Consider the following 115,343-nt stretch of genomic DNA (forward strand, 5'->3'; position numbering starts at 1 on the left):
TCGCCGCGCTCTTCGTGCTGCCCTTCACCGGGCGGATCATCGACCGGCGCGGGCCCGTACCGGTGGCCGTGGTCGGCACGGTGCTCGCGGCCTCCGGGTCACTGGGGCTCGGGCTGTCCGGAAGCGAGCCGGTGGTCATCGCCGCGGCCGGGGCACTGGGCGCCGGGATCTCCGTCGTCCAGCCGGCGCTGGCGACGATGATCGTCTGGTGCTCGACCACGGCGACGCGGTCCAGGGCCTTCGCGACCCAGTTCTTCCTGGCCAACCTCGGCCTCGGGGTCGGCGGGCTCATGGGCGGGCTGATCGTGGACACCGCGCACCCGTCGTCCTTCATCCGGCTCTTCGCCATCGAGGCGGCGATGTTCCTCGTGCTGGGCGCGGTGATCGCCACGGTGCGGCTGCCGCACGCGGTCCGGTTCGACGCCGTCACGGCCCCCGACGCCGCCGGCGGCTGGCGGCTCCTGCTGCGCAACCGGGCCATGGTGATGCTCTGCGTGCTCGGCTTCGTGCTGTTCTTCGCGTGCTACGGCCAGTTCGAGTCGGGTCTTTCCGCCTTCGCGGTGACCGTCACACACATCTCGCCGGCGATGCTGGGCGTCGCCCTGGCCGCCAACACGGCAGCGATAGTGCTGGCGCAGTTCGTGGTGCTGCGGCTGGTCGAGCACCGGCGGCGCAGCCGGGTGATCGCGGCGGTCGGCCTGGTCTGGACGGTGGCATGGCTCGCCGCCGGGGCCTCCGGGCTGGTGCGCTCGCACCACGCGGTCGCGGTGGTCGCGATCATCTCGACCTACGCGCTGTTCGGGCTGGGGGAGGCCATGCTCGCGCCGACGGTGTCGCCGCTCGTCGCCGATCTTGCGCCCGAGCGCATGGTTGGGCGTTACAACGCCGCGTTTGCGCTGGTCAAGCAGCTTGCTCTGGCGATCGGGCCGGCGGTCGGCGGCCTCATCGCCGCGGCGGGGGCGTACTCCGCGTACGTCGGCCTCCTGGTGGCCTGCTCCCTGGCCGTCTCAGTCATCGCCCTCCGCCTGGGCCGCCACCTGTCTCCGACCCAGGACTCCCCCCACCGCCACACCCGAGTGGTGGCCCAATCCCCCTCCCTCCACTCCACCCCGGTCTCCTGACCCCGGCCACCCCCCTCCCGGGGGGGGGACACTCTCGGGGGCGCGGGGAACTGTGCGGCCAGCCCCCACGCACCGTCGTATGCCAACGGAGCGCGCCACTCCATGGGCGCGAGGCTGCATCTGATCTGCGGCTGACGCCGCGCGGACGCGACCAGCCCACCACCCACCGTCGCGTGACGACGGACCACCACAACCCCAGGGACGCGTCGGGGTACCCCCAGGCGAAGCTCTGGGGGAGAACGGAGCGGCCAACCCCCACCGGGCGCGCGGGTCGTCACCGACCCAAAGGGGCTGTTGCTGTCGAAGACGGACCACCGGCCGCTGGGTGGCTGAGCGCGCAGTTCCCCGCGCCCCCGAGGGGCACCCCCCCTGCCGGAGGGGAACCCCCACGCCCCGGGCCCGGGGAAAGGCACCCCCTGGCCGAAGGGCACCGCCCACCCACCGCGCCCAGCGGAAGGGCGCCCCCCTGCCCAAGAGGAGCCGCCCTCCCCCGGGCCCGGGGAAAGGCACCCCCTGGCGGAGGGGAAGCGCACTCACCGCGCCCGGAGGGCGGTGGCACCGTCGGGACTCCTCAGCCCGGAAGGGTGAATTCGCACCAGACGGCCTTGCCGCCGCCCGGCGTGCGACGTGAGCCCCAGGACGATGCGATCGTCGCGATGATCGAGATCCCGCGCCCGGCCTCGTCCGCGGGCTCGGCCCGTCGCCGCCGCGGCAGATGATCGTCACCGTCGGTGACTTCGATCACGAGCCGCCGATCCGTGCGCCGGAGGCGCAACCGCATGGGCGGTGTGCCGTGCTTGAGCGAGTTGGCGACCAGTTCGCTCACCGCGAGCAGGCCGAGGTCGTGCAGTTCGACGGGGAAGCGCCAGGAGGCGAGCACCCCGGTGGCGAAGGCGCGGGCGCGCGGGGCGGCCTCGATGCCGCCGAGGAGTTCGAGCGAGGCGTTGCGGAAGACCTCGCCGTCGGGGTGGCCGGTGTGGTCGGGGTATTGCAGGACCAGGACGGCCACGTCGTCGTCGTGCTGGGCGGTGACGCCGAGCGCGCGCATGAGGCGGTCGCAGACGACCTGGGGGGCGCCGGTGGCGCCGGCCAGCGCCCGCATGAGGGTGGAGACGCCTTCCTCGATGTCCTCGCCGCGGCGCTCGATGAGGCCGTCGGTGTAGAGCACGGCGGTGCAGCCGGGGCCGAAGGGGACGGTGGCGGAGTTGTGGGTCCAGCCGCCGGTGCCGAGCGGTGGCCCGGTGGGCTCCTCGGTGCGCTGCACGGTGCCGTCGGGGTCGCGGATGAGGATCGGCAGGTGGCCGGCGCTGGCGTAGGACAGCCGGCCCTCGCTGGGGTCGTGGACGGCGTAGACGCAGGTGGCGATCTGGGTGGCGTCGATTTCCGACGCGAGGCCGTCGAGCAGCTGGATGACCTCGTGCGGGGGGAGGTCGAGGCGGGCGTAGGCGCGTACGGCCGTGCGGAGCTGGCCCATGACGGCGGCGGCGCGCACCCCGCGGCCCATGACGTCGCCGATGACCAGGGCGGTGCGGCCGGCGCCGAGGGTGATGACGTCGTACCAGTCGCCGCCGACCGCCGCGTCGGTGCCGCCGGGCTGGTAGGTGGCGGCGAGCCGGAGGTCGTCGGGCTGTTCCAGCTGTTGGGGCAGCAGGCTGCGCTGGAGGGTGACGGCGGTCTCGTGGAGGCGGCGCTCGCTCTCCCTGAGCCTTTCCGCGGACTGGACCTGGTCGGTGACGTCGGCGGCGAAGACGAGGACGCCGCGGCGTTCGGGGTCGGGGTCGCCGGCGTGGACGGGGGTGCAGGTGAAGGTGAAGTAGCTCTGACGGGTGAGTGCGGTGGTGTCGGCCCTGCTCACTTTGCGGGCTTTGACGGTACGCGGTCGGCCGCTGCGGTGGACCTGGTCCATGAGCGGCAGCAGGCCGAGCTCGTCGAGTTCCGGCAGGGCCTCGCGGGCCGGGGCGCCGGGGGCGCGGGGGCCGAAGACGTCGGCGTAGGCGTCGTTGACGAAGCCGACGCGGTGGGCCGGGCCGTGGGTGACGGCGATGAGTGCGGGCAGTTGGCTCAGCACTCCCGCGAGGTCGCCCGGCGTGCCGCCTATGGCGGAAAGTGCCAGGTCGTGGGCTTGCGAGGGGGTGTCGGTGCGGGCCGTCACCGAGGGTGCGAGCGGGTCCGCGGGGGCGGTGGCGCCGCCCTTGGTGCCGGCGGCCGGTGCGGCGGCGTCGACGGTCTTGGCGCGGGCCGCCGGGACGGCACCGCGTCGCTGTGTTCCGGGGAGCCGGGCGCTCCAACGCGTGAGGTTCAAACGTCCGATTCCTCGTATTTGTCACTCTTTGCAGGTGCTGCCGCACGGGTGGTCACCCGCCCAGTGTGGCCGACCGGGGGCCTGCGAGGGAATCGCACCGGTGCGCGGACGGCGTGCCGAGGGGCGCTCACGGACGCGGCCGGCTGCCGTCACCGCCGCTTCCCGCGGCCTGTTCGAATTCGGCCCGCGGGTGCTCCAGGGAGCCCAGCGAGACGATCTCGCGCTTGAAGAGCCCGGACAGGATCCACTCCGCGAGCACCCTGGACTTGCGGTTCGCGGTCGGCATCCGGCTGAGGTGGTAGACGCGGTGCACGAACCAGGCCGGGTAGCCCTTGAACTTGCGCCCGTAGAGCAGGGCGACGCCTTCGTGCAGGCCGAGGGAGGCGACGGAGCCGGCGTATTTGTGGCGGTATTCGGTGAGCGGTTCGCCGCGCAGCTGTGCCACGACATTGCGGGCGAGCACCTTCGCCTGGCGTACGGCGTGCTGGGCGTTGGGGGCGCACAGGACGCCCTCGCGGTCGGCGGTCAGGTCGGGTACGGCCGCCGCGTCGCCGGCCGCCCACACGTCGTCGCGGCCGGCGACGCGCAGGGTGGCGTCGGCGACGAGCCGCCCGCGGCCGTTGAGCGGCAGCCCGGTCGCGGCCAGGACGGGCGCGGGCTTGACGCCCGCGGTCCACACCACGGTCCTGGTGGGCAGCCTGGACCCGTCGGACAGGACGGCGATCCGGTGCTCGCACGATTCGAGGCGGGTCTCCAGGCGGATGTCGATGTTGCGCCCGCGCAGCTCGCGGACGGCGTAGCGGCCCAGCTGCTCGCCCACCTCGGGCAGGATGTGGTCGGTGGCCTCGACGAGCACCCACTTCATGTCCTCGGGGCGGACGTTGTGGTAATAGCGCAGGGCGTAGCGGGCCATGTTCTCCAGCTCGCCGAGCGCCTCGACGCCCGCATAGCCGCCGCCGACGAAGACGAAGGTCAGCGCCGCCTCGCGGACGGCGGCGTCGCGGGTGGAGGAGGCGATGTCGAGCTGTTCCAGGACGTGGTTGCGCAGCCCGATCGCCTCCTCGACGGTCTTGAAGCCGATCCCGTACTCGGCCAGGCCCGGCACCGGCAGGATCCGGGAGATCGAGCCCGGCGCGATGATCAGCTGGTCGTACGGGATCTCGGTGGCGCCGCCGCCCTCCTCCTCGGTGGCCGGGGTGACGACGCTCGCGACCCGCTTGTCGTGGTCGACAGAGCGCACCTCGCCGACGACGATCCGGCACCGGTCGAGGACCCGGCGCAGCGGCACGACGACATGCCGCGGCGAGATCGATCCGGCGGCCGCTTCAGGGAGAAAGGGCTGGTAGGTCATGTACGGCTGCGGTTCGACGACCACGATCTCGGCCTCACCGCGTTTCAGCCGCAGCTTTCGCTGCAGCTGCAATGCCGTGTACATGCCGACATAACCACCGCCGACCACAAGAATGCGCGGTGTGCTTGCCCTGCCCGTGGCCGCCGACTCCGTCGTCATTGCTCCATGACGCAATGGCCGGGCGCCGTTTGTCCACAGGGCGGGCGCCATCATTCGTGGGAATCGGCGTCCCCGCAGGTCCGCCGCACGTATCCGCATCGGGCCATCCGCGGGCAAACGCCGCAGGGCGCAACCGTGTCCCGCTCGGCTCTCGAAGAGCCCGCGTCCCAGGGATCACTTCCTCTTCATTCTTGACGCGCCCTCAACTATGTTCGTATCTCGTAGTAGTGCGCGGCTCAGCGCACGCGATCGACGAGGGCGGGGAGTCTCCGGGGGGAGACATTCAATTTTCCGGGGGGATACATACATGCGCATTCAGGACACGACGTGGACGACTTCCGCAGGTCCGGGCGGGGGCACCGACAGGGCGGCGCCCCTGAGGGTGGACGCCCAGCGGAATCTGGAACATGTGCTCAGGGCCGCCCGTGAGGTGTTCGGCGAGCTGGGCTACGGCGCTCCCATGGAGGACGTGGCACGCCGCGCCCGGGTCGGCGTCGGCACCGTCTACCGCCGCTTCCCCAGCAAGGACGTGCTGGTCAGGCGGATCGCGGAGGAGGAGACGGCGCGGCTGACCGAGCAGGCGCGCACCGCGCTGGGCCAGGAGAACGAAGCCTGGTCGGCGCTGGCCCGCTTCCTGCGCACCTCTGTCGCCTCCGGCGCCGGGCGGCTGCTGCCGCCGCAGGTGCTGCGGGTGCAGGGCGCGCCCGGCGGCGAGCCGCACCCCGCTCACGCGGCCGGGGAGGCCGAGGGCGGCGGCGACGGCGTCCGGGTGCCGCAGCAGCGGATCAGGTTCGGCGCCGACCCCGCGGAGGGGGCGCGCTCGGCGCCCGGCGACCACACCGGCCGCGACGACTCGGCCCCCACCGGTCCGGTCGGCAGCCGCACCACGCGGGTCGAGGACCAGGAGGGCATACGCACCCTGCTGGACGTCGTCGGCCAGCTCGTGGAAAGGGCCCGGGAGGCGGGCGAGTTGCGTGCCGACGTCTCGGTCGCCGACATCCTGCTGGTCATCGCCACCGCGGCGCCCTCGCTGCCGGACGCCGCCCAACAGGCGGCGGCCTCAGCGAGGTTGCTCGACATCCTGCTGGAAGGACTGCGCTCACGCCCGTCGGAACGACCCGCCTGACGCCCCGCCACCCGCGGGCGCGGACACCGGCCGCCGCTTGGCCCATGAGGGTGAGCGCGGAAGACCGGTGGACGATCTTTCCACGGAAGGGTGGTTCCGCCGAAGGGCACGACCCCGGGGGCCTCCGCTGTGCCAGGCTGTGCCCGTGGATGAGCCAAACGGGGAATCCGGCGCCGCCCCCGCCGCGGGGGCCGGCCCGGAAGGCGGCGCCGAGCTGCCGTCTCGCAGGGTGCCGGGACAGCGTGACCCTGTGGCGCGCCCCGAGACGGCGATTCCGGGTCAGACGCGCCCCGACCCGGCAAGGGTCGGGGCGCCGCGCACCGATCCCCTGCCCCGCAAGGCGACTGACGACCCGCCGGCGGCCGACGCGCCGGTCGCGCCCGCCGACGAGGACCTGCTGCCCGCGGGGCACCCCGAGCCCGGCTCAGGGCTGTCGGACGAGGAGCTGGTCGACCAGGTCAGGGCGGGCCGGGACGGCGCGTACGAGGAGGTCTACCGCCGCCATGCCGAGGCGGTGCGCCGCTACGCCCGTACGTGCTGCCGGGACGCGCACACCGCTGAGGACCTGACCGGTGAGGTTTTCGCCCGCACATTGCAGGCGATCCGCGGCGGCAGCGGCCCGCGTTCCGCGGTCCGCGCCTATCTGCTGACCACGGTCCGCCGGGTCGCCGCGACCTGGGGCGGCACCGCCCGCCGGGAGCAGCTGGTCGAGGACTTCGCCGTCTTCGCCGTGAGCGCGGCGGGCGCCGGCGCCGAGGCGGCCACGAGCGCGCCGGCCGCCGATGTGCGGGCCATGGAGGAGGCCGAGCGGTCGCTGGCCATCCAGGCCTTCCGCACCCTGCCCGAGCGCTGGCAGACGGTGCTGTGGCACACGGCGGTCGAGGAGGAGCCGCCCAGCGCCATCGCCCCGCTGCTCGGCCTGACCGCCAATGCCACGGCCGTGCTCGCCCACCGTGCAAGGGAGGGCCTGCGGCAGGCGTATCTGCAGGCCCACGTCAGCTCCACCCTCACCGCCGAGGGCGGGTGCGCGCGCTATGCCGACCGGCTCGGCGCGCACGCGCGCGGCGGCCTGCGGATGCGCGCGGACCGCGAGCTGAACCGGCACCTGAAGGAATGCGAGCGCTGCACGGCGGCCTCGCTCGAACTGGCCGACCTCAATTCGGCGCTCAAGGGGCTGCTGCCGGTCGCGTACATCGGCTGGTTCGCCGCCGTCTACGCCGCGAAGGCCGCCGGAGTGGCCGTCGTGGCGGGCGGCGCCGCGGCCGCGGGAGCCGCAGGGGGTGCCGCGGCCGCCGCGGCGGGTTCCGGCTCGGGCGGTGCGGGAGGCGCCGCCGCGAGCGAGGGGCTCGGCGCGCCCCTCAAGGCGGGCATCGCGGCGGCCATCGTCGTCGCCGCTGCCGCCACCGCCTTCGCGCTGACCACGGGCCATGGCGCGAAGCCGCACAAGGCGCTGGCCAAGCCGCCGGTGGCCGCTCCGGTCGCGACCAAGCCCGCGCCCCCGCCCCCGCCGCCGTCCCCCCAACCGCAACCCGCGCCCAAGCCCAAGCCGGCTCCGAAGCCGCCGCCGCTCGCGCCGACCCATCAGCCGGCGCCGGAAGCGACCGTGCAGCCGACTCCGAAGGCGACCACCCCGCCTCCGCCGCCGGAGCCGACACCCGCGCCGCCCGCAACGACGACACCCAGCCCCACGCCGCCGGCCACCCCACCGGTGCTGCCGCCTCCGCCCCCGCCACCGCCGCCCCCGCCCCCGCCCCCACCGACGGTCTACAAGGTCAATTCGCTCGGCATCAGCGGCGTCGGCGACCCGACGGAGCCCACCATCCGTGCGGCCGCCTCCGCGCGCGGCTGGTGGTGGGACCGCTGGGGTCTGAGGATCGGCGGCACGGCGTACAGCCACGGCATCAGCGTGCGCGCGCCCTCGTCGGTGACCGTCGACCTCAACCGCGCCTGCGTCTCCTACGACGCGCGCGCCGGGGTGGACGACCTGACGCGGCTGCTGCGCGGCGCCGTGAGCTTCTCGGTCTACGGCGACAGCACCCGCCTGTGGAGCTCGGGCGCGGTCCGCGGCGGCGACCCGGCCGTGCCGGTGCACATCGGCCTGACCGGCTACAAGACCATGCGCCTTGTCGTCACCCCGGTGTCCCGGCCGGGGCAGCACGGCGACGGATGGGGCGTCACGGGCCTGGCGGACTGGGCCGACGCGGAGATCAGCTGCTCGTAGGGCAGCCGCGGATCAGGCGCGGCGGGTCAGCGGGCCGCGGTCGTGCCGTCGGCCGCGGGCACCTCGCACACACCGTCGGCGCAGGCACCGGCGTCGGTGTCGGCGACGTCCGCGGCGGCGGCGGTGTCCTTGGCGACCTGCTCCAGCACCCGCAGGAAGGTCGAGGTCTCCTGGCCGCCCTGCACGGCCCACTGGCCCTCGAAGACGAAGGTCGGGACCGCGGTGATGCCGAGCTGCCTGGCCTCGTCGATCTCGGCGAGCACCTCGTCGAGCAGCTCGTCACCGCTGAGGAAGTCCGCGACCGCGTCCCGGTCCAGGCCCACCGCGACGGCCGCGTCGGTGAGGTGCTCGTGGTCGCCGATGTCGATGCCCTCGCCGAAGTGCCCCGCCATCAGGCGGCCCTTGAGCCGGACCTGCGCCTCGGGGCCGTGTTGGTCCAGGGTGAAGCGCAGCAGGCGGTGGGCGAGCAGCGAGTTGTTCTCCAGGACCGTGTCGAAGTCGAATGCGATGCCCTCGTCGGCACCGAGCGCGGCGATCCGCTGGTCCATCGCCGCGGCCTGCGGCCCGAACTTCGCCGCGAGCACCTCGCGGTGCGGGCGCGCCTCGTGCGGGGCGGACGGGTCGAGCTGGAAGGGGCGGTAGACGACCTCGACGGGCTTGGGGAAGGCCGCGAGCGCCCGCTCGAACCGGGCCTTGCCGACGTAGCACCACGGGCAGGCGATGTCGCTGTAGATCTCGACCTTCACGGCTCTTCTCACTTCCGGCGGGCTGAGGGGGTGTCGGCGGGGCGCGGCGGGTTCGGCTCCCGGGCTCCAGTATTCCTTGAAGCCTCAATGACGTAAGTCGCGGTCCCCGACCGCTATTCCCGCGGCTGCTCCCCACCGCCGCCCGCGGCGCCCAGGTCCGCGCTGCCGCCCGCCAGCACCGCGACCAGAGCCGCGGCCTGCTCCCGGTCCAGGCCCGCGCCGCGCTCGCGGGCCGCCGCCACCTCCGCCGCGGACAGTGCGGCGGCCGCCCGGGCCGCCACCGCGTCGGCGACCTCCTGCTCGGGCACGCTGCGCGGCACAAGGCCCCGTACGGCGTCCGCGGCGGCCAGTGCCACCACCGCGGTCCTTGTCTCGCCGAGCGCCGTCAGCACCTCGGCCGCCACGTCCAGCTGCGCGCCGAGGATCTGCTCCGTGCACCCCGAGGCCAGCGCTGTCCGCAGCGCGTCGTCCACCAGGGCCAGCGCGGCACGCGGATCGCCCTCGGCCACCGTGATCCGCGCCGCCAGACCGCCCAGCACGACGTGGAACATCGGCGGCGGGGTGCCGTCCGAGGCGTGGCCCGCCGCGAGGTCGCACCATTGCCGCGCCTTCGCCACCTCGCCGTGCCGCAGCAGCAGCATGGCCTGGAGATAGCGCACATAGGTGCGCGCGTCCCACACCGAATAGCGCTCGGCCTCCTCGTCGGCGCGCGCCACCAGCCGGCCCGCGGCGTCGTCGTCACCGGCCCGGTAGGCGACCTCCCCCAGCCGCGCGATCAGGAAGGCGGCCTCGGCATAGGCCCCCAGCTCCTGGCCGAGCCGGTGTGCCGCCTCCAGGTCGGCACGGGCCGCCGCGTAGTCGCCGTGGGCCATCGCGATCTCGCCGCTCGCGCTGTGCACCTGGGCGCGGATCCAGCGGTCGCCGAGGCGGTCGGCCAGCGTCTCCAGCTCGGCCCGGCTGTCGTCGGCGTGGGCGAGACCGCCCGGCGAGTCCACCGCCACATGGGTACGGAACATCAGCGCCGTCGCCAGCTCCCAGTCGCCGCCGTGGACGCGGCAATTCGCCACGACCGTGTCCGTATGGCGGCGGATCTCCGGGAAGCCCCCGAGAAGATACGCGGTGAAGGGCCACAGCAGCCCGGGAAAGCGCGCGGCCGAAGGACCGCCCGCCCCGTACGCCTTCGCAAGCACCTCGGCCAACGCCAGCGATTCGGGCGACGACAGCTGGTCCTCCGCCGCGTGGTCGCTCTTGACGAAGAACAGCAGCATCCGCGCGTCGATCCGCGGCCAGTACAGCGGGTCGTCCGGGGCGTCGGACGGATCGCCGCCCATCGCGACCACCCGCTCCAGCCAGCCGTCCGCCTCGTCCCGGTAATTGCGCAGCCACCAGAACCAGCCCATCGCCAGCACGATAGCCAGCGCGTCCTGCTCCTCGCCCGCCTCGATCGCGCGGTGCAGCGCCGCGCGCACATTGTCCAGCTCGGCTTCCAGCACCTCCAGCCAGCGCATCTGGTCCGCCCGGCGCAGCTCGGGATCCGCGATACGGGCCAGGTCGCGGTAGTGGACGGTGTGTCGGCGGGCCGCCGACGCAAGCTCACCCGGCAGCTCGGCGGCGCGCTCAGCGGCGTATTCGTGGATCGTCTCCAGCAGGCGGTAGCGCGCCTGCTGCCCGCCCTGACCCTCGGGCGCCGGCACCAGGTCCGCGACGACCAGGGACTTGTCGACCAGCTGCGCGACCGTCTCCAGCGCGTCGGGCCCGCACACCGCCTCCGCCGCGGCCAGGGTGCAGCCGCCCGCGAAGACGCTCAGCGCGCGCAACGCCGTGCGCTCAGGCTCGGTCAGCAGCTCCCAGCTCCAGTCCACGACCGCGCGCAATGTCTGCTGCCGCGGCAGCACGGTGCGGCTGCCGCTGGTCAGCAGGCGGAAGCGGTCGTCGAGGCGGTCGGCGATCTGCCGCGGTGACAGGGCGCGCAGCCGGGCCGCGGCCAGTTCGATCGCCAGCGGCAGGCCGTCAAGACGCCGGCAGATCTCCCGCACCGCCACCGCGTCGGGGCCGTCGTCGTCCCCATAGGGAGCCGCGCCCGGCCGTACGGTCGCCGCGCGCTCGGCGAAGAGCCGGTAGGCGGTCGGCGGCGGCAGCGGCTCCACCGGCCGGACCACCTCGCCCGGCACCCCGAGCGGCTCCCTGCTGGTGGCCAGCACCGTCACCCCCGGGCAGGCGGCGAGCAGCTCGGCGGTCAGCACGGCCGCGCCGCCGATCACGTGCTCGCAGTTGTCGAGCACCAGCAGCAGGCGGCGGCGCCCGCAGTATTCGAGCAGCCGCTCCACCGGGTCGTCCTGATATCCCTCGCCCCGCAAGGGCCCCGTCGTGAGGACCTGGGCGTCACGCCGGCCCAGCGCGCTGAGCACCGCGTGCGGAATCGCGGCCGGGTCGTCCAGCGGGGCCAGCTCCGCGAGCCACACGCCGTCGAGGAAGCCGCCGGCGGCCCCCTCAGCGGCCTCCTGGGCCAGCCGGGTCTTCCCGGACCCGCCAGGGCCCGTCAGCGTCACCAGGCGGGCCACCGCGACGTCCTGGCGGATGTCCCGCAGATCGGCCTCCCGGCCGACGAAGCTGGTCAGCCTGGCCCGCAGATTCCCGGCCGCCGGCGGCCCCGGCGGCTCCGACGCGGGCTGCCGCAGCAGATCCGCGTGCAGCGCCCGCAGCTCCGGGCCCGGGTCCGCGCCCAGCGCCTCCGCCAGGACCGTCCTGGTCTCCTCGTACGCCACCAGCGCGTCCGCCGTCCGCCCTGCCGCGCGCAGCGCCCTGATCAGCTGCGCCCTGAACGCCTCGTCCAGCGGATGCGCCGCCACCGCCTCCCCCAGCGCGGGCAGCACGTCGGCCGCCCTGCCCAGCGCCAGGTCCGCCTCGATGCGCAGCCGCCGCGCCGTGCGGTGCAGCGCGTCAGGCCGGGCGGCCGCCGCCGCCCGCTCCGGCAGATCCGCCAGCGCCGGCCCGCGCCACAGCGCCAGGGCCCGCGCCAGCACGTCCGCCGCTTTCTGCGGGTCCCCGCCGGTCAGGGCCGCGTCGCCCTCGTGGACCAGCCGCTCGAACTCGTACAGGTCCACGGCGTCGCGCTCCGCCGCCAGCCGGTATCCCCCCGGCTCCGACGTCACGGCCTCCCGGCCGAGTGCCCTGCGCACGCGGGCGACCAGCGCCTGGAGCGCGCCCGCGGCGTCCGCCGGGGGCTCCGCCGCCCACACCTGCGCGATCAGCGTCTCGGCCGGCACGGGCCGTCCGGCGTCGACGGCCAACGCGGCCACGAGTGCTCGCGCCCGTCCCCCGCCCAGGGCCACGGGCCCGCCGCCCGTGTCCCGCACCTCGGTAACCCCCAACACCAAATACCGCACCCCCGCATTCTCCCCGCGGGTTGCTGTTACGGACTCCACGGTGCCGCTGCGTGGGGGCCGTGCGCGCAGTTCCCCGCGCCCCTGGGTGGGTGCCACTTGCTGTGGCGGGGCTTTCTTTCGCGCCTCTTCGGCGGGGCGCGCAGTTCCCCGCGCCCCTGAAAACGCTCACCCTCCGTCCAGAGGGCAAGCCCCTCCCAGGGACCAGCGCCTGACGGCGAAGGACGCAGGCCAAAAGGGGCGCGGGGAACTGCGCGACCAGCCACGACGGCAGCCGCAGGCAGGGATCGGACCGCAAGGTGCAGGTCGGGGGGCTCCCCGCCAGGGGCTAGTGGCGGGGGTGGTCGCCCTCGTCGTGGCGGCCGAGAAGCTCGTCCGCGAGAGTCGGAAGGTCGTCGAGGGGCGTCTCCTCGGCCCAGTCGGGCCGAGGCCGGCGCGCGGCGGGCGACTGGACCGCGGGAAGCTCCCGCGTCCGGTCGGTCTCGCCGGGGCCCGGCTCGGGCCGGAAGAGCCACGGCGGCACGCGGTCCGCCGGATCCGCGTCGCTGGCGGTGCCGGGCACGGGCGGCAGGACGGCCGTCTCGTCGTCAGCGGCAGGCTCCGGAGAGGGAACCGCGGGCAGGACCGCCGTCTCGTCGGAGGAACCGGATTCCGGCTCGTCGGAGGAGTCGGGCTCCGGAGCCGGCACGACGGGCGGCAGCACCGTGGTGGTCTCGGAGGAGTCCGTGGACGGCGCGTCCTCGGGAACGACCGGCGTGACGACCGTCGTCGCGTCGTCCACCTCCGCGGGGGCGGGGGTCGCGGCCCGAGCCGCCTCGGCGCGGAGGAGCGCCTCCTCCGCCTTGCGCTGCTTCTCCAGCCGCCGAGCCTCCGCCTCGGAGCGCAGCCTGGCCTGCTCCTCGGCGAGCCGCCGCAGCCTGGCCTGCTCGGCCTCCCTGGCTGCGGTCTCCGCCGCGACACGCCCGGCTTCCTCGGCGGCGAGGCGGTCGGCCTCCTCCTGGCGGCGGCGCACGACCTCCGCCTCCTGCGCGGCCTTGCGTTCCGCGATCTCCTGCCGGGCGGCCTCCTCGGCGGCGAGGCGCCGTTCCTCCTCCTCGCGGCGGAGCTTCTCCAGCTGTGCCTGCCGCTCGCGCTCGGCCCGCTCGGCCTCCGCCTTGCGGGCGGCTTCCTCGGCGACGAGCCGTGCGGCCTCTTCCGCGGCCTTGCGCTCGGCTTCGGCGCGGGCCTCGATCTCCTGGTCGGACAGCGGGAGGACTTCGTCGAGCCGGTGGCGTATCACCGTGGTGACGGCGGCCGGTTCCTGGCCTGCGTCGATGACGAGGTAGCGGGCGGGGTCGGCGGCGGCGAGGGTGAGGAAGCCGGCGCGGACCCGCTGGTGGAATTCCGCGGGCTCCGATTCGAGCCGGTCGGGGGCCTCGGTGAAGCGCTCCCTGGCGGTTTCCGGCGACACGTCGAGCAGCACGGTCAGGTGGGCGACGAGCCCGTCCGTGGCCCAGCGGTTGATGCGGGCGATCTCGGTGGGCGCCAGGTCGCGCCCCGCGCCCTGGTAGGCGACGGCCGAGTCGATGTAGCGGTCGGAGATGACGACGGCGCCGCGGGCCAGCGCGGGGCGTACGACGGTGTCGATGTGCTCGGCACGGTCGGCGGCGTAGAGCAGCGCTTCCGTACGGTGCGAGATGCCGCCGGACGACACGTCGAGCAGGATCGACCGGAGCCGCTTGCCGACGGCGGTGGCGCCGGGCTCGCGGGTGACGACGACTTCGTGGCCCTTGGCGCGGATCCAGCTCGCGAGCGCTTCGACCTGGGTGGACTTGCCGGCGCCGTCGCCGCCTTCGACGGCGATGAAGAAGCCGGTGGAGGCGGGCGCGGCGGACGGTTCCGCGCCGCGCAGCGCCTCGCGCAGGTCGCGGCGCAGCGGTACGCCGCTGCGGTCGTCGGTCTTGCCGAGCACGAGCGCGGCGACGGGCAGCAGCAGGGCGCCGACGAGCATCAGGGTGTAGGCGGCGCCGGCGTGGTCGAAGGTGAAGCGGCCGTTGTCGACGCGGTGCGGGCCGATCGCGGCGGCCAGCAGCGGCGCGCAGATCGCGGCGACGCCGAGCGCGGCCCTCGCCATGGCCTGGAGATGCTCGGTGGTCCTGGCCCTGCGGGTCTCCTCGGCCTCCTGCTCGATCAGCAGGTGCCCGGTGTTGGCGCTGATCCCGGCGGCGGTGCCGGCGAGCAGCGCGAGCAGCAGCACGGTGGTCGGGTCGGGGACCAGGCCGGTCAGCAGCAGGGCCACGCCGGTCACGCCGATGGCCAGGGCGAGGAGCCGCCGCCTGGACAGGCCGGGCAGGGTGCGGGGTGCGACGCGGATGCCGAGCACGGTGCCCGCGGACAGGACGAGGACGAGCAGGCCGAAGCCGGTCGGGCCGAAGCCCAGTGCGGCGGCGTGGAGGACTGCCACGGACACGGCCGCAGCGATGGCGCCGGCGACCGCGGTGGTGGCCAGTACCAGTAGCGGCAGCGTGCCGGTCCTGCCGTTCTCGGCGCCGGCGGGGCCCTTGGGCAGCCGGAGTCCTTCGAGCGGCGAACGCGGCCTGGCGGCCGTGCCCGACGGGAGCTCCAGTGCGGAGAGCACCGCCATCGAGGCGGAGAACAGTCCGGCGGCGACGTAGGAGGACAGCGCGACCTGGTGCAGGTCGAACCAGCTGACGCCGGTCGCCAGCAGCGTGTTGACCAGGGTGATGACGACCATCGCGGCGGCGGCGAGCGGCAGCGCGACGAAGCTGGTCCGCAGGTCGAGCCGGTGCAGCGTGGCCAGGTGGTCGGGCGCGGGCCGAACCGAGGTGTCGCCCGGCGGCGGCAGCAGTACGGGGGCGGCGCCGTCCTTGGCGACGGCCCACAGCCGCTCGGCGATCCCGGCGACGAAGGCGGTGCCCAGCAGCCAGATGTGCGCCGAATCCGGCGACCAGGTGATCCACAGGGGTGCGACGATGAAGAGCGCGAGGCGTACGCCGTCGGCGCCGATCATGGTCCAGCGGCGGTCCAGCGGGCCGCCTTCCGCGGTGGCCGCGGACAGCGGGCCGAGCAGGACGGCGCCGAAGAGCAGCGTGGCCACGAGGCGGGCCGCGAAGACCGCGGCCGTCGCGAGTGCGACTCCGCGGTATCCGCCGCCGAACGCGTTCGCCGCGCTCGTCGCCTGCACTGTCAGCCAGAGCAGCACCAGCAGCCCGAGGCGGTCCGCGACCGCGCCGGTCAGCTGGGCATTCCACAGCTTCCGCAATGCCGGGATCTTCAGCAGCGCGCCCACCGCGCGGTCCCGTGAATCCGCCGCCAGATCGCCCGCGAAGGCGGGTGTGACGTCAGCGGGCTGCGGGGGCTGCTCGGATCGCGTCATCCCAACAGCCTATCGCCCATCCCCGCGCTCCCGGGCGCCAGTCCGCGAGCCCGGACCTGGGCACCTCCGCGGCAGGCGGCACCTGGAGGGGCGCGGGGAACCGCGCGCGCGACACACCACCGGCCGTGGTCCGGCAACAACCGAACAGGCCCCTCTCGGACGGTGACGACGCGCCGCCCGAGCGCAGAGGGGCCGCGGCTACTCCGCGGAGGGCGCGGCCTTCTTCGCCGTCGTCTTCTTGGCGGCGGCCTTCTTCGCGGGCGCGGCCTTCTTCGCCGCGGCCTTCTTGGCGGGCGCCTTCTTCGCCGGAGCCGCCTTCTTCGCCGTCGTCTTCTTCGCGGGCCCCTTGGCCCGCTTCTCGGCCAGCAGCTCGTAGCCCCGCTCCGGGGTGATCGACTCGACGTCGTCGTCCCGGCGGAGCGTGGCGTTGGTCTCGCCGTCGGTCACGTAGGGGCCGAAGCGGCCGTCCTTGACGACGACGGGCCGCTCGCTGACCGGGTCGGTGCCGAGTTCCTTCAGCGGCGGCTTGGCCGCGGCGCGGCCGCGCTGCTTGGGCTGGGCGTAGATGGCCAGCGCCGCGTCGAGGGTGATCGTGAAGAGCTGGTCCTCGGCCTCCAGCGAGCGCGAGTCGGTGCCCTTCTTCAGATACGGCCCGTAGCGGCCGTTCTGCGCGGTGATCTCGACGCCCTCCGCGTCCGCGCCGACGACGCGGGGCAGCGACATCAGCCGGAGCGCGTCCTCCAGGGTGACGGTGTCGAGGGACATCGACTTGAAGAGCGACGCGGTGCGCGGCTTGATCGCGTTCTTGCCGGTCTTCGGGGTGTCCTCGGGGAGGATCTCGGTCACGTAGGGGCCGTAGCGGCCGTCCTTGGCGACGATCGGGCGGCCGGTCTCCGGGTCGTTCCCCAGCTCGAAGTCGCCGCTGGGACGGGCGAACAGCTCTTCGGCGTATTCGATGTCCAGCTCGTCGGGCGGCAGCTCGTCGGGGACGTCGGCGCGGCGGTGGTCCTCCTCGCCGCGCTCGCCCTTCTCGACGTAGGGGCCGTAGCGGCCGACGCGCAGCACGATGCCGTCGCCGACCGGGAAGGAGGAGATTTCCCGGGCGTCGATGGCGCCGAGGTCCTCGACCAGTTCCTTGAGGCCGCCGAGGTGGTCGCCGTCGCCGCTGCTGCCGGGCGAGGCGGCGGCCGCGCCCGGGTCGTCGGCGCCGAAGTAGAAGCGGCGCAGCCACGGCACGGACTGGGCCTCGCCGCGGGCGATGCGGTCGAGGTCGTCCTCCATGGAGGCGGTGAAGTCGTAGTCGACGAGCCAGCCGAAGTGCTTCTCCAGCAGGTTGACGACGGCGAAGGACAGGAAGGTCGGGACGAGCGCGGTGCCCTTCTTGAAGACGTAGCCGCGGTCGAGGATCGTGCCGAGGATGGTGGCGTAGGTCGACGGGCGGCCGATCTCGCGCTCTTCCAGCTCCTTGACCAGCGACGCCTCGGTGTAGCGGGCGGGCGGCTTGGTGGCGTGGCCGTCGGCGGTGACCTGCTCGGCGGTGAGCGGGTCGCCCTCGGTGACCTGCGGCAGCCGGCGCTCGCGGTCGTCCAGCTCGGCGTTGGGGTCGTCGGCGCCTTCGACGTAGGCCTTGAGGAAGCCGTGGAAGGTGATGATCTTGCCGGAGGCGCTGAATTCCGCGTCCCGGCCGTCCGCGGAGGTGCCGCCGACCTTGACGGTGACGGACTGGCCGACCGCGTCCTTCATCTGGGAGGCGACGGTCCGCATCCAGATCAGCTCGTACAGCCGGAACTGGTCGCCGGTCAGACCGGTCTCCGCGGGGGTGCGGAAGCGGTCGCCCGAGGGGCGGATCGCCTCGTGCGCCTCCTGCGCGTTCTTGACCTTGCCGGTGTAGGTGCGCGGCTTGTCCGGCAGGTAGTCGGCGCCGTAGAGCTGGGTGACCTGGGCGCGGGCGGCCTTGATCGCCGTCTCGGAGAGCGTCGTGGAGTCCGTACGCATGTAGGTGATGAAGCCGTTCTCGTACAGCTTCTGTGCGACCTGCATGGTGGCCTTCGCGCCGAAGCCGAGCTTGCGCGAGGCCTCCTGCTGGAGCGTGGTGGTGCGGAAGGGCGCGTAGGGCGAGCGGCGGTACGGCTTGGACTCGACGCTGCGGACCGAGAACCGGGTGTCGGCGAGTGCCGCGGCAAGGGCGCGGGCGGCGGTCTCGTCCAGCTGCAGGACGGTGGCGCCGCCCTTGAGCGCGCCGGTGGCGGCGTCGAAGTCGCGGCCCTGGGCGACCCGGCGGCCGTCGACGGAGACCAGCCGGGCGTTGAGCGTGGACGGGTCGGTGGCGTCGCCGGTGCGGCCGGTGTCGAAGACGCCGGTCAGGTCCCAGTATTCGGCGGAGCGGAAGGCGATGCGCTCGCGCTCCCGCTCGACGACGAGCCGGGTGGCCACCGACTGGACGCGGCCCGCCGACAGGCGCGGCATGACCTTCTTCCACAGCACGGGCGAGACCTCGTAGCCGTAGAGCCGGTCGAGGATGCGGCGGGTCTCCTGGGCGTCGACGAGCCGCTGGTTCAGTTCCCGCGGATTGCGGACGGCTTCCTGGATGGCGTCCTTGGTGATCTCGTGGAAGACCATCCGGTGCACCGGGACCTTGGGCTTGAGGATTTCCTGCAAATGCCAGGCGATGGCCTCGCCCTCGCGGTCCTCATCGGTGGCCAGGAAGAGTTCGTCGGAGTCCTTCAGAAGCTCCTTGAGCTTCTTGACCTGTGCCTTCTTATCGGCGTTCACGACGTAGATCGGCTGGAAGTCGCTGTCCACATTGACGCCGAGCCGCGCCCAGGGCTGGCCCTTGTACTCCGCCGGCACTTCGGCGGCCCCGTTGGGGAGGTCGCGGATGTGCCCGACGCTGGCCTCGACGACGTATCCAGGACCGAGATAGCCCTTGATCGTCTTCGCCTTGGCGGGCGACTCGACAATGACGAGTCGGCGGCCGGCCGGTGCGGTCTCGCGGGTCGGGGACAACTTCGCTCTTCTCTCCGGTTCGAAGGGGTGACGCTGCGGAGTGTGACCGTACCTCCCGGTCCTGTGTCAAACGGGAAAAGTCAACAACGCCATCCGAACGGTAACCCGACAAGCGGTCTGTCTGCCGCATGGACGGGTCATGTCAGAGTCCGGTGAGACGCCCGACACCCCGGCGGGACGGACCGCGGCGGGAGGCGCCGGGGGCGCGACGCGGCGGGCGCGGACTGCGATGATGGTCCGCGACAACGGCCGCGCCGCCCGCTCGCGGACGGCGGGCCGCAGCAGTACAGGGGGATCGGATGTCCGACCAGAATCCGTACGGGGACGGCGGTCCTCGGAGCGGCGATCCGCAGTCGGACGGTCCGGTTGCCGCGCTGATTCCGGTACGCGGTCCCCGGGATGTCGACCCCCTCGCCGGGCAGGTCGGCCGTGCCCGCGCCCTGAGCGCGTGACGCGGCGATGACCACCGCGGGTACCCGGACGGCCGGCGGCATGGCGCGGCGTGCCGCGGGACATCCGGCCGCGGCGCCGCTGGGCGCGCTGGCCGCGGCCCTTGCCGGGTCGCTGTATCTCCACGGCACCGACCCGCACCAGCCGGGCCACTGGCTGCCGCGCTGCCCCTTCAACTGGGCCACGGGGTTGCTCTGCCCGATCTGCGGGGCCACCCGCATGGCGTACGACCTGCTGCACGCGGACCCGGTGCGTGCCTTCCACGACAACGCGCTGCTGCTGGTCTGCACGCCTTTCCTGCTGGCCGTCGCCGGGCGCTGGACGGTGGCGGGCCTGCGCGGACGGCGTTGGCGCCCGGTGCTGGGGGCGCGGGCGTCGTATGCGGTGGGGGCGGTTCTGGTCGCGTGGGCGGTGCTGCGCAATCTGCGCTGACCCCCGGGTGACGCGGCCGTGTGAACCTCAGGGCGCCGGGTTGACGCCGTCGGGGACCGGGTCGAGGAAGCCCTGCTCGACCAGCATCCGGATGGAGCCGGGCGTTCGGTCGCGCAGCACCACCGGGTCGTCGCCGAGCAGTTGCGCGATGGCGTCGACGATCCGGCCGGCCGGCAGCGTACCGTCGCAGACCCCGGCGAAGCCCGCGCCGACGGTGTCGACCTTGGTGGCCCTGCGCATGCCGCGGGCGGAGCGCAGCACCACGTGCTCGGGGTCCTCGGCGCCCGGCAGCCCGACCTGCTCCTGGACCACCTCGTCGGAAAGCGTGAAGCGGGCTTCGAGCAGGTCGGCGTCGTCATGGCGGCGCAGGAAGTCCTGCCGGGCGAACCACGCGGCAATGTGCGGGCCGAGCGGCTGCTCCACCGGGTGCGGCCATTCCTCCGCGGTGATCACCGGCGCTTCGGCGCCCGACTTGCGCAGGGTGATCCATCCGAAGCCGATGCCGCTGACCTTCGCGTGCTCGAAGTCGTCGAGCCACGCGTCGTAGCGGGCGGCGTAGGTCGCGGGGTCGCTGCGGTGGTCACCGCCGTCGCGCAGCCACAGCTCGGCATATTGTGCGACGTCCTGCACCTCGCGCTGCACGATCCACGCGTCGCAGCCGCGCGGCACCCAGCCGCTGAGGCGCTCCCGCCAGTCCTGTCCTTCGGTGTGCTGCCAGTTGGCGAGCAGCTGGCACCAGCCGCCGTCGTTGAGGTGGTCGGCGGCCTGCTGGACCAGGGTGCGGCACAGGTCGTCGCCACCCATACCGCCGTCGCGGTAGGTGAAACGGCTGTCCGGCGAGATCACGAAGGGCGGGTTGGACACGATCAGGTCGTAGCGGTCGTCGCCGACCGGCTCGAAGAGGCTGCCGCGGCGCAGGTCGGGCTCGTGCGCGCCGGACAGCGCGAGGGTCAGCCGGGCGAAGTGCAGGGCGCGCGGGTTGACGTCGGTGGCCGTCACGCGGGTGGCGTGCTGGGCGGCGTGCAGTGCCTGGACGCCGGACCCGGTGCCCAGGTCGAGGGCGCTGCCGACCGGTTCGCGTACGGTCAGCCCGGCCAGCGTGGTGGACGCGCCGCCGACGCCGAGCACCAAATCGGCCCGGTCCACGCCGGGCGCGCTGCCGATGCCGCCCGCGCCGCCCACCGCGCAGCCCAGGTCGGACACGATCCACCAGTCGGCGCCGCCGTCACCGGCGTAGGGGCGAACGTCGACGGTGGCGCGTACGTCATCGCCGTCGCGCAGCAGCCAGCCGTCGGCGGCGTAGCGATCGAGGCCGGGGAGCGCGGCCCGGGCCCGTTCGTGGGGGACGGGGCGTTGCAGAAGGAAGAGCCTGACCAGGGTGTCCAGCGGGCTGTCGCCGCGGGTGGCGCGCAGCGCGGGCACGGTCTCGGCCCGCGACAGCGCCGCATAGGCGACGGCGCCGAGCAGGTCGAGGCAGCCGTCGGCCGTGAAGGCCGCGGCACGCAGGTCGTCCCGCAGGGCGGGCGCGCTGTCGGGGGCGGGGAGGTGAGGCGTCTGCACACCGGCCATTGTCGCGGACGCGGCGACGCCCGGCGCTCGGTGCGCGCGTCCGGTCCACTCGGCGCGCGCCTTCGAGGGAGGCCGCGGCTACGAACTGGTGGGCGACGCCGAGCCCGACACGCTCTGGCAGCCGGGCTGCTTGGCCAGTGCCTTGCCCTGGTCGCCCTGGCGCAGGGAGCTGAGCGCCTGCTCGCCGTCGGCGCTGGTCTGCTTGAACGAGTCGGACACGCCCTGCAGCCCTTCGGCGAATTTGTTCTGGTCGGTGGTGTTGAGCGCGTCGACCTGCTTCTTCAGCCCGGCGTACTGCGTGGACAGGATGGTGAACGACGTGACGGCCTTCTGCTGGAATTGGGCGCCGTCGCTGCCGGGCGCGGCGCCCGCCTGGCTGTAGATGCCGGCCAGCGCCTTGTAGGCGTCGGAGATCTGCTGGAAGGCGGCCGAGTCGGCGGCCTGCACGGCCTCCGGTTTGCCGCCGCTGTCGACCTTGGTCAGCGCCGTGTTCGCGTCGTTGATCTTCTTGGTCTGAGCCGCGGTCTGGTCGCAGACGCCCTTCGCCCAGGCGTCCAGCTTCTTGCCCGTGTCGTCGCTCGAACACGCCGACAGCGACGACAGCGCGAGCAGCGCGACCGCACAGGACAGCGCGAGCCTGTGGTTCAGCTTCACCGGTTGGGTCCCTTCCGTGGCCTCACGGCCCCGGAATTTACACGGGAAGGGGGTGCCGACCGCGAATCATCGGAAGAATTTGTCATCATTCGTCCGATATTCAAGCCATTCGTAGCAAGGGGCGGTACGGTGCGGCCCGCGCACTTCGCCTGGGCGGCGGACGGCCGGTCACGTCCGGCCGCCCGCCGCGGATCTGACGGAGTGACAGGTGTCACACCGCCGGTACATTGCGCCGGACGCGGTGTCAGGCGACCACCGTGGAGCCGCTCGCCTCGCGGTCCTGGCCGCCGCCGTCCCCGTCGCCCATGTCGTCGGCTCCGCCCATTGCCACGCCGCGGCGCTTGGAGATGTAGACCGCGGCCACGATGACCGCGATCGAGACGCCCGCCACGATGATCCGCACGGCGGCGTTGGCGTCGACGCCGTAGCTGAACTTGACCACGGCGGGGGCGATCAGCAGCGCCACCAGGTTCATCACCTTCAGCAGCGGGTTGATGGCCGGGCCCGCGGTGTCCTTGAAGGGGTCGCCCACGGTGTCGCCGATGACGGTCGCCTCGTGCGCCTCGCTGCCCTTGCCGCCGTGATGGCCGTCCTCGACGAGCTTCTTGGCGTTGTCCCACGCGCCGCCGGAGTTGGCCAGGAAGACCGCCATCAAGGTCCCGGCGCCGATCGCGCCGGCGAGATACGACGCCAGCGAGCCGATGCCGAGGCTGAAGCCCACCGCGACGGGCGCCAGGACGGCGAGCAGGCCGGGCGTGGCCAGCTCGCGCAGCGCGTCCTTGGTACAGATGTCCACCACCCGGCCGTATTCGGGCAGTTCGGTGCCGTCCATGATGCCCGGGTGGTCGTGGAACTGCCGGCGCACCTCGTAGACCACCGCGCCCGCCGACCGGGACACCGCGCTGATCGCCAGGCCCGAGAAGAGGAAGACCACCGCCGCGCCGAAGAGCAGCCCCACCAAATTGTTGGGCTGCGAGATGTCCAGGGACAGCCAGCGCGCGTCGGAGGCACCCGGATGCGCCTTGGCGACCGCCGTGTCGACGGCCTCCTTGAAAGAGCCGAACAGCGCGGTCGCCGCCAGCACCGCCGTGGCGATGGCGATGCCCTTGGTGATGGCCTTGGTGGTGTTGCCGACCGCGTCGAGGTCGGTGAGGACCTGCGCGCCCTCGCCGTGGACGTCGCCCGACATCTCGGCGATGCCCTGCGCATTGTCGGAGACCGGCCCGAAGGTGTCCATGGCGACGATGACGCCGACCGTGGTCAGCAGCCCTGTGCCGGCCAGGGCGACCGCGAAGAGCGCCAGCCAGACCGAGGTGCCGCCGAGCAGGAAGGCGCCGTAGACGGACAGGCCGATCAGCAGCGCCGAGTAGACCGCGGACTCCAGGCCGAGCGAGATGCCGGACAGCACGACCGTGGCCGGGCCGGTCAGCGAGCTCTTGCCGATGTCGCGGACCGGGCGCCGGGAGGTCTCGGTGAAGTAGCCGGTGAGCTGCTGGATCAGCGCGGCCAGCACGATGCCGATGGCGACCGCCACCAGGGCCAGCACCCGCGGATCTCCCGAGTGCCCGCTGATGTCGGCGCCGACCCCGTCGAGGTCGGCGTAGGAGGACGGCAGATAGGCGTAGACGGCCACCGCGACGCCCGCCATCGAGATCACCGCGGAGATGAAGAAGCCGCGGTTGATGGCCGACATGCCGCTGCGGTCGGACCGCCGGGGCGCGACCGCGAAGATGCCGATCATCGCGGTGAGCACCCCGATCGCCGGGATGAGCAGCGGGAAGGCCAGGCCCGAGTCGCCGAACGCGACCTTGCCGAGGATCAGCGCCGCCACCAGGGTGACGGCGTAGGACTCGAAGAGGTCGGCCGCCATGCCGGCGCAGTCGCCCACGTTGTCGCCGACGTTGTCCGCGATGGTCGCGGCATTGCGCGGGTCGTCCTCGGGGATGCCCTGCTCGACCTTGCCGACCAGGTCGGCGCCCACGTCGGCGGCCTTGGTGAAGATGCCGCCGCCGACCCGCATGAACATCGCGAGCAGCGCCGCGCCGAAACCGAAGCCTTCGAGCACCTTGGGCGCGTCGGCCTTGTAGATCAGCACGACGGCGGAGGCGCCGAGCAGGCCGAGTCCCACGGTGAACATTCCGACGACGCCGCCGGTCCTGAATGCGATCTTCATCGCCCGGTGCGAGACGTCCGTCAAATCCGCGGCCGGCTCTCCGGCTTCCGGTGTCGCCGCTCTCGCCGCCGCCGCGACCCGCACATTGCTGCGGACCGCGAGCCACATTCCGACGTATCCGGTGATCGCCGAGAAAACGGCGCCGACCAGAAAGAAGATCGATCGGCCGATACGCTGCGAGGTGTCGTCCGCGGGAAGCAGCATGAGCAGGAAGAATGCCGCGACGGCGAAGACCGCCAGCGTACGGAACTGCCGTGCGAGGTAGGCGTTGGCGCCTTCCTGCACGGCAGCAGCGATCTTCTTCATACTGTCGGTGCCCTCGTCAGCCGCGAGCACTTGACGTACCAACACCGCGGCGAGCGCGAGGGCGGCCACCGCGACCACCGCGATGATCCATACCAGCAGGCGGTTTCCGTCAGTCAGTACCGGGTCCGCAGCGAGCGTGTGAGGGGTAAGTGGCCCCGCCATTCGTCCTCCTTGACGTTTGGCGCATGGGCGTGCGGCTCCTACGGCTCGACAAAGCCGCGACGCTCAGGCGAGCTGAGCAAGATGGACGGATTGTAGGGAGCCGCAGAAGATCAAAAAAGGGTGCCCGTCGGGAATTCCCACGGTAATTGCACAACCGGACATTCGCCCGACGAAGGTCACCGAGCGGCCGAAGGCCGGTCGGCGACGACTCACACGGCCGTTTCCAGCCGGACCCGGTCGGCCTCTAGGCGGACACGGTCGGCCAGCTCATGCGGATCACTCCGCCGGCGGCACCCTCGATGACCTCGACGTCGTCCACCAGACCGCTGATCACGGCCAGGCCCATCTCGCCCTCGTCGTCGGCCGCCTCGTCCGCGCCGACGTCCGGCGAGGAGCCGGAGGAATTGCCGGGGACCTCGTCGGCGACCTCGATGGAGAACTTCTTCTCGTCCTCGTTGAGCATCACGCGCACCGGCGCCTCGATGCCGTTGCTGCGGTGCAGCCCGACGGCCCGGCTGCACGCCTCGCCGACCGCGAGCCGCACCTCGTCCAGAGCCGCCTCGTCCACCCCTGCCCGGCGCGCCACAGCAGCCGCCACGAGCCGTGCTGTGCGCACATGCTCCGGCTGGGCGCTGAAGAGCAGTTCTACGGTGGGCATGGCCTCCCCCTCGGTTCTTGGGCGGGCATCACAGGGGTCCGGACGGTGGTCCCGTCCGGTACCCCTTCGCTCGGGCGAAGATCAGTCGGTCGCCGCGACAGCCTCGTCGACCGAGGTGTGAATCGGGAACACCTTGGTCAGACCGGTGATACGGAAAATCTTCAGGATGCGCTCCTGGTTGCACACCAGTCGCAACGACCCCTCATGCGCGCGCACCCGCTTGAGGCCGCCGACGAGCACACCCAGTCCGGTGGAGTCGAGGAAGTCGACTCCCTCCATGTCCACGACCAGGTGGTAACTCCCGTCGTTCACGAGCTCCACCAGCTGCTCACGCAGCTTGGGCGCGGTGTACACATCAATCTCGCCGCCGACCTCGACGATCGTGCGATCGCCGACGGTTCGGGTCGACAGGGACAGGTCCACGGATCCTCCAGCACCTTGCATCGACGCGGCTCCCCCAGGGGCCTCCCCACCGAGGAGTAGGGGCCTTCCCACCGAAGGTAGGGGAAGGACCGGCAGCCGCGATGGCATTCAATCACTTCGCAGTGGGCCAGCACGACGCCTTACTGCGATTGTCGGTCACGCCGGTGACACACTGAGTGCCGATGGCTCAGGATCGTCTTCCGCAGTCGGCGCACGGCCGCCCGTCCCCCCGCACCGCTCTGGAGCGGCTTGCCACGGGGGCAGACCGGGCCGCACGCATCACCCATACGGAGCACCTGCCCCCGCGGGTCGGACGTCATGCATTCTGGCCCGCGGGCATCAGGCCGGAGGTCGAGGCGGCCATCGCGGCGGCCGGGATCGACCGTCCGTGGGAGCACCAGGCGCTCGCCGCCGAGCACGCGGCCCGCGGCGAGTCGGTGGTCGTCGCCACCGGCACGGCCTCCGGGAAGTCGCTGGGCTATCTGGCGCCGGTCCTCAGCGCGCTGCTGGACGGCGTCGACGCCCCGGGCGCCGGCGGCCGCGGCGCCACCGCGCTCTACCTGGCGCCCACCAAGGCGCTGGCCGCCGACCAGCGGCGGGCCGTGAGCGCGCTCGCGGCACCGCTGGGCACCGCGATCCGCCCCGCGGTCTACGACGGCGACACGCCCGTCGAGGAACGCGAATGGGTCAGGCAGTACGCCACCTACGTGCTCACCAACCCGGACATGCTGCACCGCGGCATCCTGCCGGGACACGCCCGCTGGTCCACCTTCCTGCGCCATCTGCGCTACGTCGTGATCGACGAGTGCCACACCTACCGCGGGGTCTTCGGCTCGCACGTCGCCCAGGTGCTGCGCCGGCTGCGGCGGATCTGCGCCCGCTACGGGGCCGAGCCGGTCTTCCTGCTCGCCTCCGCCACCGCCGCCGACCCGGCCCGCGCCGCCTCCCGGCTCACCGGCGTACGGGTCGCCGAGGTCACCGACGACGCCTCGCCGCGCGGCGAGCTGGCCTTCGCCCTGTGGGAGCCGCCGCTGACCCGGCTGTCCGGCGAGCACGGGGCCCCGGTCCGCCGCACCGCCACCGCCGAGGCCGCCGACCTGCTCACCGACCTGGTGCTCCAGGGCGTCCGCACGGTCGCCTTCGTGCGCTCCCGGCGTGGCGCCGAGCTCGTCGCGCTGATCGCCCAGGAGCGCCTCGCCGAGATCGACCCCGCGCTCCCGGCCCGGGTCGCCGCCTACCGCGGCGGCTACCTCCCCGAGGAGCGCCGGGCCCTCGAACGCGACCTGCACTCCGGCCGGCTGCTCGGCCTCGCCTCCACCTCCGCGCTGGAACTGGGCGTGGACATCTCCGGGCTCGACGCCGTCATCCTGGCCGGCTACCCCGGCACCCGCGCCTCGCTGTGGCAGCAGGCCGGCCGGGCCGGACGCTCCGGGCAGGGCGCGCTCGCCGTCATGGTCGGCCGCGACGACCCGCTGGACACATATCTGGTCCACCACCCCGAGGCGATCTTCGAACAGCCCGTCGAATCCACCGTCCTCGACCCGGACAACCCGTACGTCCTCGCCCCGCACCTGTGCGCCGCCGCTGCCGAACTCCCGCTCACCGACGACGACCTCGCCCTCTTCGGACCCGAGGCGCCCGCGCTGGTCGCGCAGCTGGAGCGGCGCGGGCTGCTGCGGCGCCGCGCGGCCGGCTGGTTCTGGACCCGGCGGGAACGGGCCGCCGACCTCGCCGACATCCGCGGCGAGGGCGGCAAGCCGATCCAGGTCGTGGAGTCCTCGACCGGGCGCCTGCTGGGCACGGTCGACGCCTCCTCGGCCCACACCGCCGTCCACGACGGCGCCGTCCACCTCCACCGGGGCCGCACCTACCTGGTCGAACGCCTCGACCTGGACGACGACGTCGCCCTGGTCGCCCGCGCCGACCCGCCGTACTCGACCATGGCCCGCGACACCACCGCCGTCCGGGTGCTGTCCACCGACATCGAGGAGCCCTGGGGCGAGGCCCGCATCCACTTCGGCTCGGTCGAGGTCACCCACCAGGTGGTGTCCTACCTTCGCCGCCGGCTGCTCACCGGCGAGGTCCTCGGCGAGACCAAGCTCGACCTCCCGCCGCGCACCCTGCGCACCCGCGCCGTCTGGTGGACCGTCACCGACGGCCAGCTGGACTCCGCCGGAATCCACCCCGAGGAGCTGCCAGGCGCCCTGCACGCCGCCGAGCACGCCTCCATCGGCCTCCTCCCGCTGTTCGCCACCTGCGACCGCTGGGACATCGGCGGCGTGTCCGTACCGCTGCACGCCGACACCGGCCTGCCCACCGTCTTCGTCTACGACGGCCACCCCGGCGGCGCCGGCTTCGCCGAACGCGCCTTCCACACCGCCCGCACCTGGCTCACCGCCACCCGCGAGGCCATCGCCGCCTGCGAATGCGATCTCGGCTGCCCCTCCTGCGTCCAGTCCCCCAAGTGCGGCAACGGCAACGACCCGCTCGACAAGGCCGCCGCAGTCCGCCTCCTCACCTCCCTCCTGTCCTCCGCGCCCGCCCCCGAAGCGCAGCCCGATCCGGCCGCAGAGACCTCCGAGGGCGCGGGGGCCGAAGGGCCCGCCGCCGAGCCCGCGGCCGCATCCGCACCGCCCGACAGCCCCGACGCGCAGCCCGCCGCCACGCCCGCGCCCTCCGACGACACCGCCGCCGAAGACACCGCCGGGCTCGAGGACAGCGACGCGGCCAGGCAGCCCGACGACGCGGGCGCCGAAGGCTCCGCCGCCGGCAGCAACGGCCCCGCCGGGCCGACGTCGAGCGGCCGGGACGGCGGCCCGGCGGACACCGCGCCCGGCGCATCCCAGCCGCCCGACGGCGGGGGCGTCGAAGGGCCCGCCGGGCCCGAGGGCCGCGACCCGGGTGGCCGGGGCCGGGTCGAGTGATGGGCCCGCGCGGGAGCGCACCTCGGCTCCGCCGACGTCCGCCACCACGTCGGAGAACTCGCCGGTGACAGTGCAGGCGGCCAGTCGGGCGCCCTGGGCCGTCGCGACCTCGACCGCGAGGGCGCAGGCGGCGCTGCGGCCGTCCAGGGCGTGGTCGGCCGCGGCGAGGGCGGCCAGATCCGCCGCGGCGCCCGCCCGGTGCCGCAGGACGACCGCCTGACCCATGAACAGCCCGGTGGCGAAGACCGCCAGGAGCACGGCGACGATGCCCAGCGACCACACCGTGGCCGAACCCCGGTCGCCGTGCCCGCGCCGCCCGGTCATGGCCCGCCACCCCCGTCCACGGTGTCCTCGGCGAGGGCGGCGGCCTGCGCCGTCAGCGTGACCGGGAAGCGGGGCCAGGGCACGGTCACCCGCACGGTGACGAGGTCCCCCGCCCGGCCCGCGCTCACCCGCGCCCCGGAGGGCGCGGCCTCCCGCGCCACCTCGAGCACATCGGCGGCCTGCTCCGACCTGGCCGCCGCCCGGGCCCCGGCCCGCGCCGCGTCCACGCACCTGACCTGGGCCGCCGCGGCGGCCAGGCCCCAGATCAGCAACCCGGCCAGCACGACCAGCACCGGAATGACGATCGCCGTCTCCGCCGTGACATATCCCCGCTCGCCGCGCCCCGCGGGCTCCCGGCCGGGAAAGTGGCCGGGAGCCGCGCGGCGGTCAGAACGACGCATGGAGCGCCTTCTCGATCACCGCGGTGAGCGCGGACTTCACGGGCCCGCTGGTCACGATCTTGTAGAGCACGGCCGCGAAACCGCACGCCGCAATGGTCCCTACGGCGTATTCCGCCGTACTCATTCCAGCCTCGGCCGCCGCCCGGCAACTGCGCATCCTGCGGTCCCACCACGCCGGAAGACGTCGGACGGACGTCCTGCGGCTGTTCACGTCGAGCGGCTGCCGCACGGTCTTCCCCGCCGGCCTGCACTTGATGATGCCCATGGTCATTTCCTCCTGTTTCGGGTTGCCCTGGAGCCGGTTCCGGACCGGTCCCGGGCCGATTCGGGGCGTGCGGAACCACGCCCCCTGCTGTGTGTTCGATCTGCGGCGCCGGCGTCGGGCCGGCTCAGCCGCTGCCGGCGCCCAGCACCGTGCCTGCCAGGCCGATCACCACCGGCACGACGCCGACCAGCAGAAAGGCCGGCAGGAAGCACAGGCCGAGGGGTGCGGTGGCCAGCACCGCGGCCCGCCTGGCCCCTGCGAGGGCCGTGCGGCCGTGCGCGGCACGGAGGTCCGCGGCCAGCCGGGACATCTCCGCCACCGGTGCGACACCGGTCGTGGAGGCCCTGGCCAGGCACCGGCCCATCTCACGGGCCGCGGGCAGTCCGCCGAAGCGCTGCCAGCACTCCGCCGGGTCCCCGCCGAGCCGCAACTCGGCCTGAGCCCGTATCAGCGCGGCCCCCAACGTCCCGCCCAGACAGCCGCCCACCGCCCCGGCCGCCTCGCCCGGACTCGCTCCCGCGGCCAGACAGGCCGCCATAAGGTCGGCGCACAGAGGCAGTTGCGCCGGATCGGGCTCCGGGGGCGCCGTGCGGCCGTCTGCGGCCCTCAGGCGACCCCGGAGCACCCGGAGGACCCCGGCGGCCGCAAGCAGCCCCACAAGGACGCCCAGCGCCCCGCCGACGAGTGCTCCCGCCACGAGCCCGGCGGCTGCCGCGGGACCCCAGCGCCGTACGGGACCGCCGACCGCCTGCCGCAGTCGGTCGGGCTCTACCCGGCGCGTCCGCACCTCGCCCAGTGCGGCGCGCAGCCGCCTGACCCGTTTGCGCTGCGACCCGCCGCCCCCGGCGACGGCCAGCGCTCCGCCGGCGGCGGCCAGCGCCGCGACGGCTGTCCCCAGGCTGTGGACAGAGCCGGCGCCGGCGCTCGCGACGGCCACCACCGCCACCGCCCGCGGCCCCCGGTCCGCCCGCTCCACCTCGCCCAGACCGGCCGGCTCCCGCCGCACCAGCCGGCCCGGCCCACCAGGCCCGCCCGGCGCCAGGGTCCGGTCGGCCGCCGGAGCCGCACCGCGCCCGTTCTCCGCCGCGCGGATGATGCGGGCCGTCCAGGCGAGACCCGCCCACTCCAGAAGGCCGCCCACCAGCAGGCACAACAGGCCGGTCGCAGTGTGGAGGAGGACCCGCGCGGGCCTGGCGCCAAGGCCCGCGCCCAGCACGACGCCGAACAGCGGCAGCAGCGCCAGCAGCCCCGCGGTGGACCGCGGGCCCGCCAACTGCGCCCGCAGGTCGTCGCGCTGGTCGGCCTCGGCCCGTAGCGCGGCGGCCACCCGGTCGAGGGCGGCGGCCAGGCCCGCGCCACCGTCCACCGCGACCTGCCAGCAGGCCGCCACCGCGGCCAGGCCGCGCGTGCCCTCCGACAGCCGGGCCGCCACCCGCAGCGCCTGCGGCACGTCGCCGCCGAATCTGGCGGCCGACAGCAGCAGCCGTGCGGCGCCGGACAGCTCCGGCACATCAGGCCAGCCGGCCGCCTCGACCGTGTCGCCGAGCGCGGCATGCGGCGGGCGGCCCGCCCGCAGGTCACCGGCCAGCGCTCCGCACAGCGCGCCGACCGCCGCGGCACCGCGCTCGGCCGCCGCCCGCTCGGCCCGCCGCCGCAGCGCGCGCCCGGCCGGCGGGACCGCCGCCATCCCGGCGAGCAGCGGCAGCACCGACCGGGTCGCCGCCGCGAGCACCGCCCCGGCCGGCAGGCACAGCACCTCGGCACGGGCCCACCGGTGCCACCACCGCGGCCCGTTGCCACCCCGCACGGCATACCGCCCCGCGCGGCACCGCAGCACCTCGACCACTTCCCGCAGCCGCTCCCCGGGCCCGCCACCGGAACCGCGCGCCGTCCGCGTCCTCTTCCGGCCGTCCGGCCAGTCCCCGCCGAGCGTCCGCCGAGCCCGCCACCGCAGCCTGCCGTCGTCCACGACCGCCCACAGGAGCACGCCGACACACATCACGGCGGCCCACGCCACCGCCATCGGATCGGTCGCCATCACACCCCACCCCCGAGCCCCGGCACCGCGGCCCGGCGCACATCGCCGACCGACAGGCACGGCCCTCGTCGACCGGGAGCGGCACGTCCGGAACCGCCCGACCCGCTCACGGCGCGCCCCCGCGACCAGGACCCATCGGCAGGCGATCTCCGCCGCCCTCCGGCCGCGCTCGCGAAACCGCCCGTCGCGCCCGCGGCAGACCTTGGCCCGCACCGCGCACCGCCGTCCGGGGCACGCCGCTCCAGCCATCCGCAGGTCGGACCAGCCTGGCGCTTCATGACGCACCCCGCGCACACAGCTGCCGCAACCGCTGCCAGCCAGGCCCGCGTTCGTACCGGCCACCGCTGTCGCGCAGAAGTGCGGGCACGGTGCCGACCAGGCCGTCGGAGCCGCGGTGCAGCACATGGATCTCGGCGACCCTGCGCAGGCCCGCGCTGTCGCGGGCCAGGTGGACGACCAGGGACAGGGCCGCCGCCAACTGGCTGTGGAGGGCGGCTCTGTCGAGCCCCGCGGTCGAGCCGAGGGCTTCCAGCCGGGCCGGGACGTCGGCTGCCGCATTGGCGTGGACCGTGCCGCAGCCGCCCTCATGACCGGTGTTCAGGGCGCTGAGCAGGTCGGTGACCTCAGCGCCGCGCACCTCGCCGACCACCAGACGGTCGGGCCGCATCCGCAGCGCCTGGCGGACCAGGTCCCGCAGGGTGACCTCGCCCGCGCCCTCCTGGTTGGCCGGGCGGGTCTCCAGTCGGACGACATGCGGGTGGTCGGGCCGCAATTCCGCGGAGTCCTCGGCGAGCACGATGCGCGCGGCGGGATCGACCAGGCCCAGGAGGCAGGACAGCAAGGTGGTCTTGCCGGAGCCGGTGCCGCCGCTGATCATGAAGGAGAGCCGGGCGTCCAGCACGGACCGCAGCAGCGCGGCGGTCCCGGCGTCCAGAGTGCCCGCGGTGACCAGCTCGCCGAGGGTGAAGGCGCGGGAGCGCACCACCCGCAGCGACAGGCAGGGTGAGCCGACCACGACCGGCGGCAGCACCGCGTGCAGCCTGGTGCCGTCCGGCAGCCGGGCGTCGACCCAGGGACGCGCGTCGTCGAGCCGCCGTCCTGCGCTGGTCGCGAGCCGCTGCGCGAGCCTGCGGACGGCGGCGGTGTCGGCGAAGCGGACCGTGCCGCGCTCCAGACCCCTGCCACGGTCGATCCACACCTCGTCAGGTCCGTTGACCAGGATGTCGGTGACCTGCGGGTCGGCGAGCAACGGCTCCAGCGGGCCCGCGCCGACCAGCTCCGACCTGAGGGCGCCGACCACGCCGAGCACTTCGGTGTCCCCGAGCAGCCGGCCCTGTGCGCGCAGCGCCGCCGCGACCCGGGCGGGCGTCGCCTCGCCGCCGTGCTCGGCGAGCCTGAGCCGCACGGCGTCGAGCAGCTCGGCGCTCATACCGCCACGCTCCCGCCGCCTGCGAGCGCCTGCGTGAGGAAAGCGGTGCAGAAGCGGGCGAGCGGCCCGCGCCCCGACGAGCCCGGTGGTCCCCCGCCGCTGAGCGCGTCGGCGGCCCTGCTCTCCAGGGGCAGTTCGCCTGCCAGCGGGAGTCCGACCAGCCGGGCGGTCTCGCGGTCGTCGAGCCCGGCGGCGAAGGGGCCGCGGGCCACCACCCGCAGGTCCTTGAGGACCATGCTGACGGCCGCGGCGACCCGGGTGGCGGCCGCGACCGCGCGCAGCTCGGCCGGCACGACCAGCAGGCCGACGTCGATCTGGGCCAAGGTCTCGGCGACCGCCTCGTCCACCCGGCGCGGCAGGTCGACCACCACCACCCCGCCGCGGCGCCGGGCGGCGCCGAGCACCGACCTCATGGCCTGCGCGGGGATGAGCACGGAGTCCCCGCGGTCCCAGCTGAGCACGCTGAGCGATTCGAGCCGCGGCAGGGACTCCTCCAGCGCTCCGCTGTTGACCCGGCCGCGCGAGTCGGCGAGGTCGGGCCAGCGCAGCCCGCCGGTCCGCTCCGCCCCGACCAGGATGTCGAGGCCGCCGCCGAGCGGATCGCCGTCGATGAGCATGGTGCGGCGGCCGGCCCGCGCCGAGGTGACGGCGAGAGCGCAGGCCAGAGTGCTGGCGCCGGCGCCGCCGCGGCCGCCCACCACCCCGATGGTCAGGGCGGGTCGGCCGACGCCTTCCGCGATGTCGGCGATCCGGTCGACCAGCCACGTCTCGGCGTCGGGCAGCAGCAGGACGTGGTCGGCGCCCACATCCAGCGCTCTGCGCCACACCTCGGAGTCGTCCAGGTCCCGCCCGACGAGCAGGACCCCCTTTCGGCGGGCCGTCCCGCGCACCCGGTCGGTCGCCTCGGCGCCCACCAGGACCAGTGGGGCGCTGTCCCAACTCGACGCGCGAGGTGGCGCGGCGAAGACGACTTCCGGTTCGGAACCGGCGGCCGCGCAGAGGCGCAGCAGGTCGTCGAGGAGCCTTTCGTCATCCGTGACAATCAGCGGTCCGCCCGGCCGTTCGCCTGCGGTCCGCGGTGGTTCGGGCGTGATGGATCCGAACATTTCTCTGCCCCCGTCGCTTGAGATGCGAGCACGGCGTGCGTCGCTGAGATCAGCTTGGGGCGAGAAGCGGGAATTGAGATGATCTTGGTCGGAATCTGTGGACAACTCGGCGCCTGTGGATAACCCGCCACCCACACGGGTGACTTCGCGACGAGCGGGCAACGATTACGGAACGTCACACGTCGTACGAGACAGAGCCCGCACACACGTGAAGGAGACCCTCATGGTCGAGCACGGCACACGACCCGGCCGAAGGCGGCAGAACGGGTCCGGACATGCGACGACCCCCGCCGGGGGGGAGAGCGGGGGTCGTCCCCACGGTCCGACTCGGGGGGGGAGGAGCCAGACCGGGTTAGCACGGTCGCGAACGATCCGTGACTTCCATGGTGTACCCGATGGCCTTCGAGAGCAAACCCACGCGCCTGACCTTAGGCCGAATGGTGGTTGCCTATGCTCGTCCTGTGGAAAACCACCTGCCACCGCGCACCGCGGCGTTCTTCGATCTCGACAAGACCGTGATCGCCAAGTCCAGCACGCTCGCCTTCGGGCGATCCTTCTACCAGGGCGGCCTCATCAACAGGCGCGCGGTATTGCGCACCGCGTATGCCCAGTTCGTGTACTTGGTCGGCGGCGCAGATCACGACCAGATGGAAGGCATGCGCAAATACCTCTCCGAGCTGTGCCGTGGCTGGAATGTCCAGCAGGTGCGGGAGATCGTCGCCGAGACGCTGCACGACCTGATCGACCCGATCATCTACGACGAGGCGGCGTCGCTCATCGAGGAGCACCACGCCGCCGGCCGTGACGTCGTCATCGTCAGCGCCTCCGGTTCCGAGGTGGTCGAGCCGATCGGCGAGATGCTCGGCGCCGACCATGTGGTCGCCACCCGGATGGTGGTGAAGGACGGCGCGTACAACGGCGAGATCGAGCACTATGTCTACGGGCCCGCGAAGGCCGAGGCGATCGAGGAGCTCGCCCGCTCGGAGGGCTACGACCTGGAGCGGTGCTTCGCCTACAGCGATTCGGTGACCGACATCCCCATGCTGGAGTCCGTCGGCCACCCCTACGCGGTCAACCCGGACCGGGCGCTGCGCCGGGAGGCCGTCGTGCGCGAATGGCCGGTGCTCACTTTCAGCCGTCCGGTCCGGCTGAACCAGCGCATCCCGTCGCTGTCGATGCCGGCCGGCTCGGTGCTCGCGGCGGCCGCCGTGGGCGCCGCCGCCGCCACGGCGGGGCTGGTCTGGCTGGCGGCCCGCCGACGCCGGCCGGTTGTTATGTCGTAATTCGACCGAAAGTAAAGAAGTGCCGCCAGGGGTTCCACTACCGGCCGGTCGGCGGTAAAAAGGTGGTAACGGCCCGCGAGACCACGGACTTCCGAGAGGAAGACCGCAGTTCACAGCAGTTGGCCCACGGACCGAGCACGAAAGCCGGGCACCCACGCGTAGCCGACCCGCCAACCGGGCCAGCCGCACCAGGTAACGGGCGAAGTCCCCGACCTGATGGGCAATATTCGCGCACGCACTGGTAACTCGGCGGACGTGCCAGCGGCGGCACCTCCATGGTGCCGCCGCATCTCTTTCCGGCCGGCACGCCGACGCGCGCCACGGGCGTACGGAGCCCGATGCGCGCCACGGGCGTAGGGATCCCTCCTGGCGCGGGCGTAAGGAATCAGGGCAGGGCGCCGCGTGCATGGTGCACGCGGCCCGGGGATCGTCGCCGCGACGAGAGGGTCAGGCGGCGCCGCGCTGCAGGGCCTCGCAGACCGCCACGCTCTCGCGTACACCCAGCTCCAGTGCCCGGCCGCAGTGGCCGATCCATTCCGCCATGCCCTCAGGCGTGCCCGAGGCGTAGCCCTCCAGGGCCCGCAGGTAGTCGGCCCGGCCCAATTCCGCGTAGCCGACCTCGGCCGGGCAGATGGACTTCGGGTCCAGGCCGCTGCCGATCAGCACGATGCGCTCGGCGGCGCGGGCGACCGGGCCGTTGAAGGAGCCGAAGGGGCGCAGGCACAGCAGTTCGCCGTGCACGACCGCCGCCACCACCAGCGCGGGTGCCGCGGTGCCGGCCAGCAGCAGCGCGGTGAGGCCGTCGAGCCGGGCATTGACCTCGGGAGGCGCCGGGAGGTCGATCTCCGCCACCGAGACCAGTGGCTCTTCCACCGGCTCACCGGCGAGCCTGGGCCGCCCGACCGTGTCGTCCACAGCCGCACCGCTCGCCGCCACCAGGTGCAGCCTGGCCAGCGCCTGCATCGGCGAGCGGCGCCACACCCCGAGCAGCCGGCCGGCCTCCGCGGTCAGCCGCAGCGCGGCCCCGACCGTACGGGCCTGGTCGTCGGCGGAGAAGTCGCTGCGCCGGCGGACCTCCTCCAGCGGCCAGTCGGCGCCGGCCAGCGCGGCCGACCCTCGGGCGCCGCGCAGCGCCGCCTCGGACGCCACCTCGTCGGAGCGGCGGCGCATCACCCGGTGTCCGTAGAGCTTGTCCACAGCCTGCCGGACAGCGTCGACGGCCTCGGGCACGCCGGGCAGCGTCCCGAGGACGACCATCGGGTCGGAGGACAGCCCCTGGGCGGCGGACGGATCAGCGTTCGTAGCCATGCCCACGACCCTACGCACCGCCCGACAGGGCAATCGACCACGATCGAGTGGCCTTTCCCACTCCGACTGGTCATCCTCCGTCACCATCCGACTACGCTAGGCGAACATGAAGATCGCTTTCGTCGGAAAGGGCGGCAGCGGCAAGACCACGCTCTCGTCGCTGTTCATCCGCCATCTCGCCGCCGCGCGCGTCCCGGTCGTCGCCGTCGACGCGGACATCAACCAGCATCTCGGCCCGGCACTCGGCCTCACCGAGGACGAGGCCGCGGCGCTGCCCGCGCTCGGCGCGCACCTGCCGGAGATCAAGGAGTATCTGCGCGGTACGAACCCGCGCATCGCCTCCGCGGAGACGATGATCAAGACCACCCCGCCCGGCGAGGGCTCCCGCCTGCTGCGGCTCACCGGCGCGGACGACGATCCGGTGCACGCCGCCTGCGCCCGCCATGTGGCGCTGGACGACTCCTCGGTGCGGCTGATGGTGACCGGCCCCTTCAACGAGTCCGACCTCGGGGTCGCCTGCTACCACTCCAAGGTCGGAGCGGTGGAGCTGTACCTGAACCACCTCGTGGACGGCCGGGAGGACTATCTGGTGGTCGACATGACCGCGGGCAGCGACTCCTTCGCCTCCGGGATGTTCACCCGATTCGACCTGACCTTCCTGGTGGCGGAGCCGACCCGCAAGGGCGTCGCCGTCTACCGCCAGTATCGGGACTACGCCCGCGACTTCGGTGTCGCGCTCGCCGTGATCGGCAACAAGGTCCAGGGCGCGGACGACCTGGCCTTCCTACGGGCCGAGGTCGGTGACGACCTGCTGGTCACCGTCGGGCAGTCGGACTGGGTGCGGGCCATGGAGAAGGGCCGCCCGCCGCGCTTCGCACTGCTGGAGGAGGCCGACCGGCACGCCTTGCGGACGATGCACGAGCGGGCGGACGCCGCCTACGAGCGCCGCGACTGGGCCCGCTACACCCGGCAGATGGCGCACTTCCACCGCAAGAACGCGGAGAGCTGGGGGAACGCGAAGACCGGGGCCGATCTGGCGGCCCAGATCGATCCCGGCTTCGTCCTGGACGAGACCGCGCTCGCCGCAGCCGCGGCGTGGCCCGAGCCGGTCAGCGCCCAGCCGGCCTGACCGCCTCGGGCAGCATTCCCGGGGACGCGGGCGCCCCGGGTGCGGCCGGGGCGCCCGGCGTGGTGGGCGCCCCGAGCAGGTAGGCGTCCCAGCCGCCCTTCGGGGCCTGCCCGACATCGAGGCCGCGCAGCCGGTCGAGCACCTTCGGGTCCTGCAGGTCCAGCCAGTCGGCGAGCTGCTTGAAGGACACGCACCGCACGTCCCGCTGCCCGCACACCTCCTTGACGGTGTCCTCGACGGCCTTCAGGTAGACGCCGCCGTTCCACGACTCCAGGTGGCTGCCGATGACGAGCGGTGCGCGGTTGCCGCCGTAGGCCCGGTCGAAACCGGCGACCAGGCCGTCGTACATCTGCCGGCCCCAGGCGGCGTGCTGCTCCGGGTCCCCCGTGCCGTCGTCCGGTGTGCCCGACTGGACCGACAGGAAGCCGTCGTCGCTGGACAGCGTCTCGACGTCCCGGCCGGGAACGGGGACGTCCTGGAGCGGGAAGTGCCACAGCCCGTCCGTCCGCGACGGCCAGACCTGCGGCTGTCCCGAGGGGTCGGCGGAGTAGCGGAATCCGGCCGCCTTCGCCGCGGGGGCCAGCCCCGCCGGGTCCGTACGGCAGGGGGCGCGGCCGCCGACGACGCCCTTCACGTAGTCGAAGGGCAGCGGGGCGAGCGCGGTGAGTCCGGTGTTGGTCTTCCAGTGCTGGGTGAAGTCCTGCGCCTGCCGGATCTCGCCGGCCCACTCCTCGGGGGTCCAGGCCCCGGGCCCGCTGTCGGCGGCGTCCTCGGCGCCGGCACCCCCCGGAGCGCCTCCCACAGCACCGCTCGCGCCCGCCGCCTGGTCGGCGGCGTCGCCGTCCTGACCGCAGAAGTGGCCGTTGAAGTACGTGCCGATCTCGCTGCCGTCCGCCCACGCGAGCCGCAGCTCTTGCAGGGTGTCGGCGATGGTCGCCCGGTCGGTGGGGCCGGTGTCGGAGGTGCCGCGCGGGTGGCGCGGCGGCGCGTAGTGGTCCTTGCGGTCGGCGGGCAGCAGGGTGGTCCCGCTGAGGAAGTACGTCATCGCCGCGCCGCCGCGCTCACCGACCCCGCGGACTTGGGACAGCAGCCGCCCGGAGTCCTCGACGGCGCCGTTCCAGGAGAAGACCACGAACTGCGGGGGCTTCTCACCGGGGCGCAGCCGGTGGAAGTCCGGCTGGTGCGGCTGCGGCCCGCTGTCGCCGGTGGAGCCGTCGCCGATCGACCGCAGGACGCGGGGCACCTGGGGTGGCGCCTCGGCACCGGGGCCGCCGGGGCCGTCCGAGCCGCGGTGGGCGCCCGCGCCCGACGAGCAGGCGCTGGCGCCCAGGGCCAGCACGGCGGCCGCGGCACCCGCGGCGACCAGGGACGGCGTCTTGCGCACGGAGTGCATTCGTACCTCGCATCGCAGGGGTCGGCGCGGGTGGCCACGAGCTGGATCCCCAAGCTGACACGGTCACGTTGGGTGGCGGCTTCGACCGGCCCGTTCATCTGCCGAATCACTCGATAGCAGTAAATAAGAGACGGATCCGACCTCTGGACTTCACTCTCCGCATTCGAGCCATTACTGTTCATTTACCGGCTCTTGAGAGTAGCGAGTGATGACACTGCGCTACCGAGTCCCGCCGCCCACCGAAGGAGACGGGAAAATGAGACTCCGCAGAAACCTCCATCGATCCGATCTGTCCGCCTCGATCACGGTCTTCCTGATCGCCGTCCCCCTCTCGCTCGGCATCGCGCTGGCGACCGGCGCGCCCCTCCAGTCGGGCCTGGTCGCCGCAGCGGTCGGCGGCATCGTCGCCGGCCTGCTCGGCGGGGCACCGCTCCAGGTGAGCGGCGCCGCCACCAGCCTTGTCGTGATCACCGCCGATCTCGTCCAGCGGTACGGCTGGCGGGCCACCTGCGCCGTCACCGTTCTCGCCGGGCTCGCGCAGCTGCTGCTCGGGGTGCTGCGGGTGGCCAGGGCGGCACTCGCCGTCAGCCCGGCCATCGTGCACGGCATGCTGGCCGGCATCGGTACGGTCATCGCCATCGGCCAGCTGCACGTCGTGCTCGGCGGCAGCCCGCAGAATTCGACGATCGACAACATCGCGGCGCTTCCCGACCAGTTGGTCGACAGCCATCCCGTCACCCCTTTCATCGGCGCGATCACAGTGGTCGTGCTGCTCGGCTGGCCGCGGCTGAGAGGCAGGGCCGGCCGGGTGCTGCGGAAGGTCCCCGCGCCGCTGGCCGCGGTGGCGCTGGCGACGCTGGCCGCCGCGAGCCTGTCGGTGCCGCGGGTCGAGCTGCCCGCCTGGCAGACACCCGCGCTGCCCGCGCTGCCGGAAGGGCCGGTCCTCGGGCTCGCCACGGTGGTCCTGACGGTGACTCTGGTGGCGAGCATGGAATCGCTGCTGTCGGCGGTCGCGGTGGACGCGCTGCAGGCCAGACGGGAGGCCGGCGCCCAGGTCCCGCCCGCGAAGCTGGACCGGGAGCTGCTCGGCCAGGGTGCGTCCAACATGCTGTCGGGGCTGCTCGGCGGGCTGCCGATCGCGGGCGGTGCGATGCGCGGCTCTGCGAATGTCGAGGCGGGCGCGCGGACCCGGCGGGCCACCGTGCTGCACGGCGTGTGGGTGCTGCTGTGTGCCGGCGTGGCGGGACGCGCGCTTGAGGCGATCCCGCTGGCGGCGCTGGCGGCACTGGTGATGCTGGTCGGGGTGCGGATGGTGAGCTTCGCGCACATCCGACACGTCCAGCGGCACCGCGAATTCCCGGTCTACGCGGCCACTCTGGGCACGGTGGTGGTCTTCGGGGTGCTGCAAGGAGTGGTCGCGGGCGGCGCGGTGGCCGTCGTCCTCGCGCTGCGGAGCCTGACCCGCACCAGGGTCACCGTGACCGAGGAGCCGCACTGCCACCGGGTGCGGGTGTCCGGGCAGTTGACATTCCTGGCGGTGCCTCGGCTGACCAGGGCGTTCGCCCAGGTGCCGGACGGGGCGAATGCCGTGGTGGAGTTGGACGGGTCGTTCATGGACCATGCCGCGTACGAGGCGCTGCGCGGCTGGTGCGCGCGGCACAGGTCACGCGGTGGCCGCGCGGTCTTCGGCGACGGCGCGGGACAGTCCGTCAGCGAGCCGGTCAGCGCGCACGCCTGCCGTCCTTGGACGCCGTGGCGCAACCACCACTGCACCCGGTCGGAAGTGGTGCCGGCCACCAGCGGCGGGCAGTTGCTCGGCGGGGTCAGCGCCTTCCAGCGCAACACGGCGCCGCTGGTCCGCGAGGAGCTGGCGCGGCTGGCCCGCGAAGGACAGCGGCCCGGCCAGCTGTTCATCACCTGCGCCGACTCCCGGCTGGTCACCAGCATGATCACCTCAAGCGGTCCTGGCGATCTGTTCACGGTCCGCAATGTCGGGAATCTCATGCCGCCGCCGGGCTCCGACGCGTCGTGCGACTCGGTGGCCGCCGCCGTCGAATACGCGGTGGACGTGCTGGAGGTCTCCAGCATCACGGTGTGCGGGCACTCGGGGTGCGGCGCGATGCAGGCACTGCTGGGCTCCGACCACGAGCCGGGCGCGCAGACACCGTTGGCGCGCTGGCTGCGGCACGGCAGACCGAGTCTGGCCCGGATGTCCAGGATCGGCAGGCTGGGGCGCGGCGAAGTGGCCCTCGCCGACCGCCCGGTGGCCGACGACCACGAGCGGCTGAGCCTGGTCAACGTGGTGCAGCAGCTGGACCACCTGATGGCTCACCCGTGCGTGGCCCGCCGGGTGTCGGAGGGCGCGCTCCAACTGCACGGCATGTATTTCCACGTCGGCGAGGCGCAGGCGTACATCCTGGACAACACGACCGGTGTGTTCGCCGCGGTGCGGCCGGAGGCCGGGCAGCAGGTGGTGCCGGCGGGCGACGGCGGTCCTGAGCCCGAGGCGTACGGGCTGACCGCAAAGGTCTAAACCATTTTCGCAGTGAACCCTTGTCAGGGTGCGCCAGGACTGATGAGGTAGTGCTGGGACATCCGGGACACCCTGACAAGGAGCTGGCGTGAGCAGCAACGAGAGCCTGGCCAACCTGCTGAAGGAGGAGCGGCGGTTCGCACCCCCGGCAGAGCTGGCCGCCACCGCGAATGTCACCGCGGCTGCCTACGAGCAGGCCGCTGCCGACCGGCTGGGTTTCTGGGCCGAGCAGGCCCGGCGGCTCAGCTGGGCGACCGAGCCGACCCAGACGCTGGACTGGTCGAAGCCGCCGTTCGCCAAGTGGTTCGCCGACGGCGAGCTGAACGTCGCCTACAACTGCGTGGACCGGCACGTCGCGGCGGGCAACGGCGACCGGGTCGCCCTGCACTTCGAAGGCGAGCCGGGCGACAGCCGGTCGATCACCTACGCGGAGCTGAAGGACGAGGTCAGCCGCGCCGCCAACGCCCTGGCCGAGCTGGGCGTCGGTGCGGGCGACCGCGTCGCGGTCTACCTCCCGATGATCCCCGAGGCGGTCGTCGCGATGCTCGCCTGCGCCCGGATCGGCGCGGCCCACTCGGTGGTCTTCGGCGGCTTCTCCGCCGACGCCGTCGCCTCCCGCATCGACGACGCCGACGCGAAGCTCGTCATCACCGCCGACGGCGGCTACCGGCGCGGCAAGCCCTCCGCGCTCAAGCCCGCCATCGACGACGCGGTCTCCCGCACCCCGCAGGTCGAGCACGTCCTGGTCGTCCGCCGCACCGGCCAGGACGTGGCCTGGACCGAGGGCCGCGACGTGTGGTGGCACGAGATCACCGGCCGCCAGTCCGTCGAGCACACCGCGCAGGCCTTCAACGCCGAGCACCCGCTGTTCATCCTTTACACCTCCGGCACCACCGGTAAGCCCAAGGGCATCCTGCACACCTCCGGCGGCTACCTGACCCAGACCAGCTACACCCACCACGCGGTCTTCGACCTCAAGCCGGAGACCGACGTCTACTGGTGCACGGCCGACATCGGCTGGGTCACCGGCCACTCCTACATCGTCTACGGGCCGCTGGCCAACGGCGCCACCCAGGTCATCTACGAAGGCACCCCCGACACCCCCCACCAGGGCAGGTTCTGGGAGATCGTCCAGAAGTACGGCGTCACGATCCTCTACACCGCGCCCACCGCGATCCGCACCTTCATGAAGTGGGGCGACGACATCCCCGCCAAGTTCGACCTGAGCAGCCTGCGGATCCTGGGCAGCGTCGGCGAGCCGATCAACCCCGAGGCGTGGATCTGGTATCGCGAGCACATCGGCGCGGGCACCACCCCGGTCGTGGACACCTGGTGGCAGACCGAGACCGGCGCCATGATGATCAGCCCGCTGCCCGGCGTCACCGCCACCAAGCCCGGCTCCGCGCAGACCCCGCTGCCCGGCATCGCCGCCACCGTCGTGGACGACGAGGCCAACGAGGTGCCCAACGGCTCCGGCGGCTACCTGGTCCTCACCGAGCCGTGGCCGTCGATGCTGCGCACCATCTGGGGCGACGACCAGCGCTACCTCGACACCTACTGGTCGCGCTTCCCCGGCCGCTACTTCGCCGGCGACGGCGCCAAGAAGGACGACGACGGCGACATCTGGCTCCTGGGCCGGGTGGACGACGTGATGCTGATCTCCGGCCACAACATCTCGACCACCGAGGTCGAGTCCGCGCTGGTCTCGCACCCGAAGGTCGCCGAGTCCGCGGTCGTCGGCGCCACCGACGAGACCACCGGGCAGGCGATCGTCGCCTTCGTCATCCTGCGCGGCACCGCGGAGGACAGCGCCGACCTGGTGGCCGCCCTGCGCGACCACGTCGGCAAGACCCTCGGCCCGATCGCCAAGCCCAAGCGCATCCTCATCGTCTCCGAGCTGCCCAAGACCCGCTCCGGCAAGATCATGCGCCGCCTGCTCCGCGACGTCGCGGAGAACCGCGAGCTGGGCGACGTCACCACGCTCACCGACTCCTCGGTCATGGACCTGATCCAGACCCGGCTGCCGAGCGCGGCCAGCGAGGACTGACCCGCGTCACGAAGGGGAGGGCGTCCCGGCACCGGGACGCCCTCCCCGCCGCGCCCCTCCCCCGCACGGGCTAGCCTGACGACATGTCGCGTCAGGATGGCGACAAGACTGAGGGGAGCGCCGGGAAGTCTGGTCGGCACACAGCGCTGCTGTGTCCACAGCCGGTCGAACGACTTCCAGGAGGCCCGCCCCCGTGTCCGAGACGAGGCGCCGCCGCACCGCCGTCCTGCTGGGCCGGCTGTCACTGCCCGAGCGGAATTTCCTCGCCGACGCCCTGCGCACGGAGACCGTCGGCGGTGTGCTGCTCCTGCTGGCCGCCGTGGCGTCACTCGTCTGGGCGAACACGTTGCACCACAGCTACGAGTCCGCCGCCGACTTCCACTTCGGCCCGTCCGCGATCGGCCTGCACCTGTCCGTCGCGCACTGGGCGGCCGACGGCCTGCTCGCCGTCTTCTTCTTCGTCGCCGGCGTCGAGCTCAAACGCGAGCTGGTCGCCGGCGAGCTGCGTACGCCGTCCGCCGCCGCGCTCCCCGTGATCGCCGCGCTCTGCGGCATGGCCGTGCCCGCCCTCGTCTACGCCGTGGTCAGCGGCGCCGGCGGCGGGTCGCTCAAGGGCTGGGCCGTCCCCACGGCCACCGACATCGCCTTCGCGCTGGCGGTGCTCGCCGTCATCGGCACCGCGCTGCCGGCCGCGCTGCGCGCGTTCCTGCTCACGCTCGCCGTCGTCGACGACCTCATCGCGATCCTGATCATCGCCGTCTTCTTCACCTCGACGATCAACTTCGCGGCGCTGGCCGGCGCCGCCGCCTGCCTGGTGCTCTTCTGGCTGCTGCTGCACGCGGGAGTACGCGGCTGGTACGTCTACCTGCCGCTCGCCCTGGTCATCTGGGCGCTGATGCTCAACAGCGGGGTGCACGCCACCATCGCGGGCGTGGCCATGGGCCTGATGCTGCGCTGCACCACCCGCGACGGCGAGCGCCAGTCCCCAGGCGAGCACATCGAGCACCTGGTGCGCCCGCTGTCCGCGGGCCTGGCCGTACCGCTGTTCGCGCTGTTCAGCGCGGGTGTGACGGTGTCGGCGCACGTGCTGGGCGACGTCTTCGCCAAGCCCGAGACGCTGGGCGTGGTCATCGGCCTGGTCGTCGGCAAGACCGTCGGCGTCTTCGGCGGCACCTGGTCCGCGGCCCGCTTCACCCGCGCCACGCTGAACCCCGATCTGTCGTGGCCCGACGTCTTCGCCGTGTCCACGCTGGCCGGTATCGGCTTCACCGTCTCGCTGCTGATCGGCGAACTGGCCTTCGACGGCGACCCGCTGCTCACCGACGAGGTCAAGGCCGCCGTCCTGGTCGCCTCGGTCATCTCCGCGGTGCTGGCCGCGACCCTGCTCAAGCTGCGCAACAACATCTACCGGCGGTTGTACGACAACGAGGAGCGCGACGAGGACGGCGACGGCATCCCCGACATCTACGAGGAGGACGAGCCCGCCTACCACCTCAGGATGGCCGAGATCCTGGAGCGCAAGGCCGCGGAACACCGCAGGCTCGCCCAACTGGCCCGCCGCGACGGCGGACCTGAGAACATCTGAGGCATGATCGGGTCAGCGAACGGTCGGAGCACCGGTCTCCGACCGGGACCCGTACCGCCCCCGCAGTGGACGACGGAATGACGGAGGACGCGATGAGCGAAGCCCACAACGGTGACGGCCGCAGCATCGGGCAGCTTTTCGCCGCCGCCACGGCGGAGATGAGCGCCCTGGTGCACGACGAGATCGCCCTCGCCAAGGCCGAGCTGCGGCAGGACGCCAAGCGCGCCGCCTTCGGCAGCGGTGCGCTGATCGGCGCGGTGACACTGCTCTTCTTCTCGGTGCCGATGCTCAGCTTCGCCTCGGCGTACGGCCTGCAGGCGCTCGGCCTCACCCTGGGCTGGTCGTTCCTGATCGTCTTCGGCGCCTTCGTGGTGCTGGCGTTGCTGCTCGCCGCGTTCGCCTACGGGCGGTTCAAGAAGGTGAAGAAGCCGGAGCGTTCGATCGCGTCGGCGAAGGAGACCGCGGCGGTGCTGCAGAAGGCCAAGCCGCACCCGCGCGAGCTGACCGACGGCGCCGTGCCCGCCTTGGGCAGCGGTGCCACCGAGTCCGCACGGCTCCTGCCCACCGCGGACGCCCCGGCCCGCACCAAGATGTGACACGCTCTGGGGCATGAACCTCGCCGACGGGTCGGAAAACCCGTGGAAAAAAGGCGGGTCGAGCGCGTCGGTGGCCCGGCCCGACGGCCCCTGGACGCACCGCGACGTGGCCGCCAACGGCGCCCGCTTCCACATCGCCGAGGTCGGTGACGGGCCGCTGGTGCTGTTCCTGCACGGCTTCCCGCAGTTCTGGTGGACCTGGCGGCACCAGCTCACCGCGCTGGCGGACGCCGGCTACCGCGCGGTGGCGATGGACCTGCGCGGGGTCGGCGGCAGCGACCGTACGCCCCGCGGCTACGACCCGGGCAACCTCGCGCTCGACGTGACCGGGGTGATCCGCTCCCTCGGTGAGCCGGACGCCGCCCTCGTCGGCCACGACCTGGGCGGATATCTGGCCTGGACGGCGGCGGCGATGCGGCCCAAGCTGGTGCGCAGGCTCGCGGTCTGCTCGATGCCGCACCCCCGCCACTGGCGCAGCGCGATGCTGACCGACCTGCGGCAGAGCCGCTCGGGGGCGTACATCTGGGGCTTCCAGCGGCCGTGGCTGCCCGAGCGGCAGCTGGTCGCGGACGACGCGGCGCTGGTGGGGAAGCTGATCCACTCCTGGTCGGGGCCCTCGCTGCCCGACGACGAGGCGATCGACGTCTACCGGCGGGCGATGCAGATCCCGTCCACCGCGCACTGCGCGATAGAGCCCTACCGCTGGCTGGTGCGGTCGATGGCGCGGCCCGACGGCATCCAGTTCAACCGCAGGATGAAGCGGCCGGTCAGGGTGCCGACGCTGCATCTGCACGGTTCGCTCGACCCGGCGATCAGGACGGCCAGCGCGGCCGGCAGCGGCGAATACGTCGAGGCGCCCTACCGCTGGCGGCTCTTCGACGGCCTCGGGCACTTCCCGCACGAGGAGGATCCGGCCGCCTTCTCCGCCGAGCTGATCAACTGGCTCAAGGACCCCGAGCCGGACCGCTGACCGTACGCGCCCGCCGCTCCCGTTGCCGCCTTTCCCTCTCGTCACGCCGGAACCGGTACGACAAGCCCACGATCGTTAAAATGCCGGGCGCATACGCCAACAGGAGCAGCAAAGGGCGATTACCGACCAAGAGGCGCGGGCACGTAGCTCGGTATGGGTTGGACGCACGACTACCGTGATGTGTCACGCAATCGCAGAAGCACCTCCGCCGCCGTCAGCAGTACGGCGCCCATGGACCTCTTCCCGCCGGGCGAGGCCCGGCTGGGCATTCCGCGCATCCTCAGGCGCCGGGCCAGGTGGGTCGGCGCCAGGCTGCGCCATCCGCGCGACTGACAGCGCAGCCGACACCGGGAGAACCGGGACCGGGACCGAGGCCGCGGCCGGCGCCCAGGCGCCGGCCCGGCCTCACAGCGCGCAGCCCTGGCTGTCCACCTGCCGGTCCGCGGTACGTCCCGCGGCCACGTCGGGGGCGATCTCGTCGGCGGTCAGGGCGTAACCGGTGTTGGAGTCGTCGAGCGACTTGGCGAAGACCACTCCGGCGACCCGCCCGTCCGTGCTGAGCAGCGGGCCGCCGGAATTGCCCTGCCGGACAGTCGCGTAGAGCGAGTAGACGTCGCGATGGACCGTGCCGCGGTGGTAGATGTCCGGGCCGTTGGCCTGGATACGGTCGCGGACGCGGGCGGCGCGCACGTCGAAGGCGCCGTTCTCCGGGAAACCGGCCACGATCGCGTCGTCGCGGCTGCGCTCGTCGGTCGTGGCGAGGCTCAGCCACGGCGCGTCGAGTCCGGGCACGTCCAGCACCGCGATGTCGCGCTGCCAGTCGTAGAGCACCACCCGGGCATCGTGCAGCTTCCCCTTGCCGCCGACCTGCACGGTCGGCTCGGAGACGCCGCCGACGACGTGCGCGTTCGTCATGACCCGGTCCTTGGCGAACACGAAGCCGGAGCCTTCCAGCACCTTCCCGCAGCTGGGCGCGGTGCCGACCACCTTCACGATGCTCTTCCTGGCGTCCGTCACGACCCGGCTGTCGACCAGCGCGGGGTCGGGGGCGGGCACCGAGGTGATCGGCTCGGAGCCGAAGGTCCCGAAGACCTGCGGCAGGCCGTTCTGCGCCAGGGTCGAGCTGAAGTCGGTGAACCAGGTGTCGGCCTGCGACGGCATCACCCGCGACACCCCGAGCAGCACCTTCGAGGACCGCACCTCGCGCCCTATCGTCGGCAGCGCCGTGGTGGCCAGGGCGCTGCCGATCAGCCACGCGACCAGCAGCATCGCCAGGACGTTGACCATCGCGCCGCCGCTCGCGTCGATCGCGCGGGCCGGTGACCAGGTGATCTTCGTGCGGACCTTGTTGCCCAGATGGGTGGTGAACGCCTGCCCCACCGACGCGCACACGATGACGATCGCCACCGCGGTCACCACCGCCACGGAACCCGGGGTCGCGTCACCGGTCGCCTTGTCCCACAGCAGCGGCAGCAGGTAGATCGCGACGAGCCCGCCGCCGAGGAAGCCGACCACCGACATGATGCCGACGACGAAGCCCTGCCGGTAGCCGATCACGGCAAACCAGACGGCGGCGAGGATGAGCAGGAAGTCCAGCGCGTTCACGGGGAACACGGTCTCATGGCGACCTGAGCACGCGGGACGGTACGGCCTTCACAACTACGTACGGGTGCCGGTCGCCGTGGACGGGCCCCTCTAGAGGCGGCCGAGCGGGACGGTGCGGTCCTCGTCCCAGGGCAGCTCCCAGCCGGCGAAGTGCAGGATCTTGTCGATCAGGCCCGCCGTGAAGCCCCAGACCAGGGCGTCCCTGACCAGGAAGGCCGGGCCGCGGAAGCCGCTGGGGTGGGTGAGGGTCGCGCGGTTGGCCGGATCGGTCAGCTCCGCGAGCGGGACCCGGAAGACCCGGGCGGTCTCGGCCGGGTCGACCACGCCGACCGGGCTCGGGGCACGCCACCAGCCGAGCACCGGGGTCACCACGAAGCCGCTGACCGGGATGTAGAGCCGCGGCAGCACACCGAAGAGCTGCACTCCCGACGGGTCGAGGCCGGTCTCCTCGCGGGCCTCGCGCAGCGCCGCACGCAGCGGCCCGTCACCGTCGGCGTCGCCGTCCTCCGGGTCGAGGGCGCCGCCGGGGAAGGAGGGCTGCCCGGCGTGCGAGCGCAGGGCCGCGGACCGCTCGATGAGCAGCAGATCGGGCGCGGGCCCCGCACCGCCGCCGTCCCCCTCGCCGAAGAGGATGAGGACCGCCGACTGGCGCCCCCCGGCCGCGGGCGGCAGGAAGCGGCTCAGCTGCTCGGGACGTATCCCGTCCGCCGCGTCCGCGACCGGGCCGAGCCAGCCGGGCAGCCCGTCCCGGCTGACCGCCACCTCGGGCCCCGCCCCCGTCCCCCGTGCCTGCGTCATGAGGCCGCCAGCGGGGGCGCGGGCTGCCCCGGATAGTCCACCGGCGGCTTCAGCCGCTGGCCGGGGGCGCCGCCCTTCTCGTACTTGAGCAGCTTCTTCGCCTTCTCCGGGTCCATCTCGCCCTCGCCGTACGACGGGCACAGGTGCGCGATGGGGCAGGCGCCGCAGGCCGGCTTGCGGGCATGGCAGATCCGGCGGCCGTGGAAGACGACGCGGTGCGACAGCATCGTCCACTCCGACTTCGGGAAGAGCCCCGCGACATCCTGCTCGACCTTCTCCGGGTCCTCCGAGGTGGTCCAGCCGAAGCGCCGGGACAGCCGCCCGAAGTGCGTGTCCACCGTGATCCCCGGCACCCCGAAGGCATTGCCGAGCACCACATTGGCCGTCTTGCGGCCGACACCCGGCAGCTTGACCAGGTCCTCCAGGCGGCCGGGCACCTCGCCGCCGAAGTCGTCGCGCAGCGCCACGGACAGGCCGAGCACCGAGCGCGCCTTGGCGCGGAAGAAACCGGTGGGCCGCAGGATCTCCTCCAGCGCCGCCGGCTGCGCCGCCGCCATCGCCTCCGGCGTCGGATACAGCGCGAACAGCGCCGGCGTCGTCTGATTCACCCGCAGGTCGGTCGTCTGCGCGGACAGCACGGTGGCGATCAGCAGCTCGAAGGGATTCTCGAAATCCAGCTCGGGATGGGCGTACGGATACACCTCGGCCAGTTCGCGGTTGATCCGCCGGGCCTGCCGCACAAGCCCCGTATGCGTCTGCGCGACCTTCGCCTTCTTCTTGACCCCGGCCCCGCCGGCCGCGGCCCCGCTCGTCGCGCCACTACTCGTCGCCATGCCGCCAGACTACGGGCCGCCACCGACACCCGGCGGAGATCCGTTTCGCCGGTGCCGTCGCCCCTTCCCGGCGGGTTGTTCGCTGACAGCGGAATTCGCCGTCGCTGCCACCCGTTCAGCCGCCGAGGACACCTCACGCGACGCCCAATCGGACCCCCGGAGCACGGATACGGCCCCGGATGCGACATCCTTGTGATTGATCGCACTGTTTGTAGACGTCATGCATCATGGGGACATCCCAGCGATGCCGACAAGGAGATAGCTCGTGGACGACGTTCTGCGCCGTGCCCCGCTCTTCGCGGCGCTCGACGACGAGCAGGCCGCTGAACTGCGTGCCTCCATGACCGAGGTCACGCTCGCGCGTGGCGACTCGCTGTTCCACGAGGGCGACCCCGGGGACCGGCTGTACGTCGTCACCGAAGGCAAGGTGAAGCTGCACCGCACCTCGCCCGACGGCCGGGAGAACATGCTGGCCGTGGTCGGACCCGGTGAGCTGATCGGAGAGCTGTCGCTCTTCGACCCCGGTCCGCGCACCGCCACCGCCACCGCACTGACCGAGCTGAAGCTGCTCGGGCTGGGCCACGGCGACCTGCAGCCCTGGCTGAACGTACGGCCCGAGGTCTCCACGGCGCTGCTGCGCGCGGTCGCCCGCAGGCTGCGGCGCACCAACGACGTCATGTCCGACCTGGTCTTCTCCGACGTCCCCGGGCGTGTCGCCAAGGCGCTGCTCGACCTCTCCCGCCGCTTCGGCGTCCAGTCGGAGGAAGGCATCCACGTCGTCCACGACCTCACGCAGGAGGAGCTGGCCCAGCTCGTCGGCGCGTCGCGCGAGACCGTGAACAAGGCTCTCGCCGACTTCGCCGGGCGCGGGTGGCTCCGCCTTGAGGCCCGCGCGGTCATCCTGCTCGACGTCGAGCGCTTGGCGAAGCGCAGTCGCTGACGCTGGTTTCGCGGCGCCGTGCCGCTCGCGGTGGGCTTTGCTGCTTTCCCACCGCTGTGGCTGAGCGCGCGGTCCCTCGCGCCCCTGGGTGGGTGCCCCTTGCGGTGCGTCGCCTGCCATGCCGCCCCGTGGGGTGGGCTTGTCGCGCGGTTCCCCGCGCCCCTGAAGGCCGGCGTCCACCGCCGCCCAGTGCCTCTCCTGTGCCGCAGAGGGCAAAACCCAGGGGCGCGGGGAACGGCGCGACCAGCCGACCACGCAGCGGCGCAGTGGGGTCCGGAGCGGCACCCCGCAGGGAGTGGCGGCCTACCAGGCGAGTTGTGCGATCTCGTCGGTGACCGCCGACACCGCCGGGGCGGAGGGGTCGATCAGGGGGAAGTGGCCCGTGGCGGGGAGCCAGGCTGTGACGACCTCCTCGCCCGCTGCCGCCGCCGCGCGGGCGAATGCGTGGCTGACCTCGGGCGGGACGTCGATGTCAGTGGTGCCGTGCACGATGGTGACCGGGATGCCGGTGGGGAGCAGCGCGGCCGGGTCGGTGTGCGGGAGGCGGGCGGCGAGGTGGTCGGGGCCGCCGAGCAGCTCGGTCACCGCGTCGGAGCAGACGCGCATCCGCATCGCGGAGGTGAAGTCGGCTATCGGCGCGAGCGCCACGACGCCGCGCAACGGGGGAGGTGAGGGGCGGTGCCAGCGGGATTCGGGGGGCAGGACGTGCCGGGCGGCGGCCCACAGCGCCAGGTGGCCGCCCGCGCTGTGTCCGGTGAGGACGACGCGGCGCGGATCGACCAGGCCGGCGCCGAGGGCGCGCACGGCCAGTGCGGGCAGCGCGTCGACGGCGGCCGCCACGTCGTCGAAGGTGTCGGGCCACCGCCCGGCGGCCGCGGGCCGGTCGGCGGCGCCCTTGCGGTATTCGACCGACGCCACCGCGAATCCGTGCCCCGCCAGGTGCGCGGCCAGCGGGGAGACGTGCGCGCGGTCGTAAGGTGCGCGCCAGGCGCCGCCGTGCAGCAGGACGACCAGCGGGGCCGGGCGGGCGTCAGAGCCGCGCGGCAGGCGGGGCCGGTAGAAGTCGACCAGCTGGTCCTCGTGGTCGCCGTAGGCGGCGCCGGCGTCCGCCGGCACCGGTGCGTGCCGGAAGGCCGACGCCTCCTCCGCCTCGGCCTGGGACACGGGCGGGGGCGCGGCGGAGTCGGCGGCCATCGGTCAGGCGGTCCCTTCGATCACATCGGCCAGTACGCGCGCGGCGCGCAGCGCGTCGGCGTAGCGGGTGTAGAGCGGGGTGAAGCCGAAGCGCAGCACGTCGGGCCGGCGGAAGTCGCCGACGACGCCCCGCGCGGTCAGCTCGCGCATCACCTCGGCGGCGCCCGCGCACCGCAGCGACACCTGGCTGCCGCGTTCCGCGTGCGCGGCGGGCGTCACGGACTCGACCCGCCCCGCGGGCACCAGCGAGGCGGTGCAGTCCAGGAAGAAGTCGGTCAGCCCGAGGCTCTTGGCCCGTACGCCGTCGGTGGTCACGCCGTCCCAGACGTCGAGCGCGGCGTCCAGGGCGAGCAGCGACAGGATCTCCGGGGTGCCCACGCGACCGCGGAGCGCGCCCTCGGCGGGCTCGTAGCCGGGCGCCATGCCGAAGGGGTCGGTGTGGGAGTTCCAGCCCGGCAGCGGCGAGTCGAAGCGGGGCTGCAGCTCGCGGCGTACGTAGAGGTAGGCGGGCGATCCTGGGCCGCCGTTGAGGTATTTGTATGTGCAGCCGACCGCCAGGTCGACCCCGTCGGCGTCCAGCGCCACCGGCAGCGCGCCCGCGCTGTGGCACAGGTCCCACACGACGAGCGCGCCCGCCGCGTGCAGGGCGGCGGTGGTCCCGGCCATGTCGTGCAGCCGCCCGGTGCGGTAGTCGACGTGGTTGACCAGCGCCGCCGCGGTCAGCGGGCCTGCCGCGGCGCCGATCTCGGCCGCCGGCACGGGTCGTACGGTGTGGCCGGTCAGCCGGGCCGCGGCGGCGGCGATGTAGCCGTCGGTGGGGAAGGTCGCGGCGTCCACCAGGATCTCGGTCCGCCCCGCCGGCGCCATCCGGACGGCGGCGACCATCGCCTTGAAGACGTTGACGCTGGTCGAGTCGCCGACCACGACCTGTCCGGGTCCGGCGCCGACCAGCGGGGCGATACGGTCGCCGATCCGCTCGGGGGCGGTCCACCAGCCGCTCTCCTCCCAGGACCTGATCCGCAGCTCGCCCCACTCCCGGGTGACGACGTCGGCCAGCCGGGGCAGCACCCCGGTGCTCAGCGCTCCCAGCGAATTGCCGTCGAGGTAGACGGTGGCGTCGTCGAGGACGAAGCGGTCGCGTACCGCCGCGAGCGGGTCGGCGGCGTCCAGAGCGGCGGCGCGGGCGGCCAGCCCCGCGGGACCGGTCGGGGACGCATCACCGGCCACGGCCCCGGCGTCGGGCGCGGACGATCCACCGGCCATGGCCCCGGCGACACGCGTGACGGTGGGCTCAGAGGTGGCCGCGGCACTGTGCACGGCTGCGGGCTCAGACATAGCTGCGCGCCGTCCACAGCTCGGGGAAGACGTTCTTCGTGGCCCGCTTCTCCAGCCAGGCCACCCCCGCGGAGCCGCCGGTCCCGGTCTTCGCGCCCATCGCGCGGCGGGTCGCGACCAGGTGGTCGTTGCGCCAGCGCCATACGTATTCGGCGACGTCGGTGAGGGTCTCGCCGAGCCTGATCAGGTCGGAGTCCTGGTCGTCGGCGGCGTAGACGCGCTGCCAGGCCCTTTCGACCTCGGGGTGCGGCTCGTACCGCAGCGCCGGGTCGCGGTCGAGGACGTCGGCGGGGATGGCGTAGCCGCGCCGGTCGAGCAGCCGCAGCACCTCGTCGTAGAGGCTCGGCTCGGTGAGGGCCTTCTCCAGTTCGGCGTGCGCGCCGGGGGTGCCGCGGTGCGGTACGAGCATGGACGCGGACTTGTCGCCGAGCAGGAATTCCAGCCGGCGGTACATGGCGGACTGGAAGCCGGAGCCCTCGCCGAGGGCGGACCGGTAGGCGTTGAACTGCCCGGGAGTCAGGTGCGCGATCGGCTTCCAGGAGGCGTTCAGCGACTCCAGCTCCGGCAGGCTGCGGTGCAGCGCCGCCATCGCGGTGGGCAGGTCGTCCTGCCGGAGTGCGCGGGCGGCGGTGGTCCATTCGTGGACCAGCAGCGTGAACCACAGCTCCATGACCTGGGTGGTGACCAGGAAGGCCATCTCGCCGGGCTCGTCGGAGAGCGGGTGCTGCAGATGGGTGAGCACGGACGCCTGTACGTAGTCCTCGTACGGCGTGCTGCCCTCGAACGAGAGGTTCGGGGTCTCCGCCTCGTCGGTCGGTGTGTCTGACATGGGTTACCTCCAGAACGGGTCGCCCGGGATCACCGGGCCACGCCGAGATCATCTGCGGTGCGGACGAATCCGGCAAGGCCAGGCTTCCGGACGGCGTGCCACCGCACCGCCGTGGGGGCTCACCCGCAGGGTCGCGCACCGCCGCCGTCAGGGGACGCGCGGTCCTGAGATGTAGTGGCCGTGGGTGTCGTACGGCCACTGGTTGGCGGTGCAGCCCTTGAGGCCCTTGATCTGCTGCATCATCACCGGTGCCGGCTTGCCGGGCCCCGGGCAGCCCTCGTGGTGGTGGCCGATGCGGTGGCCGACCTCGTGGTTGATGATCAGGGCGCGGTAGCCCTCGATGGGGCCGTCGAATTCGGGCGACCCGAGCATCCAGCGCTTGAGGTTGACCACGACGGTGGCGCCGACGTCGCAGTTGACCTCGCCGCGGGTGAGCAGGCCGGCGGCGCCGCAGATGTCGTCCACGGTGTCCGGCGTCGCGATCTTGATCACGAAGTCGGCGTGGCCGGAGGAGACCAGCTGGAAGCCGTCGTGGCCGTCGGCGGTCCAGCCCCGCGGGTTGGCCAGGATGTCGGCGATCTCGTGGGCCGCGTCGGTGGCGGACAGCGTGATGCCGCCCTCGACCTCGACTTTGTAGCGGCGGATCGTGCCGTGGCCGGAGGCGCTTCCTGTGGCGTCGGCGGTGCCGAAGCTGCCGCTGCCGGACTTGGGCACGGAGGTCGCCGAGGGCTTGGCGGGCGTGCGGGACGGGCTGGGCGTCGCGCTCTTCTTCGGACCGCCGGTGGACGGCCGGGCGGACGGGGTGCCGGTGGCCCGCGGCGGTGGCGTGGTGGTGGCGGTGGGGGTCGGGTTGAGGCCGTTGTCGAGGACCGCGGAGCTCGCGGTCCCCTGGGTCTTCTGCCAGGCGGCGTATCCCCCGGTGACGACGACCAGGAAGAGGACGCCGAGCGCGAGGGGTCCGGCTATCGCGGCACGGCTCTTCGCCCGCCGGCGCCCATGCCGACGTCGGCTGCGCTGTCCTGCCAAGACTCCCCCTGCGGCCCGCGCAGTCGGGACCACCGCCCCGGCCCCGTCCGGCCCCCCTGGCGCATCCGTGCTGCGTGTGGATAGCGGTCGGACACACACGCGTGTACGACACGAACAACAGGCCCAAGAATCGCACACGGATACGTGGCCAGACCATGCGCCGCCGCTCTGTGGCAGGACTGCAACATTGAGCCGCGACAGGCAGCGGGCGGCCACAGGGGGCCCGGGAGGGGGTCGGGGAAGCGGCCGGGTGGCGGGTCCGGCGGGGGCTCAGCTCAGGGTGTCGGCGGCGGTCGGCGAGCTGTCCCGCAGGAAGGCGGTGCAGCGCTCGTACTCGTCCTCCTCGCCGATGGCCTGGGCGGCCCGGCCCAGGGCGTGCAGCGCGCGCAGGAAGCCGCGGTTGGGCTCGTGCTCGAAGGGCACCGGGCCGTGGCCCTTCCAGCCGGCCCTGCGCAGCGAGTCGAGGCCGCGGTGGTAGCCGGTGCGGGCATAGGCGTAGGACTCCACGACGCGGCCGCCCTCGAAGGCGTCGTCGGCGAGCTGGGCCCAGACCAGCGAGGAGGCCGGGTATTTCGCCGCGACCTCGGCGGGCGCCGTACCCGCGGCGAGCAGTTCGCGCGGCTCCGGGTCGTCGGGCAGGTGGGTGGGGTTGGGGCCCCCGAGCAGGTTCTGGTGATTGACCATGGGTTCCAGTCTGCCCGAGCCGACACGGATTAGGACCCCCGGCAGCCGCCGGGGGTCCTCATGTCCGTCCGTCGAGAGAGCGTGTCCGCCCTCGGAGGACTACTTGCGCTTGTTGCCGGCCGACCGCAGGTTCTGCGCGGCGACGACGACCCGGGCGGCCATACCCGCCTCGGCGGACTTGCCCCACACACGCGGGTCGTAGGCCTTCTTGTTGCCGACCTCGCCGTCCACCTTGAGCACACCGTCGTAGTTGGTGAACATGTGCGCGGCGACGGGCCGGGTGAAGGCGTACTGCAGGTCGGTGTCGATGTTCATCTTGACGACACCGTTCCCCAGCGCCTCGTCGATCTCCTCGATCGTGGAGCCCGAGCCGCCGTGGAAGACGAAGTCGAAGGCGTTGGCCTTGCCGTACTTCTGCGCGACGGCGTCCTGCAGCTCCTTGAGGATGCTGGGGCGAAGCACCACGTTGCCCGGCTTGTAGACGCCGTGCACGTTGCCGAAGGAGGCGGCCAGCAGGTAGCGGCCCTGCTCGCCGAGGCCGACGGCCTCGACGGTGCGGAAGGCGTCGTCGACGGTGGTGTAGAGGTTGTCGTTGATCTCGTGCGAGACGCCGTCCTCCTCACCGCCGGTCGGGGTGATCTCCATCTCCAGGATGATCTTGGCCTTGGCCGCCTGCGCCAGCAGCTCCTTGGCGATGGCGAGGTTGTCGTCCAGGGTCTCGGCGGAGCCGTCCCACATGTGGGACTGGAAGAGCGGGTTGCGGCCGGCGTCGACCCGCTCCTGGGAGATCGCCAGCAGCGGACGGACGTAGGCGTCCAGCTTGTCCTTCGGGCAGTGGTCGGTGTGCAGCGCGACCGTGACCGGGTACTTCTCGGCGACGATGTGCGCGAACTCGGCCAGCGCGACCGCGCCGGTCACCATGTCCTTGCTGTACTGCCCGCCCAGGAACTCCGCGCCGCCCGTGGAGATCTGGATGATGCCGTCGCTCTCCGCCTCGGCGAGGCCGCGCAGCGCGGCATGCAGCGTCTGCGACGAGGTGACATTGATGGCCGGGTAGGCGAAGCCGCCTGCCTTCGCCCGGTCGAGCATGTCGTTGTAGACCTCGGGGGTTGCGATGGGCATCGTTTCCGCTCCTCAGATTCCGCGGGGTAGTGGTGCTGGCGTGGCGACGTCATCGTCGGCCCTATCTTCCCATTCCCGAACGGATACACCACCTCGGTACGGGCGCTGACTTGCGCGACCGCCGGAGTGTTTCACGTGAAACATCCCGGCGATCATAAAACCGCAGGTCAGCGCACCCTTGGGGAGAGGTCGCCCGGACCGCCGCCGACCGGCGTACGGGCGGCGGCGGACAGCGTGTCAGGCCAGGCCGAGGTCGGCCAGCGAATACGCGGCGAGATACGGCAGACCCTCCTGCGTAACCTTCGGCTCCGCGCCCCGGTCGACGATCACCGCGACCGCGACCACCTCGCCGCCCGCCTCCCTGACCGCCTCGACGGCCGTCAGCGGCGAACCGCCGGTGGTCGAGGTGTCCTCCACCACCAGCACGCGGCGGCCCTTGACCTCGGTGCCCTCGATACGCCGCTGCAGCCCGTGCGCCTTGTTGGCCTTCCGCACCACGAAGGCGTCCAGCCGCCGCCCGCGCGCGGCGGAGGCGTGCAGCATCGCGCCCGCCACCGGGTCGGCGCCCAGCGTCAGCCCGCCGACCGCGTCGAAGTCCAGGTCGGCCGTCAGGTCCAGCATCACCTGGCCGGCCAGCGGCGCCGCCTCGCCGTCCAGCGTGATGCGGCGGAGGTCGATGTAGAAGTCGGCCTCGATCCCGGAGGAGAGGGTCACCTTGCCGTGCACCACGGCCTTGTCCTTGATCTGCTGCAGCAGCGCACTGCGTACGTCGTCACTCATGCCGACAAGTATCCGGCCCCGCGGCCCGGCGCACGAAGCGCGGGCCGCGGGGCCGGTTCGTTCCTGCTGGGGCGGGCCCTCGGGGAGACGGACAGGGAGTGCTCCCGGGACGGACGGGCGGACCGCCGGATACGGACGGGGGGCGGACCGGCGGCTCAGCCGATCCGGTGCCAGGTCCAGACGGTGGAAATCTCCAGCGGGTCGATCGGGGTGACCAGCCGCGGCGCGGTGTTCAGGCCGTTCGGCGGGCCGGACTGCGGCTCGACGCACACCGCCTCGGGCTGCTCGTCGTAGATGACCGCCCAGGGCGCGGGGCTGCGCACCTCAAGCCGCATCTCACCGGGCCAGGTCAGCGTCACGTCGACGCCGTCGGGCATGCCGAAGCAGTCGTCCCAGGGGCCGGGCTTGGGGTCGATGCGGTTGCCGTTCGGCAGGTGGTTGCTGCCGCGCTCCTCCTGCCAGGCCGCGCTGAAGGCCAGCTCGACGTCCTGGCCGCCCTGCCCGAGATTGCGCCGCCACCAGGGGTGCCAGCCGGCCTGCGCAGGGAAGGAGTCGCCGCCCACCGCCGCCTCGACGCTCATCGTCAGCGTCACCGAGTGCGGTGCCAGCTCCACGGTGTGCGTGACCCGGCCGGGGTAGGGCCACGGGTCGGCCAGGTCGAAGTAGTAGGCCGCGGTGGTGTCGGTCGGCGGGGCCGCCTCCTGCCAGGCGACGTGCCGCCCGGTGCCATGGATGGCGTGCGGCGGGGCGTTCACCGGGAGCTGATGGGTGACACCGCCGTTGCGGAAGACCCCGTTCTCGGTTCTGCCCGCCCACGGCACCATAAGAAAGGCGCCGAATCGGTCGCCCTGGACGAGGAGTTCCGTCCCGGCGACCCGCAGGGAGGCGATCCGGCAGCCGTGCCCGGGTTCCAAGGTCAGTTCGGCGTCGCCCGCCGTCAGCTTCGTCTCGTTCTCCACGCGATGAGCGTAGCGGGCTGGGGCTCTGACGTTCACTTATGGTCCGGCGAGCGGGTGGTGGGCCCCTCGCACGGCGGCTATCCGCGGCGCCGCAGCACCCGCCCCACGACGACCGCCGAGGCGACCAGCGCGGCGGCCACCGGGGCCGCCCAGCGCAGGGTGGCGGCCGCCGAGGAGCTGTCGGGCGCGGGCACGGGTGCGTACCGCCCGCGCGGCGGCGCGTGGTCGACCTCCTCCGCGCTGCGGCCGATCATCGTCCGGCGGGCGTGCGCGGCCTCGGCGGGCGGTACGAGGTCGTCCAGCGCCGCGGCGCTCTCCGGGACCTCCACCTCGACCTCGACCAGCTCGAAGTCGTCGAGTTCGGCGGGCGGCCCGGGTTCGCCCAGGTCGTCCACGACATCGGCCTCGGGCTCGTCGCCCTCGGCCTCCTGCTCGTCCTCCGCGGCTTCCTGCTCGTCCTCCGCGGCCTCAGGCTCCTCGTCCTCCGGGGCCTCGGCCTCGGGCTCCTCGGCCGCCGGCTCCGGCTCGTCGTCCGCGTCCGCATCCGCGTCCGCATCCGCCGGCTCGTCGACGGGTACGGCCCGGATCCCCGCCACCGCCTCGGCCGAGTCCACGTCGCCCCGCGCGTCTCCCGGCGCGTCCCCCGCCGCGCCCTCCGGCGTGTCCTTCGCCTCGTCCTCGACCGGTACGTCCGCGTGGCGCGCGTCCGCGGCGGCCGGGGCGTTCGCCGCCAGCTCCGTACAGAAACGGTCCAGCAGCCGCCTCACGGCCGCTTCCACCGCCGCGGGCTCGAACGTCGCGAGCCGCCCCTCCGCCTCCGCGGCGCCCCGCCAGACGAGCGTCACGCCCGCCTCGGGCTGCACCGACGTCACGACGCTGACCTCGGCGGTCGCCGTGACGCCGCCGCCGCCGCGCACCTCCGTGCCCACCGCCGTCACCGTGAAACCGGGCCCGTCACCGCTCACCGCGACCGTGCCGCGGTAGGTGATCGTGGACCCGCCGATCCGCAGCCGCAGCCGCCCCGCAGCGGGAGCGGCGGCAGCACCGGAGGCCTCCTGCGCCTCCCCGGCGTCCGGCTGCCAGCCGGGCAGGCTGGCCCGCACCACATCCGGCGTGCGCAGCGCCTGCACCAGGCGCGCGGTGGTCATGCCCGGAAGGAAGGACTCATGCTCCATGCCGCGGAGCCTACCCATCCAGCGCGCCGCCTTGACGTTTCCCGGCCCCTCACTTTTCCGCCGCCCCGACCCCCAGGCCGTCCCCCGGCCACCCCTACGTCCCCCTACGACGCCGGTATCCGCGGCCGGAGCAGCGTCGACGGCGGCAGCGAGCGGCTCGGCCGGGTGGGCAGCGGCGCCCGCGCGGCCAGCCGCAGGGCCGGCGGGGTCAGCGACGGCGGGGTGCCCGGCGGAAGGGCCAGCCGCGGTGCGCCGCCACGGGCGGCCAGCAGGTAGGCGGGGTCGGGCCTGCCGGCCGGCCCGGCGGCGCCGCTCGGGGTGCCCGGCAGCCAGTACGGCGAGGTGTGGAGGCCCGCGGCCCGTACGGTCGCGTCGATCGTCCAGAACGTACGGGCCGTGCCAGCCGCCGTGCCCGCCCGTACGGCGAGCCGCCCACCGGGGGCCAGCGCGCGGGCGGCGAGGCCGTAGAACTCCTGCGAGTACAGCTTGGCGCTGCGGGAGAGCCCCGGGTCCGCCAGGTCCGCGACGATCACGTCGTAGGCCTCGGCCGCTCCCCCGTGCAGGCGGCGTAACCAGTCGAAGGGGTCCGCGGTGACCGCCCGCACCCGGGGGTCGGCGTAGGCGCCGCCGTTGAGCGCGCGCAGGCCCGGGTCGGTGCGGGCCAGCCGGAGCAGCTCGCCGTCGGGCTGGACGGCGGTGACCGCGGCGACGTCCCCGTAGCGGAGCACTTCGCGCAGCGCCAGGCCGTCGCCGCCGCCGAGGACCAGGACCCGGGTGTGCGGGCCGTTCATCGCCGGGTGGACGAGTGCCTGGACGTAGCGGGCGGTGGCGGCGCCGGAGACCCGCAGCCGGCCGTCGAGGTAGAGCCGCAGCGGGCGGCTGCCGGAACCGCTGCCGCCGCCGGTCAGGACGATCTCCTGGACCGAGGTCTGCTCGGCGACCCGCACGTCGCCGCCGTAGACCGCGCGCCGCGCCGCCCGCTCGAAGGGTCCCGCCGCGGCGGCGGCGCCGGCGAGCACCGCGAGCACCAGGACGTTGGCGACCAGCAGCCAGCCGCGGGCGCGCCGGCTCAGGTCGCCGCGGAAGAGCCACAGCACGGTCGCGCCGCCGGCCGCCGCATTGACCACGCCGGTGGCCAGCGCGCCGGTGAGCTGGCCGAAGTGCGGCAGCAGCAGGAAGGGGAAGGCGAGCCCGCCGACCAGCGCGCCCACGTAGTCGGCGGCGAAGAGGTCGGCCACCGCGCCGCCCGCGTCCTGCCGTCTGATCCGCTGCACCAGCGTCATCAGCAGCGGCACCTCGGCCCCGGTCAGCACCCCGATGGCGAAGGCGCAGCCGACCATCGCGGGGGTGGCCTGACCCAACCAGGCGAAGAAGCCGTAGAGCACCATCACCGACAGGCCGCCGACCAGGGCCAGCCCTGCCTCGACGGCGGCGAAGGCGGCGGCGGCGCGGCCGCGTAACCGTTTTGCCAGCAGCGAGCCACAGCCCATCGCGAAGACCATCACCGAGAGGATCACCGAGGCCTGGGTGACCGAGTCGCCGACCAGATACGAGGCCAGGGCGACCAGTTCCAGCTCGTAGACCAGCCCGCAGGCGGCGCAGACGAAGACGGCGGCGAGCACCAGCGCGCGGGCGGCCGCCGCGGGCACCGGTAAACGCGGCCCGATTCGCGGGACTTCGTTGCGTTGGTGCTGGTCGATCATGAGTGCACGCTATGTCAGGGTCGAGCCGCCACCGGTCACCCACAGGGGTGCAATCGGCGGCCGCGGGCGGCAAACCGGGGCGGTATTCGGGTCAGGGCAGCGCGTTCACCCGGGTCCTGGTGGTGACCAGGCGCCCCTCCTGCGGATACGCGTGCCAGGTGCGCCACCGCACGCCCCCCTCCGCGTACTGCACCAGCATCGCGGTGAAGGCGTGCGGGTCGCCGGGGAAGGTCCCGGCGAGGCCGTGCGGGTGGTCGGCGACCAGGGCGAGCAACTCCTGCGCCCGGCCCGCGAAGGAGCCCTGCGACAGCGTCTCGATCCGGGCCGCGAACTCGTAGTCCCACACGCCCACCCGCCGCGCCACCCCGAAGGGCAGCGGCGCCCGGCTGCCCGGCATGCACGCGACCGTCTCCGAGCACTCACCGCGCCCCGCGTCGACCAATACCTGGTGCGAGGCGCCCAGCAGGCGTAATTCGACCTTGGCCCGCAGCCGGCGCGCGTCGCCGACCTCGACATTGAGCACGGCGAGCGCGGGCAGCGCCTGTCTGCCGAGGCACCAGGCGAGGTCGCCCGCGCGGGTGTCGGTGTAGGAGGTTTGCAGGGTGGTGAGCATGGGGTCGGCTCCGCAAGCACGCAGTGGATCGAGCGCAGTGGATGTGATGGGCCGGTCCGCGCCCGGCAGCAGGGCGCGCGTCGGCTCGTGCCCACGTGGGGTCCGCTGGACCCGAGCGGTCCCCGGAAGTCCTGGTTGGGGCCCCCGAAGCACCGCCGAGGTCCTCCGAGCCCTCCGAGCCGCCGCCGGCAGCAGGCCGGGGTGTCTCCGAGTGATCTCTGCTGAAGCCCTCGAAATGGGTCCGAGACCTACGGAATCATGAATCGCGGGTCGCCTTCAGCGTTTTTACCCATCTGTGCGTACTTTCCATCCCTTGGAGCGCCGAGAAGTTCACGTGTTCACCCGCCCCCGCCCCAGCGCACCCACCCGCCCCTGCCGGCACACACGACGGCGCCCCCTTGGGCCGAGTTGGGCCGTTCTGTGCCCCGCACCGGGCACGCGGGGGTGCGGCGGGCGCCGCAGACGAGGGGCGCGCGGCCGGACGGCGCATAGTCTGTGCCGGGACCGCCGCAACGACCCACCGGACGCGTACGAGGAGCCGAGATGACGGCAAGGCCTCCGTTGAACCGCAGGCTGGACGGCCTCGGTACGACCATCTTCGCGGAGATGTCCGCGCTGGCCACCGCCACCGGCGCCATCAACCTCGGCCAGGGCTTCCCCGACACCGACGGCCCCGAGTCCGTACGCGAGGCCGCCGTACGCGCCCTGCGCGACGGGCGCGGCAACCAGTACCCGCCGGGCACGGGCGTCCCCGAACTGCGTACGGCCGTCGCCGACCACCAGCGCCGCTTCTACGGCCTGGACTTCGACCCCGACACGGAAGTCCTCGTCACCGCGGGCGCGACCGAGGCGATCGCGGCCGCGATGCTCGCACTGCTCGAACCCGGCGACGAGGTCATCGCCTTCGAGCCCTTCTACGACTCCTACGCCGCCTGCATCGCGATGGCCGGCGCCGTCCGCGTCCCCCTGACCCTCCGCGCCCCCGACTTCCGCCCCGACCTGGACGCCCTCCGCGCCCTGATCACCCCCCGCACCCGCCTGCTGCTCCTCAACTCCCCGCACAACCCGACGGGCATGGTCCTCACCCGGGACGAGCTGACGGCGATCACCGAACTGGCGGTGGAGCGCGACCTCCTGGTCGTCACCGACGAGGTGTACGAACACCTGGTCTTCGACGGCGAGCACACCCCGCTGATCTCCCTCCCCGGCATGCGCGACCGCACGGTCTCCATCTCCTCGGCGGGCAAGACCTTCTCGTTCACAGGCTGGAAAGTCGGCTGGGTCACCGGATCCCCCGAACTCGTCGCGGCCGTCCGCACGGCGAAGCAGTTCCTGACCTACGTCGCCTCGGGCCCGTTCCAGTACGCCATCGCGGAGGCCCTCGCCCTCCCCGACGCGTACTACAAGCACTTCCGCGACGACCTGCGGTCCAAGCGCGACCTGCTCGACGCCGGGCTGCGCGACGCGAGCTTCCAGGTCTACGAGCCCCAGGGGACCTACTTCATCACCACCGACATCGCCGAACTCTTCCCCGGCACCGACGCCCTGACCTTCTGCCGCGCCCTCCCCACCCGCTCCGGCGTCGTCGCCGTCCCCAACTCCGTCTTCTACGACCACCCCACCGCCGGCCGCACCCAGGTCCGCTTCGCCTTCTGCAAACGCGAAAGCGTCCTCACCGAAGCAGCCTCCCGCCTCCGAAAGGCGTTCGGGGGCTGAGGACGGCCCTTACAAGGCGGATGTCGACCGCGCTGACGCCCACCATGGGCGGCCTTCGCTACGGCAGCCGGGCGAGTACCCTCACGCGATCGGTTAGCAGCCAGGCCGCGGTTCCTGAGCCGGTCCTGGTCGGTGTCGCGTTCATCAGCGGGCGTCTGCCTCGGGGCGCGGAAGTTCGTCGAGGTCCAGGGTGAAAGTGCGACCGTCGGCAAGGGGGATGGAGAGCTTGCCGGTGCCGTACTTGTGGGTGTGCGCAGCGATGTAACCGGTGGCGGTCGGCTGGGTATGGAGGACGACTTCCTGGGCGTACGGGTCCACCACCAGGTAGACCGGAATCCCGTAGCGGCCGTACTTGGCCGTGCAGTCGTCGTAGTCCTTGCGGGCCGAGGAGGTCGAGACCACTTCCGAGATCAGCAGGACGTCTTCGAAGCTGTAGCGCTTGCCTTCCCGGCGAGCGTCCTCACGAATGATCGCCAGGTCGGGAGCCGAGTTCTCGTCGGCGGGAAAGTCGATGTAGACGTCCGAGGTGACCTTCGCGTGGCGGCCGAGAGCGAGAGCCGAGTCGATCTGCATCGACCTGATGGTGTTGGAGTGCTCTTCGCTCTGCGGGGTCATGATCACCTTTCCGTCGGCCCCGAACAGGACCGTGTACCCCTTGGGGAACTCGGTGTGCACGATCGCGTCGACGCTCATGGGCGGCTCCTTCCGGTGTGTGGTCAGAATACGGCGACGAGTCCGGCCTCACCGGACTCGATGAGTCGGAAACGGGGTCGACCGCACCCGGTGCAAGAAGCCGACCGCCGTGTACCGACAGGCACCCCTCGCGTGTGGCCGTGATCAGTGTCCGGCACGCACTTCGAGCCAGCGTGCCGCCGAGACCTCATCCACCGAGTAGAACGCCTCCGCTGTCTGCTTGCCGTTCACCTCTCCGCCCCAGGTGAAGGTCATGGGCCAGTTCCCGCGGCCGTAGTGCGCGTGGATATGCCGCGTGAGAGCGGCCAGCGATCCGCGCAACTGCTCACGCTCAACGCCGAGCCGACCGACGAGGTCCGTCGTGCTGAATCTCGTACCGGGGTGGCCGGCCAACACATCGAGGACCGCCGTGACCCGGCTGATCGACGGCAACGTGGTGGCGGCCAGGGAGCGGAGGTCTGCCACCTCCCACTCGGCATACGGCCGATCCGCGTCCGGATCGGCGCCCTTCGTACCTCCGGGCAGAGGGCTCTCCGCTCCCAGGCCCGCGTTCCCGTCCAGTTCGGCGATGAACGCGTACACCTTCATGACGTACTCCTGCGGCACGTGAACAGACACGAACTGCCGGTCTCGATCTTCCACGGCCCAACCTCTCAGCAGGTACACCATCTACCCGAGACGGTAGACAGTATGCACATGATGCAACACCGTCTACCGTCTCGGGTAGACGAAATATCCTCAGGACTGCGATTGACCGTTCTGTGAGCCCCGCGCCGGGGCCTGAACCGGCTCGACGACGCCGAAGGGCCGCAAGCCCACGGGCCAGGTCTGGCCCGCACTTCAACGAACGACACAGAGAGCGTTCACCCGAATGAGTGCGTGAACGCGGAGTGGCCTGGGTGACCGGCTCCCCCGAACTGGTCGCGGCGGTCCGCACGACGAAGCAGTTCCTCACCTACGTCGCCTCCGGCCCCTTCCAGTACGCGGTCGCGGAAGCGCTCGCCCTCCCGGACACGTACTACACCGGCATCCGCGACGACCTCCATACCAAACGCGACCTCCTCGACGCAGGCCTGCGCGACGCCGGCTTCCAGGTGCACGTCCCCCAGGGCACCTACTTCATCACCACCGACATCGCCTCTTTCGGCGAGCAGGACGCCCTGACCTTCTGCCGCACCCTCCCCGAACGCGCCGGCGTCGTCGCCGTCCCCAACTCCGTCTTCTACGACCACCCCACCGCCGGCCGCACCCAGGTCCGCTTCGCCTTCTGCAAGAGACACGACGTCCTCACGGACGCCGCCGACCGCCTTCGCAAAGCCTTCAGCAGCTGAGCGCTGACGTAACTGCCGCTGGCGCGCGAAGGAGAGCGCAGCGTACGGTCGCCGGGTCCGCGAGTGAGGGCCGTCACTCGTGGGGGGTCGTCGGGGGGGATGGGCATGGGGAACTTTCGTCGTGTGGTCGCCGTCGTTGCACGAGCGGGCGCCGCGGCGCTGACGCTCGCCCTCATCGCCGGGTGCTCCGGCGCCAAGAGCGGTGACTCGGGCTCGGCGTCCACCAGCAGGGCGAGCACCACCGCGAGCCCCCGGGGCGCTGCGCCCACCTCCGACCCCGACCCGCGGCACCTGGTCCTCGGGGACTGCTTCACCGCCGGTCGCGTCACGTTGAAGGGCGGGATCGGAGCACCGGGGGCAGTCCACGTCGTGCCCTGCGACCGACCGCACAACGCGGAGGTGTTCGGCAGGTTCATCGTCGCCGGCTCCGACGCCCCGACCACGCGGTCCTGGGGTCCCACTGCCGACATTGACTGCGGAAATCTGGCCCCGCAGTACGACATGGACAGCTGGACCCTTGCACCATCCGTCGCCCCCGTTCGCTTCTTCCTGCCGACGCGGGGCCAGTGGGCGGCCGGCGACCACAGCGGCGTCTGCTACTGGGTCCCGGCCCCCGGACCGGCCGCCGCCAGCCTGCGGCACGACCAGACCACGCTGTCCCCCGACCAGTACGCCTATCTCGACGCGGCGCAGCGGCCCGAGTCCGCACTGGCGGAGTCCCCGCAGAAGTGGGGAGAAAGCAGCCTGGACTCCTACCAGAACTGGGCGGGCGGTGTCGCCGACTCCCTGACCACCGAGGCGCAGTTGGTGAAGATGCACCGCTGGCCCGTCCCGGACCAAGGGCCGGCCGGCGCCCTCCTTCAACGGCTTGCCACGCTCACCCCTCTCTGGCGCAACGCCTCCCGGATGGTGTCCCTCCCGAGCCTCAAGAACGCGGTGCGAAACGCGCAGGCGCAGACAACGACGTCCCAGGAACGCGCCTTCCGAGCAGCCCTGGGCCTGCCCACCACGCGCGTGGGATGACCCGCACGCAGCCACGCCCCGGGACAGCTCCCGGCCGCCGGTCTCTCGTGACGCCGCCGCTGCTGCTCGCGGAGATCGACCGCGTCGCCACCCGCCCGAACGCTGCGGCGTCGTCGCCGTCCGCAACTCCGTCTTCTACGACCGCCCCACCGCCGGCCGCACCCAGGTCCGCTTCACCTTCCTGTAAGAAACACGACGTCCTGATCGACGCCGCCCAACGCCCCCGCACGGCGTTCAAAGGCTGAGCACCCCCGGCGTAGCCTGCCGGGATGGACAGGACAGAGCGTGCCGTCGGCGCCGTCGTGGGATCGGCGGTGGGGGACGCGCTCGGTGCTCCCTTCGAGTTCGGACCCGTTGGAGCGTTCTCCAGCCGGTTTCCCCGGGATGCTGACTCCGAGGAGATGTGCGGGGGCGGCGGCTGGGATGCCGGTGAGGCCACCGACGACACGCAGATGGCCGTACACCTCGGGGAATCCCTGCTGGAGCGCGGCGGGCTGGACCTCCCGGACGTCTTCGCCCGCTTCCGGCGGTGGGCGGCCGCCGACCCAAAGGACATCGGCCTGCAGACCGAGGACGTGTTGACCAATGGCAGGCCGTGGGACGCCGCTGCCGCCGCGCACTTCGCGAGCAACCACCGAGCCGCCGGGAACGGCGCCCTGATGCGCGCCACGACGTCCGCGGTCCACTTCGCCCCTCGGGGCCGGCAGGCAACCATGGGCGCCGCCCGCGCGATCTCCGCGCTCACCCACGGCGACCCCGCCGCCTGGGAGGGCACAGCGATCTTTCACGACCTCGTACGCGTCGCGCTGGAGGGTGCGGACCCGATCGCCGCCGTCCCGTCCGCGCTCGCCCACGTGCGGCCCAACCACCGGGACCGGTACTCCGTCGTCCTGGACGCGAACTGGCACCCGAACCGGGCCACCGAGTTCAACGGTGCCGTCTGGCCCTGTCTCGGCTCCGCGGTCTGGGCCGTGCGCACCACTACCTCGTACGAGGACGCGGTACGGGCGGCCGTCGACCTCGGCGGCGACACCGACACCGTCGCCGCGGTCACCGGCGGCCTCGCCGGAGCCGTCCACGGTTTCCACGCGATTCCCACCCGCTGGACCCGGTTGCTCCACGTCCCCCTCCCAGGAGCCGGCGACCGGACCCTGCGCCTCCCCGACCTCATCGACCACGCCCGGCGCTTGGCCGGCCTGCCGAAAGGCGGATGAGGCCGAACCTTCCTGGGGTGCCGCCCGCTCCGGAAGGACGAGAGCTACTCGGTGTCCTTCGGATGCCGCGGAGATGCGTAGACCAAGATCACCATGGAGGCCTGTGGGTTGACCAGGTAACGGACTCTCCCGCCGCTGGTGATCTCGTACTCCCACTGCTCAAGCTCGGAGCCCTTCCACTCCCTCGTGGCATGGCGACCGCGGAGCTGGTGCTGGCGGTTCCAGTTGGCTCGCGACAGGGGGTCGGTACGCAGGGCTTCCAGACAGCGGTGGGCGTTGGGCAGCGCCACTCGGCACAGTTCCTCCCACCCGGTGGCGGCCTCTGTCGTCCCGTAGATAACGTTCCAGCCGTTCAGCGGCGGGACACTGACCCGATCGCCCTTCTTCGGGCTCACTCGTGCGCCTCGACCGGTCCGAGGTCGAGGCCGTCCAACGGGCGGAGTGCTTCCCTGAGCTGGTCGGGGTCGGCATTGATGCGAGCGGTCGCCCGCCAGGAGACGATCGCGCGGTGCACCGCCTCCCGGGCACCCAGCTCGGCGGCGTCGGAAAGCGCGTCCAGGAGTTCCACCGTGAACTCACGGACCTCCTCACCATCCAGGTGGCGCACCCAGGGGAAGACCTCGGGCAGCGCGAGCAGCAGCGATCGCGCGCCTTCGTCCTGCTTCATCAGCGCGAGGAACAGCCGAGATGCGGTGGTCAGGTTCTCTTCGGCGCGCTCCGCATGGACAGCCGTGGTCAGCACCATGTCAGGCGCGTCCCTATGCGTGACGCGCAAGCTCCCCAGCGCCGCAGCCTTGGCAGCCACAGCCTTCGGGTTTCTGGACAGGTCAGTGAACGTGACGGCTTCCGGCTCCGGCTCCACGGACGCAATGCTCATACTCAGACTGTACTCTGATTACGCTCTGATTTTCACCCGGGCGCCGCCGTCACAAAGAGTGCCGGCTCGGATACCGAGATATGAGGCGTGCGAACGAGGAGTGGCCTGGGTGACGGGCTCCTCCGAACTCGTCGCGGCCGTCCGCACGGCCAAGCAGTTCCTGACCTACGTGGCCTCCGGCCCCTTCCAGTACGCGATCGCGGAGGCCCTGGCCCTGCCCGACTCGTACTACGAGCACTTCCGCGACGACCTGCGGTCCAAGCGCGACCTCCTCGACGCCGGCCTGCGCGACGCAGGCTTCGCCGTGTACGAACCCCAGGGCACGTACTTCATCACCACCGACATCGCTCCCTTCGGCGAGGAGGACGCCCTCGCCTTCTGCCGCAACCTCCCCGAACGCGCCGGCGTCGTCGCCGTCCCCAACTCCGTCTTCTACGACCACCCCACCGCCGGCCGCACCCAGGTCCGCTTCGCCTTCTGCAAGAAGCACGAAATCCTCACCGACGCGGCATCAAGGCTCCGCAAAGCCTTCAACGCCTGAGCACCGCTCTTACACGGCGGATGTCGGCTGCCGCGAGACGGCGCGAGTGACTATGGCAGCACGGTGAAAGCCGCCAGATGCACCGGCTTGACAACGCCGAAATGCCGTCGGTCAAGAGTGGCCACCCGGTCCACACCAAAGCGCTCAGCGACCGCGATGACGGAGGCGTCGACTCCACCGAGGGGGAAGTCCGCGTATTGGAGAATGAGCTCGCTCATGCGCGCAAGGTCAGCAGGGGTGAGGTGGACGAGCTCGAAGGTCCCTCGGGCTACCTCGGTCAGGAAGGCCGCCTCCACCTTCGGCCAGCGCTCCAGCAACCAGCAGACTTCGGTCAGGACCGGGCTCGGCAGGAGGCGGCGACCTGTCAGGGAGGTCAGTAGCGCGGCGCATTCGGGATGCCGCCGGTCGGTGGCATTGAACGCGGCGGCCAGCGGGCCGGTGTCCAGGACTGTCGCGATCACGCCGAGTCGCCGAAGCGCTCGCGCATGCGCTCGCGAATGTATTCGTCGTGCTCTTCGGCCAAGTCTTCAGGGCCGTTGACACTACCGATCAGTGCGAGCAGCCCGGCCGGGACGGACTTCTCGGTCTCGGCTTCTTCGACAGCGGGCAGCGCAAGGGCCACCTGCGACAGCTCCTCGTCCTGCGTGACGAGCAGGCGCAGACGGCGCACCTGGGTCGGCGTGAGCCGGTCCACCAAGTGATGCATGTCCTCATAGTCGAATGCAGCGCTCACGAGCCACAGTCTAGATCCGCCGCCCAACTCAGCGAACGGTACAGCGAGCGTTCACCCGAATGGGTGTGTGAAGGCGGAGTGGCCTGGGTGACGGGTTCACCGGAGCTGGTCGTGGCGGTCCGCACGACGAAGCAGTTCCTCACCTACGTCGCCTCCGGCCCCTTCCAGTACGCGGCCGCGGAAGCGCTCGCGCTGCCCGACACGTACTACACCGGCATCCGCGACGACCTCCGCACGAAGCGCGACCTCCTCGACGCCGGCCTGCGCGACGCAGGCTTCCAGGTCCACGTCCCCCAGGGCACCTGCTTCATCACCACCGACATCGCCGAACTCACCCCCGGCGTGGACGCGTTGACCTTCTGCCGCGCCCTCCCCGAACGCGCCGGCATCGTCGCCGTCCCCAACTCCGTCTTCTACGACCACCCCACCGCCGGCCGCACCCAGGTCCGCTTCGCCTTCTGCAAGAAGCACGAAATCCTCACCGACGCCGCGGGCCGCCTCCGCAAAGCCTTCAACGGCTGAGCGCAGCTCACCGAACCAGCACGTGTGGTGGACCACTGGGATGGCCCATGAGTAGAGACCTGGACACGGGGTCCCTCGGTCAGAACAGCTCTCCGGCGAGGGCTCAGGGCTCCGAGTCGGCGCCGTTCGCGGGTGCGGGGCGAGTGTGGAGTGCGCGGGGTACGCGGCCGCAGGAGAAGCGAGCGGATGACTCGGCAACATGCACCACCAATGGTACATGGACTACGATTGGTACATGTCGATGAAACGTACGAACGTCTACGCGGACCCCGAGGATCTCGCGATCATCAAGGAGGCCGCTGCCCGCCGCGGTATCAGCGAAGCCGAGATCATCAGGCAAGGCATCCACCTCGCAGCCATGGCGAACCGGGTCTGGGACGAACCACTTTTCTCCCGGACCTTCGAAGGGCCTGGGCGTACTCCGTCCAAAGAGGACGTCCGCAACACCGTGGCTGATGCCGTCCGGCGTGAGGGCGGCTCCGGAGTGACAGCGTGATCATCGTCGTGGCCGACACCTCGGGCCCGCTGGCCGCGCTGGACTCCACGCACCCCGAGCACCAGGGAGCCAACGAGGCGATCATGGCCGCCGGCCTCCTCGTGATGTCCCCGCTACTGCTCGCTGAGATAGACCACGTCGCGACCCGCGAGCTGGGACGGGAAGCAGCCGTCAGCGCGATCGACGACATCCGGCGGTGGATGCGAGCGGGCCGGATCGTCGTACCGGAAATCACCGAGGCCCACCTCTCCGCCGCCCAGACCCTGCGAGCCCGGTACGCGGCGCTCAACCTCGACCTCGCGGACGCTGTGAACGTCGCCCTCGCGGCTGAATACGACACGGACGCCGTCCTCACCCTCGACCGCCGCGACTTCCGCGCGGTGCGCCCGCTCGGTCGCCACAAGTCCTTCCGCCTTCTCCCTGACGACTTGCCCCTGTGACCGAATGGGTGCGTGAAGAAGGAGTGGCCTGGGTGACCGGCTCCCCTGAACTGGTCGCGGCGGTCCGCACGACGAAGCAGTTCCTCACCTACGTCGTGCGGACCACCCCACCGCCGGCCGCACCCAGGTCCGCTTCGCCTTCTGCAAGAAGCACGACGTCCTCACCGAAGCCGCGGGCCGCCTCCGCAAAGCCTTCAACGGCTGAGCCGCGTCATCGGACCGGGCCCCGATGGCGCGGCACCATGTCGCGGCCAGGGGTGTTGAGGGCTCGCTAGGCTCGCGCCATGTCTGACGATCTCGGCTTCACGTGCTCACACTGCGGCGACCACCACGCAGACCTCCCCATGGGCTACTCGACCATGGCTCCCGATGTCTGGGAGCCCCGCTTCGAGGATGATCCGGACAGCATGCTGTCGCCCGACCAGTGCGTGATCAGGGGCCGCCACTTCTTCATCAGGGGCCTGATCGAGATACCCGTGATCGGCAGCGAGGACGTCTTCTCGTGGGGCGTCTGGGTCTCCCTGAGCAAGGACAACTTCGCCCGCGCCCTTGAGGTGTGGAACACGGTGGGCCGCGAGGCCGAGAGGCCCTACTTCGGCTGGCTCAGCACCGAACTCGCGCTCTACTCCGAGAGCACCACCGACTTGAAGACCAACGCCCATACGCGACCGGTCGGCAGCCGCCCCTTCATCGAGCTGGAGCCCACCGACCACCCGCTGGCCGTCGAACAGCGCACCGGGATCACGCATGACCGCGTGCGCGAGATCGCCGCGGCCGTGCTGCATCCGGCGTGAGCGCCGATCGGTAAACGTGTCCGTCGCGCCTGGCCGAACCGCCGACCGGCTGAGACGCGCCTCCGGGGAACACCCTGTGCGGTGCGTCCGCCGCTTTCGACGGCCCGGCCGCGCCACGTCGTCCCACGGGCGCGACGGGATTCACGGCTCGGCCGGGCAGACAGGCAGGCAGGCAGGCAGGGTCAGTCCGTGCCGGACTCCATTGCCGCGAGGTCGAGGAGCTCGTCGTCGTCCGCCGCCTCGCCGCGGGAGGCGATGGCCTCGGCTCCGCCCTCGGGGAGCCGGGGCATCGTGCCGATCAGGCCGGTCGCGGCGGCCTGGGCGGCGCCGATGGCGGGGCTGCCGGTGCCGATCAGGCCGAGCTGGGCGTACTGCTCCAGCTTGGCCCGGGAGTCGGCGATGTCGAGGTTGCGCATGGTGAGCTGGCCGATCCGGTCCACCGGGCCGAAGGCGGAGTCCTCGGTACGCTCCATGGACAGCTTGTCCGGGTGGTAGCTGAACGCGGGGCCCGCGGTGTCGAGGACCGAGTAGTCCTCGCCGCGCCGCAGCCGCAGGGTCACCTCGCCGGTGACCGCCGCGCCGACCCACCGTTGCAGGGATTCGCGGATCATCAGCGCCTGCGGGTCCAGCCAGCGGCCCTCGTACATCAGGCGGCCGAGGCGGCGGCCCTCCGTGTGGTACTGGGCGACGGTGTCCTCGTTGTGGATCGCGTTGACCAGGCGCTCGTAGGCCGCGTGCAGCAGGGCCATGCCGGGCGCCTCGTAGATGCCGCGGCTCTTGGCCTCGATGATCCGGTTCTCGATCTGGTCCGACATGCCCAGGCCGTGGCGGCCGCCGATGGCGTTCGCCTCGGTCACCAGGTCGACCGGGCGGGCGAATTCCACGCCGTTGACGCTGACCGGGCGGCCCTGGTCGAAGCCGATCGTCACGTCCTCGGCGGCGATCTCGACCGACGGGTCCCAGAACCGCACGCCCATGATCGGCTCGACGGTCTCGACGCCGGTGTCCAGGTGCTCCAGCGTCTTGGCCTCGTGGGTGGCGCCCCAGATGTTGGCGTCGGTGGAATACGCCTTCTCCGTGCTGTCGCGGTAGGGCAGCCCGTGGTCGAGCAGCCACTGCGACATCTCCTTGCGGCCGCCGAGTTCCGTCACGAAGTCCGCGTCGAGCCAGGGCTTGTAGATCCGCAGGTGGGGGTTGGCGAGGAGGCCGTAGCGGTAGAACCGCTCGATGTCGTTGCCCTTGAAGGTCGAGCCGTCGCCCCAGATCTGCACCTCGTCCTCCAGCATCGCCCGGACCAGGAGCGTGCCGGTGACGGCGCGGCCCAGCGGGGTGGTGTTGAAGTACGCGCGCCCGCCCGAGCGGATGTGGAAGGCGCCGCAGGCGAGCGCGGCCAGGCCCTCCTCGACCAGTGCGGCGCGGCAGTCGACCAGGCGGGCGATCTCGGCGCCGTAGGCCATCGCACGGCCGGGCACCGACGCGATGTCGGGCTCGTCGTACTGGCCGATGTCGGCGGTGTACGTGCACGGGACGGCACCCTTGTCGCGCATCCACGCGACCGCGACCGAGGTGTCGAGGCCGCCCGAGAAGGCGATGCCGACGCGCTCGCCGGCGGGGAGGTTGGTAAGAACCTTAGACATGGCAAGAGTATGCATAGTCGCGCATGCTCATGCAAAGCCCTATGTCAGCCCGGGTGGCCCGGCCTGCCGCCGGCCCGCCGCCATGCCGCCCCGCCACCCGCCGCGCCGCGTCCACGCGGCCCCCACCGATGAGTTTCGGGCCCCGCCACGGTCCTGATGGGTAAGTCCGACTCACAGGAGACGATCATGTTCGGTTCGACGAAGGCGTTCAGCGGCTTCTCGGTGGACGACACCGACGCGGCGAAGAAGTTCTACGGCGACACCCTCGGACTGCGGGTGTCCGAGGAGAACGGGCTGCTCACCCTGCACATCGCGGGTGACCGCGACATCCTGGTCTACCCCAAGCCCGACCACGCACCGGCGACGTACACGATCCTGAACTTCCCCGTCGCCGACATCGTCGCGGCGGTAGACGAGCTGACCGGCAGGGGCGTGCGCTTCGAGCGCTACGAGCACCTCGCGACGGACGACAAGGGCATCTTCCGCGGCGGCGGCCCGCTGATCGCGTGGTTCACCGACCCCGCCGGGAACGTGCTCTCGGTGCTGCAGTCCGCGTAGGCGGCCCGGCGCCCGCGCCCGCCCCCGCGACATGCGAGAGCCCGGCCACGGGGGCCGGGCTCTCGCAGATGCGAAGGGGAGCGGAGGTCAGACCTCCGTGGGACCGTCGCCGTCGCCGTCCGTGTCGGTGTCCGCGTCCTTGGCCAGGCCGAGCGTCTCCACGACCCACTTGTCGAACTCGATCGACGCCCGCACCCAGCTGACCGTGCTGGACACGAAGTGCTCCAGGCCGACTCCGAGGCCGATCAGCATCTGGGCCTCGCCGATCAGGCGGACACTGCCGTCGTCGTGCGTGTGGGTGTAGACCTTCGGCCACAGGGTGCGCTGGTTCCAGTCGTCGATGACCTCGTGCAGCTGCGGCTTGTCGTCGACCGAATACGGGCGGTCGTAGAAGGTCCTGACGGCGAAGACCTGCTGGTCCCCCTCGCCCCGGAACATGAAGTAGGTGCGGAAGTCCTCCCACGGGGCGGCGAGGTCGCCCTCGTCGTCCACGAGGTACTTCAGCTCCATCTGGTCAAGCAGCTGCTTGACCAGGTCCTGGTCCGGAATGACCACACTGCCGTTGGATCCGGTCGGGTCGGGGTCCGGCTGGCCCCCGAAACTGGGAATCGAGGACGGGTCGATGCTCACCGTGAAGTCCCTTCGTGACGTCTCCCTCCCATCCTCTCTCATCCGCCCCCGCTCGTCACAACCCCGGGCGGCACGCATCGCGCGCACCACCCGGGGGCGGGGTCATTTGACCAGGTCGGGGCCGGTGGAAGCGCCCACGATCAGGCCGCCGGCCGCACGGTCGACGCGGACCGTCTGCCCGTCGGCGACCTCGCCGGACAGCAGGGCGCGGGCCAGCGGGTCGCCGATGGCGGTCTGCACCAGGCGGCGCAGCGGGCGGGCGCCGTAGGCCGGGTCGTTGCCCTCGTCGGCGAGCCAGTCGAGGGCCTCGTCGGTGATGTCGAGGGTCAGCCTGCGGTCCCGCAGCCGGGCGGCGAGGCGGTCGGTCTGCAGCCGGGCGATCCGGCGCAGCTCGTCCTTGGCCAGCGCGGAGAAGACCACGATGTCGTCCAGCCGGTTGAGGAATTCCGGCTTGAAGGACGCGCGGACCGTGCTGAGCACGTGCTCCCGCTTCTGGTCGTCGGACAGCGCCGGGTCGACCAGGTACTGGCTGCCCAGGTTGGAGGTCAGGACGAGGATCGCGTTCCTGAAGTCGACCGTGCGGCCCTGCCCGTCGGTGAGCCGGCCGTCGTCGAGCACCTGGAGCAGCACGTCGAAGACCTCGGGGTGCGCCTTCTCGACCTCGTCGAGCAGGATCACGCTGTACGGGCGGCGGCGCACCGCCTCGGTGAGCTGGCCGCCCTCCTCGTAGCCGACGTAGCCGGGAGGCGCCCCGACCAGCCGGGCGACCGAGTGCTTCTCGCCGTATTCGCTCATGTCGATACGGACCATGGCGCGCTCGTCGTCGAAGAGGAAGTCGGCGAGCGCCTTGGCCAGCTCGGTCTTGCCGACGCCGGTCGGGCCGAGGAAGAGGAAGGAACCGGTCGGGCGGTCCGGGTCGGCGATGCCGGAGCGGGAGCGGCGTACGGCGTCGGAGACCGCGCGGACCGCCTCGGTCTGGCCGATCAGCCGGCGGCCCAGCTCCTCCTCCATCCGCAGCAGCTTCTGCGTCTCGCCCTCCAGCAGCCGGCCGGCCGGGATGCCGGTCCAGGCGGCGACGACGTCGGCGATGTCGTCGGGGCCGACCTCCTCCTTGACCATCGTTTCCTGGGCCGCGGCCTCCTGCTCCTCGCGGGTGGCCTCCTCCAGCTCGGCCTCCAGCTTGGGCTTCTCGGCGTAGAGCAGCTTGGAGGCGGTCTCGAAGTCGCCGTCGCGCTGGGCGCGCTCGATACGGGTGTCGATGTCGTCGAGCCGCTCCTTCAGCTCACCGACCCGGTTGAGGCCCTGCTTCTCCTTCTCCCAGCGGGCGGTCAGGCCGCGCAGCTCCTCCTCGCGGTCGGCGAGGTCCTTGCGCAGCTTTTCGAGCCGCTGCACGGAGGCGGGGTCGGTCTCGTTCTTGAGCGCCATCTCCTCCATACGCAGCCGGTCGACGGCGCGCTGCAGCTCGTCGATCTCGACGGGCGAGGAGTCGATCTCCATCCGCAGCCGGGACGCCGACTCGTCCACCAGGTCGATGGCCTTGTCGGGCAGGAAGCGCGAGGTGATGTACCGGTCGGACAGCGTCGCTGCGGCGACCAGCGCGGAGTCGGCGATCTGCACCTTGTGGTGGGCCTCGTAGCGGCCCTTGAGGCCGCGCAGGATGGCCACGGTGTCCTCGACGGTCGGCTCGGCGACCAGCACCTGCTGGAAGCGGCGCTCCAGGGCGGGGTCCTTCTCGATCCGCTCGCGGTATTCGTCGAGCGTGGTCGCGCCGACCATCCGCAGCTCACCGCGGGCGAGCATCGGCTTGAGCATGTTTCCCGCGTCCATGGCCGAGTCGCCGCCGGCGCCCGCGCCGACGACGGTGTGCAGCTCGTCGATGAAGGTGATGACGCGGCCGTCGCTGTCCTTGATCTCGGCCAGCACCGCCTTGAGCCGCTCCTCGAACTCGCCGCGGTATTTCGCGCCGGCGACCATCGCGCCGAGGTCGAGCGAGACCAGCCGCTTGTTGCGCAGCGACTCGGGCACGTCGCCCTTCACGATGCGCTGGGCCAGGCCCTCGACCACCGCGGTCTTGCCGACGCCGGGCTCGCCGATGAGCACCGGGTTGTTCTTGGTGCGGCGGGAGAGCACCTGGACGACCCGGCGGATCTCCTGGTCGCGGCCGATCACCGGGTCGAGCCGGCCCTCGCGGGCGGCGGCGGTGAAGTCGGTGCCGTACTTCTCCAGCGCCTTGTACGTGCCCTCGGGATCCTCGCTGGTCACGCGCTGCCCTCCACGGGCGGTCTCGAAGGCGGTCAGCAGCTGCTTGCCGCCGGCGCCCTGACGGGTGAGCAGGTCGCCGGCCTGGCCGCCCTTGACGGCGATCCCGATCAGCAGGTGCTCGGTCGAAAGATACGCGTCGCCCAGCTCCTTGGCCCGCTCGGCGGCGTCGGCGATGACCGCGAGCAGGTCGCGGTTGGCCTGCGGGGGCGCCACGGTCGAGCCCTGCACCTTCGGCAGCGCCGTCACCAGCCGGCCGGCCTCCGCCGTGACCGCCGCCGGGTCGGCGCCGACCGCGGTGAGCAGGTCGAGCACGTTCTCATTGTCCGCGCCGCTCAGCAGAGCGAGCAGCAGGTGCGCGGGCGTCAGGTCGGGATTGCCCTCGGAAACCGCCCGCGTATTGGCGGCGTTGAGCGCTTCCCTGCTCTTGTTGGTCAGCTCGGCGTCCACAGGGCCTGGTCCTCCTCGGGTGCTTCTCGTCCGTCCATCGTGCTGGCGGCGTCCGGCGCCGCGCAACACATCACATGGCTTGTTGCGCAAAGGAACATGAACGATGTTGAGTCTATTCCACTCAACTTCACTTCGGCAGACCGACACGGCGGTAAGTGCTCCCCGCAGGCCGACGGCCCGTCACCCACACGGGGGTGACGGGCCGTCGGCCGCCGGAGCCGGGCTAACGTCGTGGCATGGTTCGACGCGATCCCCGCGCCCCCGAGGCGGGCTACCTCGCCTTCTGGCGCGAACACCACCTGTGCACGCTCACCACCCACCGCCCCGACGGCTCACCGCACGTCGTACCGGTCGGCGTCACGTACGACCCGGAGGCGGGGCTCGCCCGGGTGATCACCAACACGGCGAGCGCGAAGGCGGCCCACGTACGGGCGGCGGGCCCCGGCGGCGCGCGGGTCGCGGTCTGCCAGGTCGACCGCCGCCGCTGGGCGACCCTCGAAGGCGTCGCCACCGTCTCGGAGGACCGGGACCGTATCGCCGACGCCGTCTCCCGCTATGCCGAGCGCTACGGCCGTACGCCCGCCCCCAACCCGCACCGGGTCGTCATCGAGATCGCCCTCACCCGGGCGATGGGCAACGCCTGAGCGGCGGGACCCCCCGGCGGGGACCCCGCTCCTCAGGACTTGGGCCGCCACACGACCAGCGCGCTGGTGTGCTGCACGTCCTGATACGGCACCAGGTCCCGCCGGTAGGACGCGTGCACCGCCGCCTCCCGCTGCTGGATGACGGCAGCGGCGCCCTCCACCGCGGCGGACAGCTCGGCCACCCTCGCCTGCAGCGCCGCGACCTGGTTCTCCAGTTCGATGATGCGCTTGATGCCGGCGAGGTTGATGCCGTCGTCCTGGGAGAGCCGCTGCACCTCGCGCAGCTGCTCGATGTCGCGGGCCGAATAGCGGCGGCCCCGCCCGGCCGTGCGGTCGGGCGAGACCAGGCCGAGGCGGTCGTACTGCCGCAGGGTCTGCGGGTGCAGGCCCGACAGCTCGGCCGCCACCGAGATGACGTAGACCGGGGACTCCTCGGTCAGCTGGTACGGATTGCGGCCGCGCGGACCGCCGTGGCCGCGCGGCCCGGCCCCCGTACCGTCCATCCGGCCGTCGATGCTCATCCGTTCACGCTCCCTTTGCCGCCTTGAACAGCTCGGCCCGCGGATCGGCGTCCCCGACCGCCTCCCGGTAGGCCTCCAGCGCGTCCAGCGCCTTGCCCTCGGTCTTCTCCGGCACCGCCACCTCGACGGTGACGAGCAGGTCGCCGCGCGAGCCGTCCTTGCGGACGGCGCCCTTGCCACGGGCGCGCAATGTGCGCCCGTTCGGCGTGCCGGGCGGGAGCTTGAGGGTGACCGGGGGGCCGCCCAGCGTCGGCACCTTGACGTCGCCGCCGAGCGCCGCCTCCACGAAGCTGACCGGCACGGTCACCGTGAGGTTGGCGTCCTTGCGGCCGAAGACCGGGTGCCGCCCGACGTGCACGACCACGTAGAGGTCGCCGGCCGGGCCGCCGCGCTCGCCGGGGGCGCCCTTGCCGCGCAGCCTGATCCGCTGCCCGTCGGTGACCCCGGCGGGAATGCGGACCTGCATGGTGCGCGAGCTCTTCGCCCGCCCGCTGCCGTGGCACACGTCGCAGGGTGTCTCCGCGATCAGGCCGCGGCCCTTGCAGTCCACGCACGGGTCGGTGAGCGAGAAGCCGCCACCGCCGCCGCGGGAGACCTGCCCGGTGCCGACGCAGGTCGGGCACACCCGCGGTGTGCCGTTCTTGTCGCCGGTGCCCGAGCACGCCTTGCAGGGCGCCTGCGAGGACATCCGCAGCGGCACGGTGGCGCCGTCCACGGCCTCGGTGAAGCTCAGCGTGACCTCGGACTCGATGTCCTGGCCGCGCCTGGGCTGCACCCTGGTGCCGCCGCCGCGGTTGAACAGCCCGCCGAAGACGTCGCCCAGGCCGCCGCCGAAGCCGCCGCCCTGGCCGCCCGGTGCCGAGCCGCCCGCGCCGCCCTGCTGGCCGCCGAAGAGGTCGCCCAGGTCGAAGTTGAAGCCGCCGGTGCCGCCCGCGCCCGGCCCCGGGCGGAAGCCGCCGTTGCCGAACAGCGCGCGGCCCTCGTCGTACTCCTTGCGCCGCTTGGCGTCGGAGAGCACGTCGTTGGCCTCGGAAATCTCCTTGAAGCGCTCCTCGGCCTTGGTGTCGCCCTTGTTGGCGTCCGGGTGGAACTCCCGGGCGAGCTTCCGGTACGCCTTCTTGATCTCGGCGTCGGTGGCGTCCTTGGGGACGCCGAGGACCTTGTACAGGTCCTTTTCCAGCAGGTCCCTACTGATGCTCATCCCCGGCGTCCCTCCTTTCCCCGTTCTTTACACCGTCAGCCCTGGTCCGGGCCACCGGTCTCCTCGTCGTCCGGCGTGTCCGCCGCCACGTCGGGGTCCTCCGCGTCGTCGCCCTTGCCGGCGCCCGGCTGCGGCTCCGCGACCGCGACCCTGGCGGGCCGCAGATTGCGCTCACCCAGGCGGTACCCGGGCTGGAGGATCTGCACGCATGTGGTCTGCGTGACATCCGGCGAGTAACTGTGCATCAGGGCCTCGTGCACCAGCGGGTCGAAGGCCTCGCCCTCTTTGCCGAACTGCTGCAGGCCCAGCTTCGCCGCCACCGTCTCCAGCGACTCGGCGACCGACTTGAAGCCGCCGACCAGCTCGCCGTGCTCGCGCGCCCGGCCGATGTCGTCGAGCACCGGGAGCAGCTCGGTGAGCAGGTTGGCGACCGCGACCTCCTTGACGGCGGCCCGGTCCCGGTCCACCCGGCGGCGGTAGTTCTGATATTCGGCCTGGAGCCGCTGCAGGTCCGCGGTGCGCTCGTTGAGCGCCGTGCGCACCTGGTCCAGCTGCGCCCGCAGGGCCGTCAGCTCCTTGGCGTCCCCACCGCCCGGCCCCGGGGCCGCCTCGTCGGCGGCCCCGGCGTCCTTGGCGGCGTCCGGCTGCTTGTCGCTGGCCTCGGAAGGGACGTCGGGCTCCGGCTCGAAGCCCTTCGGCTCCTCCGTCACGCGGCACCGTCCCTCTTGTCGGAGTTCTCGTCGTCGACGATCTCGGCGTCCACGACGTCGTCGTCGGCCGGACCCGCCTGGCCGGCGCCGGCGTCACCCGGGCCCGCCTGGGCACCGGCGGAGCCGTCCGCCTGCGCGTTGGCGTAGAGCGCCTGGCCGAGCTTCTGGCTGGTGGCCGCGACCTTCTCGGTGGCCTCGCGGATCGACGCGGTGTTCTCACCGTCGGTCGACTCGTTCTTCAGCTTCTCCTTGAGGTCCGCGATGGCGGCCTCGACCTCGGACTTCACGTCCTCGGGGAGCTTGTCCTTGTTGTCCGCGATGAACTTCTCGGTCTGGTAGGCCAGCTGCTCGCCCTGGTTGCGCGTCTCGGCGGCCTCGCGGCGCTTGTGGTCCTCGTCCGCGTACTGCTCGGCCTCCTGGCGCATGCGGTCGACCTCGTCCTTGGGCAGCGAGGAGCCGCCGGTGACGGTCATCCGCTGCTCCTTGCCGGTGCCGAGGTCCTTGGCGCCGACGTGCATGATGCCGTTCGCGTCGATGTCGAAGGTGACCTCGATCTGCGGCATCCCGCGGGGGGCCGGCGGCAGGCCGGTCAGCTCGAACATCCCGAGCTTCTTGTTGTACGCCGCGATCTCGCGCTCGCCCTGGTAGACCTGGATCTGCACCGACGGCTGGTTGTCCTCGGCCGTGGTGAAGATCTCCGAGCGCTTGGTCGGGATGGTCGTGTTGCGCTCGATCAGCTTGGTCATGATGCCGCCCTTGGTCTCGATACCGAGGGACAGCGGGGTGACGTCGAGCAGCAGGACGTCCTTGACCTCGCCCTTGAGCACACCGGCCTGGAGGGACGCGCCGATGGCGACGACCTCGTCGGGGTTGACGCCCTTGTTGGCGTCCTTGCCGCCGGTCAGCTCGCGCACCAGCTCGGCCACGGCCGGCATACGGGTGGAGCCGCCGACCAGGACCACGTGGTCGATCTCGGACAGCTGGATGCCGGCGTCCTTGATGACGTTGTGGAACGGGGTCTTGCAGCGCTCCAGCAGGTCGCTGGTCAGCTGCTGGAACTGCGCCCGGGTCAGCTTCTCGTCCAGGTGCAGCGGGCCCTCGGCGGACGCGGTGATGTAGGGCAGGTTGATCGAGGTCTCGGTGGAGGAGGACAGCTCGATCTTGGCCTTCTCCGCCGCCTCGCGGAGGCGCTGGAGTGCCATCTTGTCGCGGCCCAGGTCCACGCCGTGGCCGGACTGGAACTGCTTGACCAGGTAGTCCACGACCCGCTGGTCCCAGTCGTCGCCACCGAGGTGGTTGTCGCCGTTGGTGGCCTTCACCTCGACGACGCCGTCGCCGATCTCCAGCAGCGAGACGTCGAAGGTGCCGCCGCCGAGGTCGAAGACCAGGATCGTCTGGTCGTCCTTGTCCAGGCCGTACGCAAGCGCCGCCGCGGTCGGCTCGTTCACGATCCGCAGCACGTTCAGACCGGCGATCTCGCCGGCCTCCTTGGTGGCCTGGCGCTCGGAGTCGTTGAAGTACGCGGGGACGGTGATCACCGCGTCGGTGACCTTCTCGCCCAGGTACGACTCCGCGTCCCGCTTGAGCTTCTGCAGGATGAAGGCGCTCATCTGCTGCGGGTTGAAGTCCTTGCCGTCCAGGTTGATCTTCCAGTCGGTGCCCATGTGGCGCTTGACCGACCGGACGGTCCTGTCGACGTTGGTGACGGCCTGGCGCTTGGCCACCTCGCCGACCAGCACCTCGCCGTTCTTTGCGAAGGCGACGACGGACGGCGTGGTCCTGGCGCCCTCTGCGTTGGTGATGACGGTGGGCTCGCCGCCTTCGAGAACGCTGACGACGGAATTAGTCGTGCCCAGGTCGATGCCGACCGCACGTGCCATGGTGAAATCCTCCTGCTGACTTGAGTGGAACTGGCTCAAGGGTGCCTGAGTGATTTTTGTCTGTCAACAGAGGTGAGTCGAGGCGACTCAACTTAGCGGCGCGCAACGCGCGCACCCAGGGCCGCGGTTCCGCTGCTACGGGTCGGCACCCGGCACCACCGGGCGGTCCGCCCGCAGCGCCGCGAACAGCCGGTCGGCCGCCGGACGGCGCAGTTCGTCGCCGGGCGCGCCGACCCCGCGCACCTTCGCGTCGCCGCCCGCGGTGCCGCCCTTCGGAGCCACGGGCAGAGTGACCAGCGTCACTCCTCCGGCCGGCAGTCGGCGCAATGTGCCGGCCAGCTCGTACAGCGCGGGGAGCGAGCCGAGCCCGGGGTCCGCGGTGACGGCGGAGGTCGCGGTGTCCAGCAGCCCGAAGAGCCGCGCCGGGTGCGCGAGCGACCCGCCGCCCCCGGCCGTGCCGGCGAGCGCCCGCAGGAGCCCCCCGCGCGGGTCGCGGTCCGCTCCCCGCGTGTCGCCGACCGCGTCGGCGATCCGGCCGAAGCGGGGCGCGTCCACCACCAGGTGGTGGTCCACCCGCACCCCCGACAGCTGCTCGAAGGCCCGGATGGAGCAGGCCGCGCCGCCGCTGCGGAAGGCGGCGGCGAAGGGCTCGTACGCGGCCGGAACGCTGCCGCCGCCGGGCCGGCGGCAGCCGGGGACGCTGACCCGCAGGTCGCGCGGCACCCCGACCGCGGCGGCCCGCGTGCGGTCGGCCGACAGGTGCAGCAGGACGGCGGCGTCCCGGCCGGCCGCCGCTCCCGCCGACGCGGAGGCGCCCTCCACGCCCATCACCAGGATGTTCCGCGCCCGCGGCACCAGGGCCGGCGGGCGCTGGGCCGCGTATTCGGCCAGCACCTTCTCCGCCGCGCTGTCGGTGGTGATGTTCGCGCTGAACTTGCGGTAGGAGGCGAGGCAGAGCCCGGCGGTGAGCACCAGCAGGAGGCCGGCGCCGATCGCCGTCCAGCGCAGCACCGCCCGCATGTCGCCGCTCCTCCCGCCGCTCGCCCCGTGGCCCCCGGACCGTCCGTCCACCACGAGGAGTCGGCCTCATCCGTATGTGTCACGTCCATATGTGTCACGGTCGCCCGGGTTTCAATCGGATCGGCGTGGCATAGATGAGGCGTGTGCGGCGCGCGACACAGATCACCAGTGGTGCGGCTTTATGGCCTCCCCGATCCCGGGTAATCTCAGCCAGGACCGCATTAAGTTACCGCTTAGTATTCCAGTCACCGTTCACCGTGCGCAGGCCCGAGGAGCCCCCATGCAACTCGCCGCGATCATCGTGTCGCTGGTCCTCACCGCGGTCGGCGTCGCGCTCATCAGCCTCGCCATCGCGCAGATCCACCGGTTCATCCGGCTCGGCGGGCCCGCACCCGCCGGCAGTCGCACCAACGACCCCCGGGCGCGTACGACGACGATGCTGCGGGAATTCGTCGGCCACACCCGGATGAACAAGTGGGGCGTCATCGGCGTCGCCCACTGGTTCGTCGCGGTCGGCTTCCTGACCCTGGGCCTGACGATCGTCAACGCCTACGGCCAGCTCTTCAAGGCCGACTGGATCCTGCCGGGGATCGGCACCTGGCTGCCGTACGAGGTCTACACCGAGTTCATCGCGACCCTCACCACCTTCGGCATCATCACGCTGATCGTCATCCGGCTGCTGAACCTGCCCTCCCGGGCCGGCCGCAAGTCGCGCTTCGCGGGATCGACGGCCTGGCAGGCGTATTTCGTGGAGTACGTCGTCCTGGTCATCGGCCTGGCGATCATGACGCTGCGCGGCCTCGAAGGCGCCCTGCACGGCGTGGACCACTACGAGGCCGCGTACTTCGCCTCGTACCCGCTCGTCGCGGGCTTCCGCGGGCTGAGCACCCAGACGCTGCAGAACCTCGTCTACGCCACCGCCATGGTCAAGCTGAGCGTCACCATGATCTGGGCCATCGTGCTCGGCCTGAACACCGACATGGGCGTCGCCTGGCACCGCTTCCTGGCCTTCTTCAACATCTGGTTCAAGCGCGACGCCCACGGCCGGGTCGCGCTCGGCGCCCTCCAGCCGATGACCAGCAACGGTGTGCCGATCGACTTCGAGGACCCCGGCGAGGACGACGTCTTCGGCGTCTCCCAGGTCGAGCAGTTCTCCTGGAAGGGCATCCTCGACTTCTCCACCTGCACCGAGTGCGGCCGCTGCCAGTCGCAGTGCCCGGCATGGAACACGGGCAAGCCGCTGTCCCCCAAGCTGCTGATCATGTCGCTGCGCGACCACGCCCACGCCAAGGCGCCCTACCTGCTGGCAGGCGGCGGCAAGAACGCCGAGGGCGAGGAGCAGGCGACGCCCGAGCAGCTCGCCGGCGTCCCCGCCGCGGCCCTCGCCGAGGCCGAGCGCCCGCTCATCGGCACGGCCGAGGAGAACGGCGTCATCGACCCGGACGTCCTGTGGTCCTGCACCACCTGCGGCGCCTGCGTCGAGCAGTGCCCGGTCGACATCGAGCACATCGACCACATCATCGACATGCGCCGCTACCAGGTGATGATCGAGTCGTCCTTCCCGTCGGAGGCCGGCACGATGCTCAAGAACCTGGAGAAGAAGGGCAACCCCTGGGGCCTGCCCAAGAAGCAGCGGCTGGCCTGGGTCAAGGAGGTCGACTTCGAGGTCCCGGTCGTCGGCGAGGACGTCGAGGACCTGACCGAGGTCGAGTACCTGTACTGGGTCGGCTGCGCCGGCTCGCTGGAGGACCGGGCGAAGAAGACCACCAAGGCCTTCGCGGAACTGCTGCACATCGCCGGCGTCGACTTCGCCATCATGGGCGGCGAGGAGAACTGCACCGGGGACTCACCCCGGCGCCTGGGCAACGAGTTCCTCTTCCAGCAGCTCGGCATGGAGAACGTCGCCATGCTCAACATGGCCTTCGGCGAGGACGACGAGGACCCCGCCACCCGCAAGCCGCGCTCCGCGAAGAAGATCGTCGCGACCTGCCCGCACTGCTTCAACACCATCGCCAACGAATATCCGCAGCTCGGCGGCGAATACGAGGTCATCCACCACACCCAGCTGCTGCAAACCCTGGTCGACGAGGGCCGCCTCGTCCCGGTCACCCCGGTCGAGGGCCTCATCACCTACCACGACCCCTGCTACCTGGGCCGGCACAACAAGGTCTACACACCGCCGCGGGAGATCATCGCCAAGGTGCCCGGCCTGCGCAGCGAGGAGATGCACCGGCACAAGGACCGCGGCTTCTGCTGCGGCGCCGGCGGCGCCCGGATGTGGATGGAGGAGCGGATCGGCAAGCGCATCAACAACGAGCGGGTCGACGAGGCGCTGTCCCTCAACCCGGACATCGTCTCGACCGCCTGCCCGTTCTGCCTGGTGATGCTCACCGACTCCATCAACGGCAAGAAGAACGACGGCCAGGCGAAGGAGTCGCTCCAGGTGGTCGATGTGGCGCAGCTGCTGCTCGACTCCGTCCGCACCCCGGCCGCGGCGGTCACCGCCGACGCGAGCGCGGAGGCCGCCGCCGGCTGACGCCCCGCCCCGGGCCGTCCCCGGGGCCGTCCCCCGGCCCCTCAGGGCGCCGCCGCGACGTGTCACAGGTTGGCAGCAAAGCGGCGCCCGGGGCGGGCTGCCAGGGCCTGGGGCGGCGGGGAGCGGGTACGTTCGAAGGCGTGGCTGGATTCGAGAACCGACGAGGACAGGACCCGAACGTACCGGGCGGCTACCCGCCCGGGTACGGGCAGTACGCGCCTTCCGGCGACCCCGGGCAGCATGCCCAGCCGCCCGCGTACGGCCAGCCGCCGGCCTACGACGACGCTCCCGGCCACACCCGGGCGTTCACGATGGGCGAGCCCGCGCAGCTCGCGGACCCGTACGCGTACGGCTCCCCCGACGACAATGTGGCGACGTACCGCGCCGGCCAGGCCAGCGCCCCGCCGGCCGGCCCGCGCCTGCACTGGAAGCAGCTCCTCAGCGGCATCCTGCTGCGTCCCGGCCGCACCTTCTGGCAGATGCGCGACCACACCGTGTGGGGCCCCGCGCTCACCGTGACCTTCCTCTACGGCCTGTTCGCCGTCTTCGGCTTCGACTCGGCCCGCAAGGACGTCCTCGACGCGAACCTGTCCTCCAGCGTCCCGTGGGTCGTCACCACGGCCATCGCCGTCACCCTGTCCGGCCTGACCCTGGGCGCGGTCACCAACGCCCTGGCCCGCCAGCTCGGCGGCGACGGCGCCTGGGCGCCGACCATCGGCCTGGCCCTGCTGATCACGTCCCTCACCGACGCCCCGCGGCTCCTCTTCGCCCTCTTCCTGGGCGGCGGCAACAGCTTCGTCCAACTCCTGGGCTGGCTCACCTGGCTGGCGTGCGCGGCGCTGATGATGTCGATGGTCGGCAAGTCCCACGACCTGCCGTGGCACAGGGCGCTGGGGGCGTCGTCGATCCAGCTGGTGGCGCTGCTGATGCTCTTCAAGCTGCCGCTGATCTGAGGGCACGGGTCCGGTGTCCGGGCGCGCTAGGAACGTACAAGACACGTACCGCCCGCGCCCCGCAGTCTGGGGCCATGACCACAGCTTTCGATACGAAGATCGCCGTGCTGCTGCGGGAGGACCTGGAGCCGTGGCAGCGGCTGAACGTGACGGCGTTCCTGGTGAGCGGCCTGGGCACACAGCTGCCCGAAGTCATCGGTGAGCCCTACGAAGACGCCGACGGCACCCCGTACCTGCCGATGTTCCGCCAGCCGGTGCTGGTCTTCGAAGGCGGCAAGGACGTCCTGACCGCCGCGCACACCCGGGCGCTGTCCCGCGTCCTGCCCAGCGCGGTCTTCACCGCCGACCTCTTCGCCACCGGCAACGACGCCGACAACCGCGCCGCCGTCCGCGCCGTCCCGACCGCCGGCCTCGACCTGGTGGGCCTGGCCGTCTACGGCCCGCGCAACGCCGTCGACAAGACCCTCAAGGGCGCCCGCATGCACCCCTGAGGCCCTGGGGCCTCACACCTGGGTGCGGTGGAAGTTCAGATACGACCTGGAGGCGGTCGGCCCGCGCTGCCCCTGGTAGCGCGAGCCGTACTGCTGCGACCCGTAAGGGAATTCGGCCGGGGACGTCAGCCGGAACAGGCACAGCTGCCCGATCTTCATCCCCGGCCACAACTTGATCGGCAGCGTCGCCACATTCGACAGCTCCAGCGTGACATGCCCGGAGAACCCCGGGTCGATGAACCCGGCCGTCGAATGCGTCAGCAGCCCGAGCCGCCCCAGACTCGACTTCCCCTCCAGCCGCGACGCCACATCGTCCGGCAGCGTGATGACCTCGTACGTCGAGGCCAGCACGAACTCCCCGGGATGCAGGATGAAGGCGTCGTCCCCGTCCGGCTCCACCAGCCGCGTCAGATCCCGCTGCTCGACCGCAGGATCGATGTGCGGATACCGGTGGTTCTCGAACACCCGGAAGAACCGGTCCAGGCGCACATCAATGCTCGACGGCTGCACCATCGACGGCTCGTACGGGTCGACGCGCACGCGCCCGTTGTCGATTTCGGTCCGGATGTCCTTGTCTGAGAGAAGCACGGAACGACCCTAACCCCTGCGGCTACTTCCCCCCGCTGGCCCCTTCCCCCACCGGCACGGCATGCCGCAGCCGCGCGCACCTGGGACACCTGACCAACCGCCCCGGCCCCAACCGCTGCACCCCCAACTGCTGCAACGGAAACACCCCGGTGGTGAACACATGCCCCTCCGCACAACGAACGACAGTGCGCTCCATGAAGCCCCTTCCCCAACTCCGCGTGGCCGACAAACCCCCACATTAGGTGATCCCCCACCCCACCCCCCGCCAGCCACACCGCCCCCCACTCCCCACCAACCCCCCGCCCCACCGGTACGTAGGGTAGAGTGTCCCCGAAGCGCCCTCCGGGGGCTTTTTCGCGGATGTAGTTTAATGGTAGAACATGAGCTTCCCAAGCTCAGAGCGCGGGTTCGATTCCCGTCATCCGCTCCACAAAGAAGGCCCAGGTCAATGACCCGGGCCTTTGTTGTTGTCCAGACCAATTCGATGGCCGTGTGCCATATCCGTGCCATTGGACCTGGAATTCCGGGGCACGGGCGGGCCGCGTGACCGCAGTTGACCGGCGCTGGCCGGGATTGACCAGATGGCGAGACGCATTTTCAGTGACCTGCGTCACGTCGGAGCGCGGGCTTTGCCCATGCAACTCCCGATATATCTCCCAGTTTTCAGCGAGAAGACCCCTGAAAACACCCGCTGCCACCCAGCGAAGCGACAGCGAGCTGGCCGTGCCACCGCCGTGCCACAGAGGCCCCCTGATGGGCCTGGGACGCGTGCCCTGTCCGGCTCCTAGGCTGTGCTGCCATGGGGAACAAGCTCACGCACGAGGGCGACGCCTTCATCAACTTCCGGGACTACAAGTTCCGCGGTGCCAAGTCGCATTGCTTCAGTTGGGTCAGCGTCAAGCATCTGAGGCTCCCCCCAGACGCTGTCAGCGATGAGGAGTTGCTCACCGCACTCGTCGGTCATGAACAGTTCCGGGACGACTACGCAGGCGGTGGAGTGCTGCCGGATGGACCCAGGCACGGCCCGTATTGGCTGAGGTCGGTCACCCCCGACGTCTACGAGACCGTCAGCTTGGAGAAAGGTATGCAGATCCTCCGGGAGTGGCTGAGCATGTTCGAGGACGCACCCGCCGAACTGGAGGCAGATCTGCAGCAGGAGGTGTTCGACCGCTTGGCCGCGGCTGACCACCTCTATTACCTGGGCGAGCTCGGGGTCGAGGCCGTCCACGACTGGGGGCGTGTGCACGAGTACTTCCACGAATTCGTGCTCATCGACCGCTCGGCTGGACGGATCACACTCCTCGTCGCGGCCGACGACTGATTCGACCGTCAGCGACCAAGCACACCCGCCTTGGCCTCCCTCGAACGTCTCCAACCGGCCTTGAGGCCAAGAGCCCTCCGACTGCTACTCGTCTGTGTCGGACTCGGCGTTCGCGCCGTAGGCATCGTTTGCTGCGAACGGGTGGACGAAGCGCCCTTCATTGAAAGGCACGAACCAGTCGTTGATGCCCATGGGTGCGATTCCCATGTGGGCGAAAGCGGGGTCCTCGTCGATTCCGTCGGCGGACGGCTCGTAGAGCCATTCGTGGTCCATGTCCTCGTAGACCTCGTCGGCGAAGGATTCGAGGGCTTGGCGTACCTGGTCGTCGAGGAGTCCGTACAGATCGGCGGTCACCTCGGCCTGGATGAGGAGCAGGCGCATGAGCAGCTCCTCGGCAACGCACGTCAGCTGCCCGAAGTGCGGCTGCGTGAGGCGGGCCGTCATGCAGACGGCCGTGGTGATCAGACGGCGTACGAAGAGCACGTCGTACTTGAGAACGTATCGTTCGGGCAGACCGTCGAGGACCATGAACACCTCGTCGCTCTCGGCGACGTTGGGCCCGTCGTTCGCCAACCGGTCGAGATCGGCGAACAGCTCGTCCACGAGAAGGTGGATGCCGTAGACGAGTGCGCCGGCCGCGATCTCAGCCGCTTCCTGGGTGACGAGCGACCCGTATCCCTCCTCGTCCTCGTCTTCCTTGTCCTCGGTGTAGCCGAAGGAGTCGAGGGAGAAGGCATGCAGCTGAGTGCCCATGGCCCGCAGCTTGCTGCGCATCACCTCCACTTCCGACTCGTCGAACTTCCCCGACACCGGCCCGGCTGGTGCTTCAAGATGCCGACGCGCGCGCTCGGCAGGGTCGGAGGGCGGTGCGTCCGGCCCGTCCGCTGCGTGAAGGCTCTCCTGGGCAAGGTCGGGGTGCAGTTCGACCTCGCACCGGGCGATCGTCCAATCCGCCAGCAGCTCAGTGCGCTCCAGCACATCCGTCATCACCGCACGGACAGCCTCCTCGGCGAACTCCAACGTCGGCGCGTCCACCACCACGTTCACCAGGGCGCCCCCGGGATGTACGGCGATCAGGTGGTCGAGGACATCGACCTCCACGCCGTCCGGCCCGTCGACCGCATCCAGCGCATGGAGATGCCTCCCCAGCAGGTTGCCCACACCCTCCCGCTGAAGCGGGTCCAAGTCAGGAGCACCTGCCGGAATCTCCGATTCAACCGTCACTTCGTACGTCACGCGCCCATCGTGCCGGACGCGTCAACCGTCCGGACCGGATCGCGCCGACGCGGCGGCTGCAGCGGGATGAGCTGCTACAGCCGCCGCGATACGCCAGGTCCTACGCCTCCCGGGCAGCGCTCCCCGGAGACTCTCGCCGAGCGCGGACATGCGCGTCGATGTTCTCCGCCAGCCGCCGTTGATGCTCCAGCGTGGAGTGCTGGTAGATCAGCTGGGCCTTCTGCGAGGAGTGCCCGGCGCGGACCATCAGGTCCTTGAGCTTGGCGCCGGTGTCGGCTGCGAGGGTGTTGCCGGTGTGCCGCAGGTCGTAGAACCGGAAGGCCGACGGCAGCCCGACCGTATCCCGCGCCCGGCGCCACCTCCGTCCGAACGTGGAGCGCCGGAACGGTGCGCCCTTCTCCCCGACGAACAGCAGCCCGTCCGGCTCCTTCGCCGCGAACCAGTCCAGGTGCCGCCTTACGTCGACCGCCAGGAAGCCCGGCAGCACGACGATGCGCTTTCCGGCCTGCGACTTCGGATCACCGGTGACCCGACGGCCCGTGGTCAGCTCGGGTGAGGCGCGGCTGATCCGCAGCACCACGACCCCGTCGTCCACGGTGACGTCCGGCCGCCGCAACTCGGCCTGCTCCTCCGGACGCAGGCTGGCGAAGGCAGCGAGGTAGACCATCAGCCGCCAGCGCGGACCGACCGCGTCGGCCAGGGCGTCGACCTGCTCGATGGTGGCGACGGGCCGCTCGTCCGCCTCCTCCTTGCCTGCGCCCTTGATCCGGCAGGGGTTGCGGCGGATCAACTCGTCGTCCGCCGCGGTCTGGAGGATCGCCTTGAGCAGCCGGTACGCCTTGGCGACCGTCGTCGCGGCCCCGGTCACCTCCAGCCGCTCGGCCCGCCAGGTCCGCACCCGGGGCGGGGTGATCTCGTCGAGGTCCCACTGGCGGAAGCCGGGCAGGACGTGGAGCCGCAGCAGACGCCGGTACAGCTCCTCGGTGGTCGGCGCCAACCCGCGCTCCGCGACCCAGCGCACGGCGTAATCCTCGAAGTTGACGGCGCCCGCGTCGGGATCGGTCCAGTCCCCGCGGGTGAGGTCGGCCTCGATCTGGGTGAGCCACACCTCGGCGTCCGTCTTCGTGTCGAACGTCTCCGGTGCCCGCCGCTCCAGGCCGTCCGGAGCACGGTAGCGGGCCTGGAATCGGCCGGACGGCAGCTTGCGGATGGCGCCGAAGCGGCGCCGGGTCGGCTTGGGCATCAGGCGGCCCTCCCGTACGACGAGCGCGCACGAACGCGGGTGTGGCGGCGGGTGACGGGCTGGACCGTGTTGGCCTCGACGTAGGCCTCCAGTACGGCTTCCGACAGGCGGACGTGGTGGCCGACCTTGACGAAGGCGATCCGCCGCTCGGATATGAGGCGGCGGACGAAGCGCTCGCCGGTGCCGAGGCGCTCGGCGGCCTCGGCGACGTTCAGCAGGCGTTCAGGCATGGGCGACCGCCTCGGTGGCGGCGGCCAGGGCGGGGAGGTGGTGCGGGGATGGAGCGGTTGGGCGCAACACAGGGCTCCTTCTCCGGTCGGCGCGGGGTGGCAGCCCCAGTGATGCCGGCCGGTTGTTCAGGGATGGGCGGAAGCCGTGGAGGGCTTTCGGAGGGACGTCATGTTGTACCTCGTGAAATGCGTTTTGGGAAACGGCATTTTCGGGTGTACAACGCGGCTGCGTAAATGCGGGAGCAGGTCGCAGCCCGGACGGTAGCACCGAATCCCGGATGAGCCCTGAACTAACCCAGAACGGACAACCCGGACTCCACGACAGGGCGTTGACCTGGCCGGACCTCTGGTTTGGACGATCCGTGATCTACGGCTACGGTGCGGGCCCATACGCCGCAAGGATTTCCCCGCTGACTTCTCTCGAAAAGCAGAGCTATGTATGGACTGTTCGAACGGGGTGTGGTTTAACTGTCGTTCCCACCGTCCATAACAAGAAAGGCCCCCGGCGCTGAGAACGCCGGAGGCCGAAGCAGAAACCCCGTCCGCCCATCCCTGAACGGTCCGCCAGCACGCCGGGGCTGCCACCCCGCATGGCCCGCTGACAAGGAGCTCTGTGCATCACCCTACGACCCCGCGCCCCCGCCGCGCACTCCACTTCGGCCGCTCGGCCCCGAAGGCGGGGTGCTGAGGCATGGCCCGGATACGCACCATCAAGCCCGAAGCCTTCGCCTCGGAGTCCCTGGCCGCGGTGTCCCTGTCGGCCGAGCGGACCTTCTTCGGCCTGCTCACCCAGGCCGACGACCACGGCCGCTTCCGCGACCAACCCGCCGTCATCGCCGGGCTGCTGTGGTCGCTCCGCCCCGACCACGGCCCCCTCGGCGTCGAGGACGACCTCACCCAGCTAGCCGCCGCCGACCTCATCTGCCGCTACGAAGGCGACGACGGCAAGCGCTACCTCCACGTCATCACCTGGCACCGCCACCAGAAGATCAACCGCCCCAGCGGAGTCCGCGCACCCGCCTGCCCCCGCCACGAGGCTGCCGGGAGCAGTGAGCCGTCACGGCAGGGTCAACGAGCCCTCCGTGAGGAGTCGGTGAGCCCTCACGGAGTCCTCGCCGAGGGCTCGCGGCAGACGCACGAGCCCTCACCGAATCGCGAACCAGCAGGTCAAACGGGATTCAGCAAGCCTTCACCGAGGGCTCACGGAGGACTCAGTGAGCCCTCGATGAGCCCTCAGGGTCCGGATCTAGGACCTAGGATCCTGGATCTAGGATCAATCCCTTCGGGGGGCGCGAGCGCCCCCGCGCCCGTGCCAACCGTCTCGGCGAAGCAGCTCATCGGCGAGTACGTCGCGGCGTGCGCCCACCGCCCGCCGGAGAAGGTCCTCGGGCACCTCGGCCGGGAAGTCCACCAGCTCCTGGGCGAAGACATCGCCGCCGACCACATCCGCGCCGGACTGGACCGGCTCCGGACCAAGGGCTTGAGCCCGAGCGTCCTGCCGAGCCTGGTCAACGAAGCGATGAACGCCACCCCGCCGCAGGCCAACCCCCGCACGCCGCACCGCGCATGGACCAACCCGGCCGACATCGAGAACGCCTACGGCGGTGACCTGTGACCACCACCACCCACGAACCTCGCACCGCCGCAGGCGCGGTGAACCGTTGCGCGGCCATCCTCGCTGCCCGAGGCATCGACCCACGAGCCGAGGTCGTCCGGGAAGCGGAACCGGTCGCAGCGCTGCAGCTCGCCGACGCCCGCATCCCGGCCCGCTACCGCCACGCGCTCGCCGACCACCCGCGCGTCACCGCCTGGACCGGCGAGATCGCCCACGCGGGCAGGCCAGGCCCCGGCGGGGCACCCGGCATCGCCACCGGCCCGTCACTGCTGATCGCAGGCCCCACCGGCACCGGCAAGACCCACCAGGCCTACGGCGCGATCCGCGCCCTCCTGGCTGCCGGTGTCCGGCTGCGGTGGGAAGCGACGACCACCGCCGACCTCTACGCCGCCCAGCGCCCCCAGCACGGCAGTGACCCCGAGCAGCAGCTCTGGCGCCTGGCCCGCAGCCCGCTCCTGCTGCTGGACGACCTCGGCGCAGCCAAGCAGTCCCCGTGGACCGAAGAGTTGACCTACCGCCTGGTCAACCACCGCTACAACCAACTCCTGCCGACCCTGGTCACCACCAACCTGCCCGTCGCCGAGCTGCGCGACGCCGTCGGCGACCGCGTCGCCTCACGCCTCGCCGAGATGACCGAACGCGTCATCCTCACCGGCCACGACCGCAGAAGGCACACCGCCGGATAACGGGCACCGGGCCGCCCCGCCCGCCTTGACTCTCCCACCTCGCTCTTCCGCTGACGCCTGCCCTCGCGCGGAAGCAGAACCCACACCGGAGTTCCCGCATGCCCCCGAACACCCCCGCCACAGCCCACCAGGCAACCGCCTGGGACCGCGCAGCCGTCGCGCTCCTCGGCGCCGCCGGCTGCACCCTGTCCTACGACGCCCTCCAGCAGATCGCCATCGCCATCCACATACGCCCCGCCCTGACCTACCTCTTCCCTCTGGTCATCGACGGCTTCATCGCCTACGGGGTGCGCGCACTCCTCGTGCTGCGCAACGCACCCTTCCGCGCCCGCCTCTACATCTGGACCCTCTTCGCCACCGCCACGTTGGCCAGCGTCTGGGCCAACGCCCTCCACGCCATCCGCCTCAACCAGCAAAGCCACGCCACCGGCCTCCACCTGGACGACACCACCGTCGGCATCCTGTCCACCATGGCCCCACTCGCCCTCGCCGGGGCCGTCCACCTCCACATCCTCATCACCCGCCACGACGCGCCCACCGCCGAAGCCCCAACATCCCGACCAGCGGAGGTGTCGGAGCTTCCGGAACGGGCGCCCGAGTCCGACGTGCCGCGCGCACAGGACCCCACGCCCGAGGCAGATCCGTCGGTTGAGGAGCCGCCCGCGGAACATGCACGCGCCGAGGAGCGCCCCGCCGTAATACCCGACAAGTCCGTCCGCCGAATCGGCCGCCCGCCGAGCGCCGAACTCGACGAACTCCTCACCCTGGTCCGCCCCGTGTTCGCGGTGCACGAAAACCCCACCCGGAGCGTGGTCCGCGACCACGTCCACGCCTCCGGTCACACCATCGCCGAGGATCGCCTCACCCACGTCTTGGCCCTCCTGCGCCGCGAGCGACACGGCCACTGACCGGAACTTTCCGCAGGTCAACCGGCGGACCAGCCACCGTGGTCCGCCCCTCCGGTCACCCCGGCGACCGAGCGCGGACCGCGCCACGGAAACACAGCGGGCGCACGGAATCAGGTGGCCGGAAGGGGGTGGGGTCACGGATACCTCATCCAGTCCCGGACTGGCTGCCGGGGACCTTCCCACCCACCCCCCGTGGCCGCGAGTCCCTCACGATCTCCGTCCGGCCCAACACCGCGCACCGTATCCGCCACCACCGACAACGCCCTCGAACCACCAGCCCCCAAAAGGAGAACCAGCCCGTGCGAGACCAGCACCACGAAACTCCCGACCACCGCCCCGAACAGATACGGGCCAACCCAGCTCCGGGCGGAGCAAGGTATGGCGCTGGACCGTCCAATGGCCGGTCCCACGCAGGCTCCTCCGCCCCGGGGGTGGCGGAGGATCTCCGGCGCCAGGGGGCACCGGAGGGGGAAGCCGATGCCGAGCCGTCGAGCCTGATGCGTGCCGCTGCTGAAGCCGCCGTTCGCCGTACCGCGCGACGTCGCCGCCGCGACGGCACCCAGCGCACCTTCCGTGTCGACGTCCGCTACAGCCAAGCCGAGCACCACGCCATCAAGACCAAGGCAAAGGCCATGGAGATCGCCGGCGCACACCTGGTCGGCGCGGTCGTCATGGCCTTCGTCGAAGGCACCCAGCCCCTGCCCGGCCGCCGCACCGAAACCGACGACCTCATCGACGAACTCGTCGCCCTGCGCGCCCAGGTCGCCAAGATCGGCGGCAACGTCAACCAGATCGCCCACCGCCTCAACTCCGGCGGCCAGCCGCATCCGGCCGACACCGCGCTCCTGGCCCAGGCCGAACACACCGTGCAGAGCGTCCGCAAGGCCGTCGCCGCTATCGAAACGGCCGCGCACCAAGCGGCCAGCCGGAAGGCGGCCTGATTGATCGCGAAGATCACCCGAGGCAAGGCCATCCGCCGCCTGCTCGGCTACCTCTACGACACGGTGAAGGCCAAGGACCACACCGACCCGCACCTGGTCGCCTCATGGGACGGCTTCGCACCCGACCCCGGCCGCGACCAGGACCCCAAAGCGGCCATGAAGCAGCTCACGGGTTCCCTCGAACTACGCCTGAACCAAGCCCGTGGCAAAGGCCAGAGCGTCCCCGAGCGGCCGGTGTGGCAGTGCTCGGTCCGCGCCGCCCCCGAAGACCCCGTGCTCACCGACGAGCAATGGGCCGACATCGCCCGCCGCATCGTCCACGCCACCGGCATCGCACCCGACGGCGACCCGGACGGCTGCCGCTGGGTCGCCGTCCGCCACGCCGACGACCACATCCACATCGCCGCCACCACCATCCGAGGCGACCTGCGAACCGCCCGCCACTGGAACGACTACCTCAGCGCCGACAAGGAACTCGAAGCCGTCGAGCACGACTACAACCTGCGCATCGTCGTACGCGGAGACCGCACCGCAGCCAAACGCCCCACCCGCGCCGAAACCGAGAAAGCCCACCGCATCGGCCATCAGCGCACCCCACGCGAACAGCTCCGCGCCACCATCCGCACCATCGTCGCCGTCTCCACCAGCCCCGAGGAGTTCTTCCACCTCCTCGCCTCCAGCGGCATGAAGGTCGAGCTACTGCGCTTCCCCTCCGGCGACATCCGCGGCTACAAAGTCGCCCTCGACGGCGACACCAACGCCCAAGGCCAGCCCGTCTGGTTCTCCGGCTCCACCCTCGCCCCCGACCTGTCCTACCCCCAGATCCGCAACCGCCTCACCGCCACCGAAGCCCCGCCTGTCAGCCCGCGCCGGGCCAACCCCTGGCACCAGGCCACCGCAGCCACCGAACGCATCCCCCACCACCTCGCCGGCACCGACGACGCAGCTGCCCAAGCCCACATCACCGCGTTCGCCGAAGCCCTCGACGCACTCCCCTTCTATGCCCCCACGGAGCTGCGCCCCCAGCTCCGCCAGGCAGCCCTCGACTTCGAACGCGCCAGCCGCTCCCGCATCCAAGCCGACCACCACCACGCCCGAGCCCTACGAGGCGCCATCCACACCATCGCTCGCCAACCGGTAGGCGGTGACGGCGCGGGCATCGCCATGTTCCTCGACGCCGCCATCCTCGCCGCCATGGCAATTCAGCGCTGGCACGCCGCCCGCCACCACAACCAGCAAGTCGAAGCCACCCGCCGCACCCTCGCCGACCTCCAAGCCGCCTACGACCAAGCCGCACAAGCGCCATTGGCCGCGCTCACCCAACGCCGCCCACCCCAACCAGCTACCGAACGCCACGCCCAACGCATACGCCAGACCATCCCCACCCACGCCGACCAGATCCTCAACGACCCCACCTGGCCCGCCCTCGCCACCACCCTCACCGACGCCCAAACCGCTGGCCACGACCCCACCCAACTACTCCACCAAGCAGCCGACCAACGAGCCCTCAACGACGCCCACTCCCCCGCACAAGTCCTCACCTGGCGCCTCCAACGCCTCACCCAACGCCCCGCACTCAGCCCCCGAGCCCGCGCCGCCCAAGCCCGCAGCTCGGTTGGAGTCACTGGTCAGCGGCAGGATCGATCCGGTCGGCAGGCCGTCGCGCCGAGCCACCCCCGCCGAAGCCGGTGATCGCCAGTGGTCGGCCGTGGGTCCATTCCCGCGGGTGCGGGGAGCAGTGGTTCGTGCCGACGCCGTACTCCGCGGCCGCGGGTCCATCCCCGCGGGTGCGGGGAGCGGTAGGTCGAGGACCCGGCGGTGCCGCTGCTGGCGGGTCCATCCCTTCGGATGGGAGAGCACTCCGACTGACCTGTGGGTTTTCTACGGGGTAAGCCTGCTTTGAATCAGGTTCGAAGGTTGCAACAAAAAGGCACAACACCCACAAAGTTGGCCGCCAACTTCCCAGTCCACAGGCTACGACCGCCAAGACAGGCCCACTCGACCTTCACGCGGAACACCGGCTAGAGCCCAACCGCGACGGCGGCAGCGCCTGCAAGCGCTACTCAGCACCACATACGGCAGCAGTTCCAGCGGTATGCCACAACCAGTCGCAGTCAAACACGGAACACGACACGTCGCGCACCGAGGTGTGGACGGCCATGACCGTCGACCACGCCGGGCCGTTCGGCACGCACCAACAGGAGACGGCCTCTGATCACCATTCGGATCAGAGGCCGTTCTCGTCTTTCGTGGAAATATGAGGGCATTTCATTCCAGTATCGCGCCTACCGCCCTCGCCATTCCTTATAGGAAGTACTTAGCGGCGTACTGGAATACGGAGGAAGACCATCACCAAATGAGCGCAGCTTGTCGTACGCCTTCTTCAACTCGCCCTCGCTGTTGAAATATCCAAAATTCGTCGCCATGACCAGGACATCTTCTATCGTAATCACTTGGAGGTTGCGTTCTGCCGCCAAAGCCTGACCGCCCTGATCATCGATCGCAACGTACACCTCATGCCCGAGATCCTGGTAGTGAACACCGTGGGCAACGACTACTGCTTCTCCAAGGTCCTTGCCGTCGCGGAGAGCATCCTCAAGTTGGCGGCCTCGAACATCCTCGAACACTTCCACGACTCGGGTCGGCGCCGTTAGCGCCTCGATCGCCGGGAGAACCCGTATATGCTCGCTCTGCTCCAGCTTGGCCCACCGCAGCGCAAGACCCTGATACTTCCTGTCTTTTCTAGCCACCTCGTCACAGACCTCTTGCGGCACGAGAAGAGACAACGACGCTCTCTTGAGGACGTCCACGAGAAGACGATTGAGGTTAGCGCCAGCAAAGTGCACGCATATGACTGCGTCAAGGATGCAAAGCAGCTCTTGTTGGTCCGAGGGAGCACCCTCCCCGGATGCTCCCTCGTGGTTCTCGGGCAAGCTCCCCCACCCCTCGACGTCCCCTGTTTGCGAGCTACCTTACTCGTCCTGAGCCAGCCCGCGAGCAACCAAGCGCGATAGGTTGGCACGCTTAGCATTGGGCGGATTAGGAATAATCCCAGCCTCCCTCAGTTTTACCTCAGCTTCTTCGGGCTTACGCCCTTCCAACATAGCCAAAGCCCGCACCCCGATGAGATTCCGCCGGTACGCCTCCACTGCACGTTCCAGGATGCGCCGTGGTGCCCGCACGGCTGAAGCTGCTTCCTTCTCCAGCTCGTACGCCGGACCCCAACCATATCGCTGAGCCAAATGAGAACCACTTGGTCCCCACAGTTCCTTTTTCTGCTCGGGGGAGATCATCCCCATTGTTTCGAGTTGGATGAGGACCACCGGGAAGCTAACCCGAAAATGCCGGGCAAGCAACGCAGCCGTACGCTCACTCACCGGTCTCTGCTCAGGAATCTGCTCAGTGGCAAACCACGCCCTAATGCCTTCCTCTGGTGCCAACAGGTGACGAGCAAAGGCGTCACAGCGCCTCTCACCAGGTGTTCTCCCGTCGTCCAGCTCGTGGACTTGAGCACCATCGTTCCAGAGCAGGTGGCCGAGTTCATGAGCAAAGCTGAACCGCTGCCGTTCAGGTACGTCACACGCTCGGACAGCGATGAGTGTCGTGTCACGAGCTGGATCAGTGGCCGTGAAGCCATCTGCAGTGCTTGGCAAATCCAAGACTGCTGTATCAACCCCGGTCAGTTGCTCAATCAACTCATCGACATCAGCGATGGGCGCACACCCGAGATCAAGTGCTGCCCGCACCCGATAAGCAAGCTCCCTAGCCTGCTGTTCCCGTGGGAGATGATCTTCAGGGAGTGACAGGCGACCGTCCGGCTTGCGTTGCTGTGTTGCGGAGAGTCCGCCTAGCTTGTCCAGGCGAGCGTCTAGCTCCAAAAGTTCGAGGGTGCGCCGAAGTGCAGCCTCACGTTGCTCCTCGTCGACCTCGTTGAGTCTCGCCGCGATCTGAACTCTCTCGCGGACTGGATCACCGCTGGTCAGCAGCCGTACGGGGATGTCGAGGGCAACTGCCAGCCGGTCCAACTCGGCGAGCGTGACGTTGGCACGAGCACCCTGTTCGATGCGGGTCAGAGTCGGTTGGGAGAGCTGTGCGCGTGCGGCGAGTTCCCGCTGGTTCAGCCCAGCACGCTCGCGTTCGCGTCGGATCCGCTCCCCCACAAGCACGAGATCCATGTAGCACCTCCTTCTTGAATCTATTTTACTGACGTGATTCAGGATGGCCAGTCGTATGTCTATCACCATGCGGTGACAAGACACTGCGTACCGCAGTAGCCCAATCGGACGAAGCGAGAGCCGCGCTCGCGGCCGGGGTCCATCCCCACGGGTGCGGGGAGCAGCCTGTGACCAGGCGTTTTCAGACGCTGAGGCCGGGACCATCCCCGCGGGCTCGGGGAGCGGGACGGCTCTTGGGACGTCTTCGCCGGCCAGTTGGGTTCATCCCCGCGGGCGCGGGGAGCAGTGGTTCAACTCCGGTGGTGCCCCGCCCGGAACAGGTCCATCCCCCGCGGGTGCAGGAAGCAGTCTGCAGGGGTGGTGTCCGCCCCGATGTTGATGGGTCCATCCCCGCGGTGCGGGGGCAGTCCGATGAAAATCGGGCCAGCGGGCGCGACGTCGGGTCTATCCCCGCCGGCGCGGGGAGCGGGTCGCCGAACGCTACAAGCCCGAGTACGACCTGGGTCCATCCCTACGTCTGCGGGGGGCAGCGCGAGCAGCTGCATCATCAGCGTCGTTTTGCCAGGTCCATCCCCGCGGTGCGGGGGCAGGGCTTGAGGCGGTCGTACGGCACCGTTGCGTCGGGTCCATCCCCGCGGGCGCGGGAAGCAGGAGGCGATGGTGTCCCACATTTTGCGGATGCCAGGTCCATCCCCGCGGGCGCGGGGAGCAGCCTCGTTCACCCGCGGGTTCGCTCGAAGGCCAACCTGATTCTGGCCAACTGCAACGAACGGCGAAACCCCGTTTTCCACAGGCACCCATGTGCCTCGGACACGCCTCTCAAAGAATCCCCTCCCACTTCCAGGGCCGAGGGCCGCAACGTCCTCGCAGACAATCCACACGGTGTTTAGCCTGATCGCTCCATCGGGGACGGGTAGCCGCGTGCTGGGCAGCGTAAGTGACCAGGCGGAGTTCGCGGGTGCGGGCGAGCGTGTCATAGCCCTGCCACTCTGTAACGTCGCGCCCATACAGCGCGCAGAAACGGGCGTAGTCGTGTTCGGTGACGGCGCCGGTCGTCCTGGTGCGCACCGCCGTTGAGGTGAGGTCCCACTCTGGCGGCCCGACGGAGAACCGTTCCAGGTCCATCAGCAGGCGGTCACCGCTGACGCGCACGATATTGCCGGGCCAGGCGTCGCCGTGGACAGCGCATTCGGGCAGTCCCGACGGAAGGCCGACATCCCAGCGCTGGGCGAGTTCGTCGTGCAGGTCGAGGAGCCAGCGGCGGTCGCTGTCGGGAAGCGTGGTGGCGGCGATGAGGCGTTCCCGTACGCGCACGAAAGGGTCCAGACGGCCAATCGCGAAGTCGGGCTGTGGCAAGGCGTGGAGGTCCCGCAAGGCCAGGGCGACATCGTCGATCGTGCCGTGGGTGTGGGACGGGACCTCCTCCCAGAAGGTGATGACGTGTCCGGCTCGTTCAAGGGGCTGCTCGACATCGAGGGGCGCGACCGCACGGACGCCGTTGTCGGCAAGCCAGCGGGCAACGCGTATTTCTCTCAAGGCCGTGGCCAGCCGGTCCGGCGGTGCGATCCGTACGACCACTCCTGAGACACGCCATATCTGATTCTCAGCAATCCGTACGGGCTCGGCCCCCCGCGAATCAATGCCGACCGCGGCGCACGCTTCGTCGAGCGCCGCGCGGCCGCGTTCCGACGTGCTCGTCATGCATGCAAGCTAGCGCCGATCCTCTCCCGCAGGGCAAGCGCCTCCGGGAGCTTCGGGTGACGAGCCGAGAAGCGTCCCAGTTCGCGCAAGTCCTCTGCCGCCCGGCGCGAGGTCAGCCCGCCGCTGAAGTCCAAAGCGCGGTGGCCGATCGACGCGGCCTCGCGCGGGTCGCCCTTGAGCATGACCAGCGCGGCGAGCTTGGTGCACGAGATCGCCTTGGACCGGACGAATGCCGGCGCGTGCCCCCGTACAGCACTTTGGAACCGCTCCGCGGCCGGCGTCGGATCGTGACCATCCACTCCCACCGCGAGGTCCCAAAGGGCGTGCGCGGTATCTCCGTTGTGCTGGGCTTCGTCGTAGTAGGCCATCCACGGTGGTTCCTCGGCGGGACGGCGCTGGGCGAAAGCGTCGTCGGCCGCGCCCACTGCGGACAGCGTTTCCTGGACGTTGTGCAGCTTCGCGAAAGCCCGTGCGCGGGCGGTGTGCAGCATCGCCCGCTCCGAAGCGGTGAGCCGGTCGGATCGGACCAGCCCCTTCTCCGCGTTCGTCAGCCCGTCGTCGCCGTCGCCGATCCAGATCGCCTGGCGCGCCAGGAAGGAGTATCCCTTGGCCCGGAGGTGCCAGTGCTTGCCCTCTTCCGCGCACTCGACCGCGACTTTGAAAGCGACACGAGCCTCCTCGTGCCGGCAGACGTCGAACTGCGAGGCCCCGGCGACGAGTCCGAGCCGAGCAAGGGCGGCAAGGAAGTCGGCTCTGAGCCGGGGCGGACAGTCAGCGGAGAGCAGGCTGACTGCCCAGCGCATGCAGTTGCCTGCCAACTCCCCGACCAGGCCGCCGCTGCCGTGCGAGTTGTCCCAACCTTGAAGCACGTTGGCGATGTCGAGGAGTTGGTCGATCTCGTTCCTGGTGATCCGTTCGGGGACGGGCGGCGGGGCCACAGGGCTGAGGAGGCGGGTCAGCTCCAGCGGAGCGAGGGTGGCAAGGCTGCCGACGGCGAGGAAGGCACGACGTTCCACAGGCTCAGGACTCCTGTTCGGCGCAGTTGGGTCACCTCCCCCCAGCATGCGCCCCCGATGTGCCCTCCGGGTTCCCTCCTCTTGCCCTCGGCCCAATGAATCCGCATCAGCGCGGCATTTATCCGCATCGCCAAAGGTCATTCCCCACGCGCGAGCGAACAGCCCGCCCGTCTCCAGGACTTCGTCCAGCCGCGCAGCTAAGTCCTCCGGGCACCGGTATTCGCCGCGCTCGATCTTCAGGACGACATCCACGCTGACCTGCACCCGAGCCGCAAGCGCGCCAGCGGTCTTGAAGCCGCAGGCCTTACGGCGCAGGCGGATCTCATGGCCGTACCACGCCTCCGGTGAGGCGGTCGGGTCGAGGACCTTCTCCGGCTGCGGCATACGCGCTCCTGCCTCCCGATGAGGATTCCCGCCGGTATCCACATCGCCCTCTGCCCGCTCGGCTTCCGGGCTGTCTCAATGGTTGCTGACCGCTGCTGAACCAGTACACACCGCAGCCGGATTCCCGTGGGCGGGTTTCCGGGCAACGAACTGGACTTGCCATGACGAACCTTCTTGAAGCCGCGCCGCCAGGAGCACGCAGCACTGCTCAGAGCGGCCCCGGGCAGTTGCTGATCGAGCTGGAGCTGCCAGCCAAGTCCATCCACCACGCCAAGACGATCGCGCGGGAAAACGTCTGCCTGTGGGGCCTGGACGAGCTGGCGACGGACATCGGGCTCACCCTCGCAGAGCTGCTGACCAACGTCATGCGTCATGCGGCGCCGCCGACCGGTCACGGGCATCCCAAGGTCGGCCGCTGCCTCGTCCAGCGCGTCCCCGGAGGGATCGTGGTGATCGTCCACGACGACGATCCCACGCTGCCGCAGGAGCGGGAGGTCGACGTGAACAGCCTCGACGGCCGCGGCCTCATGCTCGTGCGCGCGCTCGCCGCAGACGTGACCGTGGTGCCGAGCCCGACGGGGAAGGACATCGTCGCCGTCTTCACGTCCTCTACCGATTCGGTACGCGCCGAACAGGACTCGCTGAAGTGACGGATTCCGTGTCCTTGCCGCCCGCCGGCCGCCGAACGCGTAAGGCACCCGGTCGCCTTCACCAGGAGCCCGAGGCGGTGACCTGGGCGAGGGAGAAAGCAGGCCTGACCAAACGGGCCTTGGCCAGCCGGCTCGGGATATCCGAGCAGCTCATGGGCGAGATCGAGAGCGGCTGGCGGAGCGCCACCCCCGCAAACCTGATGAAGATCGCCGACGCGCTGAACTGCCCCTTGGTGCTCCTTGAGCGCAAACGCTCCGGAACCACTTCGAGCCCCGGTATCCCGTCCCCGTTGGCGGCCGAGGCCTGTACGAACCCGCCCCTACATCGTCCTGATCTGGAGACGCCATGCTGACTCCTCGCGACTTCCCCGGCCTGGAAGCGGCCTACCTGGCCCTGCTGACGCAGGTCAGCGACGATTTCGAGTTCCGCATAGCGCCGCGCGGCAACGACGCCCGCGAAGTGATCGGCGTCGGTTTCCGGCTGCCGGACCCGCGGCAGCGCCTGCCGTATCTGGCAGCCCGCAGGGTCAACCCGGTGTTCCATTTCGCCGAGGCGCTGTGGCACCTGGCCGGACGCCGGGACCTGGAGATGATCGGCTACTACGCGCCGTCGATGGCATCCAGCTCACGCGACGGCGTACACATCAACGGCTCGTCGTACGGGCACCGCATCCTCACCCCGGCCACGGGGGCGGACCGTTCGGCGTTCGACCGCGTACTGGAGCTGCTGAGGCGCGAGACCGACAGCAAACGCGGCTTCCTGCCGGTGTTCACCGCCGACGAGCTGGCCGTCGACGGCAACCCGGACATGGCGTGCCTGGCCGCTCTGCACCTGCTCCCGCGGGACGGACAGCTCCACATGGTCTGCACGATGCGGGCCAACGATCTGGATCGCGGGCTGCTCTCGGACGTCTTCTCGTTCACCATGTTCCAGGAGTACGCCGCCGTCCAGCTCGGCCTGGAGCTGGGCTCCTACACGCACCACATCGGCTCGGCGCACATCTGCGACCGCGACGCCGAGCGGGTCCGGCAGGTTCTCGACGAGGCCACTCAGCGGGCGGCACCCCTGCACTTCGAGTTCCCGCCGATGCCTGCCACGACCACACCGGCGACGATCGCCCGGGTCCTGGAGCACGAGGAGGGTCTGCGTACCAACGCCGTCTCCTACCGCGTCGCCGACATCGAAACGATGGGCCTGGACCCGTACTGGCAGCAGGTCCTGCTGCTGTTCGAGGTGTACCGGCAGATCGTCCACGAGGACCCCGACCACGTCGACCCCCAGTTGCTGGACCCGCTGTGGCCGGGCCTTCGCTGGCTGCTCGGCCGCAAGTGGCCGGCCTGTGCCACTGCGGCGGACACCCGTTGACCAGGAAGCTGCCCCACAGCGGTGCCGTGGTGGACGGGGTCGACTGGACCCGCTGGTCGGTGATCCTGTGCAAGCCGGACGCCGGCGAGCGCGGGCTGAACGACACCGTCCTGAGCCGACTCGCCCTGCCGGGAGTCGAGTTGTCCGGGCGGTGTGAGGTGATCGTCGAGGCATGGCAGATCCACGTCCACTACTGGGATCTGCTAGTGGACAAGGACTGGTTCCCTGACCGCGACATCCCGGCCTGCCTCGACGCGGAGTACGTCGGCCGGACCGTCACCGTCGCCCTCGCCTACGGGCCACCCGGCGTCCACCCGCGGCTTCGTGCTGTCCTCGGCCACTTCGACCCGACCCGCGCAGCCGGGGGCACAATCCGCGGCGACCACGGCGACGACTCCCTCGACAAAGCGCTCGCCGAACACCGGCTCGTCCGCAACCTCGTCCACACCTCCGACGACGCCGAAGCCGCCCGCCGCGACTTCGGTACCTGGTACGGCGCCGCACGCCGCGACCTGCTCATCCCACGTCCGCGTACCACGGCGTGACGCCTACTTCCCCTCATGTGAAGGAGCCTCCATGGACACCGCCGGGACGACCAACACGCGCCACGCACTGCCGATCCTCGACTCGGGACAGATCAGCGCTCTCAAGCCCGCCCTGGCCGACGTGATCGAATACCGCAAGTCCGGCCTGTCGCTGAACTGGATCGTGGGCTGCCCCCTGGAGTGCGGGTATTGCGTCCGCCACCTGTTCGACAACTTCGGCATGAAGGTCCCTCGCCGCCTGATGAGTGACGAGCAAGCCGTCCAAGCGCTGGTCGGCCACCGTTACTTCCGCCCGCACAGCACGCCCATCCAGCTCCTCAACCGCGCCACCGACCCGATGCTGCCGGTGGTCAAACCGCACCTGTTCACCGTCCTGCGCGCGCTGGACGCACAGGAGCTGACCAACCACGTCCTGGTCATCACCCGCTGGCGCGTCACCCCCGAGGACTGCGCCGCCCTCAACTCCTTACGCCACCTTCGAGTGACCGTCCTGGTCACGCACTCCGGCATCGACCACCAGGGCATCGAACCGGTCGACTCGCGTATTGGCGCCGACAGCCTGCGCACCCTGTTCGAGCACGCCGAGCGGTACCGCACGGTGCTGTACTGGCGGCCCATCGTGCCCGGCCTCAACGACTCCGAGGCCCACCTGCACCGCGCCCGCGAACTGTCCGCGTACGCCCACGCGACAGTCTTCACCGGCCTGTTCTTCCGCCAGGAGATCGCCGACTACTACCAGGCCCACGGCCTGCCGTTGCCGTATGAGGACACCGCACGCCGCAAGATCATGCCCGAGCAGGCGGAGCAACGAATCCTGGACTACTTCCACACCCCGGAAGCCGCCAACGCCCAGTGGGGCGCACTGTTCCGCAAGACCAGCTGCGCTGTGGCGTACGCCCACGGGGAAGCCGACTACAACGGCCACTACGGCATCCGCGAGCTCTGCGACATTTGCCCGTCCGAGCAGATCGCGCGCTGCGCCGGCGCCTGGGTACGACCGGGCCTCGCCCAGGTAACCGCCGACGCGCGCGCCCTCGGGGCAACCGGCCCCGTCGAGATCGACGAACGCGCCATCATCGTCGAAGGCCTGGACGAACCGCCGCGCTACTTCCTCCAGCACGGCTACGGCTTCCAGTGCCACGACCGCAGCAAGCCGCACCACCACCGCCTGCACGGACGCGCCCCAATCGGATGGCCCGGACCGGCGGAGAACGGAACCGCCCCGTGAACTACAGCGCCTGGCCGGCACTGTTCGTCGTGGACGTCGAGGGCAACGGCGCCAGCCCGCCCGACCTAGTCGAAGTCGCCGCGCTCCCGATCCAGGACGGCCAGCCCGACACCTCCACCGCCGGGGCGTGGCTGATCCGCCCACCCCGGCCCGTCACCCCGCGCGCCGCCCACGTCCACGGCCTGACCAACGACCGCCTCGCCACCGCACCCCCGTGGGACGACGTCTCCGGCGCCGTCCACGACCTCCTCGGCACCGCATGGATCTGCGCCCACAACGCCCACACCGACTACCGCGTCCTGACCGCCCACCTGCCCGACTGGCAGCCCACCGGAGTCCTGGACACCCTCCGCCTGGCCAAGACCACCCACCCCGACCTGCCCGGCTACAGCCTTGACGCCCTCATCACCCACCTCACCCCCGACCTGAGCGCCGCGCCCGCGGCGGGCCGGCACCGCGCCACCTTCGACGCCTACGCCACCGCCCAACTGCTCATCTCCATGGCCGCCCACTACCCCACCTGGGACGAACTCGTCACCGCAGCCGTCCCACCCAGCCTGCCCGGCGCCCCACAACCCGAAGAGGACCCAACCCTGTGGTGACCCCCGCCCCCAGCTCCCCGCCCGTCCGTATCGGCATCACCGGAACCCACTCCACGGGCAAAACGCTGTTGCTGAAGCGGATCGAGATGGAGCTACGCAGCCATGGCATGACCGTGGCCCGTACCGGCCGCTTGGCCAAGCGCGCCGCCGCCCTCGGACTCCCGAAGATGCACCACCACACCGCCACATCGACCGAGTGGATCATCTGCCAGGGCATCGCCGACACTCTCGCTGCCGAGACCCAGTGCGCGGACGTCGTCCTCGTCGACCGCGCACCGATCGACGCCCTCGCGTACTACGGTGCCGCCCTGGAGTACCGCAACGAGCGAGCCGAGCCCCTGGAGCACGAACGGCTACGGCTCCTCGCCGCCACCCAGCACCCCACCTTCACCTTGCTCCTGGCAACCGTCCTCGACCCCGACATCCCCGCCTCGGCCACCGACGGCCACCCGTACGACCCCCGCTACCGCACGTTGGCCGACGCCCACGTCCACACCCTGCTCGCCGAAGACCACCTCGACCACGTACGCGTCACCAGCGACCCCGCCGGCGTCGACGCCGCCATCGCGCAGGCAGTCAGCCTGTGCCTGGAGGCAATCGCCCCGTGACCGCCGACCCAGCGACGAACCCGCCGGCCGCCCACAGGGTATGGACGATCGCGCGCATCCAGAACACCCTCACGAGCCCCGTTCTCATCCGCCGCTTCCTGCTGGACATCAGCCACGCCCCCGACCACCAAGTCATGAACGTCTTCACCGCATGGCAACGCGTCGCGGCGACCATCGAAGCGAACACCTCCGGTGCGACCACACCTGCCGGACAAGGAGTGCCGTCCACGGACCATCGGAGCTGCAACGCCGACCATGAACGCGGTTGACCCAGCCACTCGGGCGGTGCCCCCGCCGAGAAGTCACCGCGTAGTACCGCACTGCCTCCTCCCCGCGGACCCGCAGGGAGCGGGACTCCCTGGCGATGTGCGGGGCGAACCGGCTCTCCCCTGCACGAGGAGCCGCTGCTAGCTGGGCGGTGTGGGTAATCCCCTCGGGCGTGGGGAGCAGCCTCCGCAGCACGGCGACGTGGTCAAGCAATGGGGTCCATTCCTGAGTGTGCCGGGAGCAGTCGCGGTCCGTGTCCCGATACGCGCATCAGCCCCCTCGGCCGATGAGCCGGGTTTAGCTCTGATTGTCCGACTGGGCCGGTAAGTTTCTCTCCAGTCGGCCAAGGCGAGAGGACCGCCAGTGGGTACAGGCAAGGCAGAGAGGTCGGATGCCGGTGGCAGCGCCGGAGCGGGAGGCTTCGACTACCAGCACCGCGTGGCGGCGTGGCTTGCTGTTACTGCCTTGGCTGGCACCGCTGCGCCCGCCGTCCGGGGCCTGTGGACCGGGTCGGTGCAGCAGATTGCGTGCGAGACCGGGGAGCCCGTCGATGACTGCCGGGTAGACACCTCCGATGGGATCACCCTGGTCCTGCAGGCAAAACGGACCATCGGCATGTCCGTCCTGGTAACTAGCGAAATGGCCAAGACGGCCGCACAGTTCGTACAGCAGCACCTGCTGCCGGGCCACGCGCATGAACGTCTGGTCCTCGTCACGTCCTCCGAGGCGTCAGGAACGGTGAGAGTCGATCTCGCCCAAGCCCTGAACCGACTCCGTGGCGAGCCCGTCGAAAGAGACGTGACCTCCCTGGGCCTCAACGCCGCCAAGATCGCCGCCCATGACAAGTTCGCGGCGCATGTCCGCCGGGCCTGGGAGAAGGAGCGAGGCGCAGCGCCGTCGGCTGCCGAGCTCCGAGCATTTTTGGCCTGCTGCTATGTCTGGATCCTTGATGTGGAGTCCGGCGGCCAGGCGGAGCGCGAGGCTCTGGGTCTGCTGCGCATGACCATACTCAGCGATGCCGCTCAAGCGGAGGCCGCTTGGAACGTGCTCCTCAGTGCCTGCGCACAATTGGCAATCACGCATTCCGGCACCGATGCGACACAGTTGAACGAGGAACTGTCGTCGGCCGCCATTGCTCTGGCTACGGCCAAGGATTTCACCGCAGATGTGGAGCTCTTGACGAAGTTCACGAAGCAGGCTCTCGACGAGTTGGGCCACGGGCTCACCACCGTTCCCACACCACACGATCCGGTGGCAATCGAGCGCAGTATGACGACTGGGCTGGATGCGCGCTCACAGGACGAGTCGTTCCTCCTCGTGGGTGAGCCTGGGGCCGGTAAGACAGTGGTCCTACATGGGTTGGCTCATGAGGTGGCTACTCAAGATCGACCTTTGGTCTTCATACAGGTCAGTAGCCTTGCTGCTACGAGCGTCGGTGAGCTTCGCACGGAGTTGGGACTGCAGCATTCTTTCGTCGATGTCCTGGCCGAGTGGACTCCCGGCCATACGGGTCTATTGATCATCGATGCTTTGGACGCGGCACGAGCAAACGCTTCAGCCGGACTGTGGCGGACCGTCATTGACAATGTCCGTCGGCAATTGCCCCGCTGGCGAGTGGTTGCCTCGATCCGCACATGGGACCTGCAACACTCCAGCCGCCTGCGCGCCCTTTTCCCAGGCGACCCAGTAGTGGTGGGGGACCTGACAGACGACGAGTTGAAACAAGTCAGTGATGCCTTTCCCGCGCTGAAGAGGATGCTAGACCATGCCTCCGAGCAGCAGGGACGACTGATGCTCAACACCTTCAACCTTCGCCTGGCTGCTGAACTCCTACTGGAAGACTCGTCAGCATCAGATCTTCGCGGGGTCGACAACAGGCTGGATCTTCTGGACCGCTACTGGCAGGCACGCGTTTCGGACGGCGTTGGCGGTTCCGCCAGGGAAGCTCTGCTGGTTCAGCTGATCACGGTAGCGGCACGGGACAGGAGGCTGGCTGTACCCGCCCAGACAGTGCTGGAGGGCGATATCGCGGCGGCCACTGTCCTGGACAGCCTCCTTTCCCGCTCCGTTCTCACTCGCGTACCGCTTACCGTGGGGAACCCTGCACGTGGGCCGATTCAGTTCGCGCACCATGTGCTGTTCGACTACGCCGTGGGGACGGTCTACTTCGATTCCTTCAGCGACGGTCTGACGGAGTGCTTGCGGGCAGATCCGGACCTGCTGCTCTTCGCCCGACCCAGCATCGACGTGTACCTGCAGCTGGCGTGGAAACAGGGGGCAGTCCCGTTCTGCACACTTGCGTTGGAGCTAGTGGCCCCGCCATCGCCGAGCATGACGGCACCGGCGATCGCAGACGTGGTGGTCCGCAATTGCATCAACGCCGCAGAAATCGAGCCGCTGCTCGCCGGCGTTCCGGACAGTACTGTGGAGCTGAAGCGACTGCTGGGGGCGATCGCCGTCGTCGTCTCCATCAGGATCAAGGAAGGCCGTCTCGCGAACCCGGGCGTGTGGGCGAATGCAGCTGAGCGGCTTTCCCGCACACCCGAGCACGCCGGCTCCGCACTGGGTGTCCTGGTCACCGACTTGGCATCCCACCGCACGATCCTCACTGTGGCGTCCCTGCAACAGTGTGGCTTGGCCGCGCGGCGCCTGCTGGAACATATCTGGACTCAGCCACCCACTCTGTGGGCGCGACTGGCCATCCCCGCAGTGGTCCAGACAGCTAGCAGCGATCCGCAGGCAGCCGAAACGCTACTCAGGCGCACCCTGGAATCACCGCAACTGCAGGACCGGGGCTACAACGACCTTGGCGCCCTGACCGACAAGGTCCAAGAGCTGATAGAGCTGATGCCCACATTCGTGGAAGACCTCTATGTCACAACGCTCAGCCATGAAGAGAACTCTTCCGCAGTCACACAGATGGGCTCGGGCGCCGTCCTGACGTTGCTGTCCAACCGCCGACAGGACTTCGACGCAGCCAAGTATCCCCTGGTCCAGTACTTCCCCGACCTCCTGCGAACCGATTCCCGACGCGCCCTGTCCATCCTCACCCGGCTGAGCACCCTCGGACATTCCCAGCCGACAGAACACCAAATGATCGTGGGCGGTCACGCAGTCACGATCCAGGAGGACGGCTCACACCTGACGGATTTCGGCACCAGCTACAGGAACGACGACCCCGCGGCCCTGTTCGGCGCCCTTCAGGACTTCGCGTCGAAGGCTACTCTCGCGCAAACCCGGGCACTGGTTGAGGCGTTGACGGCGGCCCCTCAGGCTGCCGCCGTGTGGCGGCGTGTCCTGTTGTCCGCATCCCACAATCGCATCCTCGCCGACGCCCTGTTCAGCGATCCGGCAACCCTCGTGACGAGGCTACTCATCCCCGAGCTCGCCGGACCCGCAGCCACACTGACAAGAGCACTGCATCCCACGCTACGAGGTACAGACGCGGCACGACTCGAGGCCGCCGTACTCTCGCTGAAGCCCTCCAGCGCCGACGATGGCAGCCAGGACTGGGACCGCGAGGATCGCCGGTACCGGATGTTCCTCAACGCCCTCTCCGCAGAACACCTCACCGATCAGTCCCTGGCCCACGACCACGACCCCCAGGCCGCAGTCATCGATCACGAGGACGACGATCTGGCCTGGCCCAGCCTGGATCCGACACCGGTCGCGGCCAGCGGCGACCCTACAGAAAAGACCGTGCAGACCCTGTGCAACGAAGTCCGCCGGTTCACCGACCTCTATCTCAACGGCGCCCCAACGCCGGAGGAAATCACTTCCTGCGTCCCGGCCGTCACCGCGCTTGAGGCAGCTCTAAGTCAGACATCTTCCGCAGGAGTGCGCAACGAAGCAGAAGACCTCCTCGCCAAGGCAGCCGAGATCTGGACACGCACCACCCACGCACCACCATCAACCCTGGACCGCGCCCGGTCCATCCTGCTGTCGCTGAAGAGCAGCCCACGTCCTGAGCCGACAGATCAGAACGCCAACTACACCATGCTCATCCCGCAAGGCCCGCGCACCGAGGCAGCCCGTGGACTTGGGCAGCTGTGCCGGATGCCCGAGCACTACACCGCGGAGGTGGGCGAGGCGATCCTCGAGCTTGTTGCGGATCCTGTCGGACAGATCCGGCACACTATTGCCGTAGTAGCACCATTTGTCGCACGCAGCGCCCAGGACACAGCCTGGGAACTCCTCGAACTGCTCGCCCATCAGGAATCGGACGACGCCGTCCTGAGCGCAACGGTCGAGGCCGCGGGCTTGCGCATGGGCGACAGACGCCGAGGTACACAGCTCCTCGCCCACGTTGCGGCTCGCGTGAACCCAAGCGAAAGTCACGAGTCCGCTGCCGCAACCTGCGCAACTGTTGCCGCACTTCTCTGGGTCTATGACGCCATACCAGAAGCCAGAACGCTGCTCGATCAGATGACCGGCAACTGGTCGGGGCAAAGTACCTGGTCAAACTCCCTCCACATCCTCCGCTCTCAAGAGGCTCTCACCCACAATGACCCCGCCGTCCGCAAGCGCGCCCTAGATTTCATGCACGAGCTCGCCGAGCCGGCACTCCGCTCGACCCAGGAAGCGATCAGGCGCGCAGACCAGCTCACCGACAGCGAGAAAGAGCAGTTGAAAGCCGAACTGCAACTGCTCGACAGCATCGCCTTCCAGCTCTTCTCGGGCAGCGGAGCCATCGACCGGGAATCCACGCCGCCCACATTGGACCAAGTCAGGCTCATCGACGAAGCCGACCCAGTGATCCAGATCCTGGCGCAGGTTCCCGCCGCACCCGTCACCCACCACGTGGTCGAGATCTACGAATACGTCACCGACCACCGCCCACAAGAAGCTCTCCTGGCAATCCGCGACATTATCAAACAGGCTGGTACGCAAGACGGATACACCATGGATCCGATGGGCCTGGGCACCTGCGTAAAATTCGTGGAACGTATCCTGGCCGACCACAGGAACATCCTGCACGCACCGGAGAACCTCACCGCCCTGCGGGAAATCTGCGACGCTTTCATCGACGCCGGATGGCCCCAAGCCCACCAACTCGTCTTCGGAATCGAGCAGATCTTCCGCTAGATGAAAATTCTGCCGGTAGCGTCAAGTCCGCACTCAGCGGCAATGTTCATGGACCGCGACGTGATCAGGCGGTACTCCGACCGGCTCTTCGGTCGGAGTACCAAACACCTCGAAGACAACCCGCGAGACATCCAGGACGCACGTCGGCTGCCGGCAAGAACCGGCGTTGCGCAGCGTCAAGCCACTCGCGCGACGTCGTCCGATGTCTCCGCAGACGGGGTGAGGAACGAGAAGGCGCAGTCGCCGGGCCGGCGTCCCATCCGCTGCGTCATGAGCGCGCCGAGCAGCCCGAGCCCCGGGCCGGTCACCGGCGTACGCTCCATACCGACGTAGATGATCCCGCTTTCGTCGGCCTCGTCGGCGACTCTCTCTGGCGACGCAGCCACGCCAGCGCAGAACCCCCAGAGATCGGCGCGAAGGTCGATGGGGAGGTCTGTCCTCATGAAGACCAGCGGACGACGATCACCGGCCTTGTCGTACCCGAATGCCACCCCAGCGCCCGCGCCCTCGGGCATGGGAGGTGCGTCCTCGGG

The 115,343-nt window shown here is 71.2% G+C and carries 95 protein-coding genes, 1 tRNA gene and 5 pseudogenes (2 of these 101 only partly in view); 44 read left to right on the top strand and 57 right to left on the bottom strand.

Annotated features, from left to right (window positions below):
- Positions 1–1,121 carry the 3' portion of an MFS transporter gene (locus OG900_18170; protein WUH95817.1) on the top strand. 148 nt of this gene lie to the left of the window's left edge, so the window shows 1,121 of its 1,269 coding nt (coding positions 149–1,269); its start codon lies beyond the left edge, outside the window; the stop codon is at positions 1,119–1,121.
- A gap of 571 nt (positions 1,122–1,692) precedes the next feature.
- On the opposite strand, the gene OG900_18175 is transcribed toward OG900_18170, so the two are convergent.
- Together OG900_18175 and OG900_18180 are read right to left on the bottom strand one after the other, a co-directional pair.
- Positions 1,693–3,423, bottom strand: a complete 1,731-nt coding sequence (locus OG900_18175; protein ID WUH91844.1) for a SpoIIE family protein phosphatase — start codon at positions 3,421–3,423, stop codon at positions 1,693–1,695.
- A 127-nt stretch (positions 3,424–3,550) separates the two neighbouring features.
- Positions 3,551–4,933 carry an NAD(P)/FAD-dependent oxidoreductase gene (locus OG900_18180; GenBank protein WUH91845.1) on the bottom strand — a complete coding sequence of 461 codons (1,383 nt, stop codon included), beginning with the start codon at positions 4,931–4,933 and terminating at the stop codon, positions 3,551–3,553.
- Between the two features lie 307 nt (positions 4,934–5,240).
- On the opposite strand from OG900_18180, the gene OG900_18185 reads away from it, so the two are divergent.
- Positions 5,241–6,059, top strand: coding sequence for a TetR/AcrR family transcriptional regulator (locus tag OG900_18185; GenBank protein ID WUH91846.1), 819 nt, complete (start codon positions 5,241–5,243; stop codon positions 6,057–6,059).
- 394 nt (positions 6,060–6,453) lie between these two features.
- The gene (locus tag OG900_18190) at positions 6,454–8,280 is read left to right on the top strand and encodes a sigma-70 family RNA polymerase sigma factor (GenBank protein ID WUH95818.1); all 1,827 of its coding nucleotides are present in this window, start codon (positions 6,454–6,456) and stop codon (positions 8,278–8,280) included.
- Between the two features lie 26 nt (positions 8,281–8,306).
- Here the strand turns inward: OG900_18190 and OG900_18195 are convergent, their stop codons facing one another.
- The 4 genes from OG900_18195 to topA all read right to left on the bottom strand — a co-directional run bounded on the left by OG900_18195 (position 8,307) and on the right by topA (position 18,791).
- The gene (locus tag OG900_18195) at positions 8,307–9,026 is read right to left on the bottom strand and encodes a DsbA family oxidoreductase (GenBank protein WUH91847.1); all 720 of its coding nucleotides are present in this window, start codon (positions 9,024–9,026) and stop codon (positions 8,307–8,309) included.
- Between the two features lie 113 nt (positions 9,027–9,139).
- A complete protein-coding gene (locus OG900_18200) occupies positions 9,140–12,412 on the bottom strand; it encodes a winged helix-turn-helix domain-containing protein (GenBank protein ID WUH91848.1) in 3,273 nt (1,090 codons plus the stop codon).
- Between the two features lie 325 nt (positions 12,413–12,737).
- Positions 12,738–15,785, bottom strand: coding sequence for a dTMP kinase (tmk, locus tag OG900_18205; protein ID WUH91849.1), 3,048 nt, complete (start codon positions 15,783–15,785; stop codon positions 12,738–12,740).
- A 198-nt stretch (positions 15,786–15,983) separates the two neighbouring features.
- On the bottom strand, positions 15,984–18,791 hold the full coding sequence (gene topA / locus OG900_18210; protein WUH91850.1) for a type I DNA topoisomerase: 2,808 nt from the start codon (positions 18,789–18,791) through the stop codon (positions 15,984–15,986).
- 459 nt (positions 18,792–19,250) lie between these two features.
- Between topA and OG900_18215 the strand changes: the two genes are divergently transcribed.
- On the top strand, positions 19,251–19,673 hold the full coding sequence (locus OG900_18215) for a DUF2752 domain-containing protein (protein WUH91851.1): 423 nt from the start codon (positions 19,251–19,253) through the stop codon (positions 19,671–19,673).
- Positions 19,674–19,700: 27 nt separating this feature from the next.
- Here the strand turns inward: OG900_18215 and OG900_18220 are convergent, their stop codons facing one another.
- The 5 genes from OG900_18220 to bldG all read right to left on the bottom strand — a co-directional run bounded on the left by OG900_18220 (position 19,701) and on the right by bldG (position 25,618).
- Complete coding sequence (locus tag OG900_18220) at positions 19,701–21,233, bottom strand: class I SAM-dependent methyltransferase (protein WUH91852.1); 1,533 nt, start codon at positions 21,231–21,233, stop codon at positions 19,701–19,703.
- Between the two features lie 87 nt (positions 21,234–21,320).
- Positions 21,321–21,896 carry a small secreted protein gene (locus tag OG900_18225; GenBank protein ID WUH91853.1) on the bottom strand — a complete coding sequence of 192 codons (576 nt, stop codon included), beginning with the start codon at positions 21,894–21,896 and terminating at the stop codon, positions 21,321–21,323.
- Positions 21,897–22,140: 244 nt separating this feature from the next.
- Positions 22,141–24,537, bottom strand: a complete 2,397-nt coding sequence (locus tag OG900_18230; GenBank protein ID WUH91854.1) for a sodium-translocating pyrophosphatase — start codon at positions 24,535–24,537, stop codon at positions 22,141–22,143.
- Between the two features lie 244 nt (positions 24,538–24,781).
- The gene (locus OG900_18235) at positions 24,782–25,195 is read right to left on the bottom strand and encodes an ATP-binding protein (protein ID WUH91855.1); all 414 of its coding nucleotides are present in this window, start codon (positions 25,193–25,195) and stop codon (positions 24,782–24,784) included.
- Positions 25,196–25,276: 81 nt separating this feature from the next.
- Positions 25,277–25,618: an anti-sigma factor antagonist BldG gene (bldG, locus tag OG900_18240; GenBank protein WUH91856.1), complete on the bottom strand. Its 342-nt coding sequence runs from the start codon at positions 25,616–25,618 to the stop codon at positions 25,277–25,279.
- 182 nt (positions 25,619–25,800) lie between these two features.
- On the opposite strand from bldG, the gene OG900_18245 reads away from it, so the two are divergent.
- Positions 25,801–28,542, top strand: coding sequence for a DEAD/DEAH box helicase (locus tag OG900_18245; protein WUH91857.1), 2,742 nt, complete (start codon positions 25,801–25,803; stop codon positions 28,540–28,542).
- Here OG900_18245 and OG900_18250 read toward each other — a convergent pair.
- The 7 genes and pseudogenes from OG900_18250 to OG900_18280 form a co-directional block, all read right to left on the bottom strand.
- Positions 28,543–28,866 (bottom strand): annotated as a pseudogene (locus tag OG900_18250) (flp pilus-assembly TadE/G-like family protein).
- The gene (locus tag OG900_18255) at positions 28,863–29,267 is read right to left on the bottom strand and encodes a pilus assembly protein (protein WUH91858.1); all 405 of its coding nucleotides are present in this window, start codon (positions 29,265–29,267) and stop codon (positions 28,863–28,865) included. Before OG900_18255 ends, OG900_18250 begins: the two are co-directional and overlap by 4 nt.
- Entirely contained in the window at positions 29,254–29,424 is a 171-nt protein-coding gene (locus OG900_18260) for a DUF4244 domain-containing protein (GenBank protein ID WUH95819.1), read from the bottom strand. The genes OG900_18255 and OG900_18260 overlap by 14 nt, the downstream gene beginning before the upstream one ends.
- Before the next feature lie 232 nt (positions 29,425–29,656).
- On the bottom strand, positions 29,657–30,070 hold the full coding sequence (locus OG900_18265) for a type II secretion system F family protein (GenBank protein WUH95820.1): 414 nt from the start codon (positions 30,068–30,070) through the stop codon (positions 29,657–29,659).
- 540 nt (positions 30,071–30,610) lie between these two features.
- A pseudogene (locus OG900_18270) lies at positions 30,611–31,570 on the bottom strand (type II secretion system F family protein).
- A gap of 274 nt (positions 31,571–31,844) precedes the next feature.
- A complete protein-coding gene (locus OG900_18275; GenBank protein ID WUH91859.1) occupies positions 31,845–32,999 on the bottom strand; it encodes a TadA family conjugal transfer-associated ATPase in 1,155 nt (384 codons plus the stop codon).
- The gene (locus OG900_18280) at positions 32,996–34,105 is read right to left on the bottom strand and encodes a CpaE-like family protein (GenBank protein WUH91860.1); all 1,110 of its coding nucleotides are present in this window, start codon (positions 34,103–34,105) and stop codon (positions 32,996–32,998) included. The genes OG900_18275 and OG900_18280 overlap by 4 nt, the downstream gene beginning before the upstream one ends.
- A gap of 437 nt (positions 34,106–34,542) precedes the next feature.
- Here OG900_18280 and OG900_18285 point away from each other — a divergent pair, with 437 nt between their 5' ends.
- Positions 34,543–35,388, top strand: coding sequence for an HAD-IB family hydrolase (locus tag OG900_18285; protein WUH95821.1), 846 nt, complete (start codon positions 34,543–34,545; stop codon positions 35,386–35,388).
- A 447-nt stretch (positions 35,389–35,835) separates the two neighbouring features.
- Here the strand turns inward: OG900_18285 and OG900_18290 are convergent, their stop codons facing one another.
- Entirely contained in the window at positions 35,836–36,696 is an 861-nt protein-coding gene (locus OG900_18290; protein ID WUH91861.1) for an oxidoreductase, read from the bottom strand.
- 106 nt (positions 36,697–36,802) lie between these two features.
- Here OG900_18290 and OG900_18295 point away from each other — a divergent pair, with 106 nt between their 5' ends.
- A complete protein-coding gene (locus OG900_18295) occupies positions 36,803–37,825 on the top strand; it encodes an ATP-binding protein (GenBank protein ID WUH91862.1) in 1,023 nt (340 codons plus the stop codon).
- On the opposite strand, the gene OG900_18300 is transcribed toward OG900_18295, so the two are convergent.
- Positions 37,806–39,209, bottom strand: a complete 1,404-nt coding sequence (locus OG900_18300; protein ID WUH91863.1) for a hypothetical protein — start codon at positions 39,207–39,209, stop codon at positions 37,806–37,808. The two genes, OG900_18295 and OG900_18300, sit on opposite strands and share 20 nt — an antisense overlap.
- 265 nt (positions 39,210–39,474) lie before the next feature.
- Here OG900_18300 and OG900_18305 point away from each other — a divergent pair, with 265 nt between their 5' ends.
- The 6 genes from OG900_18305 (at position 39,475) to OG900_18330 (ending at position 47,282) form a co-directional block, all read left to right on the top strand.
- On the top strand, positions 39,475–41,751 hold the full coding sequence (locus OG900_18305) for a SulP family inorganic anion transporter (GenBank protein ID WUH91864.1): 2,277 nt from the start codon (positions 39,475–39,477) through the stop codon (positions 41,749–41,751).
- Positions 41,752–41,839: 88 nt separating this feature from the next.
- A complete protein-coding gene (gene acs / locus OG900_18310; GenBank protein WUH91865.1) occupies positions 41,840–43,798 on the top strand; it encodes an acetate--CoA ligase in 1,959 nt (652 codons plus the stop codon).
- A gap of 193 nt (positions 43,799–43,991) precedes the next feature.
- Positions 43,992–45,383 (top strand): Na+/H+ antiporter NhaA, encoded by a 1,392-nt coding sequence (nhaA, locus tag OG900_18315; protein ID WUH91866.1) that lies wholly within the window; start codon positions 43,992–43,994, stop codon positions 45,381–45,383.
- Between the two features lie 92 nt (positions 45,384–45,475).
- The gene (locus OG900_18320; GenBank protein ID WUH91867.1) at positions 45,476–45,979 is read left to right on the top strand and encodes a phage holin family protein; all 504 of its coding nucleotides are present in this window, start codon (positions 45,476–45,478) and stop codon (positions 45,977–45,979) included.
- A gap of 13 nt (positions 45,980–45,992) precedes the next feature.
- Positions 45,993–46,949: an alpha/beta hydrolase gene (locus OG900_18325; protein WUH91868.1), complete on the top strand. Its 957-nt coding sequence runs from the start codon at positions 45,993–45,995 to the stop codon at positions 46,947–46,949.
- Between the two features lie 153 nt (positions 46,950–47,102).
- Positions 47,103–47,282 carry a hypothetical protein gene (locus OG900_18330; GenBank protein ID WUH91869.1) on the top strand — a complete coding sequence of 60 codons (180 nt, stop codon included), beginning with the start codon at positions 47,103–47,105 and terminating at the stop codon, positions 47,280–47,282.
- 72 nt (positions 47,283–47,354) lie between these two features.
- On the opposite strand, the gene OG900_18335 is transcribed toward OG900_18330, so the two are convergent.
- The 3 genes from OG900_18335 to nth form a co-directional block, all read right to left on the bottom strand.
- Complete coding sequence (locus OG900_18335) at positions 47,355–48,554, bottom strand: MarP family serine protease (GenBank protein ID WUH91870.1); 1,200 nt, start codon at positions 48,552–48,554, stop codon at positions 47,355–47,357.
- A gap of 90 nt (positions 48,555–48,644) precedes the next feature.
- The gene (locus OG900_18340; GenBank protein WUH91871.1) at positions 48,645–49,352 is read right to left on the bottom strand and encodes a CoA pyrophosphatase; all 708 of its coding nucleotides are present in this window, start codon (positions 49,350–49,352) and stop codon (positions 48,645–48,647) included.
- On the bottom strand, positions 49,349–50,185 hold the full coding sequence (gene nth, locus OG900_18345; GenBank protein WUH91872.1) for an endonuclease III: 837 nt from the start codon (positions 50,183–50,185) through the stop codon (positions 49,349–49,351). The genes OG900_18340 and nth overlap by 4 nt, the downstream gene beginning before the upstream one ends.
- 265 nt (positions 50,186–50,450) lie before the next feature.
- Here nth and OG900_18350 point away from each other — a divergent pair, with 265 nt between their 5' ends.
- A complete protein-coding gene (locus OG900_18350) occupies positions 50,451–51,125 on the top strand; it encodes a Crp/Fnr family transcriptional regulator (GenBank protein ID WUH91873.1) in 675 nt (224 codons plus the stop codon).
- Positions 51,126–51,428: 303 nt separating this feature from the next.
- Here OG900_18350 and OG900_18355 read toward each other — a convergent pair whose 3' ends face one another.
- From OG900_18355 to OG900_18405, 11 genes are all read right to left on the bottom strand, one after another.
- The gene (locus OG900_18355; GenBank protein WUH91874.1) at positions 51,429–52,319 is read right to left on the bottom strand and encodes an alpha/beta hydrolase; all 891 of its coding nucleotides are present in this window, start codon (positions 52,317–52,319) and stop codon (positions 51,429–51,431) included.
- A 3-nt stretch (positions 52,320–52,322) separates the two neighbouring features.
- The gene (kynU, locus tag OG900_18360) at positions 52,323–53,654 is read right to left on the bottom strand and encodes a kynureninase (GenBank protein WUH91875.1); all 1,332 of its coding nucleotides are present in this window, start codon (positions 53,652–53,654) and stop codon (positions 52,323–52,325) included.
- Positions 53,647–54,483: a tryptophan 2,3-dioxygenase family protein gene (locus tag OG900_18365; GenBank protein WUH91876.1), complete on the bottom strand. Its 837-nt coding sequence runs from the start codon at positions 54,481–54,483 to the stop codon at positions 53,647–53,649. The genes kynU and OG900_18365 overlap by 8 nt, the downstream gene beginning before the upstream one ends.
- A 147-nt stretch (positions 54,484–54,630) precedes the next feature.
- The gene (locus OG900_18370) at positions 54,631–55,509 is read right to left on the bottom strand and encodes a DUF3152 domain-containing protein (protein WUH91877.1); all 879 of its coding nucleotides are present in this window, start codon (positions 55,507–55,509) and stop codon (positions 54,631–54,633) included.
- A 270-nt stretch (positions 55,510–55,779) separates the two neighbouring features.
- Entirely contained in the window at positions 55,780–56,193 is a 414-nt protein-coding gene (locus OG900_18375) for a DUF3151 domain-containing protein (protein WUH91878.1), read from the bottom strand.
- 99 nt (positions 56,194–56,292) lie between these two features.
- Positions 56,293–57,315 (bottom strand): class II fructose-bisphosphate aldolase, encoded by a 1,023-nt coding sequence (gene fbaA / locus OG900_18380; GenBank protein ID WUH91879.1) that lies wholly within the window; start codon positions 57,313–57,315, stop codon positions 56,293–56,295.
- 237 nt (positions 57,316–57,552) lie between these two features.
- Positions 57,553–58,095, bottom strand: a complete 543-nt coding sequence (gene pyrE, locus OG900_18385) for an orotate phosphoribosyltransferase (GenBank protein WUH91880.1) — start codon at positions 58,093–58,095, stop codon at positions 57,553–57,555.
- 155 nt (positions 58,096–58,250) lie between these two features.
- Positions 58,251–59,054 carry an aldose 1-epimerase gene (locus OG900_18390; protein WUH91881.1) on the bottom strand — a complete coding sequence of 268 codons (804 nt, stop codon included), beginning with the start codon at positions 59,052–59,054 and terminating at the stop codon, positions 58,251–58,253.
- Between the two features lie 77 nt (positions 59,055–59,131).
- The gene (locus OG900_18395; protein ID WUH91882.1) at positions 59,132–60,229 is read right to left on the bottom strand and encodes an SRPBCC domain-containing protein; all 1,098 of its coding nucleotides are present in this window, start codon (positions 60,227–60,229) and stop codon (positions 59,132–59,134) included.
- Positions 60,230–60,333: 104 nt separating this feature from the next.
- Positions 60,334–61,932, bottom strand: a complete 1,599-nt coding sequence (locus OG900_18400; protein WUH91883.1) for a polyamine aminopropyltransferase — start codon at positions 61,930–61,932, stop codon at positions 60,334–60,336.
- Between the two features lie 91 nt (positions 61,933–62,023).
- The gene (locus tag OG900_18405; protein WUH91884.1) at positions 62,024–62,545 is read right to left on the bottom strand and encodes a DUF2617 family protein; all 522 of its coding nucleotides are present in this window, start codon (positions 62,543–62,545) and stop codon (positions 62,024–62,026) included.
- A 543-nt stretch (positions 62,546–63,088) separates the two neighbouring features.
- Here OG900_18405 and OG900_18410 point away from each other — a divergent pair.
- Entirely contained in the window at positions 63,089–64,261 is a 1,173-nt protein-coding gene (locus tag OG900_18410) for a pyridoxal phosphate-dependent aminotransferase (protein WUH91885.1), read from the top strand.
- A gap of 144 nt (positions 64,262–64,405) precedes the next feature.
- On the opposite strand, the gene OG900_18415 is transcribed toward OG900_18410, so the two are convergent.
- Both OG900_18415 and OG900_18420 read right to left on the bottom strand, forming a co-directional pair.
- Positions 64,406–64,954 carry a Uma2 family endonuclease gene (locus OG900_18415; protein ID WUH91886.1) on the bottom strand — a complete coding sequence of 183 codons (549 nt, stop codon included), beginning with the start codon at positions 64,952–64,954 and terminating at the stop codon, positions 64,406–64,408.
- Between the two features lie 144 nt (positions 64,955–65,098).
- A complete protein-coding gene (locus OG900_18420) occupies positions 65,099–65,623 on the bottom strand; it encodes a hypothetical protein (protein ID WUH91887.1) in 525 nt (174 codons plus the stop codon).
- A gap of 221 nt (positions 65,624–65,844) precedes the next feature.
- Between OG900_18420 and OG900_18425 the strand changes: the two are divergent.
- The 3 genes and pseudogenes from OG900_18425 to OG900_18435 all read left to right on the top strand — a co-directional run bounded on the left by OG900_18425 (position 65,845) and on the right by OG900_18435 (position 68,522).
- Positions 65,845–66,285 (top strand): annotated as a pseudogene (locus OG900_18425) (aminotransferase class I/II-fold pyridoxal phosphate-dependent enzyme).
- Between the two features lie 123 nt (positions 66,286–66,408).
- Positions 66,409–67,308, top strand: a complete 900-nt coding sequence (locus tag OG900_18430; protein WUH91888.1) for a septum formation family protein — start codon at positions 66,409–66,411, stop codon at positions 67,306–67,308.
- A gap of 269 nt (positions 67,309–67,577) precedes the next feature.
- Positions 67,578–68,522 (top strand): ADP-ribosylglycohydrolase family protein, encoded by a 945-nt coding sequence (locus tag OG900_18435; protein WUH91889.1) that lies wholly within the window; start codon positions 67,578–67,580, stop codon positions 68,520–68,522.
- 44 nt (positions 68,523–68,566) lie between these two features.
- Here OG900_18435 and OG900_18440 read toward each other — a convergent pair whose 3' ends face one another.
- Both OG900_18440 and OG900_18445 read right to left on the bottom strand, forming a co-directional pair.
- A complete protein-coding gene (locus OG900_18440; GenBank protein ID WUH91890.1) occupies positions 68,567–68,917 on the bottom strand; it encodes a hypothetical protein in 351 nt (116 codons plus the stop codon).
- Complete coding sequence (locus OG900_18445) at positions 68,914–69,399, bottom strand: prevent-host-death family protein (GenBank protein WUH91891.1); 486 nt, start codon at positions 69,397–69,399, stop codon at positions 68,914–68,916. The genes OG900_18440 and OG900_18445 overlap by 4 nt, the downstream gene beginning before the upstream one ends.
- A gap of 100 nt (positions 69,400–69,499) precedes the next feature.
- Here OG900_18445 and OG900_18450 point away from each other — a divergent pair.
- Positions 69,500–69,940, top strand: a pseudogene (locus OG900_18450) (aminotransferase class I/II-fold pyridoxal phosphate-dependent enzyme).
- A 50-nt stretch (positions 69,941–69,990) separates the two neighbouring features.
- Here the strand turns inward: OG900_18450 and OG900_18455 are convergent.
- Entirely contained in the window at positions 69,991–70,401 is a 411-nt protein-coding gene (locus OG900_18455; GenBank protein WUH91892.1) for a PIN domain-containing protein, read from the bottom strand.
- A complete protein-coding gene (locus OG900_18460; GenBank protein ID WUH91893.1) occupies positions 70,398–70,673 on the bottom strand; it encodes a hypothetical protein in 276 nt (91 codons plus the stop codon). The genes OG900_18455 and OG900_18460 overlap by 4 nt, the downstream gene beginning before the upstream one ends.
- Positions 70,674–70,751: 78 nt before the next feature.
- Here OG900_18460 and OG900_18465 point away from each other — a divergent pair.
- The 4 genes and pseudogenes from OG900_18465 to OG900_18480 all read left to right on the top strand — a co-directional run bounded on the left by OG900_18465 (position 70,752) and on the right by OG900_18480 (position 72,925).
- A pseudogene (locus OG900_18465) lies at positions 70,752–71,195 on the top strand (aminotransferase class I/II-fold pyridoxal phosphate-dependent enzyme).
- Positions 71,196–71,430: 235 nt separating this feature from the next.
- On the top strand, positions 71,431–71,691 hold the full coding sequence (locus OG900_18470; GenBank protein WUH95822.1) for a ribbon-helix-helix domain-containing protein: 261 nt from the start codon (positions 71,431–71,433) through the stop codon (positions 71,689–71,691).
- Positions 71,688–72,131 carry a PIN domain-containing protein gene (locus OG900_18475; protein WUH91894.1) on the top strand — a complete coding sequence of 148 codons (444 nt, stop codon included), beginning with the start codon at positions 71,688–71,690 and terminating at the stop codon, positions 72,129–72,131. The genes OG900_18470 and OG900_18475 overlap by 4 nt, the downstream gene beginning before the upstream one ends.
- Positions 72,132–72,415: 284 nt before the next feature.
- Complete coding sequence (locus tag OG900_18480; protein ID WUH91895.1) at positions 72,416–72,925, top strand: DUF2199 domain-containing protein; 510 nt, start codon at positions 72,416–72,418, stop codon at positions 72,923–72,925.
- Between the two features lie 182 nt (positions 72,926–73,107).
- Here OG900_18480 and argG read toward each other — a convergent pair whose 3' ends face one another.
- Positions 73,108–74,562, bottom strand: a complete 1,455-nt coding sequence (gene argG / locus OG900_18485) for an argininosuccinate synthase (GenBank protein ID WUH91896.1) — start codon at positions 74,560–74,562, stop codon at positions 73,108–73,110.
- Between the two features lie 186 nt (positions 74,563–74,748).
- Here argG and OG900_18490 point away from each other — a divergent pair, with 186 nt between their 5' ends.
- On the top strand, positions 74,749–75,120 hold the full coding sequence (locus tag OG900_18490) for a VOC family protein (protein WUH91897.1): 372 nt from the start codon (positions 74,749–74,751) through the stop codon (positions 75,118–75,120).
- 87 nt (positions 75,121–75,207) lie between these two features.
- Here the strand turns inward: OG900_18490 and OG900_18495 are convergent, their stop codons facing one another.
- The gene (locus OG900_18495; GenBank protein WUH91898.1) at positions 75,208–75,750 is read right to left on the bottom strand and encodes a YbjN domain-containing protein; all 543 of its coding nucleotides are present in this window, start codon (positions 75,748–75,750) and stop codon (positions 75,208–75,210) included.
- A 102-nt stretch (positions 75,751–75,852) separates the two neighbouring features.
- The gene (clpB, locus tag OG900_18500) at positions 75,853–78,459 is read right to left on the bottom strand and encodes an ATP-dependent chaperone ClpB (protein WUH91899.1); all 2,607 of its coding nucleotides are present in this window, start codon (positions 78,457–78,459) and stop codon (positions 75,853–75,855) included.
- 236 nt (positions 78,460–78,695) lie between these two features.
- On the opposite strand from clpB, the gene OG900_18505 reads away from it, so the two are divergent.
- The gene (locus OG900_18505; GenBank protein ID WUH91900.1) at positions 78,696–79,103 is read left to right on the top strand and encodes a TIGR03618 family F420-dependent PPOX class oxidoreductase; all 408 of its coding nucleotides are present in this window, start codon (positions 78,696–78,698) and stop codon (positions 79,101–79,103) included.
- A gap of 32 nt (positions 79,104–79,135) precedes the next feature.
- On the opposite strand, the gene OG900_18510 is transcribed toward OG900_18505, so the two are convergent.
- The 5 genes from OG900_18510 to OG900_18530 all read right to left on the bottom strand — a co-directional run bounded on the left by OG900_18510 (position 79,136) and on the right by OG900_18530 (position 84,435).
- Positions 79,136–79,606 (bottom strand): helix-turn-helix transcriptional regulator, encoded by a 471-nt coding sequence (locus OG900_18510; GenBank protein WUH95823.1) that lies wholly within the window; start codon positions 79,604–79,606, stop codon positions 79,136–79,138.
- A gap of 22 nt (positions 79,607–79,628) precedes the next feature.
- Entirely contained in the window at positions 79,629–80,825 is a 1,197-nt protein-coding gene (dnaJ, locus tag OG900_18515) for a molecular chaperone DnaJ (GenBank protein WUH91901.1), read from the bottom strand.
- A 35-nt stretch (positions 80,826–80,860) separates the two neighbouring features.
- Complete coding sequence (grpE, locus tag OG900_18520; GenBank protein WUH91902.1) at positions 80,861–81,535, bottom strand: nucleotide exchange factor GrpE; 675 nt, start codon at positions 81,533–81,535, stop codon at positions 80,861–80,863.
- Positions 81,532–83,415 (bottom strand): molecular chaperone DnaK, encoded by a 1,884-nt coding sequence (gene dnaK, locus OG900_18525; protein ID WUH91903.1) that lies wholly within the window; start codon positions 83,413–83,415, stop codon positions 81,532–81,534. The genes grpE and dnaK overlap by 4 nt, the downstream gene beginning before the upstream one ends.
- Before the next feature lie 135 nt (positions 83,416–83,550).
- Complete coding sequence (locus OG900_18530) at positions 83,551–84,435, bottom strand: LCP family protein (GenBank protein ID WUH91904.1); 885 nt, start codon at positions 84,433–84,435, stop codon at positions 83,551–83,553.
- Positions 84,436–84,715: 280 nt separating this feature from the next.
- On the opposite strand from OG900_18530, the gene OG900_18535 reads away from it, so the two are divergent.
- The 3 genes from OG900_18535 to OG900_18545 all read left to right on the top strand — a co-directional run bounded on the left by OG900_18535 (position 84,716) and on the right by OG900_18545 (position 88,415).
- Positions 84,716–86,971, top strand: a complete 2,256-nt coding sequence (locus OG900_18535) for a (Fe-S)-binding protein (GenBank protein ID WUH91905.1) — start codon at positions 84,716–84,718, stop codon at positions 86,969–86,971.
- A 140-nt stretch (positions 86,972–87,111) separates the two neighbouring features.
- On the top strand, positions 87,112–87,924 hold the full coding sequence (locus OG900_18540) for a YIP1 family protein (GenBank protein WUH91906.1): 813 nt from the start codon (positions 87,112–87,114) through the stop codon (positions 87,922–87,924).
- 74 nt (positions 87,925–87,998) lie between these two features.
- On the top strand, positions 87,999–88,415 hold the full coding sequence (locus tag OG900_18545; GenBank protein ID WUH91907.1) for a DUF2000 domain-containing protein: 417 nt from the start codon (positions 87,999–88,001) through the stop codon (positions 88,413–88,415).
- A 12-nt stretch (positions 88,416–88,427) separates the two neighbouring features.
- Here OG900_18545 and dcd read toward each other — a convergent pair whose 3' ends face one another.
- A complete protein-coding gene (gene dcd, locus OG900_18550; protein WUH91908.1) occupies positions 88,428–89,003 on the bottom strand; it encodes a dCTP deaminase in 576 nt (191 codons plus the stop codon).
- A 356-nt stretch (positions 89,004–89,359) separates the two neighbouring features.
- Between dcd and OG900_18555 the strand changes: the two genes are divergently transcribed.
- A tRNA-Gly gene (locus OG900_18555) sits at positions 89,360–89,433 on the top strand.
- Positions 89,434–89,802: 369 nt separating this feature from the next.
- On the top strand, positions 89,803–90,324 hold the full coding sequence (locus OG900_18560) for a hypothetical protein (GenBank protein WUH91909.1): 522 nt from the start codon (positions 89,803–89,805) through the stop codon (positions 90,322–90,324).
- Between the two features lie 84 nt (positions 90,325–90,408).
- On the opposite strand, the gene OG900_18565 is transcribed toward OG900_18560, so the two are convergent.
- The 3 genes from OG900_18565 to OG900_18575 form a co-directional block, all read right to left on the bottom strand.
- Positions 90,409–91,560 (bottom strand): hypothetical protein, encoded by a 1,152-nt coding sequence (locus tag OG900_18565; protein ID WUH91910.1) that lies wholly within the window; start codon positions 91,558–91,560, stop codon positions 90,409–90,411.
- 100 nt (positions 91,561–91,660) lie between these two features.
- Positions 91,661–92,803: a site-specific integrase gene (locus OG900_18570; protein WUH91911.1), complete on the bottom strand. Its 1,143-nt coding sequence runs from the start codon at positions 92,801–92,803 to the stop codon at positions 91,661–91,663.
- Positions 92,803–93,033, bottom strand: coding sequence for an excisionase family DNA-binding protein (locus tag OG900_18575; protein ID WUH91912.1), 231 nt, complete (start codon positions 93,031–93,033; stop codon positions 92,803–92,805). Before OG900_18575 ends, OG900_18570 begins: the two co-directional genes overlap by 1 nt.
- Positions 93,034–93,724: 691 nt before the next feature.
- Here OG900_18575 and OG900_18580 point away from each other — a divergent pair.
- The 5 genes from OG900_18580 (at position 93,725) to OG900_18600 (ending at position 98,875) form a co-directional block, all read left to right on the top strand.
- Positions 93,725–94,648 (top strand): hypothetical protein, encoded by a 924-nt coding sequence (locus OG900_18580; GenBank protein ID WUH91913.1) that lies wholly within the window; start codon positions 93,725–93,727, stop codon positions 94,646–94,648.
- Between the two features lie 56 nt (positions 94,649–94,704).
- The gene (locus OG900_18585; GenBank protein WUH95824.1) at positions 94,705–95,334 is read left to right on the top strand and encodes an ATP-binding protein; all 630 of its coding nucleotides are present in this window, start codon (positions 94,705–94,707) and stop codon (positions 95,332–95,334) included.
- A 98-nt stretch (positions 95,335–95,432) separates the two neighbouring features.
- Positions 95,433–96,242, top strand: coding sequence for a DUF2637 domain-containing protein (locus tag OG900_18590; GenBank protein ID WUH91914.1), 810 nt, complete (start codon positions 95,433–95,435; stop codon positions 96,240–96,242).
- 299 nt (positions 96,243–96,541) lie between these two features.
- Entirely contained in the window at positions 96,542–97,183 is a 642-nt protein-coding gene (locus OG900_18595) for a MobC family plasmid mobilization relaxosome protein (protein ID WUH91915.1), read from the top strand.
- Positions 97,184–98,875 (top strand): relaxase/mobilization nuclease domain-containing protein, encoded by a 1,692-nt coding sequence (locus tag OG900_18600; protein WUH91916.1) that lies wholly within the window; start codon positions 97,184–97,186, stop codon positions 98,873–98,875. It begins immediately after the preceding gene.
- A 593-nt stretch (positions 98,876–99,468) separates the two neighbouring features.
- Here the strand turns inward: OG900_18600 and OG900_18605 are convergent.
- From OG900_18605 to OG900_18620, 4 genes are all read right to left on the bottom strand, one after another.
- Complete coding sequence (locus tag OG900_18605) at positions 99,469–99,993, bottom strand: hypothetical protein (GenBank protein WUH91917.1); 525 nt, start codon at positions 99,991–99,993, stop codon at positions 99,469–99,471.
- 162 nt (positions 99,994–100,155) lie between these two features.
- On the bottom strand, positions 100,156–101,358 hold the full coding sequence (locus OG900_18610; protein ID WUH91918.1) for an XRE family transcriptional regulator: 1,203 nt from the start codon (positions 101,356–101,358) through the stop codon (positions 100,156–100,158).
- An 819-nt stretch (positions 101,359–102,177) separates the two neighbouring features.
- Complete coding sequence (locus tag OG900_18615; protein ID WUH91919.1) at positions 102,178–103,059, bottom strand: aminoglycoside phosphotransferase family protein; 882 nt, start codon at positions 103,057–103,059, stop codon at positions 102,178–102,180.
- Positions 103,056–104,459: a helix-turn-helix transcriptional regulator gene (locus OG900_18620; protein ID WUH91920.1), complete on the bottom strand. Its 1,404-nt coding sequence runs from the start codon at positions 104,457–104,459 to the stop codon at positions 103,056–103,058. Before OG900_18620 ends, OG900_18615 begins: the two co-directional genes overlap by 4 nt.
- A gap of 161 nt (positions 104,460–104,620) precedes the next feature.
- Here OG900_18620 and OG900_18625 point away from each other — a divergent pair, with 161 nt between their 5' ends.
- The 9 genes from OG900_18625 to OG900_18665 all read left to right on the top strand — a co-directional run bounded on the left by OG900_18625 (position 104,621) and on the right by OG900_18665 (position 114,810).
- Positions 104,621–105,109, top strand: a complete 489-nt coding sequence (locus tag OG900_18625; protein ID WUH91921.1) for an ATP-binding protein — start codon at positions 104,621–104,623, stop codon at positions 105,107–105,109.
- A 77-nt stretch (positions 105,110–105,186) separates the two neighbouring features.
- Complete coding sequence (locus OG900_18630) at positions 105,187–105,462, top strand: helix-turn-helix transcriptional regulator (GenBank protein WUH91922.1); 276 nt, start codon at positions 105,187–105,189, stop codon at positions 105,460–105,462.
- Positions 105,456–106,475, top strand: coding sequence for a thymidylate synthase (locus tag OG900_18635; protein ID WUH91923.1), 1,020 nt, complete (start codon positions 105,456–105,458; stop codon positions 106,473–106,475). The genes OG900_18630 and OG900_18635 overlap by 7 nt, the downstream gene beginning before the upstream one ends.
- A complete protein-coding gene (locus tag OG900_18640) occupies positions 106,472–107,020 on the top strand; it encodes a hypothetical protein (GenBank protein ID WUH91924.1) in 549 nt (182 codons plus the stop codon). The genes OG900_18635 and OG900_18640 overlap by 4 nt, the downstream gene beginning before the upstream one ends.
- Positions 107,021–107,051: 31 nt before the next feature.
- The gene (locus OG900_18645) at positions 107,052–108,248 is read left to right on the top strand and encodes a radical SAM protein (protein ID WUH91925.1); all 1,197 of its coding nucleotides are present in this window, start codon (positions 107,052–107,054) and stop codon (positions 108,246–108,248) included.
- The gene (locus tag OG900_18650; GenBank protein WUH91926.1) at positions 108,245–108,850 is read left to right on the top strand and encodes a 3'-5' exonuclease; all 606 of its coding nucleotides are present in this window, start codon (positions 108,245–108,247) and stop codon (positions 108,848–108,850) included. Before OG900_18645 ends, OG900_18650 begins: the two co-directional genes overlap by 4 nt.
- Positions 108,844–109,458 (top strand): ATP-binding protein, encoded by a 615-nt coding sequence (locus OG900_18655; protein ID WUH91927.1) that lies wholly within the window; start codon positions 108,844–108,846, stop codon positions 109,456–109,458. Before OG900_18650 ends, OG900_18655 begins: the two co-directional genes overlap by 7 nt.
- Positions 109,455–109,727 carry a hypothetical protein gene (locus OG900_18660; GenBank protein WUH91928.1) on the top strand — a complete coding sequence of 91 codons (273 nt, stop codon included), beginning with the start codon at positions 109,455–109,457 and terminating at the stop codon, positions 109,725–109,727. Before OG900_18655 ends, OG900_18660 begins: the two co-directional genes overlap by 4 nt.
- Before the next feature lie 361 nt (positions 109,728–110,088).
- A complete protein-coding gene (locus OG900_18665) occupies positions 110,089–114,810 on the top strand; it encodes an ATP-binding protein (GenBank protein ID WUH91929.1) in 4,722 nt (1,573 codons plus the stop codon).
- 176 nt (positions 114,811–114,986) lie between these two features.
- Here the strand turns inward: OG900_18665 and OG900_18670 are convergent, their stop codons facing one another.
- Positions 114,987–115,343, bottom strand: partial view of a hypothetical protein gene (locus OG900_18670; protein WUH91930.1) — the end only. The gene runs 537 nt beyond the window's last position; only the last 357 of its 894 coding nucleotides appear in the window; its start codon lies beyond the right edge, outside the window; it ends in the stop codon at positions 114,987–114,989.

It is taken from the genome of Streptomyces sp. NBC_00433, assembly GCA_036015235.1.
GTDB lineage: Bacteria > Actinomycetota > Actinomycetes > Streptomycetales > Streptomycetaceae > Actinacidiphila.

Bases quoted from the DNA above. Each gene is read 5' to 3' on its own strand.
- OG900_18420 (WUH91887.1), bottom strand. From the start codon at position 65,623: ATGGTGTACCTGCTGAGAGGTTGGGCCGTGGAAGATCGAGACCGGCAG.
- OG900_18410 (WUH91885.1), top strand. From the start codon at position 63,089: ATGACGGCAAGGCCTCCGTTGAACCGCAGGCTGGACGGCCTCGGTACG.
- OG900_18560 (WUH91909.1), top strand. From the start codon at position 89,803: ATGGGGAACAAGCTCACGCACGAGGGCGACGCCTTCATCAACTTCCGG.
- OG900_18305 (WUH91864.1), top strand. From the start codon at position 39,475: ATGAGACTCCGCAGAAACCTCCATCGATCCGATCTGTCCGCCTCGATC.
- OG900_18235 (WUH91855.1), bottom strand. From the start codon at position 25,195: ATGCCCACCGTAGAACTGCTCTTCAGCGCCCAGCCGGAGCATGTGCGC.
- OG900_18215 (WUH91851.1), top strand. From the start codon at position 19,251: ATGACCACCGCGGGTACCCGGACGGCCGGCGGCATGGCGCGGCGTGCC.
- OG900_18625 (WUH91921.1), top strand. From the start codon at position 104,621: ATGACGAACCTTCTTGAAGCCGCGCCGCCAGGAGCACGCAGCACTGCT.
- argG (WUH91896.1), bottom strand. From the start codon at position 74,562: ATGTCTAAGGTTCTTACCAACCTCCCCGCCGGCGAGCGCGTCGGCATC.
- OG900_18330 (WUH91869.1), top strand. From the start codon at position 47,103: ATGGGTTGGACGCACGACTACCGTGATGTGTCACGCAATCGCAGAAGC.
- OG900_18375 (WUH91878.1), bottom strand. From the start codon at position 56,193: ATGGTCAATCACCAGAACCTGCTCGGGGGCCCCAACCCCACCCACCTG.
- OG900_18355 (WUH91874.1), bottom strand. From the start codon at position 52,319: ATGGCCGCCGACTCCGCCGCGCCCCCGCCCGTGTCCCAGGCCGAGGCG.
- OG900_18295 (WUH91862.1), top strand. From the start codon at position 36,803: ATGAAGATCGCTTTCGTCGGAAAGGGCGGCAGCGGCAAGACCACGCTC.
- OG900_18575 (WUH91912.1), bottom strand. From the start codon at position 93,033: ATGCCTGAACGCCTGCTGAACGTCGCCGAGGCCGCCGAGCGCCTCGGC.
- tmk (WUH91849.1), bottom strand. From the start codon at position 15,785: ATGACGCGATCCGAGCAGCCCCCGCAGCCCGCTGACGTCACACCCGCC.
- OG900_18290 (WUH91861.1), bottom strand. From the start codon at position 36,696: ATGGCTACGAACGCTGATCCGTCCGCCGCCCAGGGGCTGTCCTCCGAC.
- OG900_18610 (WUH91918.1), bottom strand. From the start codon at position 101,358: ATGGATCTCGTGCTTGTGGGGGAGCGGATCCGACGCGAACGCGAGCGT.
- OG900_18545 (WUH91907.1), top strand. From the start codon at position 87,999: ATGACCACAGCTTTCGATACGAAGATCGCCGTGCTGCTGCGGGAGGAC.
- OG900_18180 (WUH91845.1), bottom strand. From the start codon at position 4,933: ATGACGACGGAGTCGGCGGCCACGGGCAGGGCAAGCACACCGCGCATT.
- OG900_18280 (WUH91860.1), bottom strand. From the start codon at position 34,105: ATGTTCGGATCCATCACGCCCGAACCACCGCGGACCGCAGGCGAACGG.
- OG900_18580 (WUH91913.1), top strand. From the start codon at position 93,725: ATGGCCCGGATACGCACCATCAAGCCCGAAGCCTTCGCCTCGGAGTCC.
- OG900_18340 (WUH91871.1), bottom strand. From the start codon at position 49,352: ATGACGCAGGCACGGGGGACGGGGGCGGGGCCCGAGGTGGCGGTCAGC.
- OG900_18320 (WUH91867.1), top strand. From the start codon at position 45,476: ATGAGCGAAGCCCACAACGGTGACGGCCGCAGCATCGGGCAGCTTTTC.
- OG900_18510 (WUH95823.1), bottom strand. From the start codon at position 79,606: ATGGACGGTACGGGGGCCGGGCCGCGCGGCCACGGCGGTCCGCGCGGC.
- OG900_18435 (WUH91889.1), top strand. From the start codon at position 67,578: ATGGACAGGACAGAGCGTGCCGTCGGCGCCGTCGTGGGATCGGCGGTG.
- OG900_18445 (WUH91891.1), bottom strand. From the start codon at position 69,399: ATGAGCATTGCGTCCGTGGAGCCGGAGCCGGAAGCCGTCACGTTCACT.
- pyrE (WUH91880.1), bottom strand. From the start codon at position 58,095: ATGAGTGACGACGTACGCAGTGCGCTGCTGCAGCAGATCAAGGACAAG.
- OG900_18590 (WUH91914.1), top strand. From the start codon at position 95,433: ATGCCCCCGAACACCCCCGCCACAGCCCACCAGGCAACCGCCTGGGAC.
- dnaJ (WUH91901.1), bottom strand. From the start codon at position 80,825: ATGAGCATCAGTAGGGACCTGCTGGAAAAGGACCTGTACAAGGTCCTC.
- kynU (WUH91875.1), bottom strand. From the start codon at position 53,654: ATGTCTGAGCCCGCAGCCGTGCACAGTGCCGCGGCCACCTCTGAGCCC.
- OG900_18395 (WUH91882.1), bottom strand. From the start codon at position 60,229: ATGGAGCATGAGTCCTTCCTTCCGGGCATGACCACCGCGCGCCTGGTG.
- OG900_18635 (WUH91923.1), top strand. From the start codon at position 105,456: ATGCTGACTCCTCGCGACTTCCCCGGCCTGGAAGCGGCCTACCTGGCC.
- OG900_18255 (WUH91858.1), bottom strand. From the start codon at position 29,267: ATGCGTCGTTCTGACCGCCGCGCGGCTCCCGGCCACTTTCCCGGCCGG.
- OG900_18490 (WUH91897.1), top strand. From the start codon at position 74,749: ATGTTCGGTTCGACGAAGGCGTTCAGCGGCTTCTCGGTGGACGACACC.
- OG900_18365 (WUH91876.1), bottom strand. From the start codon at position 54,483: ATGTCAGACACACCGACCGACGAGGCGGAGACCCCGAACCTCTCGTTC.
- OG900_18570 (WUH91911.1), bottom strand. From the start codon at position 92,803: ATGCCCAAGCCGACCCGGCGCCGCTTCGGCGCCATCCGCAAGCTGCCG.
- OG900_18275 (WUH91859.1), bottom strand. From the start codon at position 32,999: ATGAGCGCCGAGCTGCTCGACGCCGTGCGGCTCAGGCTCGCCGAGCAC.
- OG900_18285 (WUH95821.1), top strand. From the start codon at position 34,543: ATGGTGGTTGCCTATGCTCGTCCTGTGGAAAACCACCTGCCACCGCGC.
- OG900_18405 (WUH91884.1), bottom strand. From the start codon at position 62,545: ATGCTCACCACCCTGCAAACCTCCTACACCGACACCCGCGCGGGCGAC.
- nth (WUH91872.1), bottom strand. From the start codon at position 50,185: ATGGCGACGAGTAGTGGCGCGACGAGCGGGGCCGCGGCCGGCGGGGCC.
- OG900_18245 (WUH91857.1), top strand. From the start codon at position 25,801: ATGGCTCAGGATCGTCTTCCGCAGTCGGCGCACGGCCGCCCGTCCCCC.
- OG900_18530 (WUH91904.1), bottom strand. From the start codon at position 84,435: ATGCGGGCGGTGCTGCGCTGGACGGCGATCGGCGCCGGCCTCCTGCTG.
- OG900_18265 (WUH95820.1), bottom strand. From the start codon at position 30,070: ATGGCGGCCTGTCTGGCCGCGGGAGCGAGTCCGGGCGAGGCGGCCGGG.
- OG900_18415 (WUH91886.1), bottom strand. From the start codon at position 64,954: ATGAGCGTCGACGCGATCGTGCACACCGAGTTCCCCAAGGGGTACACG.
- OG900_18535 (WUH91905.1), top strand. From the start codon at position 84,716: ATGCAACTCGCCGCGATCATCGTGTCGCTGGTCCTCACCGCGGTCGGC.
- OG900_18645 (WUH91925.1), top strand. From the start codon at position 107,052: ATGGACACCGCCGGGACGACCAACACGCGCCACGCACTGCCGATCCTC.
- OG900_18620 (WUH91920.1), bottom strand. From the start codon at position 104,459: ATGCCGCAGCCGGAGAAGGTCCTCGACCCGACCGCCTCACCGGAGGCG.
- OG900_18260 (WUH95819.1), bottom strand. From the start codon at position 29,424: ATGCGCAGTTGCCGGGCGGCGGCCGAGGCTGGAATGAGTACGGCGGAA.
- OG900_18400 (WUH91883.1), bottom strand. From the start codon at position 61,932: ATGATCGACCAGCACCAACGCAACGAAGTCCCGCGAATCGGGCCGCGT.
- OG900_18615 (WUH91919.1), bottom strand. From the start codon at position 103,059: ATGACGAGCACGTCGGAACGCGGCCGCGCGGCGCTCGACGAAGCGTGC.
- fbaA (WUH91879.1), bottom strand. From the start codon at position 57,315: ATGCCCATCGCAACCCCCGAGGTCTACAACGACATGCTCGACCGGGCG.
- OG900_18470 (WUH95822.1), top strand. From the start codon at position 71,431: ATGTCGATGAAACGTACGAACGTCTACGCGGACCCCGAGGATCTCGCG.
- OG900_18505 (WUH91900.1), top strand. From the start codon at position 78,696: ATGGTTCGACGCGATCCCCGCGCCCCCGAGGCGGGCTACCTCGCCTTC.
- OG900_18230 (WUH91854.1), bottom strand. From the start codon at position 24,537: ATGGCGGGGCCACTTACCCCTCACACGCTCGCTGCGGACCCGGTACTG.
- OG900_18480 (WUH91895.1), top strand. From the start codon at position 72,416: ATGTCTGACGATCTCGGCTTCACGTGCTCACACTGCGGCGACCACCAC.
- dnaK (WUH91903.1), bottom strand. From the start codon at position 83,415: ATGGCACGTGCGGTCGGCATCGACCTGGGCACGACTAATTCCGTCGTC.
- OG900_18185 (WUH91846.1), top strand. From the start codon at position 5,241: ATGCGCATTCAGGACACGACGTGGACGACTTCCGCAGGTCCGGGCGGG.
- OG900_18325 (WUH91868.1), top strand. From the start codon at position 45,993: ATGAACCTCGCCGACGGGTCGGAAAACCCGTGGAAAAAAGGCGGGTCG.